General features: G+C 63.8%; 87 protein-coding genes and 4 pseudogenes (1 of these 91 running past the window's edge). 61 read left to right on the top strand and 30 right to left on the bottom strand.

The genetic code is table 11. The annotated features are described in order from the left end of the window. Positions 1–647, top strand: partial view of a glycosyltransferase family 4 protein gene (locus LJ656_RS30870; RefSeq protein ID WP_230513259.1) — the 3' portion only. It extends 487 nt beyond the left edge of the window; 647 of the gene's 1134 nt are visible here — the last part of the coding sequence; its start codon lies off the left edge, out of view; it ends in the stop codon at positions 645–647. A gap of 109 nt (positions 648–756) precedes the next feature. After that, positions 757–2754, top strand: a complete 1998-nt coding sequence (locus tag LJ656_RS30865; protein ID WP_230513258.1) for an HAD-IIIC family phosphatase — start codon at positions 757–759, stop codon at positions 2752–2754. Between the two features lie 33 nt (positions 2755–2787). Here the strand turns inward: LJ656_RS30865 and LJ656_RS30860 are convergent, their stop codons facing one another. The 7 genes from LJ656_RS30860 to LJ656_RS30830 form a co-directional block, all read right to left on the bottom strand. Then, positions 2788–3873, bottom strand: coding sequence for a glycosyltransferase family 4 protein (locus tag LJ656_RS30860; RefSeq protein ID WP_329958918.1), 1086 nt, complete (start codon positions 3871–3873; stop codon positions 2788–2790). 89 nt (positions 3874–3962) lie between these two features. Continuing rightward, on the bottom strand, positions 3963–4997 hold the full coding sequence (gmd, locus tag LJ656_RS30855; RefSeq protein ID WP_230513256.1) for a GDP-mannose 4,6-dehydratase: 1035 nt from the start codon (positions 4995–4997) through the stop codon (positions 3963–3965). Between the two features lie 53 nt (positions 4998–5050). Beyond that, positions 5051–7744, bottom strand: coding sequence for a glycosyltransferase family 4 protein (locus tag LJ656_RS30850; RefSeq protein WP_230513255.1), 2694 nt, complete (start codon positions 7742–7744; stop codon positions 5051–5053). Positions 7745–7746: 2 nt separating this feature from the next. Beyond that, positions 7747–8322 carry a DUF4214 domain-containing protein gene (locus LJ656_RS30845; RefSeq protein WP_230513254.1) on the bottom strand — a complete coding sequence of 192 codons (576 nt, stop codon included), beginning with the start codon at positions 8320–8322 and terminating at the stop codon, positions 7747–7749. A 22-nt stretch (positions 8323–8344) separates the two neighbouring features. After that, positions 8345–8995, bottom strand: coding sequence for an ABC transporter ATP-binding protein (locus LJ656_RS30840; RefSeq protein ID WP_230513253.1), 651 nt, complete (start codon positions 8993–8995; stop codon positions 8345–8347). Next, complete coding sequence (locus LJ656_RS30835) at positions 8992–9789, bottom strand: ABC transporter permease (protein ID WP_230513252.1); 798 nt, start codon at positions 9787–9789, stop codon at positions 8992–8994. Before LJ656_RS30835 ends, LJ656_RS30840 begins: the two co-directional genes overlap by 4 nt. A gap of 6 nt (positions 9790–9795) precedes the next feature. Next, the gene (locus LJ656_RS30830; protein WP_230513251.1) at positions 9796–10944 is read right to left on the bottom strand and encodes a KpsE/RkpR family capsule polysaccharide export protein; all 1149 of its coding nucleotides are present in this window, start codon (positions 10942–10944) and stop codon (positions 9796–9798) included. A 404-nt stretch (positions 10945–11348) separates the two neighbouring features. Between LJ656_RS30830 and LJ656_RS30825 the strand changes: the two genes are divergently transcribed. From LJ656_RS30825 to LJ656_RS30785, 9 genes are all read left to right on the top strand, one after another. Then, positions 11349–12557, top strand: a complete 1209-nt coding sequence (locus tag LJ656_RS30825) for a capsule biosynthesis protein (RefSeq protein WP_230513250.1) — start codon at positions 11349–11351, stop codon at positions 12555–12557. Further along, complete coding sequence (locus LJ656_RS30820; protein ID WP_230513249.1) at positions 12550–13335, top strand: SDR family NAD(P)-dependent oxidoreductase; 786 nt, start codon at positions 12550–12552, stop codon at positions 13333–13335. The genes LJ656_RS30825 and LJ656_RS30820 overlap by 8 nt, the downstream gene beginning before the upstream one ends. After that, positions 13336–14871 (top strand): LTA synthase family protein, encoded by a 1536-nt coding sequence (locus tag LJ656_RS30815; protein WP_230513248.1) that lies wholly within the window; start codon positions 13336–13338, stop codon positions 14869–14871. Continuing rightward, positions 14868–22517, top strand: coding sequence for a type I polyketide synthase (locus LJ656_RS30810; RefSeq protein ID WP_230513247.1), 7650 nt, complete (start codon positions 14868–14870; stop codon positions 22515–22517). The genes LJ656_RS30815 and LJ656_RS30810 overlap by 4 nt, the downstream gene beginning before the upstream one ends. Next, on the top strand, positions 22517–23431 hold the full coding sequence (locus LJ656_RS30805) for a UDP-3-O-acyl N-acetylglycosamine deacetylase (RefSeq protein WP_230513246.1): 915 nt from the start codon (positions 22517–22519) through the stop codon (positions 23429–23431). The genes LJ656_RS30810 and LJ656_RS30805 overlap by 1 nt, the downstream gene beginning before the upstream one ends. Before the next feature lie 63 nt (positions 23432–23494). Continuing rightward, positions 23495–24832, top strand: a complete 1338-nt coding sequence (locus LJ656_RS30800) for an aminotransferase class I/II-fold pyridoxal phosphate-dependent enzyme (RefSeq protein ID WP_230513245.1) — start codon at positions 23495–23497, stop codon at positions 24830–24832. 35 nt (positions 24833–24867) lie between these two features. After that, positions 24868–25575 (top strand): GNAT family N-acetyltransferase, encoded by a 708-nt coding sequence (locus tag LJ656_RS30795; RefSeq protein WP_230513244.1) that lies wholly within the window; start codon positions 24868–24870, stop codon positions 25573–25575. A gap of 102 nt (positions 25576–25677) precedes the next feature. After that, on the top strand, positions 25678–27108 hold the full coding sequence (locus LJ656_RS30790; protein ID WP_230513243.1) for a mannose-1-phosphate guanylyltransferase/mannose-6-phosphate isomerase: 1431 nt from the start codon (positions 25678–25680) through the stop codon (positions 27106–27108). A 49-nt stretch (positions 27109–27157) separates the two neighbouring features. Beyond that, positions 27158–27550 (top strand): carboxymuconolactone decarboxylase family protein, encoded by a 393-nt coding sequence (locus tag LJ656_RS30785; protein ID WP_230513242.1) that lies wholly within the window; start codon positions 27158–27160, stop codon positions 27548–27550. A gap of 109 nt (positions 27551–27659) precedes the next feature. On the opposite strand, the gene LJ656_RS30780 is transcribed toward LJ656_RS30785, so the two are convergent. Together LJ656_RS30780 and LJ656_RS30775 are read right to left on the bottom strand one after the other, a co-directional pair. Further along, positions 27660–27902 carry a hypothetical protein gene (locus LJ656_RS30780; protein ID WP_230513241.1) on the bottom strand — a complete coding sequence of 81 codons (243 nt, stop codon included), beginning with the start codon at positions 27900–27902 and terminating at the stop codon, positions 27660–27662. A 225-nt stretch (positions 27903–28127) separates the two neighbouring features. Further along, positions 28128–28814 (bottom strand): HAD family hydrolase, encoded by a 687-nt coding sequence (locus LJ656_RS30775; protein ID WP_230513240.1) that lies wholly within the window; start codon positions 28812–28814, stop codon positions 28128–28130. A 282-nt stretch (positions 28815–29096) separates the two neighbouring features. Here LJ656_RS30775 and LJ656_RS30765 point away from each other — a divergent pair, with 282 nt between their 5' ends. The 6 genes and pseudogenes from LJ656_RS30765 to LJ656_RS30740 all read left to right on the top strand — a co-directional run bounded on the left by LJ656_RS30765 (position 29097) and on the right by LJ656_RS30740 (position 34044). Then, on the top strand, positions 29097–29414 hold the full coding sequence (locus LJ656_RS30765; protein ID WP_425606044.1) for a YXWGXW repeat-containing protein: 318 nt from the start codon (positions 29097–29099) through the stop codon (positions 29412–29414). Positions 29415–29663: 249 nt separating this feature from the next. After that, positions 29664–30248 (top strand): annotated as a pseudogene (locus tag LJ656_RS30760) (RNA polymerase sigma factor); the annotation flags it as partial. Then, complete coding sequence (locus LJ656_RS30755; protein ID WP_230513238.1) at positions 30245–30664, top strand: hypothetical protein; 420 nt, start codon at positions 30245–30247, stop codon at positions 30662–30664. The pseudogene LJ656_RS30760 and the gene LJ656_RS30755, both read left to right, overlap by 4 nt. Then, entirely contained in the window at positions 30661–31239 is a 579-nt protein-coding gene (locus LJ656_RS30750) for a periplasmic heavy metal sensor (RefSeq protein WP_230513237.1), read from the top strand. Before LJ656_RS30755 ends, LJ656_RS30750 begins: the two co-directional genes overlap by 4 nt. An 85-nt stretch (positions 31240–31324) precedes the next feature. Then, complete coding sequence (locus tag LJ656_RS30745) at positions 31325–32887, top strand: DUF1800 domain-containing protein (RefSeq protein ID WP_230513236.1); 1563 nt, start codon at positions 31325–31327, stop codon at positions 32885–32887. A gap of 5 nt (positions 32888–32892) precedes the next feature. Further along, positions 32893–34044, top strand: coding sequence for a DUF1501 domain-containing protein (locus LJ656_RS30740; RefSeq protein WP_230513235.1), 1152 nt, complete (start codon positions 32893–32895; stop codon positions 34042–34044). 7 nt (positions 34045–34051) lie between these two features. Here LJ656_RS30740 and LJ656_RS30735 read toward each other — a convergent pair whose 3' ends face one another. After that, positions 34052–34576, bottom strand: a complete 525-nt coding sequence (locus tag LJ656_RS30735) for a flavin reductase (RefSeq protein WP_230513234.1) — start codon at positions 34574–34576, stop codon at positions 34052–34054. 136 nt (positions 34577–34712) lie between these two features. Next, positions 34713–36107, bottom strand: coding sequence for an LLM class flavin-dependent oxidoreductase (locus tag LJ656_RS30730; protein ID WP_230513233.1), 1395 nt, complete (start codon positions 36105–36107; stop codon positions 34713–34715). Positions 36108–36275: 168 nt separating this feature from the next. Here LJ656_RS30730 and LJ656_RS30725 point away from each other — a divergent pair, with 168 nt between their 5' ends. Then, a complete protein-coding gene (locus tag LJ656_RS30725; protein ID WP_230513232.1) occupies positions 36276–36845 on the top strand; it encodes a helix-turn-helix domain-containing protein in 570 nt (189 codons plus the stop codon). Between the two features lie 115 nt (positions 36846–36960). On the opposite strand, the gene LJ656_RS30720 is transcribed toward LJ656_RS30725, so the two are convergent. Continuing rightward, the gene (locus LJ656_RS30720; RefSeq protein WP_230513231.1) at positions 36961–37344 is read right to left on the bottom strand and encodes a BON domain-containing protein; all 384 of its coding nucleotides are present in this window, start codon (positions 37342–37344) and stop codon (positions 36961–36963) included. A gap of 481 nt (positions 37345–37825) precedes the next feature. Here LJ656_RS30720 and LJ656_RS30715 point away from each other — a divergent pair, with 481 nt between their 5' ends. Then, positions 37826–38611, top strand: coding sequence for an IclR family transcriptional regulator (locus tag LJ656_RS30715; RefSeq protein WP_075304110.1), 786 nt, complete (start codon positions 37826–37828; stop codon positions 38609–38611). A 95-nt stretch (positions 38612–38706) separates the two neighbouring features. On the opposite strand, the gene LJ656_RS30710 is transcribed toward LJ656_RS30715, so the two are convergent. Then, positions 38707–40512: an acyl-CoA dehydrogenase gene (locus LJ656_RS30710; RefSeq protein ID WP_230513230.1), complete on the bottom strand. Its 1806-nt coding sequence runs from the start codon at positions 40510–40512 to the stop codon at positions 38707–38709. 277 nt (positions 40513–40789) lie between these two features. On the opposite strand from LJ656_RS30710, the gene LJ656_RS30705 reads away from it, so the two are divergent. The 5 genes from LJ656_RS30705 (at position 40790) to LJ656_RS30685 (ending at position 47160) form a co-directional block, all read left to right on the top strand. Continuing rightward, positions 40790–41563, top strand: coding sequence for an SDR family oxidoreductase (locus tag LJ656_RS30705; protein WP_230513229.1), 774 nt, complete (start codon positions 40790–40792; stop codon positions 41561–41563). Positions 41564–41644: 81 nt separating this feature from the next. Continuing rightward, complete coding sequence (locus LJ656_RS30700; RefSeq protein ID WP_230513228.1) at positions 41645–42868, top strand: acyl-CoA dehydrogenase family protein; 1224 nt, start codon at positions 41645–41647, stop codon at positions 42866–42868. A 98-nt stretch (positions 42869–42966) separates the two neighbouring features. Continuing rightward, the gene (locus tag LJ656_RS30695) at positions 42967–44685 is read left to right on the top strand and encodes a long-chain fatty acid--CoA ligase (RefSeq protein WP_230513227.1); all 1719 of its coding nucleotides are present in this window, start codon (positions 42967–42969) and stop codon (positions 44683–44685) included. Then, positions 44682–46262, top strand: a complete 1581-nt coding sequence (locus tag LJ656_RS30690) for a class I adenylate-forming enzyme family protein (protein ID WP_230513226.1) — start codon at positions 44682–44684, stop codon at positions 46260–46262. Before LJ656_RS30695 ends, LJ656_RS30690 begins: the two co-directional genes overlap by 4 nt. After that, entirely contained in the window at positions 46255–47160 is a 906-nt protein-coding gene (locus LJ656_RS30685) for an SDR family oxidoreductase (protein WP_230513225.1), read from the top strand. Before LJ656_RS30690 ends, LJ656_RS30685 begins: the two co-directional genes overlap by 8 nt. A gap of 138 nt (positions 47161–47298) precedes the next feature. Here LJ656_RS30685 and LJ656_RS30680 read toward each other — a convergent pair whose 3' ends face one another. The 5 genes from LJ656_RS30680 to LJ656_RS30660 form a co-directional block, all read right to left on the bottom strand. Beyond that, the gene (locus tag LJ656_RS30680) at positions 47299–48483 is read right to left on the bottom strand and encodes an ABC transporter substrate-binding protein (RefSeq protein WP_230513224.1); all 1185 of its coding nucleotides are present in this window, start codon (positions 48481–48483) and stop codon (positions 47299–47301) included. 73 nt (positions 48484–48556) lie between these two features. Beyond that, on the bottom strand, positions 48557–49264 hold the full coding sequence (locus LJ656_RS30675; RefSeq protein WP_230513223.1) for an ABC transporter ATP-binding protein: 708 nt from the start codon (positions 49262–49264) through the stop codon (positions 48557–48559). Next, a complete protein-coding gene (locus tag LJ656_RS30670) occupies positions 49251–50015 on the bottom strand; it encodes an ABC transporter ATP-binding protein (RefSeq protein ID WP_230513222.1) in 765 nt (254 codons plus the stop codon). Before LJ656_RS30670 ends, LJ656_RS30675 begins: the two co-directional genes overlap by 14 nt. Beyond that, on the bottom strand, positions 50008–51033 hold the full coding sequence (locus LJ656_RS30665) for a branched-chain amino acid ABC transporter permease (protein ID WP_230513221.1): 1026 nt from the start codon (positions 51031–51033) through the stop codon (positions 50008–50010). The genes LJ656_RS30670 and LJ656_RS30665 overlap by 8 nt, the downstream gene beginning before the upstream one ends. After that, entirely contained in the window at positions 51030–51893 is an 864-nt protein-coding gene (locus LJ656_RS30660; RefSeq protein ID WP_268998843.1) for a branched-chain amino acid ABC transporter permease, read from the bottom strand. Before LJ656_RS30660 ends, LJ656_RS30665 begins: the two co-directional genes overlap by 4 nt. 920 nt (positions 51894–52813) lie before the next feature. On the opposite strand from LJ656_RS30660, the gene LJ656_RS30655 reads away from it, so the two are divergent. Beyond that, the gene (locus LJ656_RS30655) at positions 52814–59119 is read left to right on the top strand and encodes an autotransporter domain-containing protein (RefSeq protein ID WP_230513219.1); all 6306 of its coding nucleotides are present in this window, start codon (positions 52814–52816) and stop codon (positions 59117–59119) included. Positions 59120–59216: 97 nt separating this feature from the next. Here LJ656_RS30655 and LJ656_RS30650 read toward each other — a convergent pair whose 3' ends face one another. Continuing rightward, positions 59217–60308: a porin gene (locus LJ656_RS30650; RefSeq protein ID WP_230513218.1), complete on the bottom strand. Its 1092-nt coding sequence runs from the start codon at positions 60306–60308 to the stop codon at positions 59217–59219. Between the two features lie 671 nt (positions 60309–60979). On the opposite strand from LJ656_RS30650, the gene LJ656_RS30645 reads away from it, so the two are divergent. The 5 genes from LJ656_RS30645 to LJ656_RS30625 all read left to right on the top strand — a co-directional run bounded on the left by LJ656_RS30645 (position 60980) and on the right by LJ656_RS30625 (position 66017). Then, entirely contained in the window at positions 60980–61291 is a 312-nt protein-coding gene (locus LJ656_RS30645) for a hypothetical protein (protein WP_230513217.1), read from the top strand. Positions 61292–61525: 234 nt separating this feature from the next. Further along, entirely contained in the window at positions 61526–62653 is a 1128-nt protein-coding gene (locus LJ656_RS30640; protein ID WP_230513216.1) for a VIT1/CCC1 transporter family protein, read from the top strand. A gap of 274 nt (positions 62654–62927) precedes the next feature. Beyond that, a complete protein-coding gene (locus tag LJ656_RS30635) occupies positions 62928–64103 on the top strand; it encodes a quaternary amine ABC transporter ATP-binding protein (protein WP_230513215.1) in 1176 nt (391 codons plus the stop codon). Further along, the gene (gene choW, locus LJ656_RS30630) at positions 64096–64998 is read left to right on the top strand and encodes a choline ABC transporter permease subunit (RefSeq protein ID WP_230513214.1); all 903 of its coding nucleotides are present in this window, start codon (positions 64096–64098) and stop codon (positions 64996–64998) included. The genes LJ656_RS30635 and choW overlap by 8 nt, the downstream gene beginning before the upstream one ends. Before the next feature lie 8 nt (positions 64999–65006). Then, positions 65007–66017, top strand: a complete 1011-nt coding sequence (locus tag LJ656_RS30625; RefSeq protein WP_230513213.1) for a GlxA family transcriptional regulator — start codon at positions 65007–65009, stop codon at positions 66015–66017. 5 nt (positions 66018–66022) lie between these two features. Here LJ656_RS30625 and LJ656_RS30620 read toward each other — a convergent pair whose 3' ends face one another. Next, positions 66023–66370: a type II toxin-antitoxin system RelE/ParE family toxin gene (locus LJ656_RS30620; RefSeq protein WP_230513212.1), complete on the bottom strand. Its 348-nt coding sequence runs from the start codon at positions 66368–66370 to the stop codon at positions 66023–66025. Next, complete coding sequence (locus tag LJ656_RS30615; protein ID WP_230513211.1) at positions 66367–66669, bottom strand: type II toxin-antitoxin system ParD family antitoxin; 303 nt, start codon at positions 66667–66669, stop codon at positions 66367–66369. The genes LJ656_RS30620 and LJ656_RS30615 overlap by 4 nt, the downstream gene beginning before the upstream one ends. A 214-nt stretch (positions 66670–66883) precedes the next feature. Between LJ656_RS30615 and LJ656_RS30610 the strand changes: the two genes are divergently transcribed. Beyond that, the gene (locus LJ656_RS30610; RefSeq protein ID WP_230513210.1) at positions 66884–68362 is read left to right on the top strand and encodes an alkaline phosphatase family protein; all 1479 of its coding nucleotides are present in this window, start codon (positions 66884–66886) and stop codon (positions 68360–68362) included. A 30-nt stretch (positions 68363–68392) separates the two neighbouring features. Here the strand turns inward: LJ656_RS30610 and LJ656_RS30605 are convergent, their stop codons facing one another. Further along, entirely contained in the window at positions 68393–69475 is a 1083-nt protein-coding gene (locus tag LJ656_RS30605; RefSeq protein ID WP_230513209.1) for a GlxA family transcriptional regulator, read from the bottom strand. 262 nt (positions 69476–69737) lie between these two features. Here LJ656_RS30605 and LJ656_RS30600 point away from each other — a divergent pair, with 262 nt between their 5' ends. From LJ656_RS30600 to LJ656_RS30575, 6 genes are all read left to right on the top strand, one after another. Next, on the top strand, positions 69738–71132 hold the full coding sequence (locus tag LJ656_RS30600; protein ID WP_230513208.1) for an L-serine ammonia-lyase: 1395 nt from the start codon (positions 69738–69740) through the stop codon (positions 71130–71132). A 72-nt stretch (positions 71133–71204) separates the two neighbouring features. Beyond that, a complete protein-coding gene (locus LJ656_RS30595; RefSeq protein ID WP_230513207.1) occupies positions 71205–72449 on the top strand; it encodes a sarcosine oxidase subunit beta family protein in 1245 nt (414 codons plus the stop codon). Between the two features lie 32 nt (positions 72450–72481). Then, a complete protein-coding gene (locus tag LJ656_RS30590) occupies positions 72482–72814 on the top strand; it encodes a sarcosine oxidase subunit delta (RefSeq protein WP_230513206.1) in 333 nt (110 codons plus the stop codon). After that, a complete protein-coding gene (locus LJ656_RS30585) occupies positions 72811–75813 on the top strand; it encodes a sarcosine oxidase subunit alpha family protein (protein WP_230513205.1) in 3003 nt (1000 codons plus the stop codon). Before LJ656_RS30590 ends, LJ656_RS30585 begins: the two co-directional genes overlap by 4 nt. Then, entirely contained in the window at positions 75803–76459 is a 657-nt protein-coding gene (locus LJ656_RS30580) for a sarcosine oxidase subunit gamma (RefSeq protein ID WP_230513204.1), read from the top strand. Before LJ656_RS30585 ends, LJ656_RS30580 begins: the two co-directional genes overlap by 11 nt. A gap of 141 nt (positions 76460–76600) precedes the next feature. Further along, positions 76601–76864 (top strand): hypothetical protein, encoded by a 264-nt coding sequence (locus LJ656_RS30575; protein WP_230513203.1) that lies wholly within the window; start codon positions 76601–76603, stop codon positions 76862–76864. A 50-nt stretch (positions 76865–76914) separates the two neighbouring features. On the opposite strand, the gene ampC is transcribed toward LJ656_RS30575, so the two are convergent. Further along, positions 76915–78096, bottom strand: a complete 1182-nt coding sequence (gene ampC / locus LJ656_RS30570) for a class C beta-lactamase (RefSeq protein ID WP_230513202.1) — start codon at positions 78094–78096, stop codon at positions 76915–76917. A 247-nt stretch (positions 78097–78343) separates the two neighbouring features. On the opposite strand from ampC, the gene fdhA reads away from it, so the two are divergent. Then, the gene (gene fdhA, locus LJ656_RS30565; protein WP_230513201.1) at positions 78344–79546 is read left to right on the top strand and encodes a formaldehyde dehydrogenase, glutathione-independent; all 1203 of its coding nucleotides are present in this window, start codon (positions 78344–78346) and stop codon (positions 79544–79546) included. 79 nt (positions 79547–79625) lie between these two features. On the opposite strand, the gene LJ656_RS30560 is transcribed toward fdhA, so the two are convergent. Further along, positions 79626–80624 carry a GlxA family transcriptional regulator gene (locus LJ656_RS30560; RefSeq protein WP_230513200.1) on the bottom strand — a complete coding sequence of 333 codons (999 nt, stop codon included), beginning with the start codon at positions 80622–80624 and terminating at the stop codon, positions 79626–79628. 427 nt (positions 80625–81051) lie between these two features. On the opposite strand from LJ656_RS30560, the gene LJ656_RS30555 reads away from it, so the two are divergent. The 9 genes from LJ656_RS30555 to LJ656_RS30515 all read left to right on the top strand — a co-directional run bounded on the left by LJ656_RS30555 (position 81052) and on the right by LJ656_RS30515 (position 92593). Continuing rightward, positions 81052–82023 (top strand): dipeptidase, encoded by a 972-nt coding sequence (locus tag LJ656_RS30555; protein ID WP_230513199.1) that lies wholly within the window; start codon positions 81052–81054, stop codon positions 82021–82023. Between the two features lie 60 nt (positions 82024–82083). Further along, positions 82084–82620: a DUF5943 domain-containing protein gene (locus LJ656_RS30550; RefSeq protein ID WP_230513198.1), complete on the top strand. Its 537-nt coding sequence runs from the start codon at positions 82084–82086 to the stop codon at positions 82618–82620. A 77-nt stretch (positions 82621–82697) separates the two neighbouring features. Beyond that, on the top strand, positions 82698–84761 hold the full coding sequence (locus tag LJ656_RS30545; protein ID WP_230513197.1) for an NADH:flavin oxidoreductase: 2064 nt from the start codon (positions 82698–82700) through the stop codon (positions 84759–84761). 2 nt (positions 84762–84763) lie between these two features. After that, the gene (locus tag LJ656_RS30540; protein WP_230513196.1) at positions 84764–86695 is read left to right on the top strand and encodes a (Fe-S)-binding protein; all 1932 of its coding nucleotides are present in this window, start codon (positions 84764–84766) and stop codon (positions 86693–86695) included. Positions 86696–86699: 4 nt separating this feature from the next. Then, positions 86700–87932: an electron transfer flavoprotein subunit alpha/FixB family protein gene (locus tag LJ656_RS30535; protein WP_230513195.1), complete on the top strand. Its 1233-nt coding sequence runs from the start codon at positions 86700–86702 to the stop codon at positions 87930–87932. Further along, on the top strand, positions 87929–88765 hold the full coding sequence (locus LJ656_RS30530; protein ID WP_230513194.1) for an electron transfer flavoprotein subunit beta/FixA family protein: 837 nt from the start codon (positions 87929–87931) through the stop codon (positions 88763–88765). The genes LJ656_RS30535 and LJ656_RS30530 overlap by 4 nt, the downstream gene beginning before the upstream one ends. Positions 88766–88845: 80 nt before the next feature. Continuing rightward, positions 88846–90132, top strand: coding sequence for an aromatic ring-hydroxylating oxygenase subunit alpha (locus LJ656_RS30525; RefSeq protein WP_230513193.1), 1287 nt, complete (start codon positions 88846–88848; stop codon positions 90130–90132). A 33-nt stretch (positions 90133–90165) separates the two neighbouring features. Next, the gene (locus tag LJ656_RS30520; protein ID WP_230513192.1) at positions 90166–91500 is read left to right on the top strand and encodes an FAD-binding oxidoreductase; all 1335 of its coding nucleotides are present in this window, start codon (positions 90166–90168) and stop codon (positions 91498–91500) included. A 235-nt stretch (positions 91501–91735) separates the two neighbouring features. After that, positions 91736–92593, top strand: a complete 858-nt coding sequence (locus LJ656_RS30515) for a glycine betaine ABC transporter substrate-binding protein (RefSeq protein WP_230513191.1) — start codon at positions 91736–91738, stop codon at positions 92591–92593. A 286-nt stretch (positions 92594–92879) separates the two neighbouring features. On the opposite strand, the pseudogene LJ656_RS35160 reads toward LJ656_RS30515, so the two are convergent. The 3 genes and pseudogenes from LJ656_RS35160 to LJ656_RS30505 all read right to left on the bottom strand — a co-directional run. Next, a pseudogene (locus LJ656_RS35160) lies at positions 92880–92955 on the bottom strand (ribbon-helix-helix domain-containing protein); the annotation flags it as partial. A 182-nt stretch (positions 92956–93137) separates the two neighbouring features. After that, positions 93138–94013 carry a formyltetrahydrofolate deformylase gene (gene purU / locus LJ656_RS30510; RefSeq protein WP_230513190.1) on the bottom strand — a complete coding sequence of 292 codons (876 nt, stop codon included), beginning with the start codon at positions 94011–94013 and terminating at the stop codon, positions 93138–93140. A 170-nt stretch (positions 94014–94183) separates the two neighbouring features. Then, positions 94184–95119 (bottom strand): LysR family transcriptional regulator, encoded by a 936-nt coding sequence (locus LJ656_RS30505; protein WP_230513189.1) that lies wholly within the window; start codon positions 95117–95119, stop codon positions 94184–94186. Positions 95120–95263: 144 nt separating this feature from the next. Between LJ656_RS30505 and LJ656_RS30500 the strand changes: the two genes are divergently transcribed. Beyond that, positions 95264–95905, top strand: a complete 642-nt coding sequence (locus tag LJ656_RS30500) for a glutathione S-transferase family protein (RefSeq protein ID WP_230513188.1) — start codon at positions 95264–95266, stop codon at positions 95903–95905. A gap of 30 nt (positions 95906–95935) precedes the next feature. After that, positions 95936–96916 (top strand): annotated as a pseudogene (locus LJ656_RS30495) (pyridoxamine 5'-phosphate oxidase family protein); the annotation flags it as partial. A gap of 82 nt (positions 96917–96998) precedes the next feature. On the opposite strand, the gene LJ656_RS30490 reads toward LJ656_RS30495, so the two are convergent. Beyond that, a complete protein-coding gene (locus LJ656_RS30490; protein ID WP_230513187.1) occupies positions 96999–97403 on the bottom strand; it encodes a helix-turn-helix domain-containing protein in 405 nt (134 codons plus the stop codon). 427 nt (positions 97404–97830) lie between these two features. On the opposite strand from LJ656_RS30490, the gene LJ656_RS30485 reads away from it, so the two are divergent. From LJ656_RS30485 to LJ656_RS30470, 4 genes are all read left to right on the top strand, one after another. Further along, complete coding sequence (locus LJ656_RS30485) at positions 97831–97968, top strand: hypothetical protein (RefSeq protein WP_230513186.1); 138 nt, start codon at positions 97831–97833, stop codon at positions 97966–97968. A gap of 218 nt (positions 97969–98186) precedes the next feature. Then, positions 98187–98636 carry a hypothetical protein gene (locus LJ656_RS30480; protein WP_230513185.1) on the top strand — a complete coding sequence of 150 codons (450 nt, stop codon included), beginning with the start codon at positions 98187–98189 and terminating at the stop codon, positions 98634–98636. A 963-nt stretch (positions 98637–99599) separates the two neighbouring features. Further along, the gene (locus LJ656_RS30475) at positions 99600–100259 is read left to right on the top strand and encodes a hypothetical protein (protein ID WP_230513184.1); all 660 of its coding nucleotides are present in this window, start codon (positions 99600–99602) and stop codon (positions 100257–100259) included. Positions 100260–100605: 346 nt separating this feature from the next. Further along, positions 100606–102072 carry an amino acid permease gene (locus tag LJ656_RS30470; RefSeq protein ID WP_230513183.1) on the top strand — a complete coding sequence of 489 codons (1467 nt, stop codon included), beginning with the start codon at positions 100606–100608 and terminating at the stop codon, positions 102070–102072. A gap of 70 nt (positions 102073–102142) precedes the next feature. Here LJ656_RS30470 and dsdA read toward each other — a convergent pair. Continuing rightward, positions 102143–103420 (bottom strand): annotated as a pseudogene (gene dsdA / locus LJ656_RS30465) (D-serine ammonia-lyase); the annotation flags it as partial. 103 nt (positions 103421–103523) lie between these two features. On the opposite strand from dsdA, the gene LJ656_RS30460 reads away from it, so the two are divergent. The 6 genes from LJ656_RS30460 to LJ656_RS30435 all read left to right on the top strand — a co-directional run bounded on the left by LJ656_RS30460 (position 103524) and on the right by LJ656_RS30435 (position 111663). Next, positions 103524–104465, top strand: coding sequence for a LysR substrate-binding domain-containing protein (locus LJ656_RS30460; RefSeq protein ID WP_230513182.1), 942 nt, complete (start codon positions 103524–103526; stop codon positions 104463–104465). 156 nt (positions 104466–104621) lie between these two features. Continuing rightward, positions 104622–105119: a DUF2778 domain-containing protein gene (locus tag LJ656_RS30455; protein ID WP_230513181.1), complete on the top strand. Its 498-nt coding sequence runs from the start codon at positions 104622–104624 to the stop codon at positions 105117–105119. A 6-nt stretch (positions 105120–105125) separates the two neighbouring features. Continuing rightward, positions 105126–105422, top strand: coding sequence for a hypothetical protein (locus LJ656_RS30450; RefSeq protein WP_230513180.1), 297 nt, complete (start codon positions 105126–105128; stop codon positions 105420–105422). Positions 105423–105683: 261 nt separating this feature from the next. Continuing rightward, entirely contained in the window at positions 105684–106955 is a 1272-nt protein-coding gene (locus LJ656_RS30445; protein WP_230513179.1) for an efflux RND transporter periplasmic adaptor subunit, read from the top strand. Positions 106956–106967: 12 nt separating this feature from the next. Then, on the top strand, positions 106968–110174 hold the full coding sequence (locus LJ656_RS30440) for a multidrug efflux RND transporter permease subunit (RefSeq protein ID WP_230513178.1): 3207 nt from the start codon (positions 106968–106970) through the stop codon (positions 110172–110174). Beyond that, positions 110167–111663, top strand: coding sequence for an efflux transporter outer membrane subunit (locus LJ656_RS30435; protein WP_230513177.1), 1497 nt, complete (start codon positions 110167–110169; stop codon positions 111661–111663). The genes LJ656_RS30440 and LJ656_RS30435 overlap by 8 nt, the downstream gene beginning before the upstream one ends. Before the next feature lie 90 nt (positions 111664–111753). On the opposite strand, the gene LJ656_RS30430 is transcribed toward LJ656_RS30435, so the two are convergent. Next, on the bottom strand, positions 111754–113184 hold the full coding sequence (locus LJ656_RS30430; RefSeq protein ID WP_230513176.1) for a trypsin-like peptidase domain-containing protein: 1431 nt from the start codon (positions 113182–113184) through the stop codon (positions 111754–111756). Positions 113185–114255: 1071 nt separating this feature from the next. On the opposite strand from LJ656_RS30430, the gene LJ656_RS30425 reads away from it, so the two are divergent. Together LJ656_RS30425 and LJ656_RS30420 are read left to right on the top strand one after the other, a co-directional pair. After that, a complete protein-coding gene (locus tag LJ656_RS30425; protein ID WP_230513175.1) occupies positions 114256–114492 on the top strand; it encodes a hypothetical protein in 237 nt (78 codons plus the stop codon). A gap of 136 nt (positions 114493–114628) precedes the next feature. Continuing rightward, the gene (locus LJ656_RS30420) at positions 114629–114946 is read left to right on the top strand and encodes a hypothetical protein (RefSeq protein ID WP_230513174.1); all 318 of its coding nucleotides are present in this window, start codon (positions 114629–114631) and stop codon (positions 114944–114946) included. The last annotated feature ends 397 nt before the right edge of the window (positions 114947–115343 follow it).

Below are 115343 nucleotides of genomic sequence, written 5' to 3'. Positions count from 1 at the left end.
ACCGCCTAACGGACGCAAACATCCGGACCAGTTGGTTTCATCTCGGCGCAGACCCGGGTGCGAATGATGACGCACGGCCGCTGCCGGCTTGTTTAGCGACGCCATCTACCTCTCAGGTTTCGACTGTGCTGATGGTCGGAACCGTCGAGCCCCGCAAAGGCCATGAACAGGTTCTTGATGCATTCGAGTTGCTGTGGCGTGCCGGGAATAATGCTCGTCTCGTCATAGTCGGTAGACCCGGGTGGCGTGTCGATGAACTGACGAAGCGCATGGATCGCCATTCGGAAGTCGGCGACAGGCTAATCTGGCTCAAGTCCGCAGATGATGTGACGTTAACCAGTCTTTATAAGTGTACAGACGGTTTGCTCATGGCTTCTTATGGCGAAGGCTTCGGTTTGCCACTTGTGGAAGCAGCGCGCTATGGAATGCCGGTTCTGGCTCGCGATCTGCCAATCTTTCGCGAGGTAGCGCAAAACCACGTTACCTACTTTTCAGCAGGCGACGCAGTACAGATGGCGGCCACTTTGCGCACCTGGTTCAATGCGCTGACAGAGGGAACCGCACCACGTAGCGATGGAATAGCATTGCAAACCTGGGCGCAAAGCGCAACGCAATTGCGCAACTGCCTACTAGAAGTAAGTCTTTAGACATTCGGGTGTTCTTCGATACTCCATTAATTCATACGATTTTGCGGGAATGCGGGATTGTGGGCATGATGCATAACGACAGGTAAAGCTAAGGAGAGAATATAAATTTATGTCCGGTATTCACGTGAACACGCAAACCGAGGAATTTGTCGATTCGCTGTACAACTATGTCCTGGGCCGAAAACCCGATCGAGCCAGTTTCGAGAGATGGGTGTCAGCGCTTGAGTCAGGGACAGTGCGTCCGCATGAGGCGGTAGCAGGCTTCTTTAAATCGCAAGAACGCACGAATAGGGAAAAGCAGGAACATGTCCAGGCGGTGAAATCCGGGGTGGATTCCTATCACGCCCCCGCGGTTTTGTCTGAAGCGATGGTGATGCCAAAACGGGTCGCGTTGCTCGGCTCGTGTCTCATTGAAAAGTGGCAATCGGTGTTTTCCCGTTACTGTGCCGTCGACTATCTACAGGTCAATGGGCTGGCTCGTCTCCCCGAGCGGCCGCCAGCGGCGCCGACGGAATATGGGTTTCAGGTCGTTCAATTGGGGTTGCGCTTTGTGCTTCCTGAACAGCGATATTTCGGACTCGAATACCGCAATCCCGAAGACTATGAAAAACTGTTTGAAGCCACTTGTGACCGCATGGTCGGCATGCTGCGCGAAAATATGCGCTGGAACGTGGAGCAAGGCATGCTCACGTTCGTATGCAATTTCCTGACGCCACAGCAAAACACCCTTGGTCGGCTGATGCCAAGGTATGATCTGCGTAATCTCGTCTACTTCGTCGAACAGCTCAATGTCCGGCTGTATGAGGAGTTACAGAAGTACACGAACAGCTATGTGCTGGATATCAATCAAATCGCGTCGATCTATGGGAAGAAATATTTCCAGGACGACCATATGACCACGGCGGTTCACCACGGTCTGTCAAGCGACTTCGATTTTCAGCACGACCAGGCACGTATCGAAGCCGTTCCAAAGGCTTCCACGGTTTATGAGATGCGGCCGTTCGAATTCATTACCGCAGTTTGGGAGGAAGCGCTAGCAATGTACCGCACGGTACATCAAGCCGAAGCCGTCAAACTCGTGATTATGGATCTTGACGATACATTGTGGCGAGGCATTGCCGCTGAAGGCGCGCTCGACACCTTCGGTGACAAGGTGCGTGAAGGCTGGCCTGTCGGTGTAATGGAGGCCCTCAAGTGCCTGAAGAACAGGGGAGTACTCCTTGCAATCGCAAGCAAGAACAGTGAGGAGCGCATTGGTCAATTGTGGAACGACATGACTGATGGGCGTGTTTCTCTGAACGATTTTTCGGTTCGCAAGATCAACTGGCGCACTAAGGTCGAGAACATCGAAGAAATTCTTCGTGAAGTCAATGTGTTACCGAAGAATGTGTTGTTTGTCGACGACAATCCCGTCGAGCGGGCTTCCGTTCTGCGCGCATTTCCGGGCATTCGGGTGTTGGGAGCAAATCCATATACTACCCGGCGTGTCTTGATGTGGGCGCCGGAAACGCAGGTGGCCAGCATTACGGACGAATCGAGCCGCAGGACGGAAATGATGCAGGCTCAGGTTCGACGTGAATCGGACAGGAAACAGCTCTCACGTGAAGACTTCCTTGCATCCCTAAAGATCAAGCTGAAATTCGCGGAGATCACGGACGTGAGTGCCCCGAAGTTTGCCCGCGCATTCGAGCTCATCAACAAAACCAATCAATTCAACACGACGGGCGAACGTTGGACTCACGACGCAGCGGTTTCCCTGTTCCGTAACGGTGGTTCCTTTGTCACTTTTGAGGCCGAAGACGTTTACTCGAACTATGGGCTCGTTGGCGTCGTTGTAGTTAAAGAAGACTGTGTTTATCAATGGGCGATGAGCTGCCGGGTGTTGGGGTTGGATGTCGAGCTTGCAGCGCTGACCGAGATTACTCGCCGCATAGCGCACAGTGGACGTAAATCGGCGCGCGCCCGTGTGATAGAGACTGAGGCGAACTATCTGTGCCGCGATCTCTTTGAGCGGGGAGGGTTTGAGCGCGAAGGCAGCGACTGGCGAAAGTCGCTGGTCGCTGACCAATGGGCCGAACACTCACATATAGAGATTCTGGAGGGTTGAGGCATCAACCCGGTTCAACCCGGGTCGTCTTGATCAGACGCCAATCCGTTGATATAGATCAATCGTGCGGTCGGCACAGTTGGCCCAACTGTGTCGCTTCGCGATTTCGATGCCTCGCAAAATGGCCGCCGAGCGCCACGATTCATTGCTCAAAACTTCTGTGATGCCCGTAACCAATGCATCGACATCATTGGAGTCGGTCAGAAAAGTCGCATCTTCCACGATATTGCGAATGGGCGTGCGATCCGACGCCAAGACGGGTACACCGCTTGCCAGGCTTTCAAGGACTGGTAGCCCGAATCCTTCATATATCGACGGAAAGAAAAATGCCCGCGCACCGGCGTAAAGAACGGGTAGTATGCTTTCGTCTACATAGCCGAGATAACGAAGCCATCCTTCTTCTTCGGCTACTTGTATCTGAGCAAGAAGATTGTCGTTCAACCAGCCACTGCTGCCAGCAAGAACCAGCGGATAACTGGTACGAAGCGTAGCGGGTATGCGCCGATATGCATCGATCAAATTGCTGATTCGCTTGCGCGGTTCGAGAGTTGAAACGCATAGCGCGTAGCTTGCGGGGGTAAGTCCCAGCGAGAACAGCTGCGCTTTGAGCGTTGATGGGGATCGTGGATGGAAATCGGCACCGACGCCCAGCGGAATCGCGGTGACACGTTCTAGTGGCCAGTTGAAATAATCTGCCACTTCAAGACGCGTACTCTCGGAATCTGTGATGATATGGCGGCACCTTGACAGTGTGAAGGTGAATGCTTTTTCGAATTGTCTTATGCGTTCAAGCGGATGTGTTTCCGGAAATTTGAACACGGAAAGATCGTGAACAGTCACGATTCCGCTATTCACTTGCGGTGGCAGAAAGTAGTTTGGTGAATGAAAAAGGTGAGAGCGTAACCGCAAAGCCAGCTTGCGTCGCGCTAGCCAACGGCTGGTGGAGAGAAATGGTCGGCGGGTTTTTGATTGCGCGGTTCTCAGATTGTCAGGGTCAGCGATCCAACGGCCGTCCGCGAAATAGCGAACTGCTCGCAGTTTCTCAGTTGCCTGATAGTGCCTGGCCAATTCCCACGCGTATCGACCGATCCCCGTAAGGGGCGGCCGAATCGCGTCCACTTGCAAAATAATCCTCAATTAGCGTCTGCCCGCGCACATGCGGCCAACCACCGCGAAGAGGAGTTGGTGCTCTTCCTCATCCTCACAGATCAGAATGAAAAGCCAAGCTTGTTGCGTCTGATATCCTGTTCCACCATCATCGCGCATAGCTCTTCAAGGGTAGTGCGCGGCTGCCAGCCGAGCTTTGTTTGCGCCTTGGTCGGATCGCCGATCAACAACTCGACTTCTGCAGGACGGTAAAACTTCGGGTTCACTTCAATGAGTTGTCTCCCCGTTGCGCGATCATACCCGCGCTCGTTCTCGCCGATCCCTTCCCAGACGATGTTGATATCAACGGCTTTGCCTGCCATGGTCACAAAGTCACGTACTGTTTCCGTCCGATTTGTCGCGAGAACATAGGTGTCTGGTTCGTCAGCCTGCAACATCAGCCACATGCCCTCGACGTACTCTTTCGCGAATCCCCAGTCCCGCTTGGCGTCGAGATTTCCTAGCTGTAGCCGGTCCTGCTTGCCCAAATGGATTTTGGCCATGCTATCGGTAATCTTGCGTGTCACGAACTCCCTTCCGCGGAGTGGTGATTCGTGATTGAAAAGAATGCCGCTGCTGCCGAAGATGCCGTAGCTTTCCCGATAGTTAACGGTGATCCAATGAGCGTAGAGCTTTGCTACACCATACGGGCTGCGAGGGTAGAACGGAGTGTCTTCAGTTTGCGGAATCGACTGCACCTTACCGAACATCTCCGATGTACTGGCCTGGTAAAAACGAATGTCTTTATCGACGATGCGGATCGCTTCGAGCAGATTGAGAGCACCGATCCCTGTAATTTCGGCAGTTGTAGTCGGCTGATCGAATGACACACCTACGAAGCTTTGGGCTGCGAGGTTGTAGACCTCCTTCGCTTGTGTGCTCTGCAGCAAACGAATATTCGCGCTGAGATCAGTAAGATCGTATTCGAGTAGGTGAAGATTAGGATGATTCAACACCCCAAGCTCTTCCAGACGCCAAAAGTTTACCGAGCTGGTACGTCGATACGTGCCATACACCTCATAGCCCTTTTCAAGTAACAGTTGGGAGAGGTACGCGCCATCTTGTCCAGTAACCCCGGTAATCACTGCTTTTTTCATGCTGCAATTTTTCCTAAATTTTGTTGAACGTCGTATGACTTCATCGCTCAAGTTCAGATTGCCACTGTAATTACAGGCATCCGGTGCTCCGGGCTGTTCCTGACAAGCGACTTGTTGGTGATGGTCAAAATATAAGATCCTACCGTGGCTGGCAGCTTGACCATTAGTCCAGTCTTTTGGCTAACCAATTGAGGATGATTCATTCCGTTCACTACCAGATTGTCGTTGCCGTCGCGAATTTCGTACACCACGTTCTTCATTTCATGCTGACAGGACGTCTCGAGGCGGCACCAAAGGCCGGGAGTGCCGAATGCTGCGGACTCCGTGATTCCAAACATGTTGGTCGCGTACGGTTCGGTACGGTTTCCACGGAAAATCGCGTCCTTCAAGAGCTTCGAAACCATGCGCTGCGAGCTGTATTGCCCATACGCTTCCTTGCACACGATCTTTTTCAGCTTTGGCGGTGTGTCGAAATCGATGCCTGCCTCATAAGCAGCGCCGCCGGGCTGATAGTTGCTGTCGTAGTAGTTCTCAAAATACACCGTATCGCAGAACCATTCGGGGGTCCATGATGAATAGCTCATGGGCCAAAAGAGAGTGGTGCACTTTTCGCTGACGACAAGATTCGAATAGCGGTGGGCAACGACGTTGAAATAGATTGACCATTCATCAAAACAGCGAGGGCGTACGTGGCGGAACTCGGAGACAACCTCGGAGAAGAGTTGCTTGTCGATCACCTGCGCCTGGTGGCTGGAATAGGCGAGTCGCGGATAGCCGTACTCTTCCAGCACGGTAGCCGTGTACCATTGACCACGATCGTAGCTTGAGTCGCCAAATGGACTCGCTCGCCATTGACTCATGTCGGGATAGAAATATTTACCGACATATCGCGAGTTTCGAACAAAGTGATCGGCTGGTAGTGTCTCGATAGCGATGCAATCATCATCGAGTGCGACAAATGCGTCGTGGATTTCCGGGCGTTTGTAGAGGCATTCGCGTAGCAGGAAGTTGCGCTCCTGATGATCCGAAACATCGATGGATTCCGCCGCGAGTACTTCTTCGTCGCACAGAATGGTAGCCTTCACCGGGTAGTTTTCAAAAAGCTCGGCGTACTGTGCGCGCTGACTGCCGCGTGTCAGCACGACTACATCGTCAATTTTCGAATGGCGAATGAAGCTTTCCAGTGATTTTTTCAGATTCTCCGGATTTGTGGAGATATACACCAATTGAAGGTTCGCCGGGACCGACGCAGCTGACAGGCCGGCAGTCAGTGTGCCGATATGATTCATCAGCACCTGAGCCGTGTCCTCCCACGAGGGCAGACAAACGCGAGCAGCATTTTCCTTCGTCGCAGCATAGAAGCTAGGATCGTTGACGACCTTCTCGAGGGCGCTCGTGAAGGATTTGAAGTCACGCGGATCGAAAAGTAGGCTCAATCCTTGACCCGCTTCCACCAGTGCACCACGGTCGCTGGAAATGACGACGCAATTCTTTGCGAGCGCTTCCAATACAGGGAGACCATAGCCTTCGTACCAAGAAGACGTGGCGTACGCGAAGCAGTTCTCGTAGAAGTACTGCAATGCAGCATCGTCGACGTTCTGAAGCCATTTTAGGGTCTCATTTTCTTCCGACAGTGCCTGAATTTTCTTGATTAGCTTGTCCTCTTCCCAACCTTTTTTGCCGACGATGAGAACGTTCAAACCGATCGATCGAAAGTATTCGATATTGTCGATAAAAAACGGATAATTTTTCCGCGGTTCGACCGTGCCGACACACAGCACATACGGGCGCTTTGCGATGAATTGTGCGACCTCGTCATCGAGAACGACACCGTCACTTTCGGCATGGGAGAAATTGCCGCCCATTGGGATGGTAACCATTGGCGGACAGCGAGACTGAATCTCGCTCGCGATTTTCGACGCATCGTCTCGAACAGCCTCGGAGATACAAACAAAGAGGTCGGAGAAACTGAGCGCCGCGAAGAAATGTTCGACGTAGCGGATGACCGTCGTCGGATGAGAGTTTTGTGGAGAGAGGATCGGAACGGCATCGTAGTGCATGTTGACGATGCGCACTCCGTTGATTTTCAGATCGCGATAAAGAGCCCACTTGGAGATGCCGTCGCCCCAGGAAGCATCAATATCAAAGTAGATATCGCCCTCGGCGAAGGTGACGAGCTCAGAATTTGACGAGGCGAAATCTCCGTCATTCATCGCGACGGTGACAAATCCCTTCAGGGAGCGTTGATAGGTTACGAGTTGGACATTGTTCGCGCGAAGCCGTGTGGCGATTTCGCGAACCACACGCTGAATTCCGGTTCTCGCACCGGTCTTGATAGTGTTCGTGACATCGACATACAACACAGGCGATGCCGATTTGCCCTTGAATGTTAGGGCCGCAGTCGAGCGCCCATTCTGGGTGTACTCCGCAGACGCGTGAATCGATTGCACTAGCGCAGCAAACTTCCGGACGGCAGGGGCTGGATTCGAGATAAAGCTGTTCCGTGCGCCTGTGTCAACGCGGCGGGTCAGAAGCCAAACGTAAAGAATCTCGATCGCTTCGTCAGCACCGATTATTTCAGCGATGTTGTATTTGTCCGCGTCAAACTTGCCGCTGACGAGCTCGCACAGTGCTTGACGTGCGGGTGCCGACCAATTCGAGGTGAAAAACGGCGCTTCGGATTTACGTTCGACGAAACGAAGAAGATTTTCCGCGACTTTTTCGATAGTGTGTGGCTTCGTTTTCATCGTTACTTCGCTTGTGTTATTTGTCTCAGCTTTTCTTCGATACGCTTGGCGAGGATCTCGGCCGCGATCGCCTGATTCCCTTCGATGCGAAGTAGATCGGCTTGGTGTGCCTGTGCGGGTGGGATTTGTGTCTTACCGGCCTGCAACGCGGCGACCTGCTGACTGAGTCCTGTCATCGTCGTGCGAACGGCGTGTACCTCGTCTCGCAATTTCGCAATTTCACCCAATAGTAGCGCGGTACTTGCGCTGACGCTGACGGATTCGAATCGCTTTCTTCTTATGCTCTCGAAGAGGCCGCCGATCGCGGGAAGCCGCGAAAGCGTGAAAAGAACCCGATAAGACGTCGCCAGTGAGCGGTGCTTGTGCCGTTTGCGGAATTCGCTGGACCCGAAAATGCTGTGCAAGATCGCCGCACGGCCCTTTTTCTTGCCGAGTTCTGTCGAATAGTAAGTCATTCCCGCCGCGTCAATGTCTCTACCCAGCAACGTCAGGTAGCAGCGCCGGACGAAATGCTGACCGTCGAACTGAAAGAGTGCGGCGACCGACGTGGTGGAAAGGTCACCGGTATGGTGTTCCATTGGTTTCCCCGTGTAGATTGGGCTAGCAATAAGTTTGGTAGTAGACGAAGGCCGAATCGACTTCGCTGAAGTCCAGGAGTTTGCCGTTGTGAAGTACGCAGGCACGATCACAATGCTCCCGGACGATGCGCGGATCGTGAGAAACCAGAATCATCGCTCGATCTTTTCTTTTTTGGAATAACTCATAATTGCATTTCGCATGGAATCGCGCGTCGCCGACGGCGATCACCTCATCAATGAGAAAGCAGTCGAATTCGATCGCCATCGAGATCGCAAACGCCAGGCGTGCGCGCATACCACTTGAATATTTCTTGACCGGTTCGCGCAGGTAAATGCCGAGCTCAGAGAATTCCTCCACGAACGGTATGACCCGTTCAGGTGGCACACCATACACGCGACAAACAAAACGCAGATTGTCAAGGCCGGTTAGACTGCCTTGGAACCCGCCGGCGAACGCTAACGGCCATGATACGCTCATGCTTCTCTTGATATCGCCGGCACTTGGTTGCTCTGAGCCGCTGATCAGCCGAATCAACGTGGACTTGCCCGACCCATTCTTGCCGAGGATGCCAAGCTTGTCTCCCCGCGCGACCTTGAGATTGACGCCGTCGAGGATGGTCCGCTGACCCTGGCGTGTCCCATAGCGTTTGTTTACTCCGCTTAATTCGATCATTGCGGTTCCACTTTGCTGGAGATATCCCGCACGACCCACAACCCTAGCCATGTCAACACCAGGCAAATGATTGCCGTATAGGGAACATCATAGTATGGCGTGACTGCGTCACCAAAATATCCGTAACGGAACAGTTCAACGCAATTGGGGGCGGGAAACAGCATGACGATATTGCGAATTGGCGTCGGCAACCAGCTTGCCATGACAAGCGCGCCTGAAACTGGCAACTGAAAGTAGGCGATCGGATGCCAAAGTCGTTCCACCAGTTCACTGTATTCGCAAAGTCCACCTATAAGCAGCCCCGTTGCGCTGGCGTACCAAACGAGTAGTCCCCAACCTGCCATCATTCTAAGGATATTGGCAGGGGCGGGAATGGCTCCAGCTACGATGAAAATCAACAGCAGAACGATCATCGATAGGGTTGCGCCGGAAACTTCCAGTAGGATGCGTGCAAGGAACAGGTCGATTACTCTGACGTTTCGATGAAAAAGCAGCGCCGAATTCGGCAATATGGCCAGCGTGCATCGCCCGATTGTGTTTCGCCACACCAGCACTGTGGAATAGCCGGTCAGCGTATACGCGATGGCGCTTATATGGTGGGCCGCGCCGATGTCGTGAAACAGACTCCACAATATGGTCACGCCAAGCGTGAAGAGCATGGGTTCGGCAAACAGCCATGCGAAACCCAGATTGTGGCGTCCATAGCGCGTGATGATTTCGCGCATGAACAAAGCGTGCAGCACCCGTAGCTGGATTTCCAGTGACCTGTGCAATGGAAAAACTTCTTTGCGCATAGCCACTTAATCGCGATGTTCGCGGACGCTGGAAATCAGGAGGCTCAAGGTACCCCAGGATATAAGTCCAAGAATGAATGTGATAAGCACATTCCGCACACGATGTGGCAGCAATGCTTCGTCCGGAGTGCTCGGCTGAGCAATTCGCTCCAGATAAAGCTGCTGCTTTCGAGCATCCGCGCGGGCGGACTCGAGCGACACCAGGGCGGCGCTGAGCTGACGGTCTGCAAAGTCTCTTTCAAGAGAAAGACGTTGATAAGCAGGAGCCTTGTTTGCGAGCGAACTGGATCCGCCCGCGACGCCATTGACGGCGTTGTTGATCTCGGTTTGGAGTGCGGCGATTCTGGTGGTCAGGGCTTTCACCTGCGGGTTGCTCGGCGCAAGAGACCTAAGCTCCGCCAGTTGCGTTTTGCTTGCTATGAGTTCACTTTTCAATTCACCAACCTGCTGCAATTGAAGTGCGGACTGCTTGTCTGGATCGAAGATTGATTGCTTATTTCTAAAAGCCGAAAGCGCCTCTGCAGCCACCTTCACGCGTGTTTCCGCTTGCGCAACCTGATTGACGGCGTACTGAATCATGTCTTGCTGCGCTCGGGCGTTCATCCGATTGACGAGTTGTTCGCCCAATACGAGCAGTTGTTCGTTGAAGCGGTGGGCGTCTCGAGGAGTAAACGCATTCACCTTCAATGTCGCGATCGAGGTGGTCGTATCGAACGCCACGTCAATCTGCTTCTGATAATAAAGCAGCAAGTGCTCCTTGCTACCGTACAAGCCAAGCGGATTAAAGCGGTTGAACATATCGCCGTTGCTGCCAGCGTAGGCGTTAACGAACGAATTTTTTTGATTTAGAGCTGATAGTGCATCGCGCGATACGATGTAATCGTTAACTGCGTACGCATCATTTTGGGAATCGCTCAGCCCCGAGCCTTGCAGCAGTTGGCCCACAAGGCCAGACGACTGCGTTTGCTGGTTGGGGCTGCGAACGACGAAGCTGGATTCCGATACGTATACGTCCGAGGCGATCAGAGAGTAGTAAATCGTTGCCGCAAGCGTCGGAAATATGACGGTCAATGCGAAAAGCCGATTAACTTTTTTGATTCGACTTGCTAACCCCCAACGATCTGCAAGAATATGGCCACTTCTAATAGTTTCCAACTTTATTCCACCGTCTGCGGCCGAGCGGCGCTCGCGTTTTTACGCTCTGCCAGGAAAATGATGTCAGTGGCGCAATGTTAATGCGTGACGCCACTTGCGTGCTCCAGCATGCGTACCTTCGAGGTGCACAAAGTACTCGTCAACTATTTGCTGGGGCAGCTTTTCTAGGATGGTCGATTGTAGCGTTCCGGACAAGCAAACGGAAGATATTCCGGTCCTGTCTCGAAATTGCAACAATTTTGTAATTTGGAAGACGTTGGTCAGTTTTTTTTAGTAGGCTCGCGTCCCTGGCTGTAAAGTATTTCAAGCTCCTCTTCAAAGAAGGTCCGATCTGCGGTGTTATTTTCTGGCAGCGATCGCGATACCCGGGAGCGCATATAGACCGCTCGATTGTCAGCCCGTCCATGGTTCGCTCTTTTCTTATCCTGCAGGGCACTGCCTCTCCGTTTTTCTCCCGTCTTTGCGAGGCGCTGATTGAGCGGAGTCATGCCGTACACCGAGTTAGTTTCTGTGGCGGCGACTTACTCTACAGCGGCATTCACGCGAGTTGGGATTTTCGAGGGCAAATTGATTCATTGAATTGCTGGTATGTCAACAAGTTAAAATCAGTTAATTTTACCGACGTAATAATGTTCGGCGACTGCCGCGAAATCCACAGCCCAATTCACCCAATCGCCAAAGCCCACGGCCTGCGCGTCCATGTATTCGAAGAGGGCTACGTCCGTCCGCACTGGTTGACGATGGAGCAGCACGGAGTAAACGGACGTTCCCAATTACCCCGCGATCCCGCCTGGTATCTGGAGCAACGCCGATTCACACCTCCGAGCCCAGTAGGCGAACCGACCGGCTACAACCTGTTTGAACGCGCGTTTCACGACATCCGCTATCGCGCGGCGAACACGCTCTACGCGCCGCGCTTTCCGCATTACCGCAGCCATCGGCCGAGAAACGGGTTCTTCGAATATGCGGGCCTCGCGACTCGCGCCTTGCGCCAGCGCCAGCATCACAAAGACTCCGATCTAGTCACCCGAGAACTGCTGGACTCGAAGAAGCCGTACTACATCTTCCCGCTGCAACTGAATTCAGACGCGCAGATCGTCGTTCACTCGCCATTCGACGGTGTCCAGCGGGCCATCACGAAAGTACTGACGTCGTTCGCCCGTCACGCTCCCGCGCACACATGGTTAGTCGTCAAAAACCACCCACTCGACACTGGCCTGATCGACCACCGCAGCCACGCGATACAACTGGCGCGCGAGCTCGGCATCGCCGATCGGCTGCGCTTCATCGACGCCGGCCACCTGCCGACGCTGCTCGACAACGCGCGCGGCGCTGTGGTGGTGAACAGCACGGTCGGCCTGTCGGCGCTGCATCACCGCCGCCCGTTGATCGCGCTCGGTAACGCCATCTACAACATGCCCGGCCTGACCTGGCAAGGTTCGCTCGACGACTTCTGGCGCGACGCCGGCCAACCCGACATGAACCTGTATCAAGCCTTCCTCGACTACGTCGTCCACCACACCCAGATCAACGGCGATTTCTACACGAAGACCGGCATTGCAATGGCGGTGAGAGGCGCGGTGCGACGTCTCGAGGCAGTCACACATGCGTAGACCCGCGCCGCGCCACATCGTGATCACCGGCGCGAGCGCCGGTCTCGGTCGCTCGCTGGCGCTCGCCTATGCGGGTCAAGGAATCGTGCTCGGCATGATAGGCCGGGACACGAACCGCCTCGAAGCATCGGCTCAAGCCTGCCGCGCCAGAGGCGCGCAAGTCGAAACCGCACAAATCGACGTGCGCGATGCAGCGGCAATAGAGGACTGGCTGAATGGTTTCGACGACCGGCACCCGATCGATCTGCTGATCGCCAACGCGGGCGCTGCGAGCACGCTCGCCTCGCCGCGCGACTGGGAAGAACTCGAACGCACGGCCGCGATCGTCGACACTAACTTCTACGGCGCGATCCATGCGGTATTGCCTGTTGTCACCCGCATGCGCGCGCGCAAACACGGTCACGTAGCACTGATCAGTTCGATCGCGGCACTGCGCGGCATGGCGATTTCGCCCGCTTATTGCGCCAGTAAAGCTGCGATCAAGGCGTACGGCGATTCGGTCCGGCCGCTGCTGCTGCGCGACGGCATTCGCATGTCGATCGTGCTACCGGGCTTCGTGAAAACCGCAATGAGCGACGTATTCCCCGGCGACAAACCATTCCTCTGGTCAGCGGACAAAGCGGCCGCGCACATCCAGCGCAAGTTGACAGCAGGGCGCTCGGAAATCGCGTTTCCGAGCCTGCTCGCGCTCGGCATGCGGCTGTTGCCGTTGCTGCCCGCGACGCTCGCCGATGCCATTCTCGGCGCACTGTCGTATATGCCGCGTGAGGAACGCTAGGTGAACGCGACGCCCGCGCTCAGTTTCGCGGCCGCGGCCGCCCTCGCGCTGCTGCCCGAAGCGCTCGCAAAGCCGCGCGCGTCGTTGCGGCGCTTGCCGCTCGCGTTTGCGCTGCACGTCGCCGCAATCGCGTTTATCTGCGCGTGTGTGGTTCTGATTACCGGACGCGTGCACTTCGCCGCATTCGTCGCGGTCGCCCTGGTGGGGCTGCTCGCCGGTGTCAGTAACGCAAAATACACGTCCTTGCGCGAGCCGTTCGTGTTCACGGACCTTAGCCTGTTCAGCCAGCTCTTCGCGCATCCGCGTCTTTATCTGCCATTCCTGAGCGCGGGCACCGTCGTTGCGATCGTGCTCGGCATCGGCGTCGTGATCGCGGCATTCGTCGCGGACGCGCCGCTCGCGCATCGCCCGGTCGGCACGCTGCTGTTTGCCGCGTGCGCGTGTCTCGCCGCTGCCTATGCCTGCGCCGCGCGTCTGCCGCTCACGCTCCAAGCTGTCGATGACCAGCAACGCCACGGCTTTTTCGCGGTTTTCGTCGCGTACCTGCTGAATGGCATGCGGCCGGCCACCGCGCGTCAACTGCGCGCCGCGCTTGCCGAAGGTCCGTTTGCGAGCGGCGCGCCGCACACCCTGCCCGACGTGATCCTGATCCAAAGCGAGTCATTCTTCGACGCGCGGCGCCTATCTTCCAGGATCGACCCGTCGATCCTCCGCAACTTCGATCTGGCACGCCGTGCGTCAGTCCAACACGGCGAGCTGACGGTGCCGGCGTGGGGCGCCAACACGATGCGCACCGAGTTCGCGGTGCTGACAGGCGTCGACCAAACCCAACTCGGTTACGCACGCTTTTACCCGTACGCTTTCATACGCCGCGCGTGCGCATCGCTCGCATCGTGGTTCAAGCACGGCGGCTACCGAACGCTGGCAATTCACCCGTATTACGCGGATTTTTTCGGCCGCGAACGGGCGTTTGAACATCTGCAGATCGACCGTTTCATCGACATCAAATCCTTCGCTGACGCTGCGCGCGCGGGCCCCTACGTTGCCGACATGGCGGTTGCCGAAGCGATCATCAAAGCCCTCGACGAACCGCGCGACAAACCCGTACTCATCTTTTCGATGACGATGGAAAACCACGGTCCGTTGCACCTGGAAACGGTGGAGGCGGGCGAGGGCGCCGCTTTTCATTCGCTGGGCGACGACGCGCACTGGCGCGATCTCACCGCTTATTTGCGCCACCTGGCGAACGCCGATGCGATGCTCGGCCGCCTGCTCGACGCGCTGCGCGCACGGCGGCGCGATACGGTGTTGTGCTTTTATGGCGATCATGTCCCGGCGCTGCCGCACGTGTTTGCGCGGCTCCGCAACGAGCCTGCTCGCAGCGATTACTTTATCTGGCGCAACTACAGTTTTGTGCCGTCTATCCGTAAAGACATTAGTGCCGAAGAACTTGGCGTCGACCTCGTAAAAGCGCTTGCGCCAGCCGCGCCGTGCGAGGTTTCGGCGCGTACGCTGCACCCGACAGAAGAACGATGACGAAACAGATTGCGATTGTGGGGATGGCCTGCCGTTTCCCCGGCCACGTTGAGAGCCCGGAAGAGTTCTGGGCATTGTTGCGCGACGAAAAAGATGCGGTTACGCAGATTCCGCCAGACCGTTTCGGCACCGAGTTCTACCAGCACCCTTCGAAGCGCGAAGCGGGCAAAAGCTACACCTTCTCGGCAGGCGTACTCGACGACGTCGCCGGTTTCGACGCATCGTTCTTCGGCATTTCGCCGCGCGAAGCGCAGCAGATGGACCCGCAACAACGCCTGCTGCTCGAACTCGCATGGGAGACCTTCGAAGATGCGGGTGTGCGTCCGCGCGACATGGAAGGCAGCAATTGCGCGGTCTACGTCGGTGTCGCGAGCCCGGACTACGGCAATCGTTTCGTCGACGACCTGAACGCGGTCGATCCGTATTCGGCGACCGGCAACACGCTCAGTATCGCGTCGAACCGTCTGTCGTATCTGTTCGATCTGCGCGGGCCGAGCGTGTCGGTCGATACTGCGTGCTCGTCGTCGCTGGTCGCGCTGCATCAGGCGTGTCAGGCGCTGCAGGCCGGCGACGCCGATGTGGCGCTCGCGGGCGGCGTCAACCTGCTGCTGCACCCGTTCGGTTTCGTCACGTTCTCGAAAGCGTCGATGTTGTCGCCGCGCGGCCGCTGCCGCGCGTTCGACGCGACCGGCGACGGCTACGTCCGCTCGGAAGGCGGCGCGCTGGTAATGCTAAAGACGTTGGAGCGTGCGCTCGCCGACGGCGACACGATCCACGCGGTGATCGCAGGTACCGGCGTCAATTCGGACGGCTATTCGCAAGGCGGGATCAGCGTGCCCGGCGCGGCGACTCAGGCAGCGCTGCTGCGCACCGTCTATGAGCGCGCGCAAGTAGACCCGCGTTCGCTCGCTTATCTCGAGGCGCATGGCACCGGCACCGCCGTCGGCGATCCGATCGAAGCGCGCGCGCTGATGGAAGTCGCGTCGGCGGGCCGGCCGGTCGACCAGCCGTTGCTGATCGGCTCGGTGAAAACCAACGTGGGTCACCTCGAGACCGCGTCGGGTATGGCGGGCTTGCTCAAGGCGATCCTGTGCCTGAAGCATCGCGCGGTGCCGAAGACGCTGCATTTCCAAACGCCCAATTCGGCGATCGATTTCGTCGGCGGCCGGCTGCGCGTCGTCGATCGTCTGACGCCGCTCGAATCGACCGAACCGCTGGTGATCGGCGTCAATTCGTTCGGTTTCGGTGGCACCAACGCACACGTAGTGCTGCGTGAAGCTCCGGCGACGCATGCAGCGTCGCCAGCGACCCCGCGCAACGAGGCCAACGCAAACGAACCGTTGCTGCCGCTGATCCTGTCGACCCGCGCGGCAGCCGCATTGCCATCACTGGCGGCGCGCTATCTGGCGGCGCTCGACAACGGCACTGCCTGGAACGTGCTGGCGAGCAATGCCGCGCATCGCAGGCAATGGCTCAAGCATCGCGCGATCATCGCGCCCGCCACGTCCGGCGACGCGCGCGCGGCACTGCAGACACTCGCCACGTCGACACATGAGCAGGCGGAAGCGGCGCTCGTGCAAGGCGAAACGCCGGCCGACGACGACCGTCTCGCGCTAGTGTTCTCCGGCAACGGTTCGCAGTGGGCCGGTATGGGCAAGCAGTTGCTCGATGAGGAACCGGTGTTCAACTCCGCACTCGAAGAACTCGACGCGTTGTGGCGCGCAGACGGCAGTCCTTCGTTGCTGGCGGTGCTGCGTGAAGGCGCCAGCGCTGAAACACTCGCGGCTACCGAGCATTCGCAGCCACTGCTGTTCGCAATTCAGGTCGGCGTGGTGCGGGTGCTCGAAGCGCGTGGCGTTGCGTACGACACCTGCGTCGGCCACAGCGTCGGTGAAGTCGCGGCGGCGTGGGCCGCGGGCGCGTTGACGCTCGCACAGGCCGTGCACGTAATCAAGATTCGCAGTCGCGCGCAAGCCACTACGCGCGGCACCGGCAGAATGGCGGCCGCCGGTCTCGGCGAAGCCGCGATGCATGCACTCATCGCGCAACTGAACGTCGAAACGCAGGTGGAAATTGCGGGCGTCAACAGCCCGCAAGCGGTCACGCTCGCGGGTCCTCTCGATGCGTTGCGGACCCTCGAAACGGCCGTCAAGCAGAGCGGCCGCTTCTTCCAGTTGCTCGATCTTGACTATGCGTTCCACAGCCGCCAGATGGACCCGATCGAGCCGGGCGTGCTCGCGGGTCTCGCGGACCTCGCGCCGAATCCGGCGCCGCGCACTTTCGTGTCGACGGTGACCGGCGACGTACTCGCGGGCACCGAACTGGACGCGCGTTACTGGTGGCGCAACATCCGCGAGCCGGTGCGTTTCGGCGAGGCGATCGCACGCATCGCGCAAGCCGGCGTGCGCCTGTTCCTCGAAGTCGGCCCGCATTCGATTCTGCGCACCTACGTGACGCAGGTACTCGACGACGCGCGTGTCGCCGGCCGCTCGCTTGCAACCCTCAAGCGCAATCACGACAGCGCGCAGATGCTGCATCACGCGATCCACACGGTCATTGCAAACGGTGCGCGCGTCGACCTGGAGCGCTTCGCACCGCGCGCGTTGCGTGGCGAACGGGTGGCGTTGCCGTCGTATCCGTGGCAGCACGAACACCATTGGCTCGGGCCGACGCCCGAGGCGTACAACCTCGTCTATCGACATCGCGAGCATCCGCTGCTCGGCTATCGTTTGCACGAGCATGCGCTCGCGTGGGAAAACCAGCTTGACCCAACGGGTCTGCCGATGCTTGCCGATCACGTCGTCGATGGCGGCGCGGCGTTTCCCGGCGCGGGCTACGTCGAAATGGCGCTGGCTGCCGCGCGTGTGCATTTCGGCACGACGAGTTGCGCGGTCGAGAACATCGAAATCCGTTTGCCGGTCGTGTTCCAGCCGCAGCATTCGAAGCTGTTCCGCTTCACCGTCGACGTACGCACCGCCAACTTCACGATCGAAACGCGCGACCGGATGTCCGACGAAGCGTGGTCGCTGAACGTCACGGGCCGCCTGCTCGCGAGCGGTTGTGGGTTGAGCGCGAACGCAGCAGCGGGCGCGTTGCCGAGCACGCTGATCGGCGAACTGCTCGCGCAACCGGGGATGTCCGGTGACACGCTGTACGCGAATACCGCGGCGATCGGGCTGAGCTACGGCCCCGCATTCCGCTGGGTCCGCGCTGTGCACGTCGACGCCGGCGCTGAACTGGCACTGGCCGAAGTGGAGATGCCCGGCGTGCTCTCGCAAGCAGCCGATGCGGCAAGTGCCTATGCGTTGCATCCCGCATTGATGGACAGCGGCTTCCATCCGCTCTTCGCGCTGCTTGCAGTGCCGCAGCACGGCGAACTCGAGCAGGCGGCGTATGTGCCGGTGCAACTTGGCCGCATCGACTATCTGCGCGGCGACGCGATCCGTTATGTGCTCGCGCGCATCGAGCGGCGCAGCCCGCATTCGGTCGTCGCATCGTTCGAATTCGCGGACGCACAAGGCACGATCGTCGCACGCCTGAGCTCCTGCCGGTTCCGGCGCGTCGATCTGTTGAGCCGGCGTCAGCAGCCGCCCGGGCGCTTTACGTATATTGCCGAAGCGAAGCCGCTGGCCGGCGAAGTCGACGCGCGCGGGCTGCTCGCACCCGCCGCGTTGCTCGCGGACGCAAGCGCCACGCTGGCCACGCAGGAAGACGAAGCGCGCCGGCATTCCCATCTGACCGAAATGCTGCCGCTGCTGGACGTGCTGGCGGGCGCCTATGCATTGCGCGCGCTTGACGCGTTGCAGGTGTTCGCCCAGCCTACGCTGCCTGATTGCGCGCATCCGGCGTTGCTGGCGCGGCTTGCGCAAATCGCAGTCGAAGACGGTCTTGCGCGCCGCGACGGTGCTCGCCTCGTGCGGGACGATGAGGCCTGCGCAAGCCTGCCCGCAATCGATGAACTGTGGCGCGAACTGCTCGCGCAATCGCCTGCGCACGTCGCCGAATTGACGCTGCTCGCGCATTGCGGCGCGGCGTTGCCGGCCGTGTTGCGCGGCGACGTCAGCGGCGCGCAGATCTTGCCGCCGTCGCGCAGCAGTCTCGTCGAGCATTTCTTTGAAGCGTCGCCGACGTGGGCACATGCGAACGCGCTGACCGGCGCCTGCCTGTATCGCGCGATCGAAAGCTGGAACGAGCCGCGGCGTCTGCGTGTCCTCGAACTCGATTCGCCGCTGAGCGACGTGCTGCATCCGCTGGCGATTCATGTGCCGGTGTCGCGTTGCGATTACACGATCGCCGGCACCCGCGAACAACTGAGCGGCTTCGATGCGAGCGAGCATCCGACGCTGCATGTCGCCACCGTCGAGTTTGGCGAGACGACGCGTCTGATCGGCGTCGATGGCAACGAACGCTACGATGTTCTGATTGCGAGCCATGTGTTGGCCTCGCAGTGCGAACCGCGCGCGCTGCTTGCCGCGCTGCGCGAGTGGCTCGCGCCGGGCGCGCTGCTGGTGATCGCCGAGCCGCGCAATAGCCGGTTTGCCGACCTCGTGTTCGATCTCGACGCGGACGCCGCGCATGGCAACGCGCGTCGGGCTGCCTGGTTGTCGCCGCATGCACTGACCCAGTTACTCGAGCAGGCTGGCTTCGAACAGATCACGCGCGATACGGAGCAGGCGCTCGACTTCGAAGGCGCACCGACGCTGCTAGTGGCGCGCGCGCCGCAAGCGGCAGCCGCTGACGAGCGGGGCGCGGCGCTTACGGCCAACAGCGCGCCCGCGCATTGGTCATTGCTGTTCGCAACCGCTGAGGCTATCGACGACAGACTCACCGCGGCGCTCCGAGCGGCCGGTCACACGGCATCGAGCAGCGCTCTGCCGTCCTCGCATCGTGATCCGGGCCAACTGGCCGCGCCGGCCGGTGTCGCGCATCACGTCGTATTCATCGCACCGGACCAGTCGCTGTCGAGCGAGGCCGATGGCGCGGAGGTGATGGTCGTCCAGCAGCAGACCACGCTCGCGCTCGCGCAACTCGTGCGCGATCTGGCCGCAACGCCTGCCATCGTGCAGCCGCAACTTTGGATCGTCACGCGCGGCGGCGCGTCGGTCGCGACTGCGTTCGCGCAGGCGATGTCGTTGCGTCCTGAACAGGCGGCGATGTGGGGGCTTGGCCGTGTGCTCGCTAATGAGCATCCCGAACTGTCGTGTCGCCTGGTCGACGTGTCGGTCGGCGAGCGCGATGCTATGGCGCTGCTCGCGCGCGAACTGCTCGCGAACGACGGTGAGGAAGAAGTGCTGCTGACGCAGCAAGGCCGCTACGTGACGCGCATGCTGCCGACGCCGGAGGCCGAGCGGCGTAGCCGCGCCGCCGAACCGCTGCGCGCGCGCAACCAGCCAGCGGTGCTGGGCTTCGCGTCGCCGGGTTCGTTGCGCAATCTCGAATGGTTCGCACTGCCGCAGCGCGAACTCGCGGCAGACGAAGTCGAAATCGAGCCGGTCGCGACGGGCCTGAATTTCCGCGACGTGATGTACGCGATGGGGCTGCTGTCCGATGAGGCGGTCGAAAACGGCTTTGCGGGCGCGACGGTCGGCATGGAACTGTCAGGGCGCATCACGCGCGTCGGCCGCGACGTGCAGCGTTTCGCGCCGGGCGACGCAGTGCTCGGTTTCGCGCCGGCATCGTTCGCAAGCCACGTGCGCACCACCACCCAGGCGATCGCGCACAAACCCGCGCGCTTGACCTTCGAAGAGGCGGCCACGGTGCCGACCACCTTCTTTACCGCGTACTACGCGTTGTGCGAGCTTGCACGTCTGCGGCGCGGCGAGCGGGTGCTCGTGCACGGCGCGGCGGGCGGCGTCGGCATCGCGGCGATCCAGCTCGCGCGGCATTTCGGCGCGGAAGTCTTCGCAACCGCGGGGAGCCGCGAAAAGCGCGAGTTCGTGCGTCTGCTCGGTGCGGACCACGTATTCGATTCGCGCAGCCTCGCGTTCGCCGACCAGATTCGCGAGCGCACCCAGGGCGCGGGCGTCGATATCGTGCTCAATTCGCTGGCCGGTGAAGCGATGGTGCGCAGCATCGACACGCTGCGTCCGTTTGGCCGCTTCCTCGAACTCGGCAAGCGCGATTTCTATGAGAACAGCCGCATTGGTTTGCGGCCGTTTCGCAACAACATCAGTTATTTCGGCATCGACGCGGACCAGTTGATGAGCGCTCTGCCGGATCTCACCGCGCGGCTGTTCGAAGAGGTGATGCGGCTATTCACCGATGGCGTGCTGCATCCGCTACCGTATCGAGCGTTTCCGGCCGAGCGGGTCGAAGAAGCATTCCGCCATATGCAGCAGGCCAGGCAGATCGGCAAGGTTCTCGTCACCTATCCGGCAGGCACGCCCAGTCCCACGCGAAGCGCGGATACCGCCGCGACGCTGCAGCTCGATCCGGCGGCCGCGTATCTGGTGGTCGGCGGCACCGGCGGCCTCGGCTTTGCAACCGCGCGCTGGATGATGTCTCGTGGCGCGCGTCATCTGACGCTCGCGAGCCGCTCGGGCACGCTCGCGCCCGAGATGCGCGAGGAGGCGGCGCGTTGGCGTGCGAACAACGGCACGGAAGTTCACGCGGTCGCGTGCGACGTGACCGACGCGGCCGCGCTCGACGCGCTGCTCGCGGAGATCGCGCAACGCCGCACGCCATTGAAAGGGGTGCTGCATTCGGCGATGGTGATCGACGACGGGCTCGTGCGCAATCTGGACTCCCAACGTTTTGCCGCGGTGCTCGCGCCGAAGCTGGCGGGCGCGTGGAATCTGCATCGTGCGACTCGCGGCCTGTCGCTCGATTTCTTCGTGCTCTATTCGTCGGCGACGACCTTCCTCGGCAATCCGGGGCAGTCGAGTTACGTCGCGGCCAACAGCTTCCTCGAAGCACTGATCGCACAACGGCGCGCGGCCGGCTTGCCGGGTACCTGCATGGCGTGGGGCCCATTGGACGACGTCGGTTTCCTCGCGCGCAACGCGGAAACGCGCGAGGCATTGCAATCGCGTATCGGTGGCGTGTCGATCACGTCGGACGAGGCTCTGGCCGCACTCGAACGCGCGCTGCTTGACATGAGCGCCGGCGACGCGGTGGTGCGACTCGACTGGCAGGCGCTTGCACTCGGCATGCCGGCGGCGCGTGCGCATCGCTACGTCGAATTGCACGCGTGCGGCAGCCATGAAGCGGCGCATCAGGGCAGCGTGCAGATGCGCGAGCAACTCGCGGCGATGCCGTTTGCCGATGCGATTCGACTGGTCGAGGAGACCTTGCAGGCGCAGATCGCGCGGATCCTGCATATGTCGCCGGAGAAAATCGAAACCGGCCGCTCGATTCTCGAGATGGGCATGGACTCGCTGATGGGCATGGAACTGGGGATGGCGATCGAAGAGCGCTTCGAGGTCAAGCTGTCGATGATGACGATGGCCGAAGGCGCGACCGTTCATACCCTCGCGCAACGGATCGTCGAATCGCTTCAGACCGAGGACGATGCCCTCGAGCCGAACAGCGTCGCTGCGCAGGTCGCGGCCGTCGCCGCGCAGCACGCGCTCGATGTCGGCGCACACGCGCTTGCCGACGTGGCCGATGCGTTGTCCGCGCAGTCCGGCGTCGTGGAGCAGGTTTGATGCGCGCGCCCGCTGGCTGGAGCCACCGCGAAGGGACGCTCGCGCGCGAGTTGACGTTGAGCGGTCACGGTCTGCATACCGGCCGGCGCGTGAACGTGCGGATTGTGCCGGGCACCGCGAGCGGTCCGCGCGGCATCGTCTTTCGGCGCGTGCGGCACGGCCGTGTGCTCGCCGAGTTTGAGGTCGATCACGTGCTACGGCGCGGCCAGCCGCTCTGCACGATGCTCGAAGCCGGTGGCGGCGTGCGAGTGCGTACGGTCGAGCATCTGCTCGCTTCACTGCTCACTTGCGAAATCGATCGCGCGACCGTCGAACTCGACGCGGAGGAAGTGCCAATTCTGGACGGCAGCGCGCAACCGTGGCTCGACGCGATTCGCGCGTGTGGCCGCACTGAGCTGCCGCTTGCAAAGCGCTTCATTCGTGTGCTGCGTACGGTGAAAATCGGCGATGGAATCGGCACGCGCGACGAACGCAGTATGTCGATCGAACCGGCGAACGCGTATGAGATGAATGTGCGCAACGATCTGAAAGGCTTCGGCGCTTTGTGCTGGGAAGGCGCGTTGACGCCGACGAGCTTTGCCGGCGAGATCGCGCCGTCGCGCTCGTATGGTCGCGTCAAATGGGCGATTCCCGCGATCGTTGCCGGTTACCTGCGCGGCATGCCGATCCTGCGCGGCGCGCGCCTGTCGTGCACCGCCGCAATCGTCGGCAACAGGGTGATCGGCGGCATGCGCGTGCCGGACGAATTCGTACGGCACCGGGTCCTCGATCTGGTCGGCGACATGGCGATGGCCGGTGCGCCGCTGCTGGGCCGCGTGAACGCGCTGCGGCCGAGTCACGAAATGAATTACCGGCTCATCGCCGCGCTGCTCGCGGATCGCGACGCGTGGGAATGGGCCGAATTTGCGGGCTGAACGACCGGCTCGCATCAGGACAAGAGGCTCATCGAAGAGCCGGATACGGGGTTAGCGAACACTATGGGACTGGGTGATAGCCTTCGCCAGCAACTGGCTGCGAAGGCGTTGATGAGGCAACTGGAACGCGTGTCCGAGGATGCGCGCGAGCCGGGCGCGCCGCTCGCGGCCAGCGCCGCGCGCACGACGCAGGACGCCGCGCGCGCCGGACTATGTAGCTTCGAAAGCATGCCGGGCTACCAGCAAGTCGAGATCCTGCGGCAGATGGGCGACAAGCTGAAGGTGCAGTCGCCGTTCTTCCGGGTGCATGAAGGTGTGGCCGGCGCGACGACGTGCATCGGCGGCGCGGAGTATCTGAACTACGCGAACTACAACTACCTCGGTCTGGCTGGCGATCCGCAGGTATGCGCGCGTGCGAAAGACGCGATCGACCGCTATGGCACATCGGCTTCGGCAAGCCGGATGGTCGCGGGCGAGCGGCCCGCACAGCGTGAACTCGAAAGCGCGCTTGCGTCGTTCTACGAAGTCGACGACTGCGTGGTGTTCGTCAGCGGTCACGCAACCAATGTGACGGTGATCGGCTCACTGTTCGGGCCCGGCGATCTGATCGTGCACGACTCGCTCGCGCACAACAGCATCGTGCAGGGGGCGCAGTTGAGCGGCGCGAAGCGGCTCAGTTTTGCGCACAACGACTGGCAGGCGCTCGACACGCTGCTCGCCCGCGTGCGGCAAGACTACCGGCGCGTGCTGATCGCGATCGAAGGTCTGTACAGCATGGACGGCGATATTCCGGATCTCGCACAGTTCGTCGACATCAAACGCCGGCATGCGGCGTTCCTGATGGTCGATGAAGCGCATTCGCTCGGTGTGCTCGGTGAACGCGGCAAAGGCGTGCGCGAGCATTGCGATGTTGCGAGCGGCGATGTCGATATCTGGATGGGCACGCTCAGCAAGACGCTCGCCGGCTGCGGCGGCTTTATTGCTGGCTCGCAGCCGTTGATTGACATCTTGCGCCATCTGGCGCCGGGGTTCCTGTATAGCGTGGGTCTTGCACCGACGCTGGCAGCGGCGTCGCTTGCCGCGCTCGAACGGTTGATCGCCGAACCCGAGCGGGTCGCGCGTTTGCGCGCGCGCGGACGGCAGTTTCTGGACGAAGCGCGTGCCGCCGGACTCGACACTGGCAAGAGCGCCGGATATGCAGTCGTACCGATCATTACCGGCAGCACGCTGAAGGCCGCGCAATGGGCGAATGCCATGTTCGAAGATGGAATTAACGTGCAACCGATTTTTTATCCGGCAGTCGAGGAGAAGGCCGCGCGGCTGCGCTTTTTCATCTGCTCGACGCACGAACCCGAACAGATCAGCCGCACGATCGCGGCGCTCAAGCGCGTCGCTCGCTAAGCCGAACACGGACCAACCAGAAGACACCACTCGCCATGAATGCGACAGATTCCGTGCGCCGGTCCGCACCTCCTCTGGACGGCGGACCAGTTTCGCTGCGCTTTCGCGCGGCGCGAGCCGACGACGCTCATGCTTGCGCGCCACTGATTTTTGCATCGGGCGTGCGCGAATTCGGCTTCTTTCTGGGGGAACCGGCCGACGAGTGCGTGCGGTTTCTGGCCTTTGCGTTCGCGTCGAAATTCGGACGGTTTTCCTATAAGCGCCACCGCGTGGCGGTGACGCGGGACGATCGGCCGGTCGGCATACTCGCGATCCATGATGGCCGCACCAGGTGGCTCGACGATCCGCATGTCGCCCTGATGTTGTTGCTGCATTTCGGCGTGTTGCGTACCGTCCGCATGCTATTGCGCGGGCTCGTGCTCGAAAGCGAGTTGCCGGCGCCGAAGTCGACGCAGACGCTGATCGCGCACTGCGCGACGCACGAGAGCATGCGTGGCACCGGCGTGTTCAGCGCGCTGTTTGCCGACGCGATCCGCGCAGCCGGTTTGGCGAACCCGAGCAGTCCGACAGCGGACGCCGGGCGCTCCGGGCAACTCGTGCTCGACGTGCTGGTGAGCAATACCCGTGCATCCGATCTATACCGGCGCCTTGGTTTTGTCGAGTTACCGCGCCGCGCGGCGATCTCGCCACGTTTGCCGCGCGAACTCGAATCCGTACGGATGAAATGGCTGGAAAAAAATTGATGTGCGCTGTGACGGGCGGACGCGAAACATGACGCAGCGCGAGTGCTCAACGCGCGATGTGATCGATCAACGAACGAAATAAGACATAGAAGGAACGAGTTCATGCAAATTCATCCGGTGATTCTTTGTGGCGGTAGCGGCACACGTTTGTGGCCGATGTCGCGCGGCGGCTATCCGAAGCAGTATCTGAAGCTGACCGGCGAACACACGCTGGTTCAGCAAACCGCCTTGCGGTTGCGCGGCATCGCCGATATCGCGGCGCCGCTCGTCGTGACGAACAACGAACAGCGTTTCCTCGTCGCCGAGCAGTTGCGCGAGGTCGACGTGCAAGCGGCCGCCATCGTTCTCGAACCGGCGAGCCGTAATACCGCGGCGGCCATCGCCGTAGCTGCATTGCTCGCGTTGCGCGAGTCGGCGGATGCGTTGCTGCTGGTGCTGCCGTCAGACCACGTGATCGCGGGCGAGGCTGCATTTGTGAAAGCGGCCGAAGCGGCCGCGCACATCGCACACGACGGCCGCCTCGTCACCTTCGGTATCACGCCGACCGAGCCGCATACCGGCTACGGGTACATTCGCGCGGGTGCGCGGCTGATCGACGGTACGCAAAACTTCGCGGTCGACTCGTTCGTCGAGAAGCCCAACGCGGCGACCGCGCAGCGATTCATCGACGAAGGCGGCTACTACTGGAATAGCGGCATGTTCATGCTGAAAGCGTCGACCTACATGGACGAGTTGCGCCGCTACCAACCGGACGTTGCCCGCCATGCCGAAGCGTCGTTGCAGGCGGCGCAGCAGGATCGCGACTTCGTGCGGCTCGACGCCGAAGCGTTCGCCGCCTGCCCGGACATCTCCGTCGACCACGCGGTGATGGAGAAGACGCAGTGCGCGGCGGTGATCGCGGTCGCGGATCTCGGCTGGAACGATATCGGCTCGTGGACCGCGCTGGCCGACATTGCCGAGCGCGATGCGCAGAACAATACGTTGATCGGCGACGTGCTGACCGATGCGGTGAGCAATTCGTATATCCGCGCCGAGCATCGTCTGGTCGCCGCGATCGGCCTCGAGAACGTGGTGATCGTCGAGACCGCCGATGCGGTGCTCGTCGCGCGTCGCGACCTCGCGCAGGACGTCAAGAAAATCGTCACGCAACTCAATGCGCTTGGCCGTCACGAGTCAGTCACGCATCGGCGCGTGGTGCGGCCGTGGGGCTCGTACGAAGGCATCGATAACGGCGATCGCTTCCAGGTCAAACGCATCGAGGTCAATCCGGGCGCGCAATTGAGTCTGCAGATGCATCATCATCGCGCGGAGCACTGGATCGTCGTGAAGGGCACCGCGCTGGTGACGAACGGCGACAAGGAAATCATGTTGACCGAAAACCAGTCGACCTATATTCCGCTCGGCGTCACGCACCGCTTGCTGAATCCGGGCAAGATTCCGCTCGAGCTGATCGAGGTGCAATCGGGCGCGTATCTCGGCGAAGATGATATCGTGCGCTTCGAGGACACCTACGGGCGAGTGCCCAAGGCTTGATGCCGTTCGGGCGGCTCGTCGAAGTTAATCACCAGGAACAGGAGAACGTATGTCCCAGTCCAAACCGGTCGACTACCCCGACGCGCCGCCTGCAGTGCAAGCCGTCTATGACGACATCAAGCAGACCCGCCAGGTCGACGACGTCAACAACTTCTGGAAGTACATCGCGCAGCATCCGCCGACGCTCGCGCGCACATGGGACAGCCTGAAAGAAGTGATGGCGCCGGGCGCGCTCGATCCGCTCGTCAAGGAACTGTTGTACGTCGCGGTCAGTGTGACCAACAACTGCGGCTACTGCGTCGCGAGTCACACGGCGGCGGCGCGCCGCGCCGGGATGACCGACGAAATGTTCGGCGAGTTGCTCGCGATCGTCGGGATGGCTAACGAAACCAATCGTCTGGCGGTGGGCTATCGCGTGCCGATCGATCCCGCTTTCGAATGAGCGGACGAGATGCACACTGTGGTCCGCTCGATCGGGAGCGGGCCACAGCGCTTGCACCGTAACGCGCGTCGAGGGCGCGCGCTGTTCATCGCGGCATTGGTGACCGCGGTTACAACGGCACCACATGCACCGGCTGCGGATAGCACCCGGGCACACGAACCGGCTCGCACCCGTAGTGCACCGGCGGCGGGCAGGGGTTCCAGACCGGCGGCACGCAAACCCGCGGCGGTTCAGGGTGACACCACTGCGGTTCTTCGCGCTTGAAGCAGGCGTTGCCACCGCGTACTGCTTGCGCTTCGCTGCGGTCGAGTTCGTCGCAGTGGGACAGGTCGCTGAGAATGAGGCTGGTCATGATGGATCTCCGGCAAGGGTGGAAGGGCAACGAGCACGTTATCGCCGTGCTCGCGCCTTTAATCGCACGCCTTATGCCATGCGCCGGAAAGCCCCGCGTACAGGGGACCTACCGCTATCGCCCAGTCCAATCCACGGGAAAGTGACCGTCATCGGCCAACTTGCGCGAGGCGAGGTGTCGTCGCCTCACCAACACCTTGCCGACCCAAAGAAGCCAATCAGCCCATCACGCCCGCGCCCACCCCGCGAGCACCCCCGGCAACTCAGCCATATCCGTGAACACCTGCACAACGCCCGCGCCATGCAGCGCGGTCGCGCTGCTATGTCCAAGTTGCGACGGGCAATAACCGAACACCGTCGCACCGGCAGCGACACCGGCGGTCGCACCGGTCACCGTATCTTCCACCACCGCGCATCGTTTCGGATCCACACCCAACGCCGCAGCGGCCGCGAGATAAACATCGGGAAACGGCTTACTGCGCGGCATCTCATGCCCGCTGAAAATACGCCCTTCGAAACAGTCGAGAATCCCCGCCTTCGCCAGTTGCAACTCGACCTTCACGCGATCGGCGCCCGACGCGACCGCAATGCGTCCATTCAGCGTCTCTTTCAGCGCGCGCACCGCGGCAGCCGCGCCGTCGATCGCCTGCAACTCGCTGTCGAGCGCTGCATTGCGCCGCGCGCGAAATTGCGTGAGCCATTCGTGGGTAATTGCGAAGCCGGTGCGTGCTTCGATCAGCGGCGCTTCGTCCTTGACCATCTTGCCGACGAAAATGCGCATCGCCTCTTCGACAGTCAAATGCCAGCCAAGCTCGCCGAGCATCTCGGTCAGCACGCGGTTCGTGATGGGTTCGGAATCGACGAGTACGCCGTCACAGTCGAACAGTACGGCGTCAAAAGGGAAATCGGGCATCGGGCACGCAAGGATGGAGATCGGGAAACCGGCAAGGATACCTCACCGCTTCGCGAGATGCTGTGCCGCGATCGCCTCCGGCACGACTGCTCAGACCCGCCGCTCGACGTATGGACAATCGCGTAGCTCCGATTGCCGCGCCGGAATTTCCCCGTGGCTCCTCCAATTTTTTTACGCTCACGCGACGGATTTTTTCGGCTGCCGCGTTAAAGGAGAAACGGCGGAACAAACGGCGCGATGCGCCGGCGCCGGTTTTTTCAGGCTCTTATCGGAGATATCGCCATGAAGTCGAACTACTTCACCCGTTGGCTAACCTGCTCGCTGGCCGCGGGCGTGTGCTGCGCCGCCGCGCTCACGGCCACGCCGGCCAGCGCCGAAGTGATTATTGCGCCGATGGCGCCGCCGCCGCCGCGCGTCGAAGTGCTGCCCGCGCCGCGGGAAGGCTACGTGTGGGACCAGGGCCGCTGGCGTTGGGATCATGGCCGCTACGTATGGGCGCCGGGTCACTGGCAACCAGTGCGCGTCGGCTATCGTTGGGTGCCGGGCCACTGGGCGCAGCGCGGGCCTCATTGGCGCTGGATCGAAGGGCATTGGGCGTGAGGCCGCGATGAAAACCGTCGTAATCGTTTTGCTGGCGGTCATGCTTGCCGGCTGTGTAGTGTATCCGGCGCGGCCGACTTATTACCGGCCCGCGGTCGTCGTATATTGATCGGCGGCGCATACGCGCAGTGCGTGCCACAGCCCCCGCGGCGCGTGCGTCACCGATCAGAGCAACACCGATAGAAAGGAGCGGCCGCAAGTGAATCGTGTTGATCCCATGAGGCGGCTCGCCCGGCCGCGCGCGCCGTCGCAACGGAGCCGCGCGCGTTGAGCGAAGCACCACCCGATCCGGACGCCGAACTGATCGCGCGGGTGGGCCGCGCGGAGCCCGGCGCGGTCCGCTCGCTGGTCGCGCGTAAGCTGCCGCGGCTGCTGGCGCTCGCGACCCGCATGCTAGGCGACCGGATGGAAGCGGAAGACGTCGCGCAGGAGGTGTTCGTGCGCATCTGGAAGCAGGCCGCGCGCTGGCGTGAAGGCGACGCGAAGTTCGACACGTGGATGCACCGGGTCGCGCTCAATCTGTGCTACGACCGTCTGCGCGGCCAGCGCGAGGAGCCGACCGACGCGCTGCCCGAAGCAGCCGATCCCGCCGCGTCGCCCGACATCCAACTCCAGACGTTTGCCGAAAACGCCCGCGTGCGCGCGGCACTGGCCGCGTTGCCGGTCCGTCAGCGCGAAGCGCTGGTGTTGACCTATTACCAGGACATGTCGAATCGCGACGCTGCCGCCCTGATGGGCGTCGGCGTCGATGCGCTGGAAAGTCTGCTGGCCCGCGCGCGCCGCAATCTGCGCGCGCAACTGGCCGGCAGCGGCACTGGCAAGGACAACTCATGACGCCCGAAAGATTTCATCAGATCGTCGCGGCCTACGGCGCCGAGCCGCGTCGCTGGCCCGAGCAGGAACGCGCCGCCGCGCAGGCGTGGGCACAGTCGCATCGCGCGCAGGCCGACGCGCTGCTCAGCGATGCGGCCGGCCTCGACGCGTGGCTTGCGATCGACAAAGTCGAGCCGCCCGGTCTCGAACTGCAACGGCGCATTCTCGACGCCGGGCCGCGCGCTCGCGCGGCCACGCGCCGGCGCTGGTGGTGGTCGGGCGCGGCGGTGGCCGGGGTCGGGCTGCTCGGCGGCGCGGCCGGCGCATTGGCGGTGTCGTTCTTCGTGCTCACCGAGAGCCCGGCGCCGCTCGCGCACGATTCCTCGTATCTGACTTCGAGCTTCGGCGGCGCGTCCGCCGATTGGAGTGGCGAATGAACGGGCGCTCGTGGAAATTCGCGCTGCTGGGCTCGGCGGTGCTCAACGTGTTTCTGCTCGGTGCGATTGCCGGCGGCGCGTATCAATGGTTTGCCGCGCACCGCGTGAACGAGGCGGCGGCTGGGGAATCGCACGCGCTGCGCTTTGCCGCGCAGCCGTTGCCGCCCGAGCGGCAGCAGGCCTTTATCGATGGATTGAAGGATGCACGCCGCGCCGGTCGAGCATATGCGCGCGACGCGCGCGAAGGACGTCGCGAAGTGCTGCGTCTGCTGGCCGCGCCGCAATTCGATCGCGCGGCGCTCGACGCCGCGCTCGCCCGCACCCGTGCGGCCGACAGCAGTCTGCGCGCGATGGTCGAGGCGAGCGTCGCGGATTTCGCGGCGACGCTGACGCCCGAGCAGCGCGTCGCGTTCGCCGAGAGTCTGAAGCTGCGCGGGCAATGGCGCGAAGCGCAGGCGGCGGCGAATACGAAGCGGCCGGCGAACCGGGCGGGGGAGCAGAAGGAAAATGCGTCGCCAGGCGGGTCGCAAAATCCGTCGCAAAGCTCACCGGCCGACGCTGCTTCGGAGGACTGAAAAAAAACCCGCGTCGCGGCGACGGATTGCGCGCGCGCAGACGTTTAACGGCTATGCAAGTGTTTCCGATGCCGATGAGGTTCGTATGGCCAACTCTCCCAACCTGAGCGCCGCGGCGATCGCGCTGAATCGTTTCGGTCTCGGCGCGCGCGCGGACGAGGCGCCGCCCGCCGATCCGCAAGCGTGGCTGCTCGCGCAGTTCGACCAGTATCAGCCGCGACCTGCCGCGTGGGCGGGGCAGCCCGATTCGATCGCGGTGTCGGGCGAACTCGTGCGGCAGCGCATGCAGATCGAGCGCGAGCGCGAGCGCAAGCAGAAACCGGGTGACGGCGCTGGCGTGGCTGGCGTCGCTGAAGGCGCGAGCGGTAGCGCGATGAACCACGCAGGCAACAACCTGAACAACGCGTTAGCCGCCAGCGAATCAAACGCACACACTGCCAGGCAGCCCGAACGAAAGGCACTGCAAGTCGAAGTGCGCGACCTGTATCGCGCGTCGGTGAATGCGCGAGTCGCCAGTGCGCTCAGCACGCCGGCGCCGTTCATCGAACGGCTCGTGCACTTCTGGGCCAATCACTTCGCGGTGTCGACGGAAAAGCCCGGCGTCGCCGCGCTCGCCGGTTCGTTCGAAGCGGAGGCGATCCGCCAGCACGTGCTCGGCCGTTTCGAGGACATGCTTTGCGCGGTCGAGCGTCATCCGGCGATGCAGCTGTTTCTCGATCAGGCCGGCTCGGTCGGGCCCGACAGCATGGCCGCGCTGCGCGCCGCGCAACGCGATCCGCAGCATCAACGCGGGCTGAACGAGAACCTCGCGCGCGAGATCATGGAACTGCATACGCTCGGCGTGCGCAGCGGCTACAGCCAGGACGACGTGACCGAGTTCGCGCGCGCGTTGACCGGCTGGAGCGTGGTCGGCAAGCCCGCCAGGACGGGCGTCAACGTCGGCGCCCGCACGCAAAGCGGCGGCGTTCTCGCACCGGAGGCCGAGCCCGGCGCGTTCGTGTTTCGCGCTGCGCAGCACGAACCCGGCACGCGCACGATCATGGGCCGCCGCTACGACGAAGCCGGCGAACAGCAGGCGCTTGCGATCCTGCATGACCTCGCGTACGCGCCGGCGACCGCGCAGCATATTGGCGCGAAGCTGGCTCGCCATTTCATCGCTGACACGCCGCCGTCCGGCGCGAGCGAGCGCCTTGCCGCCGCGTTCGCGCGCAGCGGCGGCGATCTGCCGACCGTTTATCGCGAGCTGATCGCGCTGCCGCAAGCATGGTCGCCGGCCGCGCTGAAGTTCAAGACGCCGTGGGAGTGGAGCGTGTCGGCGATGCGCGGCCTCGGCTGGCAGGAGCCCGGCAATCTGCAGACCGCGCCGCTCCTCGCCCAGCTCGGTCAGCCGGTCTGGCGTCCGGGCTCGCCCGCCGGCTACGACGATATCGCCGCGAGCTGGGCCGCGCCCGATGCGCTGGTGCGGCGCGTCGAAGTCGCGCAACGCTTCGCCGCGCGTGTCGGCGACCGGCTCGATGCGCGCGCGTTAGGCCATACGTTGCTGGCTGGCTCGCTCAGCGAATCGACGGCCGACGCGGTCGCGCGCGCGGAGAGCGCATCGACCGCGCTGGCGTTGCTGCTCGTGTCGCCCGACTTCCAACGGAGATGAAAGTCATGCTGTCACGCCGCCAGTTTCTCAGCGTCGCCGCCGCCGGTGCCGGCGCGCTGCTCGTGTCGCCGCGGATTGCGTTCGCGCACGTCGAGAGCGAGCGCCGCTTCGTGTTCGTGATCCAACGCGGCGCGGCCGACGGGTTGAACATCGTCGTGCCGTACGCGGACCCCGCTTACGCGACGTTGCGCGGGCCGCTCGCGATCGATGCAGCGAGCGCGCCGCATCTCGACGGTACGTTCGCGCTGCATCCTTCGCTCGCCCGGACCGCGCAGATGTACGCGGCGCGCGAAGCGCTGTTCGTGCATGCGGTCGCGTCGCCGTATCGCGACCGCTCGCATTTCGACGGCCAGAACGTGCTCGAAAGCGGCGGCGCGTCGCCGTATCAGTTGAAGGACGGCTGGCTGAACCGGCTTGCCGCGCAATTGCCGGCGAGCCGGGAAAACGCGATCGCGTTCGCGCCGACCGTGCCGATGGCGCTGCGGGGACCGGCGGCGGTCACCTCGTATGCGCCGTCCGGCTTGCCGCAGGCGCCCGACGATCTGCTCGCGCGCGTCACCCAGTTGTACGAGCAGGACGCGCAACTGCGGCCGCTGTGGGAGTCGGCGCTGGCCGCGCGCGGTGTGGCGGGCGATGCCGGCGCGCGCCAGGATCCGGCGAGCGTCGGCAAACTGGCTGCGGGTTTTCTCGCGCGCGACGACGGTCCGCGGCTCGCGATGATCGAAACCGGCGGCTGGGACACGCATAGCGCGCAGAACCCGCGGCTTGCGAATCAGTTGAAGGCGCTCGATGCGATGCTCGCGGCGTTGCGCGACGCGCTGGGCTCGGCATGGGCGCAGACCACGGTGCTGGTGGCCACCGAGTTCGGCCGCACCGCCGCCGCGAACGGCACCGGCGGCACCGATCACGGCACCGGTTCGGTGGCGATGCTGTTGGGCGGTTCGGTGCAGGGCGGCCGGGTGATCGCGGATTGGCCTGGACTCGCGCCGCATCAGTTGTATCAGGGGCGTGACCTGCGGCCGACCGCGTCGCTCGATGCGCTGATCGCGGGCGCGGCCAGTGAAAGTCTCGGGCTCGATCCGCAGCGCACGGCGGCGGCGTTGTTTGGCCGGACCATGGCGGCGGCGAGACCGCTCACGGATCTCGTGCGCGCGTGATGCGTGACTACGCGGCGCGCGCCACTGCGTGCGCGGCATGCACCGAATCCGCGCCGACCCGATGATAGCGGCGGCCGTAATAGATCAGCGCGTCGCGCGCGCCGTCGTGCGTGCGCGCGGCCTTCACCGCGCAGAAGAACACCGTATGCGTGCCGACCTCGGTGACCGACTCGATCTCGCAGTCGAGCGACGCGAGCGCGTCCCGCAACACCGGCGCGCCGGTCGCGAGACGCTCCCATTTCGCGGCGGCGAAGCGCTCGTCGATCGTCAGCGAGCCGGTCGCGAAGTGCGCGGCGAGCGCCTGCTGCTCGGCGCCGAGCACGTTCACACACAGCTTGCCGTTCGCGTGAAACGCCGCGTTGTTGCGGCTGCTGCGATTGATGCAGACGAGCAGCGTGGGCGGCTCGTCGGTGACGCCGCAGACCGCCGACGCGGTGCAGCCGGCCAGTCCGGCCGGGCCGTCGCTGGTGATGATGTTGACGGCCGCGCCGAGCCCGGCCATCGCTTCGCGGAACGTGCTTTTGTCGAGCATGGGTGCCTCTTTCAGAAAAGTCCTGCGGGTGCGGACGGGGCGCGCGAATCGGGCGAAGCGCACGAAGCGCACGAAGCGCACGAAGCGCATTGCGAACGCGCCGCCCGCTAGCCCTACCGTGATTACCGTGCCGGTTTCATACGTCGCCAGCCGGCTCCGGCGCCGCCGCGCAAGCCGGCGAGCGGAAACGCGCGGCCGTATGACTGTCGGGCAGACGCGCATGACCGAACAGCTTTTCGCGCAACGTGCCGTCGCGGTACGCTCGCTTGTACGCGCCGCGCTCCTGCAGCAGCGGCACGACCAGCTCGATGAAATCGTCGAAGCATTCGGGCACGACGGTGCGCGACAGATTGAAACCGTCGACGCCGGTCTGTTCGGTCCATTCGATCAGTTCGTTAGCAATCCTGTCGGCGGAGCCGACCAGCGGCTGCTGCCGGCTGCCGAGCACCATCTGTTCGAGCAGTTTGCGTTTGGTCCATTGCGGGCCGGCCGCGCGTGTCATCGCTTCGACGTTCGACACGATCGCCTGGCTCTTGCCGGTCTCGATCGGCTCGTCGAGGTCGTAGCGCGCGAAGTCGATCCCGAGCGACGCCGCCGCATGCACGAGCGCGGCTTCCGAGCTCACGTAGCGCCGGTACTCCGCATACTTTTCCTCGGCTTCGCGCTCGGTGCGGCCGGTGATCACGGTCTGGCCGAGCAGTACCTTGATGTCGTCGGCGCGCCGGCCGCCGGTCACCGCATGCGCGCGGATATCGTCGACGATCCCCTTGACCGCCGGCTTCGCCTGGCCGTTGACGAACACGCATTCCGCGTGCGCCGCCGCGAACTCTTTGCCGCGCGCGGACGAACCGGCCTGATACAGCACCGGCGTGCGCTGCGGCGACGGCTCGGCCAGATGCATCGCATCGACGCGATACTGCTTGCCGTGGTGATGGATCACATGCACCTTCGACGCATCCGCATAGACCCCTTGCGCGCGGTCGCGCAGCACCGCGCCGTCTTCCCAGCTGCACTCCCACAGCTTGTAGACGAGTTCCATGTACTCGTCGGCGAGGTCGTAGCGGTCGTCGTGCGCCGTCTGGCCGCTCAGGCCGATCGCGCGCGATGCGCTGTCCAGATAGCCGGTCACGATGTTCCAGCCGACCCGGCCGCGCGTCAGATGATCGAGCGTCGACATCCGCCGCGCGAACAGATACGGCTGCTCGACCGACAGGTTCGACGTGACGCCGAACGACAGATGACGGGTGACCGCGGCCATCGCCGGAATCAGCAGCGTCGGGTCGTTGACCGGCACCTGCACCGCGCCGCGGATCGCTGCGTCGGGGTTGCCGCCGTAGACGTCGTAGACGCCCGCCACATCGGCGAAGAAGATGCCGTCGAACAGGCCCGCTTCGAGCTTGCGCGCGTAGCCGGTCCAGTACTCGAGGTCGGTGTAGCGGCTCGACTGATCGCGCGGATGCGTCCACAGACCTTGCTGGATGTGGCCTACGCAGTTCATGTCAAACGCGTTGAGAACGATTTCCTTCGGCATGGCGGGTTCCGGCTGGAGTGGCGGACGGTCAAGCAGTGTCGTTTAATATAGTGGACAGAAAATTACTATGCAAGACGTAATTGGCCGTCTCGTTGCGAGCGCCGTACGCTCTGCGTCGGGACGCATCGATATAATTCGCGGTACTCATTTCCGCCCCGACTACCCGCCATGTCCGAATCCTCCGCCATCGATCTCAGCCAGGCGATCTCCGCGCGCGTCAAGACCGAGCGCGAGGCGCGCAACTGGTCGCTCAGCGAGCTGGCCGAGCGTTCGGGGGTGTCGAAAGCGATGATCAGCAAGATCGAGCGCGGCGAGGCGAGCCCGACCGCGACGGTGCTCGGGCGGCTGTCGGGTGCGTTCGGGCTGACGCTGTCGACGTTGCTCGCGCTCGCGGAGCAGACCGGCGAGCGGCTCGTGCGCCGGGCGGATCAGTCGCTGTGGGAAGACCCCGAAACCGGCTATACGCGGCGACGCATTTCACCGCCGACCGGCGGCGTGCTGGAGTTGCTCGAAATCGAATTGCCGGTGGGTGTGCGGGTGCCTTATCCGTCCGATGCGTTCGTGTTCCAGCATCAGCAGATCTGGGTCACGCAAGGAGTCCTGACGTTTCGCGAAGGTGGGCTGACGTACCGGCTCGAAGCGGGCGACTGCCTGCAACTGGGCGCACCGGTCGAATGCGAGTTTCTCAATGCGGGCACCGAGGTGTGCCGCTATGTGGTGGGGCTGGTGCGTCGTTGAGGATCAGCGGGAGGCGCCGCATGCACAGCTGGCGGCGGCGCCTCGTTCAGGCGGATTCAGACTGATTCAAGCACATGAAAGCGGATTGAAGCGCTCGGTCGAGCGTCGCCCGCGCTCAGCTTCCGCCGCCACCGCCGCCGCCGGAGCGCGGACTGAGGGTGATCTTGTTGGCCACCGAGGTGACGCCCGGCACGGTTTTGGCAACGTCGCCGGCCTGCTGGATCATGCTGCCCTGAGGCACCGAGCCGGTCAACGTCACCGCGCCGCCGCGCGCCCGCACGAACACGTTCGACACATTGAAGCCCGACGTCCGCGACAGCGCGCGCCGCACGTCGCGGCCGAGCTTGCGGTCCGCCTGCTTCGTGGCCTTCGGATTCGCGGCCGACGCGGCGGCCGTGTCGGCCGCCGGTTGCGCGTCGGACGCCTGGGCATAGACGCTGGACGCGCTCGCCACGCACAGCGCGATACCGAGTGCTTTCAAGAGATTGACTGTTTTCACGTTTTCACCATCCTCGATAAGTGGAGTTCGCTTCGTTGCTGGCAAAAAATGCTGCGCCTGGGTCGAGCAGGTCCGGCCTCTGCGGAACCGCCCGTCTTATAGAAGAGTGCCGTTGCGGCGCCTCCGGCGCGCTTAAACGATACTCCACGCGGCGCGCGGACGCGAAGAAAATGCTGCGATGCGTGCGCATTGCATGGCCGGATCGGCGGCGCGCACAGCGACAGCGATGCTTGTCGGCGGCCGCTGCACGGACCCGCGACCCGCTAAAGCGGGCCTGCGTTTGAGACTATAATTCCGCATCCCGGATCGCCAGATCCGTTTTCAAGGTGCCGGTTTTCAGGCCGACCACCGCCTTCGGGGAGCCCGTTTCCTCTTGAACAAAACCAATTACAGCCCGGCCGAAGCGGGCACCGACCTCCCCAACGCCGACGATTCTCCGGCCGCTTCGCTCGCCGCCGCGAAGGCGCCCGCCACGCTCGCGATGCGTACCGCGCATGAATTGCACAAGGACGACCGCCATTTCGTCACCGCGCTCGCGCGTGGACTCGAAGTGCTCGCGTGCTTCCGTTCCGGCGATAAATCGCTGAGCAATCAGGAACTGGCCGCGCGCTGCCGGCTGCCGAAATCGACGGTCTCGCGACTCACGCATACGCTGACGCTGCTCGGCTATCTGATCCATCTGAAAGAGAGCGGCAAGTACCGGCTCGGCACCGCATCGCTTGCGCTCGGCAGCGCGATGCTCGCGCGCCTCGATGTACGCAAGATCGCGCGGCCGGTGATGCAGGAACTCGCGGACGTATGCGGCGCGACCGTGTCGCTCGGCACGCGCGACCGGCTGTCGATGATCTACGTCGAGAATTGCCGCGGCTCGGTCGCGTTGACGCTGACGCTCGAAGTCGGCTCGCGCATTCCGGTCGCGACCTCGGCGATCGGTCGCGCATGGCTCGCGGCGCTGCCCGAACACGAGCGCCTCAGCTTCATGGAGCAGGTGCGCGAACTCGATCACGTCGCGTGGCCGAAGACGCGGCGCGGCATCGAAAAAGCCCTCGACGATTACCGCACGCTCGGCGTGACGACCTCGTTCGGCGACTGGCAGAAGGAAGTGAACGGCATTGCCCGTGCATTCCAGCCGGGCGGCGAATTGCCGATCATGGCGATCAACGTGGGCGGGCCGGCGTTCAAGCTGTCGAAGGAATTTCTGCTCGAAGAAGTGCGGCCGCGTTTGCTCGAGGTGGTCTCGCAACTGGAAACCGCGCTGTCGCATTGAGCGGCGGCGTGGTCCGGTTCCGCGGGTGGGCGGGCGATAAAAAGTGCGGTTCGTCATCGGCCGCGCTCGCTATATCGCGCGGCCGGCTGGCTCGACTAGAACCACTGCGGCGACATGCTGAGCGTGGTGTCGTCGAGCGTGCGCAGTGGCGCCAGCATCGCGGCGACGCGCGGTAGTTCGCAACGGAAGAACCATTGGCACGCGTGCAGCTTGCCGCGATAGAAGTCCTGATCCGCCGCGCCATTCGCGCGCGGCAGCGCGGCGTGCGCGACCAGCGCCTGACGCAGCCACGTCCACGCCAAAACCACATGACCGAACGCTTCGAGAAACGCATTCGCATTGGCGAGCGCGAGCTCGGCATCGCTCGCGAGCGTCGGCAGCAGCGCTTCGAGCGTGCTCGTCACGTCGCGCCACGCGGCGGCGAGCGCGTCGGCATGGAGCTTCAGCGGCTCCTGCTCGCGCGCGGCGTCAATCGTGCGTTGCAACTCGCGTGAAAACAGCTTCAGCGCGGCGCCTTGTTTCATCGTGACCTTGCGGCCGAGCAGGTCGAGCGCCTGAATCCCGTGCGTGCCTTCGTGAATCATGTTCAGACGGTTGTCGCGATAGAACTGCTCGACCGGATATTCGCGCGTGTAGCCGTAGCCGCCGTGAATCTGGATCGCAAGGCTGTTCGCTTCGAGACACCATTGCGACGGCCACGACTTGACGATCGGCGTCAGCAGATCGAGCAGCAGCGCCGCTTCGGCGCGCGCGGCATCGCTTTCGCCGGTGTTCTGTTCGTCGACCAGCCGCGCCGCGTACAGACACAGCGCGTATGCCCCTTCCACATAGGCCTTTTGCGCGAGCAGCATACGGCGCACGTCCGCGTGTTCGATCAGCGGCAGTTGCGGATCGAGCGGATTCTTGTTGGTCGGGTGGCGTCCTTGCGGGCGTTCGCGCGCGTAGTCGAGCGAGGCGAGGTAGCCGCGATAGCCGAGCATCACCGCGCCGAGACCGACGCCGATACGCGCTTCGTTCATCATATGGAACATGTACGCGAGCCCATGATGCGGTTCGCCGACCAGTTCGCCGATGCACTCGCCGTGCTCGCCGAACGACAGCATCGTCGACGTGGTGCCGCGCCAGCCCATCTTGTGAATCAGACCCGCGAGCGCGACGTCGTTGCGCGCGCCGAGGCTACCGTCGTCGTTGACCCGAAACTTCGGCACGGTGAATAGCGAGATGCCCTTGACTCCCGGCGGCCCGCCCGGAATTCGCGCGAGCACCAGATGCACGATGTTCTCGCTCAGTTCATGGTCGCCGCCCGAAATAAAAATCTTGTTGCCGCGCAGCGAGTAGGTGCCGTGCGCATTCGGCGTCGCGCTGGTGGTCAGATCCGACAGGCTCGAACCCGCCTGCGGTTCGGTCAGCGCCATCGTGCCGAACGCGCGGCCTTCGAGCAGTGCGCCGAGGTACTTGCGCTTCTGCGTTTCCGAGCCGAAGCGCTCGATTACATTCGCATTCGCACTCGTTAGCATTGCGTAAGACGAGGTCGCGATGTTCGCGCTCTTGAACAGCGACAGACACGCGAACGAAATCACCGCCGGCAACTGCATGCCGCCCAGTTCGTAGTCCTTGCCCGCGGCGAGAAAGCCGGTCGCGCGCAATGCGTCGAGCGCGTCTTTCACTTCGTGCGGGATGCTCACGCGCTGGCCGTCGAACTGCGGTTCGTGCTCGTCGGACAGGCGATTGTGCGGCGCGAATTTCTCGACCGCGACCGCATGCGCGGTTTCGAGCGCCGCGTTGAAGGTCTCGCGGCTGTGATCCGCGTGACGCGCGCGTTGCGTCAGCGTCTCGGCTTCGAGGACTTCGAACAGCTGGAATTCCAGATCCCGCGTCTTGATGATTTGCGCATCTTGCATCGATGTAAGCCCATTCAAAGGTAAGCCGCTGTGCGGAACAGCATCGCCGGACGCCGGGTGCCGGCGCTCGTGTATGCAGGTCGGATCGACGGTGACGAAGCTTTGAAACACGTGCGCTACGGGTAAGTCCTGAGGAACCTTCCGCCCGCAGTGCGTGCCAGTTTATATCGGAAACGAATGATCGTGCTTTTATTTACACGCCGAATTTCGGCACGTATGATGGTCGAACAATTCCGGAATCAAAAACTGCATTGCAGAACAACTGGAGGAGCGTCGCATGTCAGTGAAGGACCTGTTTAACCTCGACGGCAAGGTTGCATTGATCACCGGAGGCTCGCGCGGACTCGGTCTGCAAATGGCCGAGGCACTCGGCGAAATGGGCTGCAAGATCGCGATCTCCGCGCGCAAGCCCGACGAACTCGCCGAAGCGAAAGAACATCTGCACTCGCGCGGCATCGACACGCGCACCATCGTCAACGATCTGCAGCGCTTCGACGGCATTCCGGCTCTGGTCGACGACGTGCTGAACGCGCATGGCCAGATCGACATTCTGATCAACAACGCGGGCGCCACCTGGGGCGCGCCCGCCGAAGAGTATCCGGACGACGCGTGGCACAAGGTGATGAACCTGAACGTCAACGCGCCGTTCTTCCTCGCGCGCGAAGTCGGCAAGCGCAGCATGATCCCGCGCCGCGCGGGCAAGATCATCAACGTCGCGTCGGTGGCCGGCCTGAAGGGCTCGCCACCGGGCATGAATACGATTGCGTACAACACGTCGAAGGCGGCGGCGATCAACTTCACGCGCGCGCTCGCCGCCGAATGGGGCAAGTACAACATCAACGTCAATGCGATTTGCCCCGGCTTCTTTCCGTCGAAAATGTCCGCGGGACTTCTCGACAGACTCGAGGACACGATTGTCGCGCGCACGCCGTTGCGGCGCCTGGGCGGCGACGAGGATCTGATGGGGCCGGTGGTGTTTCTCGCCAGCGAGGCCTCGCGCCATGTGACCGGCCAGTATCTGGCGGTGGACGGCGGCTCGATCATTATCTGAGTACCCGTGTCACTGCGCGCGGTGGGTGAGCGCGCGGTTTTGTGCCGCGCAGACACGAAAAACAAACATTGGAGACGCTGGATGAATTTCGAGTACTCGGAGAAAGTCAGAAGTCTGCAAAAACGCCTGACCGCATTCATGGACGGATACGTCTATCCCGCCGAAGCCGTGTTCGAAGCGCAGATGGACGCGGCCCGCGACGCGGGCAATCGCTGGCAACCGGCGCCGGTCATCGAAGAGTTGAAAGAAAAGGCCAAAGCCGCCGGCCTGTGGAATCTGTTTCTGCCCGAATCGAAATACGGCGCGGGCCTGACGAACCTCGAATACGCGCCGCTGTGCGAAATCATGGGGCGCTCGCATATCGGCGCGGAGCCGTTCAACTGCTCCGCGCCCGACACCGGCAACATGGAAACGCTGGTGCGTTACGCGACTGCCGAACAACAACAGCAGTGGCTATTGCCGCTGCTCGACGGCACGATCCGCTCGGCGTTCGCGATGACCGAGCCGGAAGTCGCGTCGTCGGATGCGACCAATATCGCCGCGAGCATCGTGCGCGACGGCGATCATTACGTGCTGAACGGTCGTAAATGGTGGACCTCCGGCGCGAACGATCCGCGCTGCAAGATCCTGATCTTCATGGGCAAGTCCGATCCCGAACATCCGAGCCGCCATCAGCAGCAGTCGATGATCCTCGTGCCGATGGACACTCCCGGCGTCAACGTGCTGCGTCATCTGCCGGTCTTCGGCTACGACGACGCGCCGCACGGCCACGCGGAAATCGTCTTCGACAACGTGCGGGTGCCCGCGGCCAACATGCTGCTCGGCGAAGGACGCGGTTTCGAAATCGCCCAGGGCCGGCTCGGCCCGGGCCGCATCCATCACTGCATGCGCCTGATCGGTCGCGCCGAGCGCGCGCTCGAAGCGATGTGCCGCCGCTCGCTCGGCCGGGTCGCGTTCGGCAAACCGATCGCGGAGCAGGGCGTGACGCGCGAACGGATCGCGAACGCGCGCATCCTGATCGACCAGACGCGCTTTCTGGTGCTGAACGCCGCGTACAAGATGGATACGGTCGGCAATAAGGAAGCGCGCCAGGAAATCGCGATGATCAAGGTCGCCGCGCCGAACATGGCCTGCCAGGTGATCGACTGGGCGATGCAGGCGCACGGCGGCGGCGCGGTCAGCGACGACTTCGGCCTCGCGCGCGCCTACGCGAGTTCGCGCACGCTGCGTTTTGCCGACGGCCCCGACGAAGTGCATCGCAATGCGATTGCGAGCATGGAACTCGGGCGCTATCTGAAGCACTGATCGAGTCGCGACGGTGCGCCGGGCTTTGCCCCGACGCGCCCCTCGAAGCGTGCGCCGCAACGCACCGCCAGAGCACATCGAACAAGCCGGAGACGCCTGTGAACGAACACCATTACCCGCATTGGCCGCCGCAAGTGACGCGGCATCTGACGCTGCCGCAAACCAATCTCTTCTACAACGCCGAAGTATCGGCAACGCGTTTTCCCGACAAACCGTTCATCGTCTATTACGACACGCCGGTCACGTTCGCGCAGTTCCGCGACGAGGCCGAACGGCTCGCCGGTTTTCTGCAGCAGGAATGCGGCGTGCAGGCCGGCGATCGCGTGCTGCTCTATATGCAGAACAGTCCGCAGTGGATCATCGCGTACTACGGGATTTTGCGGGCGAACGCAGTGGTGGTGCCGGTCAATCCGATGAACATGAGCGCGGAGCTCGCGCATTACGTCGAGGACAGCGGCGCGACCACGATCATCGCGCCGCAGTGTCTGTTCGACAACGTCGAGCCGCTGCTCGGCGGCGGCCCCGGCCAGGGGCTCGAACATGCGATCGTCGCGACTTATAGCGATTATCTGAAGCGGCCGTCGCCGATCGCGGTGCCCGAGTTCGTCGCGGCGCCGCGTAAGCGGATCGAACGCGCGGGCGTGACCGCCTGGCAGGATGCGCTGGCGCGGCGTATCGCGCCCGGGCCGCTGACCGCCGGCCCCGACGACCTGTGCGTGATGCCGTACACGTCGGGCACGACCGGCCGGCCGAAAGGTTGCATGCATACGCATCGCAGCGTGATGAGCACGCTGGTCGGCGGCTGCGTGTGGTTCGGCGCGGCGGCCGACGGCGTGCATCTGTCGGTGCTGCCGTTTTTCCACGTGACCGGCATGCAGGGCGGAATGAACTCCGCGCTGTACTCGGCTGTGACGATCGTCGTGATGTCGCGCTGGGATCGCGATGCGGCCGCGTTCTGCATGCAGCGCTACCGGATAACCGCATGGCAGTCGATCTCGACGATGATGGTCGATTTCCTGTCGAACCCGCGGCTCGGCGAATACGATCTGTCGAGCCTGTCCGGCACGCGCGGCGGCGGCGCGGCGATGCCCGACGCGATCGCGAAGAAGCTGAAGGCGCTGACCGGGCTCGATTATGTCGAAGGCTACGGGATGACGGAGACGATCGCGGCCACCCACATCAATCCGCCGCAGCGGCCCAAGCCACAGTGTCTCGGCATTCCGGTGTTCGACGTCGACTCGCGGGTGATCGATCCCGTCACGTTGCAGGAAGTGCCGCGCGGCGAGACCGGTGAGATCGTCGTCAACGGGCCGCAGGTGATGCGCGGTTACTGGCGCAACCAGAAGGCGACCGACGAAGCATTCGTCGAACTCGACGGCAAGCGTTTTCTGCGCACCGGCGACCTCGGTCATATTGATCAGGATGGCTACTTTTTCATGACCGACCGCCTCAAACGGATGATCAACGCGTCCGGCTACAAGGTCTGGCCGGCCGAGGTCGAGGCGCTGATGTACCGGCATCCGGCGATTCACGAAGTCTGCGTGATCGGCGTGAAGGACGAAAAGCGCGGCGAGACCGTCAAGGCGCTGGTCGTGCCGACTCCGGCGCGCGCCGCGGATATCACCGCGCAGGAGATCATCGACTGGGCGCACGAGCAGATGGCCGTGTACAAGGCGCCGCGCATCGTCGAATTCGTCGCGTCGCTGCCGAAGTCGGGCAGCGGCAAGATCCTGTGGCGCAAGCTGCAGGAGGAAGATGCCGCGCGCACGGCGGCGGCCATTGCGGGCAATGCGGGCAACGGAGGCGCGACGCAATGAACTGGCTCGACAGCTTGATGGACCAACCGTTCGTCTGCATCACCGACATGCTGCGGCGTTTCGCGAGCGAGCGTGCCGACCATCCGGCGCTGATCTGCGGCGACGAAGTGGTCACCTATGCGGCGCTCGATGCGCGTGTCGACCGTTTCGCCGCCGCGTTGCAGCGCGACCGCATTGAGCCGTGCGACGCGATTGCGCTGTGCGCGAATGCATCGATCGACTACGCGGTCACATTTCTCGGTGGCCTACGCGCGGGTGCGGCCGTCGCGCCGCTTGCGCCGTCGTCGAGCGCCGCGAGTCTGGTCGGGATGATCAGCAATTCCGGCGCGCGGCTGCTGTTTCTCGACGCCGAGGTCAAGCGCCTGCTCGAACCGGTCGCGAGCGAAATCAGCGCGACGCCGGTCGCGCTCGACGCGCACGCCGGCAGCATCGCGCTCGACACATGGCTCGCACCGGAGGGCGCCACACCCACGCCGGTCACGATCGATCCCGCGTGGCCGTTCAACATCATCTATTCGTCAGGCACGACCGGCACGCCGAAAGGCATCGTGCAATCGCACGCAATGCGCTGGGCGTACGCGGTGCGCAGCGTACAACGCGGCTACGGGCCCGACGCGATCACGCTGATCTCGACGCCGCTCTATTCGAACACGACGCTGGTGAGCTTCATGCCGACGCTGACGTTCGGCGGCACCGTCGTACTGATGCCGAAGTTCGACACGACGCGCTACCTCGAACAGGCGCAACGGCATCGCGTGACCCACACGATGCTAGTGCCGGTCCAGTATCAGCGGCTGATGGCGCATCCGGAGTTCGACCGTTACGACCTGTCGAGTTTTCAGGCGAAGTTCTGCACCAGTGCGCCGTTCGCGGCGAGCCTGAAGGCCGACGTCGTGCGCCGCTGGCCCGGCCGGCTGACCGAGTACTACGGGATGACCGAGGGCGGCGGTTCCTGCCAGCTGGAAGCGGACGAGTGGCCGGACAAACTGCATTCGGTCGGCCGGCCGATGGAAGGACACGACATCCGGCTGATCGACGAGCGCGGCAACGAGGTCGCGGTGGGCGAGGTCGGCGAAGTGGTCGGCCATTCGCCGGCGATGATGACCGGCTACTATCGCCAGCCCGACAAGACCGCCGATGCCGAATGGTACGACCCGGACGGCAAGCGCTTCATCCGCACCGGCGACATGGGCCGCTTCGATGCCGACGGCTTTCTGACGCTGCTCGATCGCAAGAAGGACATGATCATTTCGGGTGGCTTCAACGTTTATCCGAGCGATCTGGAAGGCGAGCTGCGCCAGCATCCGGAGGTCGCGGACGCCGCGGTGGTCGGCGCGCAGTCGGAGCAGTGGGGCGAAACGCCGGTCGCGTTCGTGGTGCTGCGGCCGCACGCACAGATCGACGAGGCCGCGCTGCTCGCGTGGGTCAACGCGCGTGTCGGCAAGATGCAGCGGCTATCCGCGCTTAACTTTCTCGATAGCCTGCCGCGCAGCGCGATCGGCAAGGTGCTCAAGCGCGAGTTGCGCGAGCAGTTCTACCCGGCCACATCAATCCGCAATGGGGCAGCGCATGGATAATTTCGCAGACAAGGTCGCGGTGATCACCGGCGCGGGCTCCGGCTTCGGCCGCGAGTTCGCGCGGCTCGGCACGAAGCTCGGCATGCGGCTGGTGCTCGCGGACGTGGAGCACGACGCGCTCGACGACACGCTCGCCGAAGTCACCGCGGCCGGCGCGCAGGCCATCGCGCGACGCGTCGACGTATCGAACGGCGAAGCAGTGGACGCGCTTGCCCGCGCGACGCTCGATACTTTCGGCAGCGTGCATCTGTTGTTCAACAATGCGGGCGTCGGCGGTAACGGCGGGCTCGTGTGGGAGAACACGGAGCGCGACTGGCAGTGGCTGCTCGGCGTTAACCTGTGGGGCGTGATTCACGGCGTACGCGCGTTTACGCCGTTGATGCTCGACGCGGCGAAGCGCGATGCCGGCTATCGCGGGCATATCGTCAATACCGCGTCGATGGCGGGGCTGCTCGCACCGCCGCTGATGGGACCGTATAACGTGTCGAAGCACGCGGTGGTCGCGCTGAGCGAATCGCTGTATCAGGATCTGTCGCTGGTCACGCAGCAGGTCGCGTGTTCGGTGCTGTGTCCGTATTTCGTGCCGACCGGCATCGCGAACGCGCAGCGCAACCGTCCAGCCGAGCTGTCGAACGACCTGCCGCCGACGCTGTCGCAGCGCGTCGCTCGTGCATTGAGCGAGAAGGCGGTCAGCTCGGGCAAGGTCAGCGCGGCAGCGGTCGCGGCGCTGGTATTCGACGCGATCCGCGACGAGCAGTTCTATATCTACTCGCACCCACACGCGCTGAACCCGGTGAAAACGCGCGCCGAGGACATCGTCACGCCGCGCAATCCGACCGATCCGTTTGCCGAGCGGCCGCAGGTGCGTGAGCAGATCGTGGCGGCGCTGAACGGTTAGTCAAACGAAGCGAAGCGGGGATAACGGAACCGAGGAGGTTCCCGCCCGCGGCAGAAAGAAAAAGCACGGTGAAATTCACCGCGCTTTTTTCATGCTTCCAGTTCCGCTATAAATTCCAGAACGATTCGAGTACGACGCTTATTTCGCCGCCGTCAGTGAAGTGAGCGACGCCTCCTTCAACTGCCCGCCCTGAATTACCGCCGCAAGCGGATTGCCGATCACGAAACCGCCACGATCGTCGACCCCGGTCACGCTCTGCGGGTTGTTTTGCGGCGGCAACGCCTTCACGGCCTTGTCGAACTGATTGCGGATCGCGCTCGCATCGCTGGTGGTGCCGGCGAGTTTCATCGCGAGCGCAGTCGCATACACGGCCGTGTAGTTCAGCGACACCTCCTGGCTCGGATCGCGCCCGCCATGGGTCTTGCGGAAACGCTCGACGAACGACTTCGCGTTCGGCGTCGTCTCGTTCGCGAGCGGCAGCACGCCGATCGCGCCATTGAGCGGCGCATAGCCGTTGGTGACCTTCGCGACCTCGTCGAGCTTGGCCTGATCCATCACGATGAAGCCGCCCTTGAAGCCGAGTTCGCGCGCCTGCTGCGCGACGAGGCCGGTCGGCTCCGACGGTCCGCCGATGAACATCACGTCCGGCTTGGCCGCGAGCACGCGGCTCACGCCGCTGTAAAAGTCGGTCGCGCGGTTATACGACATCGCGTTGTCGGCGACGATCGTGCCGCCGGCCGCTTCCCACGCGGGCTTGAACGCGGCGACCCAGACCTTGCCGTAGTCGGTATCGGTCGCTGCGAGCGCGGCCTTCTTGCCGTAGGTCTTCATCTCGTACTTGATGAACGCGTCCAGATACGACGTGAACGCCGGCGGAATCCGCACCGTCAGCCGGTTGCCGCGCTCGCTGATCTGCGGCACGCTGGTGTACGACAGCAGCAACAGCTTCTGCTGCTCGTTGCTGGTCTGCACCGCGAAGCCGCCGCCCGAATGCGGGACCAGCACGACCGCGGCCTGCTGCTCCTGGGCGAGCCGCCGCGCGTTGATCGCGGTTTCGCTCGGATTGTATTTGTCGTCGAGCGGGACGATTTCGAGTTTGATCTTCTTGCCGGCCACGTCGATGCCGGCCTGATTGACGTCGTCGGCGGCCATCCGCATCCCGTCGAGCACTTCCTGGCCGTACTTCGCGGCGCCGCCGCTGAGCGGTCCCGAAAAGCCGATGTGCACGACCTGCTGCGCCATCGCGGCGCCGGAGCCGAGCAGCGCGGCGGCCGCGGCGATCGCCAGCCCTCCGGTGCGAGCGCGCAAGCGTTGTTTCGTCATTCCTGTCTCCTTGGGATGATTGCCCGTTCTGCGGGATACGTTGTGTAGAGGTGCGAAGCGTCGCTGCCCGCCGCTAACCGCCGACATAAGCGCGCCGCACCGCCTCGTTATTCATCAGGCTCGCGTGATCGCCTTCGAGCACAATGCGGCCGTTCTCGATCACATACGCGCGATGCGCGATCTTCAGCGCGGCGAACGCGTTCTGTTCGGCGAGCAGCACCGTGGTGCCGGCGCGATTGATCTGCTGGATCACGTCGAACACCTGCTTGACGACCAGCGGTGCGAGGCCGAGTGACGGCTCGTCGAGCAGCAGCACCTTCGGGCGCGCCATCAGCGCGCGGCCGATCGCGACCATCTGCTGCTGGCCGCCGGACAGCGAGCCGGCCGCATGATCCTTGCGCTCGGCAAGCAGTGGAAACAGGCTGAACACCTGGTCGAGATTGCGCCGGTTGCCGGCCCGGTCGCCGCGGTGCACGTACGCGCCGAGCGTCAGATTCTTCAGCACCGACATGCCCGGAAACAGCTTGCGTCCTTCGGGACACTGGATCACGCCGCTTCTGACGATCTGCGCGGGCGTCATCCCTAGCAGTTCGCGATTGCCGAAGCGCAGGCTGCCGCCGGCCGCGCGGCGCAGCCCGCTCATCGTCAGAAAGATCGAACTCTTGCCCGCGCCGTTGGCGCCGAGTAGCACGACGAGTTCGCCGTCGCCGGCATGCAGGTTGATGCCGTCGAGCGCGCGGAAACTGCCGTAATCGAGCGATACGTTGTCAAACTTCAGCATGCTCGCTCCCGAGGTAAGCGTCGATCACGGCCGGGTTCGCGCGAACCTCGGCCGGCGTGCCTTCAGCGATCTTGCGCCCGTAGTTGAGCACCATGATGCGGTCCGCGAGCTTCATGATCATGTTCATCTTGTGTTCGACGAGGCATACCGTGATGCCGTGCTTCACCAGCTTGCGGATCAGCTCGGCCAGTCCTTCGGTTTCCTCAGGATTGACGCCGCCGGCCGGCTCGTCGAGCAGCATCAGCTTCGGCTCGGTGGCGAGCGCGAGCGCGAACGCGACGCGCTTGCGCTCTTCCTGCGAGATGTCGCCGGCGAGCCGCTGCGCGAGCGCGGCAAGGCCGACGAAGTCGAGCGCTTCGCGGGCCTTGTCGCGACAGACCCGTTCTTCCTGTTGCAGACGGCGCGTATTCAGCAGTACATCCCACAGCCCCGACTGCGTGCGCAGCCGGTGACCGACGATCAGGTTGTCGAGCACCGTCGCGCGATCGAACAGCGCGGTCGACTGGAACGTGCGCGCGACGCCGAGCCGCGCCATCCGGTCGGCGCCGAGTCTGGTCACGTCCTCGCCGTTGAACACGATGCGTCCGGACGACGGCAGATGCGCGCCGCTGATCAGATTGAAGAAGGTAGTCTTGCCGGCGCCGTTCGGCCCGATGATCGCGTTGATCTTGCCGGCCTCGATGCGAGTGCTGACATCGTCGACCGCGACGAGACCGCCGAAGCGTTTGCTGAGCGAGTCGATTTCAAGCATGACCGTCTCCATGCGAGGCCCGCGGCGCGCGCGAGTTTTGCGCCGCGTTGGCACCGCCGTTCGACGCTGCCGCGCGGCCCGCGCGTTTGTGCTGCCGCGCGTGATACAGCCCGACGATGCCGTTAGGCAGGAAAATCACCAGCAGAATCAGGATCGGGCCGAACACGACGAAGCGATATTCCTGCAGGAACTGCAGATACTGCGTGAGCCACGGCACCAGCAGCGCGCCGAGCAGCGGGCCGGCCAGCGTGCCGATACCGCCGACCAGCATGTACATCGTCATGTCAAAGGTATGCTCGACGCCCGCGAGGTCCGGGCCGAGAAAGCGCACCGCGCCCGCATAGAGACCGCCCGCGAGCCCCGCATAGATCACCGACAGCACGAACGCGAGCACCTTGTTGCGCATCAGGTTGATGCCGAGCGATTGCGCGAGTCCGTCGCTGTTGCGGATCGCCATGAAAGTGCGGCCGAGCAGCGAGTTGACGATGCGATGCATCAGCCACACGCCGAGCACCAGAAACGCGAAAGTCAGGTAGTAGAGCGCGCGCGGCGTCTCGAACGACACGAGCCCGAAACCCGACGGCGCCGGAATCCCGATGATGTCCGTCACCCCATGCGTGAGCGAATCCCATTTCTCGATCACGAGAAACATGATGTAGCCGACGCATAGCGTGAAGATCGAAAAGTAGTGGCCGCGCAGACGCAGCGATACGAGCCCGACCAGCGCGCCGAACGCCGCGACCACCACACCCGCGGCGACGAACGCGAGCCAGAACGGCACCTGATGATCGACGGTCAGGATACCTACGGTATACGCGCCGAGCGCCATGAAGCTGCCGTGCGCGAGATTGAACTGGCCGGTGTAGCCGGTGATCAGATTCAGACCCACGGTGGCCAGCGCAAAGATGTACGCGGTGGACATCACGGTCAGCATGTAGTCGTTGCTCGCGGCGAACGGAAACGCGAGTCCGAGCGCGAATAGCAGCGTCCAGCCCGTCTTGCCCTCGAATAATTTCATGATGCGCGCAATTGCCTCGCGAAGAGTCCTTGGGGACGTACCGACAGAATCACCACCAGCAGCACGAACGCGATGATGTCCTTGTAGTCGGTCGAGATATAGAAGGCGCCGAAGCTCTCCGCCATGCCGATGATCAGCCCGCCGACGATCGCGCCCGGCACGCTGCCCATGCCGCCGAGAATGATGATGACGAAGGCCTTCAGGATGACCAGTTGGCCCATTGCCGGAAAGACCAGATTGATCGGCGCATAGAGGGTGGCGGCGACGGCCGCGAGCAGGCCCGAGATGCCGAACGTGAGCATCGTCACCTTGTTCGTGTCGATGCCCATCAGCGACGCGCCTTCGCGGTCCTGCGCCATCGCGATTACGCTGGCGCCGATCACCGTGTAGCGCAGGAACAGTTGCAGCAGCGCGACGAGCGCAAAGGCCGCGCCGATGATCAGCAGCCGCTGCAAGGGCGCGCTGACGCCGCCCAGATCGACAATGCCGGTGTAAGGCGTCGGCATCCGGTGGAAATCGGCGCCCCACAGCGCCTGCGCGCCGGCTTCGAGAAACAGCAGCAGACCGATCGCGGCGATCATCGGATGCAGTTCGGAAGACTTGCGCAGCGAATGGAACACGAGGCGCTCGGCGAGGATCGCGAGCAGCGCGACCGCGAGGCCGGAACCGAGCATCGCGAACCAGTAGTTCACGCCGAGGCGGCTGATCAGAAAGAACGACACGAACGCGCCGACCATATAGAACGCGCCGTGCGCGAAGTTCGGCACCGCGAGAATGCCGTAGACCAGCGTGAGACCGAGCGCGACGAGGCTGTAGATGCCGCCTAGCGTCAAACCGTTGAGGACCTGCTGCAAGAACATATCCACGCTTCGATATCCTCCCACTGGACGTACCGCTGTGCGTTGCATCGGCGACGGCGCATGCCGCGCGGCGACGCGCGACAGGTGCGGACGGAACGGCGGCCGCGGGTCCGAAGTCAAACCGCACCCGGACCGCCGATGCTTGAAACCGCGCGCTTTCGAGCGCATTGCCGAACACGAAAAGGCGCGGTAGTGCCGGAGAAATTTGGCACGGGCGTTCGCTTTCCGTCAATAGGTTTTTGCGCCCGCTTGTTCTGCATTGCAGATTATTAGGGAAGTCACTTAGACGGTCACCAGGCGCGGCCGAGACGCTTGGGAATGCTGGCGCCCGATGCAATGAGCGGCGCCGGTGTCTGGGGTCCATGCGGAAGATGCGGCATATCGTGCGGATGCGAGGGAGGAGGGGAGGGTCCCAACGATGCGTTGATGGCGCGGCCGGCGCGGCTGCTTATTCTGCGATGCAGAAGCTATCCCGGTGCGCATGGGTTTTTCGAAACATCGCTCCGGAGCCCTGATTCCCGACGCCGGTCCGTCTATTTTCGTTGCTTTAAAGCCGCGTGGTTAGGTCGTGCTCAGTCCGAAAACTCGTCGTACTTTCCGAATTTGCTGCGATCGCCATTTGCCTTGCGCGCTGTTTGGAATCCACGGTTTTCGTGCCGTTTTCATGCCATTTTTGCCGCCATTTCCGCGTTTTTCGCCTCATATCGATTTTGTCAATAAATGTCAGAAAACACGGGTGAGCGGGATTGCATTCGGATTAGTCTGATTCCCTCTACGACAAGTTGCAAGTTACGATCGCAAAAAAAACAGAAAAGCTTGGTGCAAGCCTTCGATGCGCCACGTCACCCCCGAATACCCCATGCGGATCGTATCGCGACTCCGAGGGAATCCTTTGGCTCTTTCGTATAACAGGCATAAAGATGAATAAGGCGTATCGCTGTATCTGGAATAGATCCTTAAATGCGTGGGTCGCGGTATCCGAACTCGTGACGCGCAGCGGCAAGTCCAGGTTGGGCAGCGATGCCGTCGCCGCGCGCGTGCGCAGCAGGCATGTTTTCGTCAGAAAGCCGATCGCCGCGGCGGCCGCCCAGATTGCACTGCTGGCGGCCGCGCCGTTTGCATCTGCGCAGGTGGTTATCCCGGCGGGAACCGATATCGGCACCTATCTCAATTCCGGCACGAACTGGTCCGCCTCCGCATATCGCTTTACGCTCAACTCCAATGCGAGTTGGAATAACGCCGTTTCGTTGAATACGGCCGCTCATTCGACGCTGGAACTCGACGGCAATGGTAATGCCGTTACGCGAAGCGGTAATTACATATTCAATTTAACGAATGCCGTCAATAACAATTCAATCACGCTTTCGAACCTGAATTTCGGGCAAACCGCTAATTCCGGTTATGCGATATTTTACGATGCTGGCGGTGCGCATACGTCGAATATCAATCTTAATAACGTCACGTTCAACGGCTTGCAGGGCGGTTTCGGCAACGTGTTCTACCTGAACGGCACGACCGGCAGCACGTATATGAACGTGAACGCCGGCAGCGGGGCGGATGGCGTCACGTTCTCCAACAACGTGTCGACCGGCGACGGCGGCGGCGTGATCTCGATGTACGCCGGCAACGCGACGTTCAACGGCGATTACACGTTCGACTCGAACAGCACCGACAACTACGGCGGCGCGATCGCGATGTACCAGAGCCCCGGTGTAATGACGTTCAACGGCAACACCGTGTTCAACAACAACTCCGCGAAATACTACTTCGGCGGCGCTATCGACATCTGGGGCGGCGCCTCCACGCTGACCTTCAACGGCGACGCCACGTTCACCGGCAACCACGTCGTCAGCGCGCAGACCGGCACGGGCAATCCGCGCGGCGGCGCGATCAATATCGGCTACACCTCCCCGGGTTCGGGCGCGTCGGTCGTCCAGTTCAACGCTCCCGTGCTGTTCGACGGCAACTATGTGGTCTCGACCGGCGCGGGTGGCTCCGCATACGGCGGCGCGCTCAGCGCGTTCGGCAACGGCTCGTCGTACAACTACCGCTACATTTTCAACGACGCCGCGATCTTCCGGAACAACTACGCGATCAAGGCCGGCAGCGGCGCCGGCGAAGGCTCGGGCGGTGCGATCTATTACGATTCGGCCGCGGCGCTGGTGAGCTTGCAATCCGGTACGCAGTTCCTCGACAACTACGCGTCCACTTACGGCGGCGCAATCTATCTGCAGTCCGGCACGGTATCGCTGAGTGCGCTGACGGACAACATCGTGTTCCAGGGCAATAAGCAGGGTGTTCAGTTCAATTCGTCCTACCAGCCAGTCGCGGGCACCGGCAGGCCGAATGCGATTTATCTCGGTTCGTCGGGCACGCTGACTCTGAACACCGCGGCCGGCAATCAGATCCTGTTCTACGATCCGCTCGGCTCGATCGCCGGCTCGACGGTCACGGTCAACAAGACCGGCGACGGCGACGTGGTCTTCTACGGCGACAACGGCGCGAGCACCAGCTACGACTCGGCGATTCAGGCCAATACGTTGGTGCAGGGCGGCAATTTCGTGCTGGCCGACGGCGTCAATTACGGCAGCAAGTCAGGCGGCACCTTCACGATCACCACCGGCAACGGCACCGCGGGCACCTTGCAGGGCAACGACGGAACGAGCGTGCGCGCACAGACGCTGAACCTGCAAAACGGCGGCACGATCGACGTCGCCGGCGGCCTCTTCACGCTCGACGCGAACAGCATCAACGTGAGCGACGGCGGCAAGATTTCCGGCAGCGGCACGCTCGCGGCCACCAGCAACATCAACCTCGGCGGCAATGCGCTAGCCACCGTCGAGGCCGGCAACACGCTGAACGTGACGGGCCTGCTGGCCGGCAGCGGCGGTCTCACCACGCAGGGCGGCGGCACGCTCGAACTGTCGAACGGCGGCAACAGCTATACCGGCGCGACCGTGGTCGCGAGCGATGCCACGTTGCTCGGCGGCGTTGCCAATGCGTTTGCAGGCAGCGGTACGGTTGCAGTCGACGGTACGCTGGACCTGAGCCAGAACAACCTCGACCAGACCGCGAACGGCCTGTCCGGCACCGGTTCGGTGCTGCTCGGCACGGCCAGCCTGACGTCGGGCGGCAGCGCCAACACTACGTTCTCGGGCGAGATCGACGGCTCGGGCGCCCTGAACAAAACCGGCACCGGCACGCTGACGCTCGCCGGCACCAACACCTATACGGGCGGCACGACGATTTCCGGCGGCACGCTGGGCGCAACCAGCGGAAGTGCGCTCAGCAGCGGCGCAATCGCCAATAGCGGAACGCTGCAACTGGACTTCGCGAACGACAGCACGCTGGCCAACCAGATCAATGGCTCGGGCACGCTGCTCAAGACCGGCGCGGGCACCGCGACGCTGAGCGCGGCGGACTCGGACGCGGGCACGGTGAACGTCTCGGCCGGCACGCTCGCGTTCGAGCAGAGCGGCGTGTTCACAGTGTCGGATAGCCTGACCACGGGCAGCGGCGCGTCGACCGTGCTCGGCGCCGACGCCCAGCTCGAGATCGCCAACGCGCTCACGCAGCAGACCGACTCGGTTCTCAGCGTGAACGTCAGCAGCCAGAACGGACCTTTGATCACGGCCGACAGCGCATCGCTCGGCGGCACGCTGAACGTGGCGGGTTTTAGCGCCGCGCAGCCGGGGGCGGCCAGCGAGGTGCCGAACTCGACGATCAACGTGATCAGTACGACGAACGGTATCAGCGGCGATTTCTCGTCGGTGAGCGTCGGTGGCGCGACGAGCCCGGTCGATTATCTGTCGGTCACCACGCAGAAAAGCGCGGACAACCTGAGCTACGGCGTCGGCCTTGGCCTGACGTGGAACGCGGGCGCGACCGAAGGCAACGGCACGTTCACGCTGACGGATGCGTCTGAAGCGTTCAATCTCGACGTCGCACTGTCCGACCAGTCGGCTTCGGCCACGGGCTGGAACGGCACCGATCTGACCAAGAACGGCGCCGGTACGCTGACGCTGTCGCAGCAGAACACCTACACGGGAGCGACCACGGTCAATGGCGGTACGCTTGCCACCGGGATCGACGATGCGTTCGCCGACAGCTCGAGCGTGACGATCAACAGTGGCGCGACGCTCGCGCTGAACGGCCATTCGCAGACTGCCAACGAGTTGTCGGGCGCGGGATCGATCGATCTCGGTTCGTCGGCTGAAGCGGTGCTGACCGCCAATAACGCGTCCGATCTGACGCTGTCCGGCACGATCGCAGGCGCGGGCGGCTTGACCAAGACCGGCGCGGGCGAACTCACGTTGAGCGGCATCAACAGCTACAGCGGCGGCACCACGGTCTCGGACGGCGCGCTCGTCGCCACCAACGCGAGCGCGCTCGGCACCGGCGCGATTATCAACAACGCGGCGCTGCAGCTCGACTTCGCCGACAGCGGCGTGCTGTCCGGCAACCTGTCGGGTAGCGGCAGCCTCACGAAGACCGGCGCCGGCACCGCGACACTGAGTGCGGCGACGAGCGCGGGCGCGGTGTCGGTCGATGCGGGCACGCTGCAGTTGAGCCAGAGCGGCGCGTTCGACGTGACCGACTACACGACGCAAAGCGGCGCGACCACGACGATCGACGGCGTGTCGCAACTCGCGGCGAGCGGCACCTTCACGCAGGCGGCCGATTCGACGCTGAACATCCAGGTGGGCGCGAACGCGCCGGTGGTCAGCGCGGATAGTGCGAATCTGGACGGCGCGCTGCGCGTCACCGGCTTCTCCACGCCGGAGCCCGCGTCGGCGAGCGCGCTGACAGGTTCCGTGTTCAACGTGATTCAAACCACCAACGGCATCACCGGCGAGTTCACGTCGGTCGACCTCGGCGGCGCGGCCAGCACGGTCGACTATCTGACCCTCGCCGCGCACAAGAGCGCGGATAACCTGAATTACGGCGTCGGCTTCGGCCTGAAATGGGAGGCGGGCGCAACCGGTGGCAATGGCACCTTCACGCTCGCAAACGCAACTGAAACCTTCAACGCCGACACGGTGCTGTCCGACCAGGTCGCGTCCGCTACCGGCTGGAACGGCACGGACCTGACCAAGAACGGCGCGGGTACGCTGACGCTGTCTGCGCAAAACACCTACACCGGCACGACCACCGTGAACGGCGGCACGCTCGCCGCCGGCATCGACAACGCGTTTGCCGACAGCTCGGCGGTGACGATCAACAGCGGCGCGACGCTGGCGCTGAACGACTTCTCACAGACCGCGAACAATCTGGCGGGCGAGGGTACGGTGAATCTCGGTGCGTCGGCGCAGACCGTGCTGACGGCCAATAACAGCACGGATACGACGTTCGCGGGCACGATCGACGGCGCGGGCAGCATCACGAAGGCCGGCGCCGGCACGCTGACGCTCGGCGGCGCCAACAGCTACGCGGGCGGCACCACGATCACCGGCGGCACGCTGGTCGGCTCGGCGGCGAGCTTCGGCTCGGGCGCGATCGTCAACGATGGCGCGCTGGTGATCGACCAGGCGAGCGCCGCTACTTTCGCGAATGCGATCGACGGCACCGGCAGCCTGACCAAAACCGGCTCGGGCTCGTTGAATCTGACCGGCGACAGCAATCTGTCCGGCGCAACCACCGTACGGAACGGCCTGCTCAGCGTGAACGGCTACCTCGGCAATTCGGCGGTGACCGTGCAGAACCACGCGACGCTCGGCGGCAACGGCACACTCGGCCAGACAAGCATCGAGGGGGGCGGCACGATCTCACCAGGCAACTCGATCGGCACGCTGCACGTGAACGGCGATTTCTCGCAGGCCGCCGGTTCCACCTATCACACGCAGATCGACCCGTCGAACAACACCGCCGACCAGATCGTTGTGAACGGCGCGGCGACGATCGATCCGGGCGCGGTGCTCAATGTCGAGAAGATCGCGCCGGGCGTCTATCCGCTCAATGCACAGTACACGGTGTTGAGCGCGACCGACGGCGTGACCGGCAGCTACTCGCTCAGCGGCGATCTGAACGGCGCGTTCTATGGTCTGACCGATGCGTATGACGCGAACCACGTCTACCTGAAGTCGGTGAAGATGCGCGACTTCGTCGATGCAGCGAACACGCGCAACGAAATCGCCACCGCGGCTGCGTTGCAGACGCTGCCCGACGGCAACGCGATGAAGGACGCGGTCAGCATGCAGAGCAACGACGAAAATGCGCGTCTCGCGTTCAACCAGCTGTCGGGCGAGCTGCACGCGTCGGTGAAGACCGCGTTGATCGACGACAGCCGCTATATCCGCGATACCGCGATCGGCCGCGTGCGGCAGAGCTTCTGCGCGGCGGGTGCGGATGACGCCATCGCGACCGCGGGCGGCGCCGCCGCCGGCTGCTCGGCTCGCGAAACCGAACCGGCCGTGTGGGCGCGGGCGTTCGGTGCGTGGGGCGACATCGATGGCGACGGCAATGCCGCGCGTCTGCGTGACAGCACCGGCGGCTTCCTCATCGGCACCGACACGCTGGTCGCCGAACGTTGGCGCGTGGGTGCGCTGGCCGGTTATAGCCGCAGCAACTTCAATGTCGACGACCGCAATTCGTCGGCCAGCAGCAATAACTATCACCTCGGCGTTTATGGCGGCACGCAGTTGGGCAACCTCGGCTTGCGCAGCGGTGCGGCGGTTTCCTGGCATTCGCTCGACACCAGCCGTTCGCCGTCGTTCGTCGGCTATTCCGACAGTCTGAGCGGCAGCTACAACGCCCGCACCGCGCAGGTGTTCGGCGACGTCGGCTACAGCTTCAAACTGCCGGCCGCGACGATCGAGCCGTTCGTCAACGTGGCCTATGTGAATCTGCGCAACAGCGGCTTCACCGAGCAGGGCGGCGCGGCGGCGCTGGCCGGCAAGTCGGGCAACACCAACACGGCGTTCTCGACGGTGGGTGTGCGCGGCTCGACCGACCTCGCGCTCGGCAGCAAGACGAAGGTCACGTTGAACGGCACGCTCGCATGGCAACGCGCGTTCGGCAACACTGTGCCCGAGTCGACGCTCGCGTTTGCCGGCAGCGATCCGTTCACCGTCGCCGGTGTGCCGATCGCGCGCAATGCGGCACTCGTGCAGGCGGGTGTGGACTTCAAGGTGAGCGACGCGACCACGCTCGGTTTGAACTACGCCGGCAAGTTCGGCGGCGGCACCACGAGCCAGACCGTGCAGGGCACGCTTAAAGTGAAGTTCTAAGCAGCATCTGGCAGGTAACCCGCGGGCGACGCCATGCCGATCAGGCATGCGTCGCCCGTTTCTTTTGCAAGCGATCTGCGAGCTGTGCAGACCTCGTTCAGAACGTATGCCGGATGCCGACGTTCACGCCCGCGGTCGTGCCGGTCGGCAGATTCAGCGCGTTGTTGACCGACAGCCCGGTATGCATGCGGCCGTGATTGGTCACAAAGCCGACCTGCGCATAGGTGACCGTCGCCTTCGACAACGAGTAGGTGAGCCCGCTCGACGCGAGGATCGAATTGTTCGAGCCGTCGTTCGCGTCGCGCGTGACCCAGATACCCGCATCGATATTCAGCGCCGGCGTGATGCCGTAGCTCGCGCCGCCCGAGTACACGCGATTGTTGAACGAACCGGCGACCTTGTACTGCGTGTACGACGCTTTCAACGTGAGGTTGTCGAACGAGTAGCGCGCGCCGAGCGTGCGTCCCCAGAACGCGACCACGCTCGGAATCGCGATCGATGCCGCGCTGCCTCCCGCATTGCCGCTGTATAGCCCGCCATCGAGCGTCAGGCCGCCGAAGTGATAGCGCACGCTCCCCGAGTACTGCCGCCCCGCCTGAAAGTTGCCGGCGCTGCCGCCGAACGCAAACATGCCGCTTGCCTGCAAGCCGCCGATTTCCGGCGACGTGTACGAGATGCCGTTCGGGTTGAACAGGCCGGTCACGTACACGTTGTTCAGATAGGGGATGAGACCGCTGCCGAAGTAGCCCATCTCGCGCGGATCGGCATCGTAGATCGCGAGAAAGAACGGTGAGAACTGCAAGCCGGCCTTGACGTTGCCGTAGCGGCTATCGATACCGACCCACGCCTGCCGGCCGAACAGATTGCCGTTCGAATTGCCCAGCGAACCGTTGGCCACGCTGATGCCGCTTTCGAGCATGAAGATCGTGCGCATGCCGCCGCCCAGATCTTCCACCCCGCGCATTCCGAAGCGCGAGCCGGACAGCCCGCTATCGGTGAACGAGTATTGATGACCGGCGTTCTGGCCGGTCGTCGCGTTGAGGGTTTTACTCGTATACAGCAGCGATCCATCGACGATCCCGAACAGCGTGACGCTGCTTAGGGCATCGGCATGCGGGGCCGCGCTCAGCGCCCATGCCCCCACCAGACCAAGAATGATTCCCACCCTATTGCGATGACCTGCCGGCATGCTGCGTGTCTCCTTGTTTGTACGTTATTGGATAAACGGCGAAACAGGTGCTGTGCTGCGGGGCGGTTTCGCTGGGCGACGAACTGTCCTCGCAACCGGATAAGGAATGCGAAATATCGATCGATTGACGAGGGGGCCGCGGATCGAACGCGCTTCTTGCAGGTGTGCTGATCTCCTGATTCAAGATGACGCCCGCGCTCGGCGCTGCATAGTCGCCGCAGCGATTTGCGCCGTGTGCATGCAAAGTGCAGGGCGCAATTTCGCACGATCGTTCGGACTATGTCAACGAGGGAAACCGACCGAAAAACTGCAATGCAGATCAAAATAGGGAAAACACCTAAATCAAGCGCGGTGTCTTATAGACCGGAGTAAGTAGCTGTAATGAATTGAGAAATTCCGGATTGGGCGATTTGAAATGCTTCTTTTCCCGAGCATGCATATTCCGCACAGTGGAATTGCCTGACAATGCGACGCCATCGGCGACAAGCGCGCCGGGGCGCAGTCTGTAGCCCCCTCACAGTCGGCATCAAAGGCGCTATCCCAATTCCGCGTATTTGCCTGTAAGCTGCCATGGACGGATTTGCGAGGGTGGTTACGTGATCCGTCATGGTGCATACGTTTTACAGCTGGACTACAACTTATTACCAATTCATTGCAAGGGATAATCAGTTATGAAGAGCTTCGCTATCAAACGAATCATGCTTGGGATTTCGGCCGCCGCATTCATGGCCGGCACGATCCCGCTCGCGTCCGCGCAAGGCACCGATGCCGCCGCGCCGGCCGCGAGTGCCGCGAAGCCCTCGAAGGCCGAACTCAAGGCCGAACACAAGGCAGCTCGCAAACAGGCTCGCGCAAAGAAGAACGCCGAGTTGAAGAAACTCGAAGACGCGGGCTACCAGCCGGCGGCCAATGATCCGAACTACCCGAACAAGCTGCAGGAAGCGGAGAAGAAGGCCGCCGCCGCTAAGGGCGCAAGCCAGTAAGCGCATCCGGCAGACCCGGCGCAACGCATCGGTCATCGAGCGGGCGCCGGGTGTTTTCATTGTCTTCATGATGCTGTCATCGCGGTCGAATTCCGGCCAGCTTCGCCTCCCTTCAGTACGCGGATAAAAACGCGATTGCTTCTCGCTCATTCCATGTTTTAGGGCCTTTCGTGCCGCGGGTTTCGAATCGGTTACGCTGAGCCGTCAACAACGCGACCCGAACCGCACGAGATCATGGCAACCAAGCATGAAGTCAGGCGCTACAAGGCAAATCTCTCCGACGAACTGCACAGCGCCGCCCTCTACGAGACGCTCGCGAGCGTCGAAAAAGATCAAACCCGCAAGCAGGTCTATCAGGACCTCGCACAGTCCGAGCACAGCCACGCACAGGTGTGGGCCGACAAGCTCAAGTCCCACGGCGTGCAGCCGAAGGGCCACGGACACGCGGTGAAAACCCGCTTGATGAAAGGCCTCGTGCGCGTGTTCGGCGCGAACTTCGTGTTGCCGACGCTCGCCGCGGCCGAATACGCGGACCGCAATAAATATCGCGGTCAACGGGACGCGGGCCGCATGTCGGCGGACGAACATCATCACGCGGCCGTGGTGCAGACGCTCGCCGGCGGCGGCGATCCGAACCTCGCGCCGGGCGCGCGCATCGCCGCGGCCGAGTCGTGGCACAAGAGCGCGGCGTCGGGCAACGATCTGCGCGCCGCGGTGCTCGGCGCGAACGATGGCCTCGTGTCGAACTTCTGTCTGATCATGGGCGTGGCCGGCGCGGGCACCGGCAACCAGGCGATCCTGCTCACCGGCCTCGCCGGACTGATCGCGGGCGCGTGTTCGATGGCGCTCGGCGAATGGCTGTCGGTCACCAATGCGCGCGAACTGGCGAGCACGCAGATTGCCAGGGAGGCCGAAGAAATCGACGAACAGCCGGAAGCCGAGGAGCATGAACTCGCGCTGATCTATCGCGCGAAAGGGCTCGACGCGAACGAGGCCAAACGCGTCGCCGCGCAGATGATGCGCAACAAGGACAAGGCCCTCGACACGCTCACGCGCGAAGAACTCGGCCTCGATCCGGCCGAACTCGGCGGCAATCCGTGGTCGGCGGCGGGCGTGTCGTTCTGCCTGTTCGCGCTCGGCGCAATCTTTCCGGTGCTGCCGTTTCTATGGAGCCGAGGCGTCAGTGCGATCGTTCAGTGCGTGGTGCTGAGCATGCTGGCGCTCGCGTCGATCGGCGTGTTCACGTCGTTGTTCAATGGCCGCGGCGCGGCTTTTTCGGCATTCCGGCAGATCGTGATTGGCCTCGTCGCGGCGGGGTTTACGTTCGGCGTCGGGCGCCTGCTCGGGGTGTCGATTTCGTGAGCCGGCTGTAAAGCCGTATTCGGACGAATCACCGTGGGGCCACGCCAATGCGATCTGCTTTGGCGCCACATGCGCGCGACATGCCCGCGACGTCGCTCGAAACCCGCCAACCCCTTGTCCAGCAAGGCTTTTCCCGCCGCAAAGGCGCTCCTTACGGCCGTCAGGTGTCGCATTTCCTCATGTGGTTGTCGCAATTAGTCGGCAACCCGCACTTTTTTCTGGCAACTATGTAGTCAATGCGCGGACGACGCTCCGCACGCCAGGAGAGCATCCGATGAATTCCCCCAAGGTCGTGGTCGAAGGGCTGTGCAAGGTATTCGGCAGTAATCCGAAACAGGCGCTCGCGATGCTGGCCGGCGGCGCGACGAAAGAAGAGGTGTTCGCGCGCACCGGTCAGATCGTCGGCGTACACAACGTGTCGTTCGAGGTTCAGGAGGGCGAGATCTTCGTGCTGATGGGCCTGTCCGGCTCCGGCAAGTCGACGCTGATTCGCCTGATCAATCGGCTCGTCGAGCCGACCGCCGGCAAGGTGCTGATCGATGGCCGCGACGTCGCCGCGGTGCCGCGCGGCGAGCTGATCGCGGTGCGCCGCAAGGACATGAGCATGGTGTTCCAGTCGTTCGCGCTGATGCCGCAACGCAACGTGCTGTCGAACGCGGCGTTCGGGCTGGAAGTGGCCGGCGTCGCCCGCAAGGAGCGTGAAGCGCGCGCGATGACGGTGCTCGAGCAGGTCGGGCTCGCGCCGTTCGCGCACAAGCTGCCGTCCGAACTGTCGGGCGGCATGCAGCAGCGCGTTGGACTCGCGCGAGCGCTCGCGGTGAATCCGTCGCTGATGATCATGGACGAAGCATTCTCCGCGCTCGATCCGCTCAAGCGCAAGGAAATGCAGAACGTGCTGCTGGAGCTGCAACGCGAACAGCAGCGCACGATCCTGTTCGTGTCGCACGATCTGGAAGAGGCGATGCGCATCGGCACCCGCATCGCGATCATGGAGGGCGGCCGTGTGGTGCAGATCGGCACGCCGCGGGAAATCATCAAATACCCCGCCGACGACTACGTGCGCGCGTTCTTCGAAGGGATCGACACGAGCCGCTATCTGACGGCCGGCGATCTGATGCAGACCGACGCGGTGCCGCTGATGCACGCGCCGCAGATCGACGCATCGAGCGTCGCCGCGACGCTCAACGGCAGCGCCGAGTACGCGTTCGTGCTCGACGGCGCGCGGCGGATCCGCGGCTTCGTATGCCGCGACGCGAGCGGTAGTGCGTCGCCGCAACTCAATCAGATCGAGTCCATCGACCGCAGCACGCCGCTGAACGACGTGGTCGAGCGCGTGGCTGCGAGCCGCGCGCCGCTGCCGGTCGTCGAAGCCGACGGCTCCTATTGCGGTTCGGTCAACAAGACGAACGTGCTGAACGTCCTTACGCGCCATCGAGGTTCCCATGTCTGAAATCATTCCGATCGGCGCCTGGGTCGATCACGGCGTTCACTATCTGCTCGAACACGACGCGAAGACCTTCGACACGATCGGCAAGGTCATCGAAAGTTTTGCCGCGGCGGTCGAGCACGGTTTGCAGGCGGTGCCGATGTGGGCGCTGATGGCGTTGTTCGTCGGCGTCGGTTTATGGCGGGTCGGCTGGCGTTTCGCGCTGTTCACGCTGGCGGCGCTGCTGCTGATTTACGGCACCGGCTTCTGGGATCAGATGGTGATCACGCTCGGCCTCACGCTGTCGTCGACGGTGATCAGCCTCGTGCTCGGCGTGCCGCTCGGCATCTGGATGGCCAGGAGCCGCACGGTCGAGATGATCGTGCGCCCGGTGCTCGATCTGATGCAGACGATGCCGGCGTTCGTCTACCTGATCCCGGCCGCGATGCTGTTCGGCCTCGGCCGGGTGCCGGGGATTCTGTCGACGGTGATCTTCGCGATGCCGCCGGCGGTGCGTCTGACCGCGCTCGGCATCAAGCATGTGAATCACGAGATCGTCGAGGCGGGGCAGGCGTTCGGCTGCACGCCGTGGCAACTGCTGTACAAGGTGCAGTTTCCGAATGCGCTGCCGTCGGTGATGACCGGTGTGAACCAGACCATCATGATGGCGTTGTCGATGGTGATCATCGCGTCGATGGTCGGCGCGGGCGGTCTCGGCAACGACGTGCTCGCGAGTATCCAGCGGCTCGATATCGGGCTCGGCTTCGAGAGCGGGATGTCGGTGGTGATGCTGGCGATCATTCTGGACCGCATCACCGAGAGCTTCGGCCGCGCGCCGGGCAAGGCACGCGCGCCGCTGTTCGCCGGGCTGCGCGGTGCGATGAAGGTGCGCCGCGAGCCGGCCGCGCAACACGGCTGACCACGCCGATGAAGCGCGACACGCTCACCGCAGTCGGCGCCGCTCGGCCCGAGGGGGCCGATCCGCGGCTCGCCAAGGTTGCGCACGTCGGCTTTCTGACCTTGCCGAACTTCTCGATGATCGCGTTCACGAGCGCGGTCGAAGTGCTTCGGATGGCGAACTATGTGGGCCGCGCGCAGCATTACCGCTGGTCGGTGATCACGCCGGACGGCGAAGCGGCCCCCGCGAGCAACGGCATCACGGTGAAGCCGACCACCACGCTCGCCGAGGCCGGCGTGCCGGATCTGCTGTTCGTCTGTGCCGGCTGGCACGTGCGCGACTACGTGACCGATACGGTGGTCGCGCTGCTGCGCGAGCTTGCCGCGCAACAGGTGCCGCTCGGCGGGATCTGCACCGGACCGTACGCGCTGCTCGCGGCCGGCGTGCTCGACGGCTATCGCGCGACCGTGCATTGGGAGGACATGTCGCCGCTGCATCAGCGCTATCCGCACGTGCGTTTCGCCGACGAGCTGTTCGTGATCGACCGCGACCGGCTGACCTGCACCGGCGGTACCGCGCCGCTCGATCTGATGCTGCATCTGGTCGGCTTGCGGCTCGGCCAGGCGGCGGCCGCACAGGTGTCGGAGCAGTTCATCGTCGAGCGGATTCGCGGCTCGACCGACTATCAGCACATCCCGGTCGATGCGCGGGTCGGCTTTTCGCGGGCGGAACTGGTCGAAGTGGTGCGGCTGATGGAAGCCAATATCGAGGAGCCGTTATCGCTCGACGAACTCGCGCGGCTCGTCAAGCTGTCGCAGCGTCATTTGCAGCGGATGTTCAAGATGTTCCTGAACGTGTCGCCGACGCATTACTACCTGAGCTTGAGATTGCGCCGCGCGCGCGAACTGCTGCGCAATACCGATGCGTCGATCGCGCGGGTGACGGCGGTGTGCGGTTTTCATTCGCCGTGTCATTTCAGCAAGGCGTATCGCGCGCAGTTCGGACATGCGCCGAGTGTCGAGCGGCGAGTGCCGGGGTAGGATTTTCATGAGCTGGGGATGTGCAGCGCCGGGTCCATTGCATCGTGGAGGATGCGCACTACGTCGAGCACGCGGGTTTCGTCGCTGACAACCCGGAACATCACGAAATGCCGGCCTTTGCGGCCTTTTCTGGCCACATGGAGGGTCAACAGGCCTGGCGCGATGTCGTCACGCGCGGCCACACCCGTCAGCGCTGGGCCTGCGGCCATGTCCCTAAGCGTGCTGCGGAGCGTTTGGGAATAAACGCGCGCCTGCTGCGGCCCGAATTCGCGGGTCGTCCATCCGATGATGCGGCTGAAGTCGTCTTGCGCGACGGTTGAAACCCGAACGGTCCAGACGGCTCTTGCAGTCACGGCTTGCCCTTGTTGGCGCGCTCGGCTTCGATAATGGATTCCGTCAGATCCTTGAAGTGCCGATCGAGGTCGTCGGGCGAGGCGAAGGCACGCAGCCTGCCTGCCTCGATGTCTGCGATACCCAGGCGGGCAGCCTCGCGCAACGCTGAGAGTTTGGCGGCGGTTTCGGCTTCCGCACGCTCGATCAGCCGGAGTCCGTCGCGTAGGACCTCACTTGCGTTCTGGTAGCGTCCGGATGTCACGAGTCGGTCAACCAGCGCGGCTTGATGATCGGTCAATACAACGTTGCGGGTCGGCATGGCAATCCCCTGAATGAAATCGCGATTGGCATATTATGCCATCAGTGCGAATCCTTGCGCCGATTGACGCGCAACCATTGCGGGTTTCAGGCCCACCGCTTGCTGCCACCAGCAGCCCGCCATCCCCACGCGACGGGCGCGTTTCGCTGCGCGGCAGTGCGGCAGCAACGCCGCAACGGCTCGCCCGCGCCGCATCTGAACGAGGAGAGGTGTGATGGGAGACGACACTCACCCGTATCACGGCTACGCCCGGCGCCGCTTTCTTGCCGGGGTAGCCGCCGTGGCCGGCGGCGTCGCGCTGTCGGGCTGCGGTGGCGGGGGCGGCGGGATCTCGGACGGCGGCGGCGCGCCCGCGCCGTCGGTCACCGATCTGCCGTCGCCCGACGGCGCCGACCGCTACAGCCTGCCGCGCCCCACGCTGCCCGCGCCGGCCAGTTCGGGCATCGACTTCATCGTGTTGGTCACGATGGAAAACCGCTCGTTCGATCACTACCTCGGCTGGGTCCCCAACGCCGAGGGCCGGCCCGCCAACCAGCAGTTCAAGGACGCGTTCGGCACAACGCAAACGCCGTTTTCGCTCGCGGCAAACGCCGCATACGGCTATCAGGCGTGCGCGTACCAGGACCCCAATCACAGTTACGACGGCGCCCGCACGCAACTGGCATCAGGCGAGATGAACGGCTGGCTGCTCACGCCGGGCACCAGCCTGCACCCGGGCGACCTGCTGCCGATCGGCTACTACGAGTCGGCCGATCTGCCGTTTTTCAACGCGGTCGCCAGTCACTACACGATTGGCGATTTCTACTTCAGCGGGATCCTGACCAGCACCTTTCCGAATCGCCTGTATCTGCACAGCGGCGCGACGGACCGGCTCGACGACCGCATCGACACGAGCTCGCTCGCGACGATCTGGGACCGGCTCAGCGACGCCAATGTGGACGGCAACTACTACTATCGCGACGTGCCGTTCACCGCGCTGTACGGCACCCGCTATCTCGGCATTTCGCGGCCGTTCACGGACTTCCTCAGCCAGGCGGCGACCGGCACGCTGCCGGCGTTCAGCATGGTCGACCCGGCGTTCGCGGGCGAGCAGACCGGCGTGTCCGGCGACGATCATCCGCACGCGGACATCCGCAACGGCCAGGCGTTTCTCGCTCAGGTCTACGAAGCGCTGCGCACGAGCCCGACGTGGAATCGCACGCTGATGATCGTCGTGTACGACGAATGGGGCGGTTTTGCCGACCACGTGGTACCGCCGACCCGGCTGGTCAGCAACAGCGAGCATGCGCTCGGCAACGACGGCAAGCTCGGCTTCCGGGTGCCGCTCGCGCTGTTGGGGCCGCGCGTGCCCGCGGGTGCGGTCACCCGTTATCCGTTCGATCCGAGTTCGATTCATGCGCTGCTGCAATGGCGCTTCGGCTTGCAGCCGCTCGGCGTACGCGGCAACGACACGGCGACCGTCAATCTCGCCTATGCGCTCGATTTCAACGCCGCGCCGCGTAACGACGCCCCCGCGTTCGCGGTGCCGCAAGGGCCGTTCGGCGGCAGTTGTTCGCTGACGCCCGCCGCGCCGCCGTCGGGTTCGGTCGCGGCGATCGATCAATCGCAACGCGCGCTCAATCCGACCGTGGACCGCTTCGAGCAACTGCGCGCGAAGGCGGCTTTGTCAGGATTCCAGACCAGCGGCGGCTAAGCGTCGCTTGAACAAACCGGCTTGTGCTCGTCAGATCGCCTGCGCGCGGCCGGGGAAGGTCTCGTCGTAACCCGAGCCGTCGTCCACCTCGGCGGCGGTGCCGCGCTGCTCGCGATACATGACTGGTGGGAGGCCGAACTGTTTGCGAAATTCGCGCCCGAGGTGCGACGCATCCGAGAAGCCGCAACTCGACGCGATATCGGCGACGGTCTTGTCGGAACTGGTCAGCAGCCACGCGGCGGTGCGCAGCCGCACCTGCTTCGCGTACGCCTGCGGCGCCTTGCCGGTCTGCGCCTTGAACAGCCGTTCGAGCTGACGCGGCGACAGGTCGAGCTTGCGCGCGAGTTCGTCGAGCGACAGCGCGCGGCCCACGTGCTGCTCCATCAGCAGGATCGCGCGCTTGACCTTCGGATGCGCGGCCGGCGCGAGACCGGGCGGATGCGGCTGCGGCGCGTTGCCTTTCTGCAGATCGTCGACCAGCAGGATGCGCAGCGCTTTTTGCACGGTGGCGGTTTCGAAGTGGCGCAGCAGGATCGCGGCGGCGACGTCGATCGATGCGCGCCCGCCCGAGCAGGTGATGCGCCGCCGGTCGATCACGAACAGGCGGTCGGCCACCAGCATATCTTCGTCGACCGCCGGAAAGCGCTCGATGAAATCCCAGTAGTGAAACCAGCTTACGCAGATCCGGTGGCCGTCGAGCACGCCCGCGCGCATCAGCGAGAACACGCCGGTGCACATGCCGACCAGCGTCGCGTCGCGCGCGGCGGCGCGGCGGATGAACGCGAGCGTCGCGTCGCTGGTCGGGGGACCCGAGTGCAGCAGGCCGCCGACCACCACGACGTAGTCGAACGGCTCGGCGCTCTCGAAGGTTTCCCACGGCGTGATCTGGATTCCGCAACTCGCGCGCACCGGTGCCAGGGTTTCCCCGATCACGCTCCATGAACAGCGCACCGGCTTGCTGAAGTCGCCTTCGTCGGCGGACAGGCGCAGCAGGTCGACGAAACCCGAGAACGCGGTCAGCGTGAAGTTCGGCAGCAGGATGATGCCGAAGCGGATGCGCTGCTTCGGCGCGCCGTCGAGCGATTGAAGGGGAAGCGAGTCAGCGGGATTCATGCGCGCGGCCGGTCGGCGAGAAAGAGAGCGGAAGCGTACCAGCAACCAAAAAACCTCTGCAAATGCGTGCAACAAGCATAGCACCGGGTCGGCGCGAAAAAATTCTCCGCGCCCCCCGCCCACAGCCGCATTGACGGCGCTATCCCAGCGCGATGCCGTTTTTGTTCTATCGACCGGTTTCTGGCTGCGGTCCAATAAGCGCACAGTCAACCCGGCATCGCAACGCCCCCAACGCTTCAATACCCCCGCGCAAAGGCCAGCCATGAACGTCAGCGTCTTCGATCTGTTCAAGATCGGCATCGGTCCCTCCAGCTCGCATACGGTCGGGCCGATGATCGCCGCGTGCCGCTTCGCGTCGCATATCGAGGACGCGAACCTGCTCGGCTTCGTGCGCCGCGTGCGGGCCGAGCTGTTCGGCTCGCTCGGCGCGACCGGCAAGGGACACGGCACCGACAAGGCGGTGCTGCTCGGCCTCGAAGGCAATCTGCCCGACCTGATCGACCCCGATCTGATCGAGCCGCGGCTGCGCGCGATCCGCGAGACCAGACAGTTGAACCTGCTCGGCAAGCAGCCGATCGCTTTCGACGAGCGCGAGCATCTCGGCTTCTATCGCAAGCTGATGCCGGGCGCGCCCGGTTCGAGCGTCGTGCATCCGAACGGGATGCGCTTCCACGCGTTCGACGAGAACGGGCAGTTGCTGGTGGAGAAGGAGTATTACTCGATCGGCGGCGGCTTCGTCGTCAATCGCGAAGGCGACCGCGTAAACGGTCTGCGCGCGGGCGCGCAAGTGCCGTACCCGTTTCGCACCGGCGACGACCTGATGCGCGTATGCCGCGACAGCGGTCTGTCGATCGCGGCGGTCACGCTGGCCAACGAATGCGCGATGCGGCCCGAGCACGAGGTGCGTGAAGGACTGCTGGCGATCTGGCGCACGATGGCCGCCTGCGTCGAGCGCGGCTGCCACGCGCACGGCGAGCTGCCCGGCCCGATGCACGTGAAGCGCCGCGCGGCCGGCCTGTGCGTGCAATTGCGCACGCGCTCCGAGGAATCGCTGCGCGATCCACTGTCGATGCTCGACTGGGTCAATCTGTACGCGATGGCCGTCAACGAGGAAAACGCAGCCGGCGGCCGTGTCGTCACCGCGCCGACCAACGGCGCGGCCGGCGTGATCCCGGCGGTGCTGCACTACTACGTGAAGTTCATGCATGCGTCGAGCGACACCGGCATCGTCGAATTTCTGCTGACCGCCGCGGCGATCGGAATCATCTACAAGGAAACCGCGTCGATCTCGGGCGCCGAGGTCGGCTGCCAGGGCGAGGTGGGCGTGGCCTGCTCGATGGCCGCCGCCGCGCTCGCGGCGGTGATGGGCGGCACCGCCGCCCAGGTCGAGAACGCCGCCGAGATCGGCATGGAACACAACCTGGGGATGACCTGCGACCCGGTCGGCGGACTCGTGCAGATTCCGTGCATCGAGCGCAACGCGATGGGCGCGATCAAGGCGATCAACGCCGCGCGGATGGCGATGAAGGGCGACGGCAAGCACGTGGTGTCGCTCGACAGCGTAATCCGCACGATGCGCGAAACCGGCGCCGATATGAAGACCAAGTACAAGGAGACGTCGCGCGGCGGGCTGGCCGTGAACGTCATCGAATGTTGAACCGCGGTTGAATCGCTTCTGAACCGCTTTGCACCGCTACACCGCACCAGCGAAACCGCCAAAGGAACCACGATGAGCCGCTATTCGATCTTCAGCCTGTTGCGCAACGGGATGTCGTACCACGAGAACTGGGAGCGGCAGTGGCGCAGTCCCGAGCCTAAAACCGAGTACGACGTGGTGATCGTCGGCGGCGGCGGGCACGGTCTGGCGACCGCGTACTACCTCGCGAAAGAGCACGGCGTGCGCAACGTCGCGGTGCTCGAGAAGGGCTGGATCGGCGGCGGCAATACCGCGCGCAATACCACGATCGTGCGCTCGAACTATCTGTGGGACGAATCCGCGGCGCTCTACGAAAAAGCGATGAAGCTGTGGGAAGGACTCGCGCAGGATCTGAACTACAACGTGATGTTCAGCCAGCGCGGCGTGATGAATCTCGCCCATACATTGCAGGACGTGCGCGACACCGAACGCCGCGTCAACGCGAACCGTCTGAACGGCGTCGATGCCGAATTCCTGACGCCCGCGCAGATCAAGGAAATCGAACCGACGATCAATCTGAACAGCCGCTACCCGGTGCTCGGCGCGTCGATCCAGCGGCGCGGCGGCGTCGCGCGTCACGACGCGGTCGCGTGGGGTTATGCGCGCGGCGCGGATCAGGCCGGCGTCGATATCGTGCAGAACTGCCAGGTCACCGGGATTCGCCGCAACGGCAGCCAGGTGACCGGTGTCGATACGACCAAGGGCTTCATCAAGGCGAAGAAGGTCGCGGTGGTCGCGGCCGGCAATACCACCACGCTCGCCGACATGGCCGGCATCCGTCTGCCGCTCGAAAGCCATCCGTTGCAGGCGCTGGTGTCAGAGCCGATCAAACCGGTCGTCAATACGGTGGTGATGTCGAACGCGGTGCACGCGTATATCAGCCAGTCCGACAAGGGCGATCTGGTGATCGGCGCCGGTGTCGATCAATACACCGGCTTCGGCCAGCGCGGCAGCTTCCAGATCATCGAAGGCACGCTCGAGGCGATCGTCGAAATGTTCCCGGTGTTTTCGCGGGTGCGGATGAACCGCCAGTGGGGCGGCATCGTCGACGTGTCGCCGGACGCGTGCCCGATCATCAGCAAGACCGACGTGAAGGGCCTGTATTTCAACTGTGGATGGGGGACCGGCGGCTTCAAGGCGACGCCGGGATCGGGTTGGGCGTATGCGCACACGATCGCCAGAGACGAGCCGCATCCGCTGAACGCGCCGTTCTCGCTGGACCGCTTCTATACCGGCCACCTGATCGACGAACACGGCGCCGCGGCGGTCGCGCACTAACGCCGCCCGATGCAACGAAGAGGAGAACACAGATGCTGCTGATCGAATGCCCGTGGTGCGGTCCGCGCGCCGAAAGCGAATTCACCTGCGGCGGCGAAGCCGATATCGCCCGGCCGCTCAATACCGAAACACTGAGCGACAAGGAATGGGGCGACTACCTGTTCATGCGCAAGAACCCGCGCGGCGTGCATCGCGAGCAATGGCTGCACACCCAGGGCTGCCGCCGCTGGTTCATCGCGCAGCGCGACACGGTCAGCTACGCGTTCCAGGGCTACGACACGTTCGAGCGGCCGCTGCTCGCGCAGGACGCACCGACGGTTAATCAGGCACAGACAGGCCAGTCACAAGAGGGCAAAGCATCATGAGCCAGAAAGACCGACTCCCCAGCGGCGGGCGCATCAATCGCGCGATCGCTCTGAGCTTCACGTTCAACGGCGTCGCCTATCAGGGCTACCAGGGCGACACGCTGGCGTCCGCGCTGCTCGCGAACGGGCTGCGCTTCGTCGCGCGCAGCTGGAAGTATCACCGGCCGCGCGGCATCATCACCGCCGGCGTCGAGGAGCCGAACGCGGTCGTGCAGCTCGAAACCGGCGCATACACGGTGCCGAATGCGCGCGCGACCGAAGTGGAGCTGTATCAGGGGCTCGTTGCGACCAGCGTGAACGCGAAGCCGAGCATCGAGAAAGACCGCATGGCGATCAACCAGAAGTTCGCGCGCTTCATTCCGGCGGGCTTCTACTACAAGACCTTCATGTGGCCGCGCAAATTCTGGCCGAAGTACGAAGAAGTGATTCGCGACGCGGCCGGTCTCGGCACCGCGCCGACCCAGCGCGACGCGAACCGCTACGACAAGTGCTTTGCGCATTGCGACGTGCTGGTGGTCGGCGGCGGCTCGAGCGGCCTCGCGGCCGCGCACGCGGCGGCGCTATCCGGCGCGCGCGTGACCTTGGTCGACGATCAGCCCGAACTCGGCGGCTCGCTGCTGTCGTGTCCGGCGACGATCGACGGCAAGCCGGCGCTGCAATGGGTGCAGAAAATCGAGGACGAATTGCGGCAAATGCCCGACGTGCGGATCCTGAGCCGCAGCACCGCGTTCGGCTATCAGGATCACAACCTCGTCACGGTCACGCAGCGCCTGACCGATCATCTGCCGGTTTCGCAACGCCACGGCACCCGCGAGCTGCTGTGGAAGATCCGCGCGAAGCGGGTGATTCTCGCGACCGGCGCGCACGAGCGCCCGATCGTGTTCGGCAATAACGATCTGCCGGGCGTGATGCTCGCGTCGGCGGTGTCGACCTATCTGCATCGCTATGCGGTGCTGCCGGGCCGCAACGCGGTCGTGTTCACCAATAACGACGACGGCTATCAATGCGCGCTCGATCTGAAAGCGGCCGGCGCGCAGGTGACCGTGGTCGATCCGCGCGCCGGCGAATCGAAGGGCACGCTGCCGACGCTCGCGCGCCGTCACGGCGTGAAGGTGCTGGCCGGCACGGTGGTCACCGCCGCGCACGGCAAGCTGCAGGTCGCGTCGGTGGATCTCGCCGCGTACGCGAACGGTCAGATCGGCGCGAGCCGGGGCCAACTGTCGTGCGATCTGCTGGCGATGTCGGGCGGCTGGAGCCCGGTGCTGCATCTGTTCGCGCAGTCGGGCGGCAAGGCGCACTGGCATGACGAGAAGGCCTGCTTCGTGCCGGGCAAGGCGATGCAGGCGGAAACCAGCGTCGGCGCATGCGCGGGCGACTTCGCGCTGGCCAGCGCGCTGCGCTTCGCGCTCGACGCCGGCGTCGAAGCGGCGCGCGCGGCCGGCTATATCGTCACGCGGCCGAACGCGGTGCAGGTCGCCGCGCAGACCGAGTCGAAGATGCAGCCGCTGTGGCTGGTCGGCGGACGCGACGAGGCCGCGCGCGGACCGAAGCAGTTCGTCGATTTCCAGAACGACGTGTCGGCGGCCGATATTTTCCTCGCCGCGCGCGAAGGCTTCGAATCGGTCGAACACGTGAAGCGCTATACCGCGATGGGCTTCGGCACCGATCAGGGCAAGCTCGGCAACATCAACGGGATGGCGATTCTCGCGCAGGCGCTCGGCAAGACGATCCCCGAAACCGGCACCACGACGTTCCGGCCGAACTACACGCCGGTCACGTTCGGCACTTTTGCCGGCCGCGAACTCGGCGAGTTTCTCGATCCGGTGCGCAAGACCGCGGTACACGAATGGCACGTGCAGCAGGGCGCCGCGTTCGAGGACGTCGGCAACTGGAAGCGCCCGTGGTACTACCCGAAGGCGGGCGAGGACATGCATGCGGCGGTCGCGCGCGAATCGCTGGCAGTGCGAACCAGTGTCGGCATTCTCGATGCATCGACGCTCGGCAAGATCGATCTGCAAGGCCCCGACGCCGCGAAGCTGCTGAACTGGGTCTATACGAATCCGTGGACCAAGCTCGAAGTGGGCAAGTGCCGCTACGGTTTGATGCTCGACGAAAACGGCATGATCTTCGACGACGGCGTGACCGTGCGCCTCGCCGAACAGCACTACATGATGACGACCACGACCGGCGGCGCCGCGCGCGTGCTGACGTGGCTCGAACGCTGGCTGCAAACCGAGTGGCCCGATATGCGCGTGCGGCTCGCGTCGGTCACCGACCATTGGGCGACCTTCGCGGTGGTGGGCCCGAACAGCCGCAAGGTATTGCAGAAGGTGTGCGAGGACATCGACTTCGCGAACGCGGCGTTCCCGTTCATGACCTATCGCGAAGGCACGGTGGCCGGCGTGGCGGCGCGCGTGATGCGCATCAGCTTCTCGGGCGAACTCGCGTATGAAGTGAACGTGCCGGCCAACGTCGGGCGCGCGGTGTGGGAAGCGTTGATGGCAGCGGGCGCCGAGTTCGACATCACGCCGTACGGCACCGAAACGATGCACGTGCTGCGCGCGGAGAAGGGCTACATCATCGTCGGCCAGGATACCGACGGCTCGATGACGCCGCACGATATCGGCATGGGCGGGCTGGTCGCGAAGTCGAAAGACTTTCTCGGCAAGCGTTCGCTGAGCCGTTCGGACACCGCCAAGGCGGGGCGCAAGCAGCTGGTCGGGCTATTGACCGAGGAGGCGTCGCTGGTGCTGCCGGAAGGCGCGCAGATCGTCGCCGGGCCGTTCCAGGGCGACACCGCGCCGATGCTCGGGCACGTGACATCGAGCTACTTCAGCCCGATCCTGAAGCGCTCGATTGCGATGGCGGTCGTCAAGGGCGGTCTCGACAGGATCGGCGATACGGTCACGATTGCCCTCGCGGGCGGCAAACAGATCAGCGCGAAGATCACCAGCCCGGTGTTCTACGACAGCGAAGGAGCACGTCAACATGTGGAATGAAGCTAGCAGCACGGTGTCGATCGTCGATCGCGCGGTCGGACGGCAAACCGGCGTGTGGCAGGAGTCGCCGCTGGTCGGCGTGGATGCGCTGCTCAAGCAGCATCAGGCTACGGCGACCGCCGCGTTCCGGCTCGATGAGCGGCCGTTTCTCGAACTCGTGAACGTGCGCGGCGATACCCGCGACGTGGCGTTCATGCACGCGGTCGAACAGGTGATCGGCTGCAAGCCGCCGGAAAAAGCCAATACGGTTGCGAGCGGCAACGGCTACCGGATCGTGTGGCTCGGCCCGGACGAGTGGCTGATCGGCTCGGCGGCCGCGCACGACGCGACCCGCGCCGCGCCGCTCGAAGCGAAACTGCGCGCGGCGTTCGCCGGCCTGTTCGCGTCGGCGGTCGATATCGGCAGCGGCTATACGGTGCTCGAAATCAGCGGCACGCGCACTCGCGACGTACTCGCGCGCGGCTGTCCGCTCGACCTGCATCCGAAGCTGTTCGGCGTCGGGCAGTGCGCGCAGAGCCACTATTTCAAGGCATCGATCACGTTGCTGCCGACCGGCGCGGACAGCTTCGAGATCGTCGTGCGGCGCAGCTTCGCGGATTACTTCGTGAAGATCATGCTCGATGCGGCCGAGCCGCTGAAGGGCTGAGCGTCGCCGTTGAAGGCAACTGCGCGATGAATGCGCGGAAAATGCGCGACGAATGCATGGCAAATGCCCGGCAAAGCGGTGGGCGGCGCGTAGCGCATCGCGCGCCGTTTGCCGCGAGTCGTCCGCTTGATTACGCCCACCATGAATTCGACCCGGGTTACGACCGCGCGGCTGACCGCGCTCGCGTGCGATCAGCACGACGCCGGCGCCGCGCTCGCGCTGCTCGATCAAAGCATCGCATTGCGGCACCGGCGCATCGCGCTGATTCGCTACCTGCTGGCAAAACGACTCGGCGCGCCGCTCGAAGCGCGCCATCATGCTTACGTCGAAAAGATCGCCGCGCGGCTGAGCACCGACGCGCTCGCGCGGATTGCCGGCGCGGCGCGGGCGAGGCTGCGCACGTAGAGGCGTTGCAGCTTTAACATCGCGCTGTGTTTTACGCGTTATTTCGCGCGTTATTTCGACTCCCCGGCCAGCGCCGTCAGAATCCGGTGCGCGGCCGCGACCCGTGCTTCATTCGGAATATTGCGGTTCGCCAGCATCACGATGCCGATCCGCTGTTGCGGCACGAACGCGACATACGCGCCGAAGCCATTCGTCGAACCGGTCTTGTTGATCCACACATTTTGCTGCGGCGGCAACGGTGGTTCGATCGCGGTCGCCGGCGTGCCGTTCAGAATCAACGCCAGCTTATTACCGGTTTCCAGCGTGCTCAGCGCGACCGGATACGGATACTGTTCCCAGATCAGATCCTGCGTGAACACGCTCGCCTGAAAGTAGCCGGTGTGCGTCGCGGTGATCGCCCGCTGCCAGCTGTCGTCGAGCGGGAGCAGGTTCATGTTCGCCTGCACGAAGCGCAGCAGGTCGGCCGCGTTGGTGCGGATGCCGTACGCTTCGGCGGACAGCATGCCGCCGCTCATGCGGATCGGCTTGTCGTCCTCCGCATAGCCCTGTGCATAGTCCGGCATTTTCGCGGCCGGCACATGCATAAAGGTGTTCTTCATCCCGAGCGCCGGAAATACCCGTTGCTCCATCAGCGCGGAGAAGTCCTGATTCATGCTCTTCGCGGTAATCAGCCCGAGCGTGCCGATCCCCGGATTCGAATAAGTACGGAACGTGCCGGGCGGATGCGCGGGTTGCCACGCGCGGAAGTACTCGAGCAATTGCGCGTTGTTGTGAATCTCGTCGGGCACCTGCAGCGGCAGACCGCCCGGCGTATGCGTGCCGAGATTGAGCAGACTGACCTTGCCGAACGGCGTGCCGCGCAGCGTCGGCAGATAACGCTCGGTGTCGTCCGTCAGCGACAGCTTGCCGTTCAGTTGCGCATACGACGCGAGCGTCGCGGTGAAAGTCTTGCTGATCGAACCGATCTCGAACAGCGTCGCGTCGGTTACCGGCTTGCCGGTCTGCGTCGACGCGACCCCGTAGTTGTACACGTACGGCTTGCCGTCATCGATCACGCCGACCGCCATTCCGGCGATCCGGTATTTCTCCATCAGCGGCTGGATCGCCGCATCGACCGTGGGTTTGAGCTGGCGCGCGGCGGCGTCGGCCGCATGGCTCGCGGGCGCCATCATGCAGAACGCAAACGCCGCGCAGCTAGCGGTCCTGATCAGGTTGAGCGCGTGGTGCTTCATCGGCAACGGGTCCTCCAGGTAAGTTGAACGGAAAGCGGGTGTCGAATGCAGGCGCGAACTATCGCGCTTTTGCGAGCCGCCGACAAACGAGGATTAGTTGCGCGGGGGTAAAGAAAAAGTTATGTCGGCTTCGGCCAAACTCGTGTCGGGTTCGGCACAGGCGTTCGCGCTGACCGGCACTACGCTCGTTGAACGGCGTCGCCGCGCACTTCGCGGGCGCGCCGCTCACGCACATGGAGACGAGACAATGAGCAGCAATCGCGGCGTCGTGTATCTGGGGCAGGGCAAGGTGCAAGTGCAGTCGATCGACTATCCGAAGATGGTCGATCCGCGCGGCCGGGCGATCGGCCACGGCGTGATCCTGAAAGTGGTGAGCACCAATATCTGCGGCTCGGATCAGCATATGGTGCGCGGCCGCACGACCGCCGAAGTCGGCCTCGTACTCGGTCACGAGATCACCGGAGAAGTGATCGAAATCGGCCGCGACGTGGAAACTTTGCAGATCGGCGATCTGGTGTCGGTGCCGTTCAATGTCGCGTGCGGACGCTGCCCGACCTGCAAATCGCAGCACACAGGAGTGTGTCTGAATGTGAACCCGGCGCGCGCCGGCGGCGCGTACGGTTATGTCGATATGGGCGGCTGGATCGGCGGCCAGGCCGAATACGTGATGGTCCCGTACGCGGACTTCAACCTGCTGAAATTCCCCGACCGCGCGCAAGCGATGGCGAAGATTCGCGATCTGACCTGCCTGTCTGACATCCTGCCGACCGGTTATCACGGCGCGGTGATGGCCGGCGTGAAGCCGGGCGCGACCGTCTATATCGCCGGCGCGGGACCGGTCGGGATGGCGGCCGCGGCATCGGCGCGGCTGCTCGGCGCGGCCTGCACGATCGTCGGCGACATGAACGAGGCGCGCCTCGCGCACGCGCGCGAGATGGGCTTTCAGACCATCAACCTGGCCAAAGACGCGACGCTCGGCGAGCAGATCGAACAGATCCTGCGCAAGCCCGAGGTGGATTGCGCGGTGGACTGCGTCGGCTTCGAAGCGCACGGTCACGGCAGCAGCGGCTCGCACGAAGAGGCGCCCGCCACCGTGCTCAATTCGCTGATGGAGATCACGCGCGCGGCCGGGGCGATCGGCATTCCGGGCCTATACGTAACCGACGATCCGGGTTCGGCCGACGCCGCCGCGCGGCGCGGCAGTCTGAGCCTGCGCTTCGGGCTCGGCTGGGCGAAGTCGCACTCGTTCCATACCGGGCAGACGCCGGTGATGAAATACAACCGCGACCTGATGCAGGCGATCTTGTGGGACCGGCTGCCGATCGCCGACATCGTCAACGTGACGGTGGTGTCGCTCGACGACGCGCCGGAAGGCTACCGGCAATTCGATGGCGGCGCGCCGAAGAAGTTTGTGCTGGACCCGCACGGGTTGTTGAAGAAGGCCGCGTGAGTCACGGGTAGCGCGGCGGCGGCCGGCGGGCCGCCGCCCGGCTATTCAGGCAGCGCGCCCGCCAACGGGCGTGCGTTTGTCACGCCGCCAGCACCGGCGGCGCGCTCCCCAACGACGGCGCCTGATTGCGCCGCTCGCGCGTCGGCGCGGTGCCGAACGCATCGCGATAGCTCTTCGAGAAGTGGCAGGCCGACTGGAAACCGCAGGCCATCGTGATGTGCATGATCGACATATCGGTCTGCAACAGCAGCTCGCGCGCGCGGCGCAGGCGCAGCGTCAGATAGTAGTGGGTCGGCGTCATTCCCAGATGCTCGCGGAACAGCCGCTGCAATTGCCGCTGCGACATGCCGGCCAGCCGCGCGAGTTCTTCGCGCGACAGCGGCTCCTCGATGTTGTTCTCCATCAGCGAGATCACTTCGAACAGCGACTTGTTGGCCGAGCCGAGCCGCGCGACCAGCGGCATCTTCTGTTGCGCGCTGGTGTCGCGCACGTGTTCGACGATGAACTGCTCGGCGATCTGGGTGACCCGCGCGGTGCCCACACGCGGCGCGATCAGGTTCAGCATCATGTCGAGCGGCGCGACACCGCCGGTACAGGTCACGCGATCGCGATCGACCACGAACAGTTCTTTCAGAAAGCGCGTGTCGGGAAACTCCTCTTTCAGCGCGCTCATGTTCTCCCAGTGAATCGCGCATGCGTAGCCGGCCAGCAGACCGGCGCGCGCGAGCGCATAAGTGCCCGTGCACAGACTGCCGAGCACGCAACCCATGCGCGCGAAGCGGCGCAGCGCGGACAGATGCTCGGAGGTGGTCGCGCGCTGCACGTCGATGCCGCCGACCACGAACACGATATCCGGCTGGCCCACGCATTCGGCCGGTCCGGTATCGACCGACAGACCGTTGCTCGCCGCCACCGGGCCGCCGGCCGGACTGACGATCGACCAGCGGTACAGCGGTTGTCCCGTCAGATAGTTCGCCATCCGCAGTACTTCGATCGCATTGGTGAACGCGATCATCGTGAAGTTGGGGAGCGGCATGAAGGCGAAATGCGACAACGACGCCGTGCGATCGGTGGACATGGGAACGGTGATTCCTGAGATGAATTATCGCGTCGCCGTGGGGAGCAGCGACTACGTGGATTTTGAATATCAGGGCAACTCCCGTGCCATCAGGCTAAACCCTTGGGCGTTCCGCATAAAACCCGCAAGAGCTAATTAAGCGTCACAGGAACTCGCACCGGTTGCGCGCATTCGCGCCTGCGAGACGCACTCGAACGGCGCGCGACAGTGCTATTTGCGGGCATGTCGGAAAGGGCTTTTCTGTGAACCCGGCGGGCGGGATCGGTAGAGCAGGCGGGCGGTCTGCCGCCGACTTGTCGAAAAAGGACGCGCATGGCGGAAAAGGTAAAGAACACGTCTGAATTCGTAAATTGACGCGCGCGCCCACCGTCAAGAATAGACGCAAGGCAACGGTGTTCCCATTTACTGAATCCGGTTGGAGCAAACGATGAGTCAACTGCACGAGAACAGCATCATCATCGATGGTCTGAACATTTCGAAGTTCGAGCGCTCGGTGTTCGAGGACATGCGTAAAGGCGGCGTGACCGCGGTGAACTGCACGGTCTCGGTATGGGAGAGCTTCCAGAAGACCGTCGACAACATCGCCGAAATGAAGCAGCAGATCCGCCAGTACAGCGAGATCCTGACGCTGGTGCGCACGACCGACGACATCCTGCGCGCGAAGAAAGAGAACAAAACCGGGATCATTTTCGGTTTCCAGAACGCCCATGCGTTCGAGGACAACCTCGGCTATATCGAAGCGTTCAAGGATCTCGGCGTGAACGTCGTGCAGCTTTGCTACAACACGCAGAACCTCGTCGGCACCGGCTGCTACGAGCGCGACGGCGGCCTGTCCGGTTACGGCCGCGAGGTGATCGAGGAAATGAACCGGGTCGGCATCATGGTCGACCTGTCGCATGTGGGCGGCAAGACTTCGTCCGAGGCCATCGCCGCGTCGAAAAAGCCGGTCTGCTATTCGCATTGCTGCCCGTCCGGGCTCAAGGAACATCCGCGCAACAAGAGCGACGAGCAACTGAAGGAAATCGCCGACGCCGGCGGCTTCGTCGGCGTGACGATGTTCGCGCCGTTCCTCAAGCGCGGCCCGGACGCGACCGTCGACGACTATCTGGAAGCGATCGACTACGTGGTGAACCTGATCGGCGAAGACCAGGTCGGCATCGGCACCGACTTCACGCAGGGCTACAGCACCGAGTTCTTCGACTGGATCACGCACGACAAGGGCCGCTATCGCCAGTTGACCAACTTCGGCAAGGTCGTCAATCCGGAAGGCATTCGCACGATCGGCGAGTTTCCGAACCTGACCGCCGCGATGGAACGCGCCGGCTGGAGCGAGACACGCATCCGCAAGATCATGGGCGAGAACTGGGTCCGGGTGTTCGGCGAAGTCTGGAAGGTCTGAAAAAACTGAACGGCCACTGCGCTCACATCGCACTCACTGCACCCATAACGGAGTTCCCCCATGCAACCGCAACTGCCGATCGACGTCGATCCGAACACCGGCGTCTGGACCACCGACTCGCTGCCGATGCTGTACGTGCCGCGCCATTTCTTCACCAACAACCATACGGCGGTCGAAGAAGCGCTCGGCCTCGACACCTACGCGGAGATCCTCTACCAGGCCGGCTACAAGTCCGCGTACTTCTGGTGCGACAAGGAAGCGAAGCAGCACGGCCTGAGCGGGATGGCGGTGTTCGAGCATTACCTGAACCGTCTGTCGCAGCGCGGCTGGGGGCTGTTCAGCATCATCGAAGCCGATCCGGCGAGCGCGCATGCACGGATCGAATTGCGCCATTCGTCGTTCGTGCTCGCGCAGCCGGGCAAGAGCGGCAAGCTCTGCTACATGTTCGCCGGCTGGTTCGCGGGCGCGATGGATTGGGTCAACGACAGCGCGTCCGACGGCGTCACGAAGGGGCCGCGCTCGCAATCGAAAGAAGCGCGCTGCGCGGCCGAGGGCCACGAGCACTGCGTGTTCGAAGTGTCGCCGCTCGCGGCGTAACACCGCCAGCATCAGGGGGCCAACCCCCGGGCGCAACCGGCGGGCACAACCCGCCATCCATTCCGAGGTCGATCGCGATGCGTTACCCGAACCTTTTCAAGCCGCTCACGTTGAATCAGCTGACTTTGCGCAATCGCATCGTCAGTACCGCGCACGCGGAGGTCTACGCGGAGCCGGGTGGGCTGCCCGGCGACCGTTATATCCGCTACTACGAGGAGAAGGCCAAGGGCGGGGTCGGCCTCGCGATCTGCGGCGGCTCGAGCCCGGTGTCGATCGACAGCCCGCAAGGCTGGTGGAAATCGGTGAATCTGTCCACCGACCGGATCATCGATCCGCTCGCGCGTCTTGCCGAAGCGATGCATACGCACGGCGCGAAGATCATGATCCAGGCGACGCACATGGGACGGCGTTCGGCGTTTCACGGCGAGCACTGGCCGCATCTGATGTCGCCGTCCGGGGTGCGCGAACCGGTGCATCGCGGCAACGCGAAGATCATCGAAGTCGAGGAAATCCGCCGCATCATCGGCGACTTCGCGACGGCCGCCAAGCGCGTGAAGGATGCGGGGATGGACGGCATCGAAATCTCGGCCGCGCATCAGCATCTGATCGATCAGTTCTGGAGCCCGCGCACGAATTTCCGCACCGACGAATGGGGCGGCTCGCTCGAAAACCGCCTGCGTTTCGGCGTCGAAGTATTGCAGGCGGTGCGCGCGGCGGTCGGCGCCGACTTCTGCGTCGGCCTGCGGATGTGCGGCGACGAGTTCCACGAAGACGGGCTCGATCAGCAGCAGCTGAAGGAAATCGCCCTGGCGATGAGCGAGACCGGTCTGATCGATTATCTCGGCGTGATCGGCTCCGGCGCGGACACCCACAACACGCTCGCCAACTGCATGCCGCCGATGGCGCTGCCGCCCGAGCCGTTCGTGCATCTGGCGGCCGGCATCAAACAGGTCGTGAAAGTGCCGGTGATGCACGCGCAAAGCATTCGCGACGCGGGCCAGGCCGAACGGCTGCTGGCGAGCGGAATGGTCGATCTGGTCGGGATGACGCGCGCGCAGATTGCCGACCCGCATATGGTGATCAAGATTCGCGATGGCCGCGAAGACGAGATCAAGCAGTGTGTCGGCGCGAACTATTGCATCGACCGCCAGTACAACGGCCTCGACGTGCTTTGCGTGCAGAACGCGGCGACCTCGCGCGAAGCGACGATGCCGCACGTGATCGCGAAGACGCGCGGGCCGAAGCGCAAGGTCGTGGTGGTCGGCGCGGGACCGGCGGGGCTCGAAGCGGCGCGGGTCGCGAAGTCCCGCGGTCACGATGTGGTGCTGTTCGAGAAGAACGATTACGTCGGCGGGCAGATCATGCTGGCCGCGAAAGCGCCGCAGCGCGAGCAGATGGCCGGCATCGTGCGCTGGTTCGACATGGAGACGAAGCGCCTCGGCGTAGAGCGCCGGCTCGGCGTCGCCGCCGACGAGAAAACCATCATGGCCGAGAAACCCGACATCGTCGTGCTGGCGACCGGCGGTTCGGCGTTCACGTCGCAAGTCGCCGCGTGGGGTGTCGACGAGGGGCTCGCGGTCAGTTCGTGGGATGTGCTCGCGGGGCGCGTCGAGCCCGGCAAGAACGTGCTCGTGTACGACGGCGTCAGCACGCATGCGGGCGCGGGCGTCGCCGATTTCATCTCCAGCCGTGGCGGCAATGTCGAGATCGTCACCCCTGACGTGAAAGTCGCCGACGACGTCGGCGGCACCACGTTCCCGATCTTCTACCGGCGCCTGTACGCGCAAGGTGTGATCCATACGCCGAACTACTGGCTCGACAAGGTCTACGAGGAAGACGGCAAGAAGATCGCGGTGATCCGCAACGAGTACACCGAAGAGCAGGAAGAACGCGCGGTCGATCAGGTCGTGATCGAAAACGGCAGTACCCCGAACGATCAGCTGTACTGGCAGCTCAAGCTCGAGTCGCTCAATCACGGCCAGGTCGACGTGCACAAGCTGTTCGCGTCCGAGCCGCAACCGTGTCTGAGTGAGGAGCTCGGCAACGGCCGCTTCCTGCTGTTTCGGGTCGGCGACTGTATCTCGATGCACAACATTCACGGCGCGATCTACGACGCGCTGCGTCTTTGCAAGGACTTCTGACGATGAGCCCCGTGTCTGTCATCACCGTGCTGCTGTGGGTGTCGGTGGCGGGCCTTGCGTTCGCGCTCGCGCGGCGGGCCGCTTACTGGCGCGAAGGCCGTCCGACCGTCGCCGGCGCGTTCGGCTGGGCCAATCTGCTGGCGATTCCGAAACGCTACTTCGTCGATCTGCACCATGTGGTCGCGCGCGATCCGTATATCGCCCGCACTCACGTCGCGACCGCCGGCGGCGCGATCCTCGCGATGGCGCTGGTGTTCGTCAACTACGGGCTGGCGATCTACTCGGTGTGGCTCGACCGGCTGATCTTCATCGCCGCGCTGGCGATGCTGGCCGGCACCGTGTTCGTATGGCGGCGCCGCCACGGCGCGAAGGCGGTTCCCGCGCGGCTCTCGCGCGGGCCGTGGGATCAGCTGCCGCTCCTGCTCGGCTCGTTCGCGCTCGGTCTCGCGCTCTTCATGCTGTTGCCGGCCGGCGCGATGTCCGGCGGTTTCGCGGTGCTCGTCGCGCTGCTGATCGGCGCGGGCGCGTTCACGATGACCTTCGGCGCGGCGCGCGGCGGGCCGATGAAACATGCGTTGGCCGGGCTGCTGCATCTGGCGTTTCATCCGCGTCAGGAGCGCTTCGCGGACTTCGCGAGCGCGCGCCAGGCGAACTCGCGCGATGCGGTGCCGCCCACCGCGCTGAAACTGCCGCTGCTCGACGCGAAGGAATACGGCGTCGGCAAGCCGGTCGAATTTCGCTGGAACCAGTTGCTCAGCTTCGATGCGTGCGTGCAGTGCGGTAAATGCGAAGCCGCGTGCCCGGCGTTCGCGGCCGGCCAGCCGCTCAATCCGAAAAAGCTGATTCAGGACCTCGTGACCGGGATGGTCGGCGGCACGGACGCCGCTTATGCGGGCAGCCCGACGCCCGGCATCGAGATCGGCAAGCATGCGGGCGCGCCGGGCAAGCCGCTGATTTCCAGCCTGATCGAAGCGGACACGCTGTGGTCCTGCACGACCTGCCGCGCGTGCGTGCAGGAGTGCCCGATGCTGATCGAGCACGTCGATGCGATCGTCGATATGCGGCGCAATCAGACGCTCGTCGAAGGCGCGGTGCCCGGCAAGGGGCCGGCCACGCTGGCGAATCTGCGCGAGACCGGCAGCGCGAACGGCTACGACATCGGCGCGCGTTACGACTGGGCAGTCGATCTGCAAGTGCAGGTCGCGCAGCCGGGCCGCCATGTCGACGTGTTGCTGATCGCCGGCGAAGGCGCGTTCGACATGCGTTATCAGCGCACGTTGCGCGCGCTCGTCAAGGTACTGAACCGCGCCGGGATCGACTACGCGGTATTGGGCGGCGTCGAGACCGACACCGGCGACACCGCGCGCCGGCTCGGCGACGAAGCGACGTTCCAGCAACTCGCGCAGACGCTGATCGGCACGCTCGCGCAGTACTCGTTCGAGCGTATCGTCACCGCCGATCCGCACGTGCTGCACAGCCTGCGTAACGAATATCGCGCGCTCGGCGGCCATTACGAAGTCGTGCATCACACCGCGCTGATCGACGAACTGGTGAGCGCCGGCAAGCTGACGCCGCGCGCGGTCGAAGCATTGGCCGAACGCCGGATTACCTATCACGACCCGTGCTACCTCGGCCGCTACAACGGCGAAACGCAAGCGCCGCGCCGCTTGCTGAAAAGCATCGGCATCAAGGTGGTCGAGATGGAACGACACGGGATGCGGGGTCGTTGCTGCGGCGGTGGCGGCGGCGCGCCGTTGACCGATATCCCCGGCAAGCGGCGGATTCCCGACATCCGTATCGACGACGCGCGCGCGACCGGCGCCGAGATCGTCGCGGTCGGCTGCCCGAATTGCACCGCGATGCTCGAAGGGGTAGTGGGACCGCGTCCGGAAGTACTGGACGTGGCCGAACTGGTGGCCGCGGCGCTGGAGTAATGCGATGAATACGCTCAAACGAATCGATCCGCGCCGCCCGTTCACGGTGACCGCGCAAGGACTGCGGCGCATTACGCTCGGCAGTGCCGGAGGCGGGGGCGTCGGCGCGGCGGCGGGTGAAGCGAACTCGGCGGCGTTCGGCATGCCTCACGCGGCCGGGCAACGCGAGCAGACGAAGCCGCGACGCACCACCGCATCGCCGCAACATGCGTTGCTGGTCGCCGCGCATGCGGATCGCGGCGCGCTCGACGAGCACGCACGCCAGACGCTCGCGGCCGCCGCGCTGATCGCGGATGCGCACACCGAAGTCGTGCTGCTGGTGTTCGGCGAATTCAGCGGCGACGCCGCCGCGCTCGGCGCGGACAAGCTGATCGAATTGCCGCAGTTCGATCGCCGCTCGTATGCGCCCGCCGAAGAACTCGCCGCGCTGGCCGCGTGCGTCGCGACCTATGCGCCGGTTCATATCTTTCTGCCCGACAACGCGACCGGCGACGGCGATCTCGGCCGTCGTTACGCGGCGGCGGCCAATGCGAGCGTCGCGACTCACGTGGTCGAGATCGATGCCGCGCATGTCGCCACTTATGTGCATGCGCAGACCTCGTTCGCGGTTCGCGCGCTGCCCGAGCTCGTGCTGCTCGCGCCGAACGCGGTCTATCCGAAGCTGCCGTTCGTCGGCGCGGGCGAGCGGGTCGCGTGGCGCTTCGAGCGCAGCGCGGATACGCAAGCGCAAGCACAAGCACAAACACAAGCGCCGCAACGCGCGGTGGTGCGCGATCTGGGCATCGAGGAAATCGACGCCGCGCAAGTCGCGCTCGAAGAAGCGGATTTCATCGTATCGGCCGGCAACGGCGTCAGCGATGTCGCCGCGTTCGAGCGGCTCGCGGCGACGCTCGGCGCGGCGATCGGCGCGAGCCGGGTCGCCGTCGACGACGGCAAGTTCACCCGCGACAAGCAGATCGGCGCGACCGGCAAGACCGTCGAAGCGAGCGTGTATATCGCGTTCGGCATTTCGGGCGCGGTCCAGCATCTGCAAGGGATCAAGGATTGCCGCCATGTGATCGCGGTGAATCTCGACGCGAGCGCGCCGATCGCGAAACGCGCGAATCTGACCGTGATCGCGGACGCGCGCGAAACGATCGCCGCGCTCAACGACGCTGCCGCCGCCGCGCGGGACGCGCGCGGCACGTCGGCCGCGCTGTTGCAGCCGGGCAAGCTCGCTGAAGGAGTACTCGCATGAAGATCGCGGTTCTGGTGTCGATCGGACGTCATCCGGTCAGCGGCGTCGCGCGCTATAGCCGCAACGATGCGGCGGCGCTGACGCTCGCGCGGCAACTGGCGAAAACACAGCGCGCGACGCTCGACGTGCTGCATGCGGGCGCTGCATCGAGCCCCGCGCTGCAGGAGTATCTGGCGCTCGGCGCGCGTTGTGTCGAAGTGCTCGACGTCGCGCCCGGCGCGGACCCGGTTGGGGCGCTCGCCGCAAGACTGCACGATTACGACCTGATCCTGACCGGCACGCGCGCGGAAGGCGCGTTCGACAGCGGGATGCTGCCGTACCGCGTCGCGCATGCATTGGGGCTGCCGCTGGTCGGCGCGGCCGTCGATATCACTTTGCGCGAGCGCTGCGCCGAGGTGCGCCAGTTCATGCCGAAAGGCGTGCGCCGGCGCGTCGAAGTGCAACTGCCGGCGTTGATCGCCGTGCATCCGCTTGCGAATGCCGCGCCGTCGTATGCGTATGCGCGGCTGCGCGAAGGGACGATCGTGCGCGCGGCTGCCCACGCAAGCGCCGCCGCAAATGCATCGTCGAACGCAGCCACAAGCGCAGCCTCAAGCGCAACCGCCGCAACGCAACCCAGCAACAACCCCGACGACCTCGCCTGGACCGTGCGCGCCGCGAGCGCGAAACCGGTGCGCCTCGCCGCCGCCGAAAAGCGCTCGGGCCACGCGCGCATGCTGTCGGCGACGACCACCGAAAGCCGCGGCGGCAGCGTCGTAATTGAAGGGAGTTGTGTCGAAAAAGCGCAAGTGATCCTCGCGTATTTGCGCGAGCATCAGCTTGTGGACTACTGAATTCCAGTTTCCAGTTCCGGCCCGCATGCGACCAGGAAGGCCTGGCGCGGCGCCAGACGTGACACGCAACGGAGCACACAATGAAAGTTTCCGCAGACGTTCGCGCGATGATCGAACGCCGCAAGCAGGGCTATACGCTGGAAGCGCCGTTCTATACGAGCGACAGCATTTTCGCGCTCGATATGGACGCGATCTTCCGGCAGCACTGGATTCAGGTCGCGGTCGAACCGGACGTGCCCGAGCCCGGCGATTACGTGACGGTGGAGATAGGCGACGATTCGATCCTGATCGTGCGCGACGACGATCTGCAGGTACGCGCGTTTCACAACGTCTGCCGTCATCGCGGCGCGCGTCTGTGCAATAACGACAAGGGCTCGCTCGGCAATATCGTGTGCCCGTATCACAGCTGGACCTATAACCTGAACGGCGATCTGATGTTCGCCGAACACATGGGCGAACAGTTCGACCGCTGCAAACACAGTCTGAAAGCCGTGCATGTCGAGAACCTCGCCGGCCTGATTTTCATCTGCCTCGCCGATACACCGCCCGCCGATTTCGCGGTGATGCGCGCGGCGATGGAGCCGTATCTGCTGCCGCACGATCTGGCCGGCTGCAAGATCGCCGCGTCGATCGATATCGTCGAGGACGGCAACTGGAAGCTGACGATGGAGAACAATCGCGAGTGCTATCACTGCGTCGCGAACCATCCGGAGCTGACCATCTCGCTGTACGAATACGGCTTCGGCTATCAGCGCACGCCGGCTAACGAAGAGGGGATGACCGCGTTCGAGGAAACTGTGGCCCGCCGCACCGCGCAATGGGAGGCGATGCAGTTACCGTCGGCGGAGATCGACCGGCTCACCGATCTGGTGACCGGCTTTCGCACCCAGCGGCTGCCGCTCGATCGCGACGGCGAATCGCAGACGCTCGACGCGAAGGTCGCGTCGAGGAAACTGCTCGGCGGCTTCGAGTCGGCCGATCTCGGCGGCCTGTCGTTCTGGACACAGCCCAATTCGTGGCATCACTTCATGAGCGACCATATCGTCAGCTTCTCGGTCATTCCGCTGTCTGCCGGCAAAACGCTGGTGCGCACCAAATGGCTGGTGCACAAGGATGCGCGCGAAGGGATCGACTACGACCTCGACAATCTGACCGCGGTCTGGCGCGCGACCAACGACCAGGACCGCACGCTGGTCGAATATTCGCAGCGCGGCGCGCGCAGCAGCGCGTATCAGCCGGGGCCGTATTCGCCGTTCACCGAGGGGCTGGTCGAAAAGTTCTGCGACTGGTACATCCGCCGTCTAGGGGAGTACGACGCCCACCCGCAGGTCGTGCACGACGAGAAAGTCGTGTCGTTCGTGCGCTGAGCGCGACCTCGCAGCCACGAGCAGGAGAGATCCATGATGCGCGAGCAGGCGAACTTTCAGACCGGCATCGAACCGTTGATGGCAACGCTGCATCAAGCCGGCCCGGCCCTCACTTCATTGAACGCGCCGAGCCGCGTCGCCCAACCGCGCTTCTGGGACGCGCTGCCCGCGCGCTGGAGCAGCGACGCGGACGACACGCTGGTGTGCTGCCAGGTGCGGCAGGAGACGCACGACGTGAAGAGCTTTTTCTTTCGCGCGCCGTCGGAACGCGCATTCGTGTTCGAACCGGGGCAGTTCATCACGCTGGAGCTGGAGATCGACGGCGAGCCGGTTAATCGCTGCTATACGATTTCGTCGCCGCCGACCCGTCCGCATACGATTTCGATCACCGTGAAGCGGGTGCCGGGCGGCACGGTGTCGAACTGGCTGCACGACCATCTGCATGCGGGGATGCAGGTGCGGGTGCTCGGGCCGGCCGGCGAATTCAGCTGCGCGCGGCATCCGGCGCGCAAGTATCTGTTTCTGTCGGCGGGGTCGGGCATCACGCCGCTGATGTCGATGAGCCGCGCGCATCACGAACTCGGCGAGGACAGCGACATCGCGTTCGTGCATAGCGCGCGCACGCCGGACGACATCATCTTCGCGCGCGAACTCGATCTGATTGCCGCGAACCAGTCGAATTTCCGTACCGCGTTCGTGTGCGAGCGGGTCGCTGCGCGGACGAACTGGCCGGGCGTGACCGGGTTTTTGACGCTGCCGTTGCTGAAGCTGATCGCGCCGGATTTTCTGGAGCGCGAAGTGTTTACCTGCGGGCCGGCGCCGTATATGGCGGCGGTGCGCAAGCTGCTCGACGAGGGCGGTTTCGATCGCCGTCATTATCACGAGGAAAGTTTTTCGTTCGGCGGCGCCGATGAGGCGGACGCGCAAGCGTTGGATGCGCGCGCGGGCGACGCGTTGCCCGAAGCGATCGCGAATAGCGCGGCCAGTCACGTGGTGACCGCCGCGCAGGAAGCACCCGTGGTATCCGGGGAGTCCGAGCAGACGACGGCCGACAGGGCAGAAAGGGCAGAAAGGGCCGAAGCGGCAGAGAGGGCAGAAACTGCAACGCGCTTCAAGGTCAGCTTCGCGCGCAGTCATCGCGAGATCGAATGCGGCAGCGACCAGCATGTGCTCGACGCGGCAAAGAAGGCCGGCTTGCGTTTGCCGTCGTCGTGCACGCAGGGCATGTGCGGCACCTGCAAGGTCAAGCTGGTCTCCGGCGAAGTCGCGATGAAACACGCGGGCGGCATTCGGCAGCGCGAAATCGATCAGGGGATGGTGCTGCTGTGCTGCAGCAAGCCGCTCACCGATCTGGTGGTCGAAAAGTAATCAGGAACAACACAACAACGGCGAATCTGCGTGGACTCCGTATGCAAGTCGCGTGCGGACAACTCGATGTCGTAAAACGACGCTACCCGGCAATTCTGGTTGGCGATTCTAAATAAACGGGCACCGGTTAGCCCGCCGACGCGGCGACCGGCGCAGCGGAAAAAGGTAAGCGGCAAACGGCAAACGGCATTCGGCATTCGGCCAGACAGGTAAACGGGTGACAGGAGAAGCGACGATGAGACTGATCGGAAAAATCGTAGTGGCGAGCGCGCTCGGCGCACTGCTCGCGGCGGCCAGCGTGAGCGTGTCGGCGGATTCGAAGCCGACCATCAAGATCGGCTACGTGGAGGGCTGGGACGACAGCGTCGCGACCTCGAACGTGGCCGCGCAGGTGATCGAAAAACGCCTCGGCTATCCGGTGCAACTGGTGCCGGTCGCGGCCGGCGTGATGTGGCAGGGCGTGGCGCGCGGCGACCTCGACGCGACGTTGTCCGCGTGGCTGCCGGTCACGCACGGCGCGTACTGGAACAACTTCAAGGACAAGGTGGTCGACCTCGGCCCGAACTTCAACGATGCGAAGATCGGCCTGATCGTGCCGGACAATGTCGACGTGAAGAGCGTCGGCGATCTGCAGGCGAAGAAGGCGGAGTTCGGCGCGCGCATTGTCGGCATCGATGCGGGCGCGGGCGTAATGCAGAAAACCAGCGAGGCGATCAAGGCGTATGGCCTCGACTATCAGCTGATGCCGAGTTCCGGCAGCGCGATGACCGCCGAACTGGCGCGCTCGGAAGCGGCCAGCAAGCCGATCATCGTGACCGGCTGGAAGCCGCACTGGATGTTCGCGAAGTACAAGCTGAAATTCCTCGACGACCCGAAGAAGGTGTTTGGCGACGCGGAGCATGTGGATAGCGTGATCAATCCGGAACTCGAGAAGAAGGCGCCGACAGTCGTCGCGTTTCTGAAGAAGTTTCAGTGGCAGCCGGGCGAGATCGATGCCGTGATGCTGGCCACGCAGAACGGCCAGAAGCCGCCGGCGGCCGCCGACCAGTGGATCAGCGCGCATTCGGACCGGGTGGATAGCTGGGTGAAATGAGTCGTCGAGCTTGCCGCGACTGGTGAGTGGTGAGTTGAAAACGGCAAACGAAAACGGCAAACGAACAGCGGGCGGCGCCGCGGGGAAGGGCGCCGCCCGCTACGTTGACTACCGCAAACCGGCCGCGTTGCGCCGTCTGCTTCGAAGCGGCCGGCGCGAACCCGCCGCTTCACACCGCGCCGCGATAAGCCTCGTCGCTGTGAACCGCCCCTTCGCACCGTCTTCAATATCCTCGGCCGCAAATCGCTGCACGACACCGCCGCGCTCGCCGACGCCTCGTCCTTTGCGGTCTGTAACGACAGATAGCGCAGACAGCACACCCGCAAAAACGACGCGAAGTTGCTCGGCGCCTCGCCGCACAATGTGGCCTCGCGCCATCCGTCCGCATGGAATTCGCGCAGATCGTTCGGCGGGAGCTGCCCTTGGCGGGCAGAGGCGGGGACAAAGGCAGGGCGGACGTGGTTGGCGGCGCGGCCGCGTGGCGTGTCAGCGCGACGCGCGCCGCGAGTTTTCATGAAACTGGTCATCAAGCTGGCAGTCGCCGTCAGCGCAACACCACGGTGCGATCGCCGTTGATGAATACGCGCCGCTCGACGAACGCCTTGACCGCCCGCGCAAGTGTGATGCATTCGACATCGCGCCCGGTCGTCAGCAAACGTTCGGGGCTATACGAATGATCGACGCGCTCGACTTCCTGCTCGATGATCGGACCTTCGTCGAGATCGTCGGTGACGAAGTGCGCGGTCGCGCCGATCAGTTTGACGCCGCGCGCATGCGCCTGGTGATACGGCTTCGCGCCTTTGAAGCCGGGCAGGAACGAATGATGGATATTGATCGCTCGCGCGGCGAGCGCGCGGCTCGTTTCGGCCGACAGGATCTGCATGTAGCGCGCGAGAATCAGCAGCTCCGCGCCGGAGTTATCGAACAGTTCGAGCAGTTGCGCTTCCTGCTGCGGCTTGGTGTCGGCGGTGATCGGCAGATGATGGAACGGCAGAGCGTGCTGGCGCACGAGCGGTTCGAGATCGCGATGGTTCGAGCCGATGCCGACGATGTCCATCTTCAGCTCGCCCATCCGCCAGCGAAACAGCAGATCGGCCAGACAGTGTTCGAGCTTCGACACCATGATCATCACCTTCGGTCGGCTCGCGAGATCGTGGATCGCCCACGTCATCCGGAAGCGCTCCGCGATCGGCGCGAATTCCTGCTTCAGCGCGGCGACCCGCAACGCGTCGTCGCTGTCTACTCGATGAAACACGCAGCGCACAAAAAAGCGCTCGCTGAGTTCGTCGTCGAACACGGTCAGTTCGTCGACGTAGCAATGATGGCGGTCGAGAAAACCGACGACGGCGGCCACCTGGCCCGCCGCGCTCGGACACGCGACGGTGAGAACCAGTTGAGCGGGACGGGGAAGGGCGGACATGGTTTCTCCACAGGGTCGATAACGCCGCGCCGTGGGGCACGGCGCGCTTTATCGCAGTAGAGCAAAACGGCCGATTGCGCGGCTAGAAGCTAACCGCCATCGCGCTGGAACGGGAACGTCAGAGCCGGATGGCGCGCCGCGTACGGCTTACGCCGGTTCGGAATCCGTATTTAGTCAATCGAGGCAACCGACGCAACGGATGCATCCGCCGCGAGCCGGCGCTTGAGCGCGTCGATCAGCGCACGCACTTTCGCCGGCGGATGGCTGGTCGGGGGAAACACCGCCTGGATGCTCGCCGGCGCAGTCGACCAGTCGGGCAGCAGCCGGATCAAGCGGCCCGCGGCCACGTCCTCCGCGATCGAAAAGTCGGTCAGCAGACCAATGCCGCCGCCGGCGAGCGTCGCCGCGCGGCACGCATCGGCGGTATTGACCAGCAGCGCGGCCGCGCAGCGCACGCTGGCGGTGTCGCCGTTCACGTGCCGCAAGTCGAGCGTCAACGGTTTCGGCAATACCGACAGCGCGCAGTACGGCAGCGCCGCCAGTTCGTCCACCGTGCGCGGCAATCGGGCGCTGTGCACGAACCCGGGACTCGCGACCAGCCACTTGACGAAGCTGCCGAGCTTCACCGCCCGATAGTTGGAATCGGCGAGACGGCCGAGCCGGATCGCCACGTCGATGCCGTCGGCGATCAGATCGACGTAGCGGTCGCTGATCAGCAGTTCGACCTCGAGTTGCGGATGCAGACGGCGCAAATCGACCAACGCCGGCGCGACCACCCGCGCGCCGTAATCGTTCGGCGCGCTGACACGCAGCGTGCCGCGCAGCGGCGCGGTGCCGCCGCCGAGCGCGTTCAGCGCTTCTTCGGCCGTGCTCAGGATCTTCACGCTCGCGTCGTATAACGCGCGGCCGGCCTCGGTCACGCCGAGCCGGCGCGTGGTGCGCACCAGCAGGCTCGCGCCGACCTCCGCTTCGAGCCGCTGCATATGGGTGCTGACCATCGTCTTCGCGAGACCGAGCCGGGCGGCCGCGGCGCTCAGCGAACCCGCGTCGATCACCGCGACGAAGATCGCGAGGCGGTTCAGATTGACGTTGCGCACATCGGCCATGATCGATTGTCCATCTTCGCTTCACTGTGTTTCCCGGATTATCGGGCTTCCGCGCAAGCGTGCCTATGCCTATGCTCGCGGTAGCGCTTCAACATACTTGCCTGCGTTTTCTCCGCCTTCTCCCTTTTTCGTCAGGAGCCCGTGATGCCCGCCGCCAAACCCGCCCAACCGATCAGGCTGTACACGACGCTGCTGTCCGGCCACGGTCATCGCGTGAAGCTGTTCCTGACGCTGCTCGATCTGCCGTTCGAAGTGATCGAGCTGAACATGCGGGCCGGCGAGAACCGCACGCCCGAGTACCTCGCACTCAATCCGTTCGGCCAGGTGCCGACGATCCAGGACGGCGAACTGACGCTGTTCGATTCGAACGCGATTCTGGTCTATCTGGCGCGCCGTTACGGCGAGCCGTCGTGGCTGCCGGACGATCCGGCCGGCGCCGCCGCGGTGCAGCGCTGGCTGTCGCTGGCGGCCGGGCAGATCGCCTACGGGCCGTGCGCGGCTCGGCTCGTGACGGTGTTCGGCGCGCCGCTCGATCACGAGCGAGCGAAGCAGATCGCGGTAAAGCTGTTCGACGTGATCGACCGGGAACTGGCCGGCAAGCCGTTCGTGGCCGGCGCGCAGGTGACGATTGCGGACATCGCCGCGCATACCTATCTTGCGCACGCGCCGGAGGGCGGGGTGTCGCTGGAGCCGTATCCGCATATTCGTGCGTGGTTGCGCCGGGTCGAGGCGTTGCCGCGTTTTGTTGCAATGCCGTCGGCGAAGGCGGGCCTGCTCGCCGGGTGAGCATGGCCGCCATTGCATAGGAGTCCAATCATGTCCGGGTTCGTGCCGCTGGATGGCTGGGGAATCGACGCATCGCCGTTTCATGCCGGCGAGCTGGTCGCGCAGGAGCGCGCGGGTGTGCGCAGCGTTGCCGAGGCGAGCGGGCGTCGCGGGATTCGCCGCTTTATGCCCGAGCAGCATCGCGAGTTCTTCGCCGCGCAACCGTTTATCGTGCTCGGCGGCGTCGACGCGCACGGCCAGCCGTGGGCGACGCTGCGCGCGGCGCAGCCGGGGTTCGTGTCGTCGCCGGATGCAAAGACGCTACGCATCGACGGCGGCGAATTGGCCGGCGATCCGCTCGCCGGCCACTGGCACGAAGGCGCGCTGCTCGGCGCGCTCGGGATCGAGCCGCGCACCCGCCGGCGCAATCGCGTGAACGGTATCGTCAGGTCGGCGCAACGCGGCAGCCTGCGGATCGAGGTGATGCAGAGCTTCGGCAATTGCCCGAAGTACATCCAGAGCCGCACGCCGGTTTTCATCGAGCGGGCCGCGGCCGAGCAGGGCAACCCAGCGGAAATCGCCGCGCAGTTGAGCGACGCCGACCGCGCGCTGCTGGCGCGCGCCGATACGTTCTTTATTGCCAGCGCGAATCTGAGCGACGCGGCGCAACTGGCGCGCGGCGTCGACGTATCGCATCGCGGCGGCGCACCGGGCTTCGTGCGCGTCGACGACGTCCACACGCTGACCACGCCCGACTACAGCGGCAATCGTTTGTTCAACACGATCGGCAACCTCGTGCACGACCCGCGCGCCGGTCTGCTGTTCATCGACTTCGCCAGCGGCGACCTGCTGTATCTGGCGGTGCGCGCGGAAATCGTCTGGGACGGTGAAGAACTGGCCGCGTTCGCGGGAGCGCAGCGGCTGGTGCGCTTTCATGTGAGCGAGGTGCGGCGCAGTCGCGGCGTGCTGCCGTTCGAATGGTCGGAAGCGGAGCTGGCGCCGCAGTTTCAGCCGAAGCCGGGGGCCAGCGCGTAACGGACGCAAAGGGCGTAAAGGACGTGAAGGACGTAAAGCGCGGCGCGCCCGCGCAAGTTAGCGCGGCGGTCGGGCCGCGTCACGGCCCATGCCGGCCGAGCCGGTGCGAGACACCGAGGCGCGTCGCCAGCTGCCACACATATACTCGGGAATACGAAATACCGAACTGCCGCCTGATCAGTTCGCGCACGCGTGTATTGCTCCAGCCGTCGGCGTCGAAGCCGTGCTCGCGCGGCGAGCCTTTCAGTGCCTCCGCAAGCCAGTTCAGGTCTGCTGCCGCGAGCGCGGAATGACGGCCTCCGACGCTGATGCTTCTGAGCGCGTCGAGGCCACCCTGTTCGAGCAGCCGCCGGTAGCGCTCGACGGTGGCCTTCGACATGCCCATCTCGCTGGCGATTTGCGCGGCCGGCACGCCGTCGAGCAGCTTCTGTCCGGCCGCGACGCGCCGTGCAATGGTGGGCAAATCGTCATTGGATCGGGCCATCGCACAACTCCATCGTTAGGTTCGCGCACGCAAAACAGGTAATTACAACCGTTCGCAGCGACACGCTGCATAACTTACAGATAATCGAAAAATAACCTGTTGTGTCCGGAAAATTAAAAATCAATCGGGCTTTCAATTTCATAGACGACAGATAAGCGGTTGGTAAGTCGTTGGTAAATCAGTACCAATATCAGGGTTCCTTACTAGAACCTTAAAAATCCTCTTGCAGTTGCATTTGACGTTTGCTAACCTTATTTCGCTGATTTAAACATTTGTCCCATTTCGCGCGACGCGAACGCTTCAGTACCGCCGTTTCGCGTAGCCCGCTTTGGTCCGGCGGTTTTCGGACAGGGCGGCATCTCCCAGTCTCATCTCGTTTCAAAGCGTGGTTTCCGCTTAGCGAATGTTTTCTCGAATGCATTGTGCGATGCGGGACATCGTATTGCCGATCGATTTGCAAAAAAGGGCGAGACATGGGGAAGCATTTTCCAAGGGCTTTTTTGGCGGGATTATCGATGGTCCAGATATTCATCCGGCATGGCAGCGGGAATATGCGCCGGATTAACCTTTCGTTTAGTGTTGCGTTGGCCGCCTGCGCGTTGACGGTGCCCGGTAGCCGCGAAGCGAATGCAACCGAAGGTGTGCTCGGGCGTCCACTGGCTCGTACCAGCGTGCAGCCGGTCGCCGGCAGCGTTCCGCCCGAACCGATATCAGGCGACGGCCACCCCGGCGTTCTGGGTGGACCTCTGATCGACGCCGCGATTGCACGGTAAGGACGACGACATGACTATGGACAGGACCACGGAGATCGCCGCCATGCTGTTACGCGCCGCGCGGCGCCGCAAGCTGGTGCGCTATAAGGAACTGCATGCGTTGTTCGGCCGGACTGAACCGTTGCAGAGCCGTTACCGGGCGCTGGACGAAGCCGTGCGCCTGCTGAGCGACTGCGCGACGCTCGACTACGGCTGCCTGATGAGCCTCGATAACGGGCTGCCGGCCGACGACTTTTTCAACCGCTTCCGGCGCGCGCGGCCGCGTGAATACGAAAAAATCATGGGCTTCGCGTCGGCCGGCCGCTCGCCGATCAAGAAGCGGCTGATTGCCGACGCCGAACGCGCCCGGGTGTTCGAACATGCGTTGCAAACAGCGGCAAGCGGCGATGCGAGTGCATGGAGCGATGTGAAGGCCCAGTCGCGCGAGCGGCTCGCGGGCGCGGTGACGGCGCTCGAATAAGGCCGGCATGGAACCGGAATGGAGCTGCGCTAGCGCAAGCGGCCGCTGATCGGCGTTGTCACTAATCGCGTTGCCGTCCAGCCAGCCGCGATACGCGTTGTCCGGATCTCCATGCGGCCGGAATCGACGCCTATCGCGGCGACGCCTCGGCGGCGGATATCTCCGCTCAATCGACCCCAGTGCCGCAGTCGGCAGTACGCGCCGACGACGAAACGGCTGCCATCGCAGTGGTCACGATAATGCCTTGTGTAAGGTTTTATCGCGGGCATTGGAAAGAAGGCTTTAAAGGGCATCTAATCACGCGCCGTGCCAGCGCGCACTTAAAGTGGTATCTACCGCACACGTAATAGCCCGGTATATCCGCATCGCTATGCAATTCGGCACTCGGGAAATGGATATCCCCGTGGTGGAAGAATCGGTAAAAGTGGGCAAATAGCTTTTACCGATTAACCGGAAGCGGACTGCATAACGGTTATCGCGTGTGGATTGCCCCGCGCCAACGTGACGCTGGCTTTGACGGCGTGATCACCTGGGATGGAGAGCGTTCCGCCGGGCACGCCATTTGCACAGCGCGCGTGGCTGCGACGGGGCACCAATTGTTAAATCCTGGGTCAGTATGTGATTTGACATAAGATAAATTATCGACATTTTCGACGTGAGCAACGCGGCCCGTCACCGGCGTTTTACGCCATACTCAAGACCTTTTCGGCTTCTCGAACCAATCCGCACGAACTGACAAACCGCCGCGAAAGCTTTAGGAGAAAATCGCCTGGCCGTTTCAATCCGGTTCAATTTGCGTGATTGCCGTGTGTACGGTGGCGTACATTGCCCGCGACTGTTAAAGAATAATTTCGATGCAGTCGTTTATCAAAAAACCAAGGGAATTTCATAGCTATGCAATCCCTGACTGACGTGCGTGGACTTACTGCGACAAAACGAATTCGAATAGATAAAAGCGTTGCCTTGAAGTCGTTCGACGAGGTAATTCCTCTGGAAACGATCGCCGAAATCAACGAATTCATCGACGCTCTGTTCGGCAACGCTCCGCAGCGTGCGCAATCCGGTGCGAAGATCGCCGAGATACTGCGGCGCGGCGCAGCGTTTCGCGAACTCGAGCAGCGCATCTGCGCGAACACCCGGGCAATGGCCGCCGAGGCCGGCCTCACCGATCTACCGCTCGAGCCGTTTCACGTGCTGCGCTGCGCGAGTACCGCCAGCCTCGCGGAAAGCAACAAGCGCCACTACGATTCGCACCTGCTGACGCTGCTGATTCCGTTACAGCTCGCGCAGGAAGGCGTTCACAACGGCGACCTCGTGATGTGGCGCAAGCCGCGCCTGTCGGTGACGACGTTCTCCAACCTGATGTGCAAGATGCGTCACGGCATCCTGCGCAGCCTGCCGCTGCGTTGGCGCGTCTGGCATACGCTGCACGATCTGCGGGTCGGCAACTGCAGGCGCATTCCGGTGCAACCGGGCAGCGTCTACGAATTCAACGGCTTCGCGTTGCAGCACTCGAATCTCGACGTGCAGAACGGCCAGCGCCGCACCTTGTTGATTCATTACTACGATCCGGGCCATTCGCTGGGCCTGAGCGAAATGGTGCGGCGCGGACGCATCCGCTGATTGCGGCTGATTGCCTGGCTGATTGCCGTCCCGCTGATTGCTTGCGAACCGCGTGCCGCGCGGCGTTAGCCGGCCGCTGCATGCCCCGCTTTCGCCGGGGTGTGCGGCGCGAAGCGTCGCTCTCGCCTGATGCCGCCCGGCATCGCGAGGGCGAACTTTCCCTTTGCTTTTAAAGCGGCCTACACTGGTTCAAGGCTTTCTCCCGTTTTCCCCTCCACCCGCCGGCCTGCGCCGGACGCTGTTCCGACCGTCGCCGGCTCATTCCAGCTTCGGCCGTGGTGCTTCGCGAACCGCCGCGAGCCGCGCCGGTTCATGCCCAATCATCTTTTGACCGGGACGACTGATCATGGCCGATACGGGTTACATGGCACGGAAATCCGTTGCCGACATCGTCGGCAGCGCCGACGTCGACGAAGGTCACAAGCTGTCGAAAACACTCGGCGCGACGAGCATCACCGCAATGGGCATCGGCGCGATCATCGGCGCGGGCATCTTCGTGCTGACCGGCACCGCCGCCGCGCAATTCGCCGGACCGAGCATCATGCTGTCGTTCGTGCTGGGCGGCATCGCGTGCGCGTTCGTCGGCCTGTGCTATTCGGAACTCGCCGCGATGCTGCCGGTGTGCGGCAGCAGCTACACGTATACGTATGCGACGCTCGGCGAGGTCTTCGCGTGGATCATCGGCTGGGACCTGATCCTCGAATACGCGATGGGCGCGGCCACCGTCGCGGTCGGCTGGTCCGGCTATATCGTGAGTTTGCTGCGCAACGTCGGCATCGATATTCCGCCGATGCTCGCGGCCGCGCCCGGCACCGTCGTCAAGCTCGCCGACGGTTCGACGATCACCGGCCTCGTCAATCTGCCGGCGATCCTGATCGTCGCGATCCTGACCGCGATGCTGGTGATGGGCACCAAAGAGTCCGCGCGGATCAACAACATCATGGTCGCGGTCAAGCTGACCGTAGTGGTCGCGTTTATCGTGATCGGCGCGTTTTTCGTCAGGCAGGCCAACTGGCATCCGTTCATCCCGGCCAATACCGGCCAGTTCGGCAACTTCGGTTTGAGCGGGATTCTGCGCGGCTCGGCCGTGGTGTTCTTCGCGTTCATCGGCTTCGATGCGGTGTCCACCGCCGCGCAGGAGGCGCGCCAGCCGCAACGCGACATGCCGATCGGCATTCTCGGCTCGCTGGTGATCTGTACGATCCTGTACATCCTGGTGGCCGGCGTGCTGACCGGGCTGGTGCCGTACGGCGACCTGAACGTGCCCGACCCGATCGCCAAAGGGGTCGACGCAATCGGTCTGAACTGGTTTGCGATCCTGATCAAAATCGGCGCGCTGACCGGGCTGACCACCGTGATCCTCGTGCTGCTGTATGGACAGAGCCGGATCTTCTTCACGATGTCGCAGGACGGGCTGCTGCCGCAGTTTTTCGCGCGCGTGCACGACCGCTTGCATACGCCGTATCTGAGTCAGATGCTGATCGGCACCGTCGTTGCGATCGTCGCCGCGTTGACGCCGATCGGCGTGCTCGGCGAGATGGTCAGCATCGGCACGCTGTTCGCGTTCATCCTCGTGTGCGGCGCGGTGATTTATCTGCGGCGCAGCGACTCCGAAGCGGCGCGCCCGTTCCGCGCGCCCGGCGTGCCGGTGGTGCCGGTGCTCGGCATTCTGTTCTGCCTGCTGCTGATGGCCGGACTGCCGCTCGTCACGTGGCTGCGTCTGTTCGTGTGGCTGGTGATCGGGCTCGCGATCTATCTGAGCTACGGCCGCCATCATTCGGTGTTGCGGCATCCCGAGCGCAAGCACCGTTGATGCGGTGAGCAGGCGCACGTGAGTCGCGCGCCCTGCTCCGTGCCTGGCGGAGGGCCGCCGCCCATTGCCCGGCGGTTTGCCGGAACCGCAGATGCTCGGCGGCCGGCACCAGCGAACCGCCAGTCGCCCAGATCACATGCGTCGCCGCGTGCGGATCGAACCGGTGGGCGCGCGTATAGTCGCGGCCCGCCGCCGATTGCGTGAGCCACCCGGGCCCGCCGACAGCCGCGGCCGCCGACGGCTCGACCTCGATCCCCAACGTTTGCTCGAGCGTCGACAGATGCGCGTAGAGTTGCGCGTCGCTGACCGTGAACACGCCGGCCAGTTGCGCGGCCATCAACGGCGCGACCCATTGCGACGCGAGCCCGACCGCCAGTCCATCCGCGTCGGTGCGATTGTCGAGCCCGATGTCGTACACGGAAACCGGGCGCTCGACGCCCGCCGCCAGTTGCACCAGCATGCATGGCGACGCGGCCGGTTCGGCGAAAAAGCAATGCACGTGCGGCCCGAACAGCGCCTTCAGCCCATACGTGATGCCGCCCGGTGCGCCGCTGACGCCGCACGGCAGATACACGCACAGCGGCTGCGCGGCATCGACGATGCGCCCCGCCCGCGCCAGTTGCGTCGCCAGCTCGCGCGCGGCGGTCGCATAGCCGGCGAACAGCAGACTCGAACGTTCGTCGTCGACGAAATGGCCGCGCGGCATTGCGCGCGCTTCGCGGCGGCCGGCCTCGACCGCCGCCGCGTAATCGCCGGCATGCTCGACCACGCGCACGCCGCGGTGGCGCAAACGGTCCTTCTTCCACGGCTTGGCGTCGGTCGACATGTGCACGACCGTCTCGAAGCCGAGCGCCGCGGCCAGCACGCCGATGCTCAGCCCGAGATTGCCGGTGCTGCCGACCATCACCGTATGCCGCGCAAACAGCTCGCGCGCTTCGGCGTGCGCGAGCTTGCGGCGGTCGTCGGCGGCGGCCAGCAGGCCGTGTTCGAGCGCGATCGCTTCGGCCAGCGCGAGCACTTCGTGGAAGCCACCGCGCGCCTTGATCGAGCCGGCGACCGGCAACGCGTCGTCGCGTTTGACGAACCACGTGCCCTCGCCTGCCAGGGCATCGCGCAACGGCGCGGCGGCCATCAACTCTGAGTCGATGCGTCCCGCGCATCTCGCGAGTTCCGGAAACAGCGCGGCCAGCAACGGCTCGCAACGCGCGAGCCGCATTTCGGCTTCTTCGATCGTCGCGAGCGACGGCGCGCTCGCCGGCAACGGCGTACCGGCGCGCGGATTGAGCCACAACAGCGGCTCGCGCGCCCGAAGCGCGGCTAATAACGATGCTTGCAGCGGGGAACTCATCGCAACGGCCCTTCCCTTTCAGATCAACGAGATGGCCACGATCCTACGGTGCGGCGGGTAAGCCGAAAAGCGGTCGTTTCTAATCGATGCATTAGCTACACTAATGCTCATGCAACTCGACTCCTCGCTCCTCGGCGCGCTGCGCTGTTTCGAAACCGCCGCCCGGCTGCTGAGTTTCACCAAGGCCGCGCACGCGCTGAATCTGACGCAAAGCGCGGTCAGTCAGCAGATCCGCCATCTCGAAGCACGGCTCGGCTATCCGCTGTTCGTGCGCGAGCCGCGCAAGCTCAAACTGACTGCGAATGGCGCGGTGCTGTTCGACACGACCGCGAAAGCGCTCGCGGAAATCAACCGCACGTTGCGGCAACTCGCGTTCGAGCGCGCGCCGTTGCAGGTCAACTGCCTGCCCTCGCTCGCATTGCACTGGCTGATGCCGCGCCTGACGGAGTTTCACCGGCAGCAGCCTGACGTATCGGTGCGGTTGCAGGCCGAGTTCCAGACTCTCGATCGCCACGCGATGGACGCCGACCAGATCGACGTCGCGGTGCGCTACGATCCGGGCCACTACCGTCACGTGCAGGCCGACGTGCTGATGGACGAGTATCTGGTCGCGGTCGCAACCCCGGAATATCTCGCGCGACACCCGCGCTTTGCCAAAGGACTCGCATTCGACGGCGCGGTGCTGCTGCACGACGCGTCGCCGTGGGCCGGCGCCGCGCAATTCATCGAATGGCGCACGTGGCTCGAAGCATTGCGGCCGGACTGGCTCGGCCATCTCGATGGCCCGCAGTTCAACCTCGCGAGCCTCGCGGTGAGCGCGGCGCTGAATCACCAGGGCGTCGCGCTGGGACGCAGCGCACTGATTCAGGACGAGCTCGAAAGCGGCCGGCTGATCGACGTGTTCGGCCGGCACGTGCGCGCACCCGCGCGCTACATGCTGCTGTCGCGCCGGCCGGACGATGAGCGTGTGGCGGTGTTCTCGACGTGGATCAAGGCGGAGTGCGAGCGGTTCGAGCGGGAGCGGGCGCTGTGGTTGCGGGTTTGATTCGCGCTTGCCGCAGCCGGCGCACGTCAGCAGGCAGTCCTATTTTTTCAGTCCCATTTTCAGACTCACCCGATTCCCGTGACCTCTCCACTCTTTTAGCCTGCGGTTTTCGCAACTGTTGCGAAAACCGCAGGTTGAAACGATATCGGAGCACGGATGCCAGCAGGATGCCTTTTCCTTCTGAACCGCAAAACGACGTCTGTCCTCACATGCCGCGGGCTAGGCGGCTTCGAGGCCTTTTCGGGTAAAGCTACTGGACGCAACAATCCCGACCTGACTTATAGGAAAAACATTGGAGCGTTGCCGGAAGGAACGTATTACCTTGTGGACCGTCAGTCAGGCGGTCGCCTGGGATTCGTGAGAGACACGTGGAATGCATACGGATTTGGTTCAACGGATCATAGAGAGTGGTTCATGCTGTGGAATCCGGCCACAGGCGACAAGACCAATATCTACGGAATTGAGCGAGGCAATTTCAGATTGCATCCCGCGGGGCCGCAGGGACTCAGCGAAGGCTGTATTACGGTGAAACGTCCTTACGATTTCCAAAGGCTCGCCGCATACATCCGCTCACACGGAATGAAGGTCGCCGTGCCCGGGACATCGATGAAAGCATACGGCACGGTCATCGTTCGTCGCGTGCTGGACCGGTAGTTCGATATGACGAGTATCGCCTTGAGGACATTAATTGCGCTGATCGTGGTTGCGTTGTCGGCGATCGCGGGATGGCAACTGACGTATCTGATCGTCCTGTTGCCTTTCAACATGCCAGACGCGGTGAATCTGTTTCTGCGCTTTTGCCTCGCCGCCACCGGCAACGACAGTCTGGCGAACCCCGACGACATGGAGGTACTTGCGCTGCTGCTTTACTGGGCGCTTTCTTCGTTGCTGATCGGCGCATTGCTTTATCTCGGCATTTGGGCAGTGTGTAGGAGGCGTCTTAAAACCGGTTTATAGCGGCTTGCCGGATAGCGCGATTGCCCAATTACCGTTCCTTTCCCTCCCGCCATCACAGCCGGCAAATCAATTTCCCTCGCCGCAGCGACGAATAAATTGACAAGTCACTCAGACACGGTACGATCAACGGAAATCTTTTTCCGGCAGCATCGTATCCGCGCCGTAAGCATTATTTAACAATGTCCATTGCGGAACGCGCAAACCGTTATACCGTCATCGATTCACGCGTAAGAAAAGAGTGCCTTCACCAGGGAGTTTCTCTTGTCCTGCTCCGCAATCCGTCTGCGTAGTCGCGCCGTCTCGCTTCTGATCACTGGTTTGCCGCTCCTGCTCGCCGCCTGCAACGACCGGCAGGCCGCGCCCACCGCCGCTTCGATGCCGCCGATTCCGGTGCTGGTCGAAACGGTCTCCACCACCGCCGTCCACGACGTCGTCGAGTTGCCCGGCCGTATCGAGGCCGTGCGCAGCGCCGAGATTCGCGCGCGCGTCGACGGCATCGTGCAGCGCACGCTGTACCAGGAAGGCACCGACCTGCCGGCCAATGCGCCGCTGTTCCAGATCGATCCGAGTGACTATCGCGCGCAATTGCAGCAGGCTCAGGCCGCGCTCGCTCGCGCAACCGCGGTGCGCGACAACGCGGCTTCGGTGGTCGAGCGCTTCAAACCATTGGTGGGCCGCCACGCGGTCAGCGCGCAAGAATACGATGCCGCGCTCGCGACGGTGCAACAGGCCCAGGCCAACGTCGCCGATGCGCAGGCCGCCGTGTCGCTCGCGCAATTGCGGCTCGATCGCTGCATCGTGCGCACGCCGATCGCCGGCCGCGCCGGTCGCGCGCTCGTCACCGAAGGTGCGCTGGTCAGCGCCGGTGCGGCCACCCTGCTCACCCAGGTCAATCAACTGACGCCGATCAACGCGGTGTTCACCCAGTCGAACACCGCGATGCTCGATCTCGAACAGCAGATCCAGTCCGGCGCGCGCCAGCCGACCAGCATGAAAAACGTCGAGGTGCAGCTGATTCTCGCGAACGGCCAGGTCTATAACGAACGCGGTTTTCTCGACTTCGCCGACCTCGTCGTCGATCCGTCCACCGGCACGCAGACCGTGCGCGCGCAGTTCGCGAACCCAAGCCGCACGCTGCTGCCTGGCCAGTTCGTGCGCGGGCGCATCATTTCCGCGGGCAACCAGCAAGGGATCCGGATCCCGGAGCGCGCGGTGCAACTCGATAACGGCATCGCGAGCGTCGCGCTGGTCGCCGAGGACGGCACCGTGGTCCGCCGCAACATCGATCTGGGCGACCAGGGTGAAGGACGCTGGACCGTGCGCGATGGGTTGAAGGCCGGCGAGCGCGTGATCGTCGACGGCTGGCAGAAGGTGCAGCCGGGCCAGCGCGTCGATGCGCGGCCCGTGCCGGCGGCGCTGCCTGCCGCCGCCACACCCGGCGCGGCGCCGCCCGCAGCGGGCGCGCAGGCCGCAGCCGCTGCTCCGGCCGAACCGCCGGCGACGCCGCCGGCCCCGGCTTCGGCCACCCGCTGACCGGGCCCGCGCATGAATCGATTCTTCGTTGCCCGGCCGGTTTTCGCGTGGGTCATTGCCCTCTTCACGGTGCTGTTCGGCGGTATCGCGCTCGCGCTGCTGCCGGTCGAGCAGTATCCCGACGTCGCCCCGCCGTCGCTCAGCATCACCGCGGCCTTCAGCGGCGCCGACGCGCGCACGCTCGAGCGCACCGTCACGTCGATCATCGAAGACGAGATGAACGGGATCGAGAACTTCCTGTACATGTCGTCGACGAGCCGCTCGAACGGCACGATGCAGATCACCGTGGTGCTCAAGCCTGGCACCAACCTCGACATCGCCCGCACCCAGGTACAGGATCGCCTCGCCCGGGTCGAGCCGCGCCTGCCGCTCGAAGTGCGCCAGGTCGGCGTGCGCGTGACCAAGGCATCGTCCGGCTTCCTGATGCTGATCGCGCTTCAGGCGATCGACGGCGCCACCAGCGCGGTTGCGATGGGCAATTTCGCGTCGAACAACATCGTCAACGAGTTGCGCCGGATCGACGGCGTCGGCGACGTGCAGCTGTTCGGCTCGTCGTACGCGATGCGGATCTGGCTCGATCCGGGCAAACTCGCCGGCTTCGGGCTGTCGGCCAGCGAGGTGTTGCAGGCGATCCAGGAGCAGAACAGCCAGACCGCCGGCGGCGGCCTCGGCGATCAGCCGATCGCGCCCGGCTCCGAATTCACCGCGCAGATCGTCACCCAAAGCCGCTTTTCGACGCCCGAGCAGTTCCGCGAAATCATCGTGCGCGCGAATCCGGACGGCTCGACCGTGCGGGTCGGCGACGTCGCCCGGGTCGAGCTCGGCAACGACAGCTACGGCAATCGCCTGACCGTCAACGGCAAGGCGTCGGCGGGGATCGCGATCCAGCTCGCGAGCGGCGCGAACGCGCTGGCGGTCGCCAACGCGGTGCGCAAGCGCATGACCGAATTGCAATCGACTTTCCCGAGCGGCGTGTCGTGGGCGGTGCCGTTCGACACCACGCCGTTCATCACGACCTCGGTGCACGGCGTGATCCGCACGATGATCGAGGCGCTGCTGCTGGTCACGGTGGTCGTGTTCCTGTTCCTGCAGGACTGGCGCGCGACGCTGGTCCCCACCATCGTCGTGCCGATCGCGCTGATCGGCACCTGCGCGGGGCTTTATCTGTTCGGACTGTCGATCAATATCCTGTCGCTGTTCGGGATGGTGGTCGCCATCGGTATCCTCAACGACGACGCGATCGTGGTGGTCGAAAACGTCGCGCGGATCATGCGCGAGGAAGGCCTGAGCGCGCCGCGCGCGACCGTCAAGGCGATCGGCCAGATTTCCGGCGCGGCGATCGCCAGTACGCTGGTGCTGGTCGCGGTGTTCATCCCGATGGCGTTCTTTCCCGGCTCGACCGGCGGCATCTACCGGCAGTTTTCGGTGACGCTGGCGGTGTCGATCATGCTGTCCACGCTGCTCGCGCTGACGCTCGGCGCGGCGATGTGCGCGGCGCTGCTCAGAAGCGAAGCGGCCGCCGCCGGCGCGAAGCCGAAAAACGTCGCGGCGCGGCTGCTGCATCGCGTGTTCGACGGCTTTAATCGCGGCCTCGAAGCGGGCACCGTGCGTTATATCGGCGGCGTGGATTCGATGCTGCGCTCGCCGCTGCGCTGGCTGCTGGTGTTCGTCGCGGCCTGCGCGATCACGGTGTTTTTCTTCCTGCGCCTGCCGACCGGCTTTCTGCCGACCGAAGACCAGGGGCATATTTTCGTCACCTATACCGGCGCGCCCGGTTCGACCGAACAGCGCACGCAACACGCGATCGATCAGGTCGAGGCGTTTTTGCGCCAGCAGCCGCAGGTGCGCAACATCGCTTCGGTGACCGGCTTCAGCTTCTTCGGACAGGGCCAGTCGGCGGCGCTGTCGTTCGTCGATCTGAAGCCGTGGGACGAACGCCCCGGCGAAGCGAATTCGGCCAGCGCGCTGGTGCGCCGCGCGAATGCCGCGTTCATGCAGATCCCCGAAGCGCTGATCTTCTCGCTCGATCCACCGCCTATTCCGTCGCTCGGCAACGCGACCGGCTTCACGATGAAGATCCAGGACCGCAGCGGTGTCGGCGGCGACGCGTTGCAGCAGGCCGCCCGCCGCATCATGATCGAGGCCGCGCAAAGCCCGATCCTCGCGGGCGTGCGCGCCGAGGGGATGCCGGAGGCGCCGCAACTGTACGTCGAAATCGACCGCGTGAAGGCGCGCGCGCTCGGTCTGCAGATCGGTCAGGTGAACCAGGCGTTGGCGCTGACCTTCGGCGCGAACTACGTGAACGACTTCGTGTTCGAGGGCAACGTGCTGCGCGTGCTGCTGCAGGCCGACGCCGAGCACCGGATGCGCGCGGACGACGTGACCTCGCTGCGGCTGCGCAACGATCGAGGCGAGATGGTGCCGTTCTCGGCATTCACGCGGGTGCGCTGGATTTCCGGTCCGCAGCAGCTCGAACGCTATAACGGCTTTCCGTCGTCGACGCTGTCGGGCCAGGCCGCGCCCGGCCGCTCGAGCGGCGCGGCGATCGCCGAAATGGAACGGATCGCGTCGCACGTGCTGAGCGGCAACCTCACCTACGAATGGACCGGCACTGCGTTCGAGGAAAAACAGGCGGCCGGTCAGATCGGCATGCTGCTGGGTTTGTCGCTGATCGTGGTGTTCCTGCTGCTCGCCGCGCTGTATGAAAGCTGGGCGATTCCGGTCGCGGTGCTGCTGATCATCCCGTTCGGCGTGATCGGCGCGGTGCTGCTGACGATGCTGCGCGGGCTGTCCGCCGACGTGTACTTCAACATCGGCCTCGTGACGATCATCGGCCTCGCGGCGAAGAACGCGATCCTGATCGTCGAGTTCGCGATCAAGGAGGAGTCCGAAGGCAAGGACGCGTGGGCCGCCGCGAAAAACGGCGCGCAGCAGCGGCTGCGGCCGATTCTGATGACCAGCGTCACGTTCGTGCTCGGCATGCTGCCGCTCGTGCTCGCGACCGGCGCGGGCGCGGCGAGCCGGCGCGCGGTCGGCACCGGCGTGATGGGCAGCATGCTGACCGCGACGCTGTTCGGGATCTTCTTCACGCCGCTGTTCTACGTGGCCGCGCGCCGCTGGCTGAGCCGCAGGAAGCGCAGTATCGATCTCGACGATGACCTGCCGCCGCTCGCCCCTGAGGCCGGCGACGCCAGCGGCGGAGGACGGCACGATGCGTAAGCGGCTGTTCAAACCGTTACTCGGCTCGCTGCTCGCCGGCTCGCTCGCCGCGTGCAATTTCGCGCCGACTTATCAGCAGCCCGAACTGCCGATCGCCGATCACTTCGAGACCACCGACGCCGCGAATCCGGAACTCGCGCATCTGGCGAGCGAGGTCGACTGGCAGAGCTTTTTCGCCGATCCGCAACTGAAGCGGCTGATCGAAACCGCGCTCGCGCGCAACCGCGATCTGGCCGCATCGGTCGCGCGGATCGAACAGGCGCATGCGTTCTACCGGATCCAGAACGCCGCGCGGCTGCCGCAGGTCAACGCGAACGCCGGCGCGACGCGCAGCAAAACGCCGCTCGGCGCGATCGATCCCGAGTTCGACAACACCGATATCTCGGTGCAGTTCAACCAGTACAACGTGCAGGCGGCCGTCACGTCGTTCGAGCTGGATTTCTGGGGGCGCGTGCGCAATACCAGCGAGGCCGCGCGACGCCGCTATCTGGCGAGCGTCGATGCGCAGCGCGCGTTCCGCCTGTCGCTGATCGGCAACGTCGCGTCGAACTACTACGCGATCCGCTCCGGCGACGAAGGGATCGAACTCGCGCAGCGCACGCTCGAAAGCCGCCGCTACGCATTCGAGGTCGCGAAGCTGCGGCTCGATGCGGGCGTCACGTCGATGGTCGATTACGAGCAGGCGCGGATTCTGGTCACGCAGGCGCAGACCCAACTGGCCGAGTTGCAACGGACTACCGCGCAGCAGCGGCATCTGCTGGAAGTGTTGATCGGCGGACCGGCCGGCGAGGCGTTGCCGCAGCCGTCGTCGATTGCGGACGCCGCGCAGTTCGGCGAGATCGACCCGGGTTTGCCGTCGGCGCTGCTGATCAACCGGCCCGATATCCAGCAGGCCGAACAGCAATTGCGCGCGGCCAATGCCGATATTGGCGCCGCGCGCGCGGACTTCTTTCCGCGCATCGCGCTGACCGGCAGCTTCGGTTATGTGTCGTCGGAACTGGGCGATCTGTTCGTGCCCGGCAAGCAGGCGTGGACGATCGGCGCGCTGGTCGGCATGCCGATCTTCGATGGCGGGCAACGTAGCGCGCAGCTGTCGCAAGCGCGCGCGCGGCGCGACGAACTGGTCGCCAGTTACCAGAGCACCGTGCAGAACGCGTTTCGTGAGGTATCCGATGCATTGGTCGCACGGCAGCGCTACAAGGAACAGATCGCCGCGCAGGAACAGGCGGTGCAGGCGCAACGCGATCTCGCCGAGACCGCGCAGTTGCGTTACGACAACGGGATTTCGATCTATCTGGAAGTGGTGGATGCGCGGCGTAATCTGTTCGCCGCCGAGCAGCAGTTGATCACGCTGCGGGCCACCGCGCTGCAGAACGGCGTGGCGCTGTACCTGGCGTTGGGCGGCGGGCCGGATGGGCAGTACGGCGTGGGGACGGCAGGTACTGCACTGAATACTTCACCGGCTCAACCCATCCAGCCGTCCAATTGAAAACGGCGCGCCTAAGTGGCGCGCCGTGTCTTTCGTGGCGATCGCCGGCAGCGAGCCGGCGGATTCCGTGAATTGAACTGCTTGAGCGGATTAGCCCAGCGTCACGTCGACCGATGCCTGTTCGCCGTCGCGCACGACGGTGACCGATACGCTGTCATCCGCCTGCGAAATCATCCGGCGCAGTTGCTCGACGCTGCGAATCACCTTGCCGTCGACGGCGACGATGATGTCGCCGGGCTGGATACCCGCTTCGGCGGCCGGGCCGGTCGCCTGCTGCACCACCACCCCACCCGGCAATTGCGCCTGCTGCTGCTCGTCTTCGCTCAGGGGACGCACGGCGACGCCCAGACGCGGACGGTTCTGCGGTTGCGGCTGCTGTTGCGGCCGTTGCTGGAACTGCCCGCGCGGCGCGGCTTGCGCGAGCTCCGACGATTGCTGCGCGCCGATCGTAACCGACAGCTTGCGCTCGCCACCGTTGCGCCACACGCTGATGGTCGCATCGCTGCCCGGCGACAGTTGCGCGACCTGGCCGACCAGTTCGGTAGCACTACCGACATGTTTGCCGTTCACGCCGACGATCACGTCGCCCTGACGCAGACCGGCCGCTTGCGCGGGGCCGTCCGGATCGACCGAGCCGACCAGCACGCCGCCGTTTCCATTCAGGCCGAGTGCTTTCGCCTTGTCGGCGCTGAGCGGCTGCACGCCCACGCCGATCCGGCCACGCGTCACGTGACCGGTGCGCACGAGCTGGTCTTTCACGTGCATCGCCGCGTCGATCGGAATGGCGAACGACAGGCCCTGGAAGCCGCCGGTGCGCGAATAGATCATCGAGTTGATGCCGATCACTTCGCCGTTCAGGTTGAACAGCGGGCCGCCCGAGTTGCCCGGGTTGACCGGTACGTCGGTCTGGATGAACGGGATCGGGCTGTCGTCGGAGAACGAGCGCGACTTCGCGCTGATGATCCCCGAGGTCACCGTGCTGTCGAAGCCGTACGGCGAGCCGATTGCGACCACCCATTCGCCGACCTTGCTGCTGTCCGGATTGCCGATCTTCACGGTCGGCAGATTCGACGCGTCGATCTTGACGACGGCGACGTCGGTCGCCTTGTCCTTGCCGATCACGCGCGCGCGGAATTCGCGGCCGTCGGTCAGCTTGACGCTGACGCTGCTCGCGCCGTCGACCACGTGATTGTTGGTGAGGATGTAGCCGTCCTGGCTGATGATGAAACCCGAGCCGAGCGCTTCGCCGCCGCTCTTGCGGTCGCCGTTTTCATCGATCGACGCCGCTTCCTTGACGCCGATATGCACGACCGCCGGGCCATAGCGCGTCACGATGCTGGAGAAATCCGGCGCCGACGAACGCGACCCGGTGATATCCGCGGTCGCGCGCAGCGACGACACCGGGGCTTGCGCATCGTTGACGGACGCATCGGCGTCGCGATGGCTAAGCGCATACGCGCCGCCGACAGCGAGTACAACGCAGATCGCAGCGCTGCCGCGCCAGTATTTCTTGGTGGTCATAGTCGGGGAATATTGCCAAGGATTACGAGATGGATGCGTAATGTAGTGGCGGCCACTTAAAGGAATCTTAAAGATGGTGTGCGATCGCAACGAATCGACGGGAACCAGGGATGATGCGGATTTCCCCTAGTTTTATAGGGGTATTTGCGGGTTTTGGGCCGTGGGGGATGGGCGGGTGGCGCGATGTCAGGTGCGAGTTGGGATTGTGCTAACAGGCTGACTACTACGCTGTTTGACCTGCTGGACCGCCTCGATACCACTCGTATTCACTGCACGTTAAGCAGAAACCGCCCTGATACGGTTCCGGTGTCGATTACTGTCGTCGGAATACGCGTTGAAGTGAATGTGTTTCGCGATTGACACACGGAAGTTTGCGTATTCGAAGGCTCCGAGGGGCCTGCCGACGATGCCGATTTGTTTGAAAAGATTATTCGAGAAAATGCTGATTGATCGGGACGTGCTTGCGCGAACCTCTCAGCAGGATAAATAGCCCGATTGATTCCGTTTCGTTGACACTCTCTCACGATGTTTAATGCGCGCGTGACTCGCCGCATGGCGCGCTCCCACGCCGCCGGCGAGCAATGAAGGCATCGGAGGCGGATTAAGAGATGCCTGTACCTGACGTACCCCGTGATAGTTATGTCCGCCGATCTGATTAGTACGGGGTAGCGGATGGCGCTTGAGTTCAAGGTCGGAATCCACCGGAGTTGCTCGCTTTACACACGGCACGAATATCGCGGCAACGCGTTGAGCCAGGAAGCGCGCGACGGTCGACAACTCATTATTTCGGCTGAAACACGGGAACTCACGCGCGACGCGCGTCAGTTGAGTCGGCTCGTGCAGTTTATGCGCGAAGCGCGCGTTGGAGCGTCCGCAAGCTGCGCGACACCGGAACAGCTTGTACTGGCGCTCCAGCGACATCATTGCTTCTGAATGTAGGGGGTCAGTGCTGCGGGAATTTCCCGGTCAGTATCTCAGGTCAACCATGGGCGAGCTAAAGAGCGACGCTCGCGGTGGTGTAAAGGATGCGCGCAAGGCGCTCAAGCTTCTCAACGACAACCGGTTCAAAAAATGACGACTACTGCACTGTTCGACCTACTCGAGCGCCTCGATGCTGCCAAGATTTACTACACCTTGAGCCGAAACCGCCCCGACACTGTGCTAGTGTCGATTACGGTCGTAGGAATGCGCGTTGAAGTGGATGTCTTTCGGGACGGTCATATTGAAGTTTGCGTATTCGAAGGCTCCGAGGGTCCTGCCGACGATGCCGCAATACTTGAACGGATCATTCGAGAGAATGCCGACTGATAAGCACTGCAGCGCTGGGAATCCTTGCGATGTACCACCCCGAAATCAAGGAGCGCCTGCGCGTGACGCCGGACCAATTTCCACTTCCGTGATTCGTCCACTTTGACCAACGGCGGCTGACCGGAGGCCGATCATCATGAAAAAACCACCCCGCGCCAGCATCGTTTTTTATGATGAGGATGCGCAACAACTCATGATCTGCCACGTGTTTCGACATGAGGTGCAAAGCGTCATCGACGGCGCGATAGCGCGGACCGGTGGAATGCGAGTCCCGCCCGATGAACCCGATCACCGCACTCGCCCGCTCACCGACGAAGATGCGCGTAAGTTGGGAGGCTTGGCAATGCTTGTTCAAGCGGGCGTTAATCCAGAATTGCGAGAGCGCCTGCAAATTACAACTGCAGAACCGGTCAGGTGGTCGTACACGGAATCGCCGCCCACCCGCGAAGATTGATTCGACGTTGTTCTGCACCGCTGCCGAGGATACGGGCATGACCTCTCCAAAGTCCTTTGTCGTTTCATATAACCCCGAATCGCAGCAAATCGAACTATTTTCGGCCAGGACGAAGACCTCGCTCCACTTCGCGAAATTAATGTTGTCGGGCCGTGGCGCCTTCAAGATATTCCCGGCGGCGAGCTGACAGAGAACATCGCGGGACGGATAGGCGCGGCTGAACTGGGAATTCTCGCGATGTACCACCCTGAAATCAAAGAGCGCCTGCGCGTGAGGACCTATCCGTCATTTTGTGGGCGGGGCATATCATGAAGGACCAAGGTCATGGATATGCCGATGAAGAAGAAACGCACCGTCGCTTCGCAGGCAGCGGCCCGAGGGCCGCTGCCTGCCCTGC

The sequence above is a fragment of the Paraburkholderia sejongensis genome, from assembly GCF_020880815.1.
Lineage (GTDB): Bacteria > Pseudomonadota > Gammaproteobacteria > Burkholderiales > Burkholderiaceae > Paraburkholderia > Paraburkholderia sejongensis.
The sequence above is the reverse complement of the archived record's forward strand: the minus strand, read 5'-3'. Positions and strand labels throughout refer to the sequence as shown.

Bases quoted from the DNA above. Each gene is read 5' to 3' on its own strand.
- LJ656_RS30735 (WP_230513234.1), bottom strand. From the start codon at position 34,576: ATGCTCGACAAAAGCACGTTCCGCGAAGCGATGGCCGGGCTCGGCGCG.
- LJ656_RS30800 (WP_230513245.1), top strand. From the start codon at position 23,495: ATGGGACTGGGTGATAGCCTTCGCCAGCAACTGGCTGCGAAGGCGTTG.
- LJ656_RS30825 (WP_230513250.1), top strand. From the start codon at position 11,349: ATGGTTCGCTCTTTTCTTATCCTGCAGGGCACTGCCTCTCCGTTTTTC.
- LJ656_RS30505 (WP_230513189.1), bottom strand. From the start codon at position 95,119: ATGGCCGATGTGCGCAACGTCAATCTGAACCGCCTCGCGATCTTCGTC.
- LJ656_RS30745 (WP_230513236.1), top strand. From the start codon at position 31,325: ATGGCCAACTCTCCCAACCTGAGCGCCGCGGCGATCGCGCTGAATCGT.
- LJ656_RS30655 (WP_230513219.1), top strand. From the start codon at position 52,814: ATGAATAAGGCGTATCGCTGTATCTGGAATAGATCCTTAAATGCGTGG.
- LJ656_RS30575 (WP_230513203.1), top strand. From the start codon at position 76,601: ATGAATTCGACCCGGGTTACGACCGCGCGGCTGACCGCGCTCGCGTGC.
- LJ656_RS30615 (WP_230513211.1), bottom strand. From the start codon at position 66,669: ATGCCGACCCGCAACGTTGTATTGACCGATCATCAAGCCGCGCTGGTT.
- LJ656_RS30460 (WP_230513182.1), top strand. From the start codon at position 103,524: ATGCTCATGCAACTCGACTCCTCGCTCCTCGGCGCGCTGCGCTGTTTC.
- LJ656_RS30810 (WP_230513247.1), top strand. From the start codon at position 14,868: ATGACGAAACAGATTGCGATTGTGGGGATGGCCTGCCGTTTCCCCGGC.
- LJ656_RS30795 (WP_230513244.1), top strand. From the start codon at position 24,868: ATGAATGCGACAGATTCCGTGCGCCGGTCCGCACCTCCTCTGGACGGC.
- LJ656_RS30715 (WP_075304110.1), top strand. From the start codon at position 37,826: ATGCGTACCGCGCATGAATTGCACAAGGACGACCGCCATTTCGTCACC.
- LJ656_RS30730 (WP_230513233.1), bottom strand. From the start codon at position 36,107: ATGCCGAAGGAAATCGTTCTCAACGCGTTTGACATGAACTGCGTAGGC.
- LJ656_RS30600 (WP_230513208.1), top strand. From the start codon at position 69,738: ATGAACGTCAGCGTCTTCGATCTGTTCAAGATCGGCATCGGTCCCTCC.
- LJ656_RS30750 (WP_230513237.1), top strand. From the start codon at position 30,661: ATGAACGGGCGCTCGTGGAAATTCGCGCTGCTGGGCTCGGCGGTGCTC.
- LJ656_RS30840 (WP_230513253.1), bottom strand. From the start codon at position 8,995: ATGATCGAATTAAGCGGAGTAAACAAACGCTATGGGACACGCCAGGGT.
- LJ656_RS30765 (WP_425606044.1), top strand. From the start codon at position 29,097: ATGAAGTCGAACTACTTCACCCGTTGGCTAACCTGCTCGCTGGCCGCG.
- LJ656_RS30580 (WP_230513204.1), top strand. From the start codon at position 75,803: ATGTGGAATGAAGCTAGCAGCACGGTGTCGATCGTCGATCGCGCGGTC.
- gmd (WP_230513256.1), bottom strand. From the start codon at position 4,997: ATGAAAAAAGCAGTGATTACCGGGGTTACTGGACAAGATGGCGCGTAC.
- LJ656_RS30430 (WP_230513176.1), bottom strand. From the start codon at position 113,184: ATGACCACCAAGAAATACTGGCGCGGCAGCGCTGCGATCTGCGTTGTA.
- LJ656_RS30785 (WP_230513242.1), top strand. From the start codon at position 27,158: ATGTCCCAGTCCAAACCGGTCGACTACCCCGACGCGCCGCCTGCAGTG.
- LJ656_RS30805 (WP_230513246.1), top strand. From the start codon at position 22,517: ATGCGCGCGCCCGCTGGCTGGAGCCACCGCGAAGGGACGCTCGCGCGC.
- LJ656_RS30665 (WP_230513221.1), bottom strand. From the start codon at position 51,033: ATGAAATTATTCGAGGGCAAGACGGGCTGGACGCTGCTATTCGCGCTC.
- LJ656_RS30560 (WP_230513200.1), bottom strand. From the start codon at position 80,624: ATGTCCACCGATCGCACGGCGTCGTTGTCGCATTTCGCCTTCATGCCG.
- LJ656_RS30555 (WP_230513199.1), top strand. From the start codon at position 81,052: ATGAGTCAACTGCACGAGAACAGCATCATCATCGATGGTCTGAACATT.
- LJ656_RS30835 (WP_230513252.1), bottom strand. From the start codon at position 9,789: ATGCGCAAAGAAGTTTTTCCATTGCACAGGTCACTGGAAATCCAGCTA.
- LJ656_RS30605 (WP_230513209.1), bottom strand. From the start codon at position 69,475: ATGAATCCCGCTGACTCGCTTCCCCTTCAATCGCTCGACGGCGCGCCG.
- LJ656_RS30850 (WP_230513255.1), bottom strand. From the start codon at position 7,744: ATGAAAACGAAGCCACACACTATCGAAAAAGTCGCGGAAAATCTTCTT.
- LJ656_RS30625 (WP_230513213.1), top strand. From the start codon at position 65,007: ATGAAGCGCGACACGCTCACCGCAGTCGGCGCCGCTCGGCCCGAGGGG.
- LJ656_RS30500 (WP_230513188.1), top strand. From the start codon at position 95,264: ATGCCCGCCGCCAAACCCGCCCAACCGATCAGGCTGTACACGACGCTG.
- LJ656_RS30780 (WP_230513241.1), bottom strand. From the start codon at position 27,902: ATGACCAGCCTCATTCTCAGCGACCTGTCCCACTGCGACGAACTCGAC.
- LJ656_RS30440 (WP_230513178.1), top strand. From the start codon at position 106,968: ATGAATCGATTCTTCGTTGCCCGGCCGGTTTTCGCGTGGGTCATTGCC.
- LJ656_RS30640 (WP_230513216.1), top strand. From the start codon at position 61,526: ATGGCAACCAAGCATGAAGTCAGGCGCTACAAGGCAAATCTCTCCGAC.
- LJ656_RS30470 (WP_230513183.1), top strand. From the start codon at position 100,606: ATGGCCGATACGGGTTACATGGCACGGAAATCCGTTGCCGACATCGTC.
- LJ656_RS30700 (WP_230513228.1), top strand. From the start codon at position 41,645: ATGAATTTCGAGTACTCGGAGAAAGTCAGAAGTCTGCAAAAACGCCTG.
- LJ656_RS30820 (WP_230513249.1), top strand. From the start codon at position 12,550: ATGCGTAGACCCGCGCCGCGCCACATCGTGATCACCGGCGCGAGCGCC.
- LJ656_RS30435 (WP_230513177.1), top strand. From the start codon at position 110,167: ATGCGTAAGCGGCTGTTCAAACCGTTACTCGGCTCGCTGCTCGCCGGC.
- LJ656_RS30790 (WP_230513243.1), top strand. From the start codon at position 25,678: ATGCAAATTCATCCGGTGATTCTTTGTGGCGGTAGCGGCACACGTTTG.
- LJ656_RS30685 (WP_230513225.1), top strand. From the start codon at position 46,255: ATGGATAATTTCGCAGACAAGGTCGCGGTGATCACCGGCGCGGGCTCC.
- LJ656_RS30585 (WP_230513205.1), top strand. From the start codon at position 72,811: ATGAGCCAGAAAGACCGACTCCCCAGCGGCGGGCGCATCAATCGCGCG.
- LJ656_RS30650 (WP_230513218.1), bottom strand. From the start codon at position 60,308: ATGCCGGCAGGTCATCGCAATAGGGTGGGAATCATTCTTGGTCTGGTG.
- LJ656_RS30610 (WP_230513210.1), top strand. From the start codon at position 66,884: ATGGGAGACGACACTCACCCGTATCACGGCTACGCCCGGCGCCGCTTT.
- LJ656_RS30755 (WP_230513238.1), top strand. From the start codon at position 30,245: ATGACGCCCGAAAGATTTCATCAGATCGTCGCGGCCTACGGCGCCGAG.
- choW (WP_230513214.1), top strand. From the start codon at position 64,096: ATGTCTGAAATCATTCCGATCGGCGCCTGGGTCGATCACGGCGTTCAC.
- LJ656_RS30590 (WP_230513206.1), top strand. From the start codon at position 72,482: ATGCTGCTGATCGAATGCCCGTGGTGCGGTCCGCGCGCCGAAAGCGAA.
- fdhA (WP_230513201.1), top strand. From the start codon at position 78,344: ATGAGCAGCAATCGCGGCGTCGTGTATCTGGGGCAGGGCAAGGTGCAA.
- LJ656_RS30545 (WP_230513197.1), top strand. From the start codon at position 82,698: ATGCGTTACCCGAACCTTTTCAAGCCGCTCACGTTGAATCAGCTGACT.
- LJ656_RS30530 (WP_230513194.1), top strand. From the start codon at position 87,929: ATGAAGATCGCGGTTCTGGTGTCGATCGGACGTCATCCGGTCAGCGGC.
- LJ656_RS30420 (WP_230513174.1), top strand. From the start codon at position 114,629: ATGAAAAAACCACCCCGCGCCAGCATCGTTTTTTATGATGAGGATGCG.
- LJ656_RS30710 (WP_230513230.1), bottom strand. From the start codon at position 40,512: ATGCAAGATGCGCAAATCATCAAGACGCGGGATCTGGAATTCCAGCTG.
- LJ656_RS30515 (WP_230513191.1), top strand. From the start codon at position 91,736: ATGAGACTGATCGGAAAAATCGTAGTGGCGAGCGCGCTCGGCGCACTG.
- LJ656_RS30520 (WP_230513192.1), top strand. From the start codon at position 90,166: ATGATGCGCGAGCAGGCGAACTTTCAGACCGGCATCGAACCGTTGATG.
- LJ656_RS30540 (WP_230513196.1), top strand. From the start codon at position 84,764: ATGAGCCCCGTGTCTGTCATCACCGTGCTGCTGTGGGTGTCGGTGGCG.
- LJ656_RS30535 (WP_230513195.1), top strand. From the start codon at position 86,700: ATGAATACGCTCAAACGAATCGATCCGCGCCGCCCGTTCACGGTGACC.
- LJ656_RS30485 (WP_230513186.1), top strand. From the start codon at position 97,831: ATGCGGGACATCGTATTGCCGATCGATTTGCAAAAAAGGGCGAGACAT.
- LJ656_RS30725 (WP_230513232.1), top strand. From the start codon at position 36,276: ATGTCCGAATCCTCCGCCATCGATCTCAGCCAGGCGATCTCCGCGCGC.
- LJ656_RS30450 (WP_230513180.1), top strand. From the start codon at position 105,126: ATGACGAGTATCGCCTTGAGGACATTAATTGCGCTGATCGTGGTTGCG.
- ampC (WP_230513202.1), bottom strand. From the start codon at position 78,096: ATGAAGCACCACGCGCTCAACCTGATCAGGACCGCTAGCTGCGCGGCG.
- LJ656_RS30635 (WP_230513215.1), top strand. From the start codon at position 62,928: ATGAATTCCCCCAAGGTCGTGGTCGAAGGGCTGTGCAAGGTATTCGGC.
- LJ656_RS30490 (WP_230513187.1), bottom strand. From the start codon at position 97,403: ATGGCCCGATCCAATGACGATTTGCCCACCATTGCACGGCGCGTCGCG.
- LJ656_RS30525 (WP_230513193.1), top strand. From the start codon at position 88,846: ATGAAAGTTTCCGCAGACGTTCGCGCGATGATCGAACGCCGCAAGCAG.
- LJ656_RS30690 (WP_230513226.1), top strand. From the start codon at position 44,682: ATGAACTGGCTCGACAGCTTGATGGACCAACCGTTCGTCTGCATCACC.
- LJ656_RS30670 (WP_230513222.1), bottom strand. From the start codon at position 50,015: ATGCTTGAAATCGACTCGCTCAGCAAACGCTTCGGCGGTCTCGTCGCG.
- LJ656_RS30595 (WP_230513207.1), top strand. From the start codon at position 71,205: ATGAGCCGCTATTCGATCTTCAGCCTGTTGCGCAACGGGATGTCGTAC.
- LJ656_RS30775 (WP_230513240.1), bottom strand. From the start codon at position 28,814: ATGCCCGATTTCCCTTTTGACGCCGTACTGTTCGACTGTGACGGCGTA.
- LJ656_RS30645 (WP_230513217.1), top strand. From the start codon at position 60,980: ATGAAGAGCTTCGCTATCAAACGAATCATGCTTGGGATTTCGGCCGCC.
- LJ656_RS30705 (WP_230513229.1), top strand. From the start codon at position 40,790: ATGTCAGTGAAGGACCTGTTTAACCTCGACGGCAAGGTTGCATTGATC.
- LJ656_RS30480 (WP_230513185.1), top strand. From the start codon at position 98,187: ATGACTATGGACAGGACCACGGAGATCGCCGCCATGCTGTTACGCGCC.
- LJ656_RS30660 (WP_268998843.1), bottom strand. From the start codon at position 51,893: ATGTTCTTGCAGCAGGTCCTCAACGGTTTGACGCTAGGCGGCATCTAC.
- LJ656_RS30550 (WP_230513198.1), top strand. From the start codon at position 82,084: ATGCAACCGCAACTGCCGATCGACGTCGATCCGAACACCGGCGTCTGG.
- LJ656_RS30865 (WP_230513258.1), top strand. From the start codon at position 757: ATGTCCGGTATTCACGTGAACACGCAAACCGAGGAATTTGTCGATTCG.
- LJ656_RS30680 (WP_230513224.1), bottom strand. From the start codon at position 48,483: ATGACGAAACAACGCTTGCGCGCTCGCACCGGAGGGCTGGCGATCGCC.
- purU (WP_230513190.1), bottom strand. From the start codon at position 94,013: ATGTCCGCCCTTCCCCGTCCCGCTCAACTGGTTCTCACCGTCGCGTGT.
- LJ656_RS30675 (WP_230513223.1), bottom strand. From the start codon at position 49,264: ATGCTGAAGTTTGACAACGTATCGCTCGATTACGGCAGTTTCCGCGCG.
- LJ656_RS30740 (WP_230513235.1), top strand. From the start codon at position 32,893: ATGCTGTCACGCCGCCAGTTTCTCAGCGTCGCCGCCGCCGGTGCCGGC.
- LJ656_RS30845 (WP_230513254.1), bottom strand. From the start codon at position 8,322: ATGGAACACCATACCGGTGACCTTTCCACCACGTCGGTCGCCGCACTC.
- LJ656_RS30455 (WP_230513181.1), top strand. From the start codon at position 104,622: ATGCCAGCAGGATGCCTTTTCCTTCTGAACCGCAAAACGACGTCTGTC.
- LJ656_RS30425 (WP_230513175.1), top strand. From the start codon at position 114,256: ATGACGACTACTGCACTGTTCGACCTACTCGAGCGCCTCGATGCTGCC.